Raw genomic sequence first — 114,010 nt, 5'->3', positions numbered from 1 at the left:
CCTCGGCCATGGCCAGACCATCGGCGTCCTTGTTCTTGCCGAAACCGGTGGACAGCATGGGCTTGGAGTAGGAGCGACCGTCGTCGGCGCTGATCAGCAACAGCGGGGTTTCGCTGTCCAGCTTGCGAAACTCCTTGGCCAGGTTGTAACCGGCCAGGCCGGTGCCGACTATCACCACGGGTGCACTCATTGCTCACTCCTGCTCGTGAAACGACTCGACGGCCCATGGGCCGTCGCTTGAATGGGGTTGGATGGCGGGGAGGATCAGGCGATTTCGATCATCTCGAAATCGATCTTGCCGACGCCGCAATCAGGGCAGCACCAGTCCGGCGGGATGTCTTCCCAGCGCGTACCGGGCGCGATGCCCTCTTCGGGCAGCCCTTCGGCCTCGTCGTAGATGAAACCGCAGACAATGCATTGCCACTTGCGCATGACCACCTCCGCCGGCGCGGATACCGTACTGAACCTACTCCAATCGACCGGCGCCCGCCAAGGGCCGCCGGACCAGTCCAGACAGAGGATAGGCTCTTATTCCGGACACAAATAAGCCGGCCCATGGCCGGCTTATTCAGTGCGGGGATCAGTTGATCTCGATCATCTCGAAATCCAGCTTGCCCACGCCGCAGTCCGGGCAGATCCAGTCCTGCGGGACGTCTTCCCAGCGGGTGCCGGCGGCGATACCGTCATCCGGCCAGCCCTGGGACTCGTCGTAGACCAGGCCACACACCACGCATTGCCACTTCTTCATCGTTCTTACCTCATCGATCACGCGTTCTCGAGCCGCAGCCTCTGGCGGGCTTTCCGGACATGTCAGGGCCGCTTTGTACTGGTTCATCCGCCAGCGGGCAAGAGGCAGCCGACAGCTATCGGCCGTGCTAATCTGCGCCGTCTTCCACCGCCCAAGCCCAGCCCGTGCCCCACGCCGCCCTTGCCCATCCGCCCCGCTGGCTGACTGCCGCCCAGCTCCATCCCGCCCCCTGTGCCGCTGTCCGCGACTGGCTGTTCGACCAGGGCTCGCTGACCCGCCGGCTGACCGCCCTGTCGAACGACGCGTTCAGCGTCACCCCGCTGGAAGAAGGCTGGCAGACCCTGCGCGCCGACGAGTGCGCGGCCCTGGGCATCCCCGCCGGCAGCCAGGGCTGGGTACGCGAGGTCTACCTGCGCGGCCACGGCGAGATCTGGGTGTTCGCCCGCAGCGTGGCCGCACGCAGTGCCCTCGAAGGCTCGGGGCTGGACCTGCACCAGCTCGGCAGCCGCTCCCTGGGCGAGCTGCTGTTCAGCGACCGCGCCTTCGACCGGGGCGCCATCGAGGTCACCCGCTACCCGGCGCCGCTGCTGCCGGTTGAGGTGCGCGACGATCGCCTCTGGGGCCGCCGTTCGTGCTTCTCGCGAGGCGAACTGGGGGTTCTGGTGGCGGAAATCTTCCTGCCCAAGCTGTGGCGTCAGGCGGGCATCGAGACCGTATAATCCGGCCCTTCGATGGGAGAGCCGCCGATGTACCTCACGCTGTTGCAATCGCTGAACCGCCTGCATCCCCGCGCCATGGATTTCATCCAGCTGACCCGGCTGGACAAGCCCATCGGCATCTACCTGCTGCTCTGGCCCACGCTCTGGGCGCTGTGGATCGCCGGTGAAGGCAGCCCCAGCCTGGCCAACCTGGTGATCTTCATCCTCGGCGTGAACCTGATGCGTGCCGCCGGCTGCGTGATCAACGACTACGCCGACCGCAATTTCGACGGCCACGTCAGCCGTACCCGCGCGCGCCCCCTGGCCAGCGGCCGGATCACGCCACGGGAAGCGCTGGTGTTCTTCGCCGTACTGGTGGCCATCAGCTTCGTACTGGTGCTGTTCACCAACGCCACGACCATCTGGCTGTCATTCGGCGGCCTGGCACTGGCCGCCTGCTACCCCTTCATGAAGCGCTACACCTTCTACCCGCAGGTGGTGCTGGGCGCGGCCTTCTCCTGGGGCATGCCGATGGCCTTCACCGCCGAAACCGGCGAGCTACCGGCCGCAGCCTGGCTGCTGTACATCGCCAACCTGCTGTGGACCGTGGCCTACGACACCTATTACGCGATGACCGACCGCGAGGACGACCTGAAGATCGGGGTGAAATCCACCGCCATCCTCTTCGGCGACGCCGACCGCCTGATCATCGCCATCCTCCAGGGCCTGGCGCTGCTCTGCCTGCTGCTGGCCGGCAATCGCTTCGAACTGGGAACCTGCTTCCACCTGGGCCTGGTGGCCGCCGCCGCCTGCTTCGCCTGGGAGTTCTACAGCACCCGCAGCAAGGACCCGCAGGCCTGCTTCAAGGCCTTCCTGCACAACCATTGGGCGGGCCTGGCGATCCTCGCCGGCATAGTCGCCGACTACGCGCTTCGCTGAAGCGCAGCGCATAGATCACCCCTCCGTCCTGGCCGGCTGCAAGGCGCTGGCGATGCAGCCGGGACAGTACAGGTAGCTTTCCGGCTAGTAGGCTTCTGGCTTGGCGACGTGCCAGACGCCCATCTTGCCGTCGCCGGTAACGTCACCGGCCTTCTTGTCCATGACGAAGGTGTACAGCGGCTTCTTGTCGTAGGCCCACTGCATCGAGCCATCGTCACGTTTGACCACGCTCCATTCGCCTTCTGCCTTGGCACCGGCTTCGGCCATCAGTGGCGGCCAGTTCTGCGCGCATTGGCCGTTGCACGCGGATTTGCCGTCAGAGTCTTTGTCGTAGGTGTAGAGCGTCATGCCCTTGGCATCCACCAGCATGCCGCCCTTCTCCATTGCCGGCTCGGCCGCCAGCCCCATCAGGGGCCAGCTCAGCAGTGCGCCAGCGAGCAACGGAACGAACCGCGGGGAAATTCTTCTCATTTTCTAGCCTCTCCTCGGAATGAACAGCGACAGCCTGGCGGCAGCTGTGATCACGGCTGGAGGTCGCAGCGGAACAGGACGGAAGGAGCCACGAACACCCATCGGGCCGATGGGGTCCTGTGCCAGGCTCCAGGCCGCCCCTGAATGGCGGCGGCCTCATTGAGCATAGACGAGGCCGCATCGCCCGAGTTCCGTGACGGAATAGGCGATATCACAGGCTGTGCCGGCAGTCAGGAGGCTGAACCCCGGCGTGTCACATCCCTGCAATAATTCCGTTATCTAATGCGGCGCAATCAGTCATACACGCGACCTTTTCTTGAGGCTTGAACATGGTTGGCAAGAACATCCTGATAGTCGACGACGAAGCGCCGATCCGCGAGATGATCGCCGTCGCCCTCGAGATGGCCGGCTACGACTGCCTGGAAGCTGAAAACACCCAGCAGGCGCACGCCATCATCGTCGACCGCAAACCCGATCTGATCCTCCTCGACTGGATGCTGCCCGGCACCTCCGGCATCGAGCTGGCCCGCCGCCTGAAGCGCGACGACCTGACCAGCGACATCCCGATCATCATGCTCACCGCCAAGGGTGAAGAGGACAACAAGATCCAGGGCCTGGAAGTGGGCGCCGATGACTACATCACCAAGCCCTTCTCCCCGCGCGAACTGGTGGCCCGCCTGAAGGCCGTGCTGCGCCGCGCCGGCCCCAGCGACAGCGAAGCGCCGATCGCCATCGGCGGCCTGCTGCTGGACCCGATCAGCCACCGCGTGACCATCGACGGCAAACCCGCCGAGATGGGCCCGACCGAATACCGCCTGCTGCAGTTCTTCATGACCCACCAGGAGCGCGCCTATACTCGCGGCCAGCTTCTGGACCAGGTCTGGGGCGGCAACGTCTACGTCGAGGAGCGCACCGTCGACGTGCACATCCGTCGCCTGCGCAAGGCCCTCGGCGAGGTATACGAAAATCTGGTTCAGACCGTTCGCGGCACCGGCTATCGTTTCTCCACCAAAAGCTGACCCCGGGCCCTGCACAGGGCCGAGCACAAGGACGCGATAGGTGAATCAAGACTGGCGCGGCGTAGTCATCCGCCGCCTGCTACTGCTGATCGGTGCCTGCCTGCTGGCCGGCCTGGTCACCGGCCAATATGCCTGGGCCCTGGTGATCGGCCTCGGCGCCTATCTTGGCTGGACCCTGGCGCAACTCCTGCGCCTGTACAAATGGCTCAAGGAACACCAACCCGACGAAGCGCCGCCTGACGGCTACGGCTTGTGGGGCGAAGTGTTCGACAGCATTTACCACCTCCAGCGCCGCGACCAGCGCGTGCGTGGCCGCCTACAGGCGGTGATCGACCGCGTGCAGGAGTCCACCGCCGCCCTGAAGGACGCCGTGGTGATGCTCGACAGCGACGGCAACCTCGACTGGTGGAACCGCGCCGCGGAAACCCTGCTGGGCCTGAAGACCCCGCAGGACAGCGGCCAGCCGGTGACCAACCTGATCCGCCATCCGCGCTTCAAGGAATACTTCGAGCAAGGCCAGTACCACGAGCCGCTGGACCTGCCCTCGCCGGTCAACGACCGCCTGCGCCTGCAGTTCCACATCACCAAGTACGGCAACAGCGAGCACCTGATGCTGGTGCGCGACGTCACCCGCCTCCACCAGCTGGAACAGATGCGCAAGGACTTCGTCGCCAACGTCTCCCACGAGCTGCGCACGCCGCTGACGGTGATCGCCGGCTACCTGGAGACCCTGCTGGACAACGTCGAGGACGTGAACCCGCGCTGGACCCGCGCGCTGCAGCAGATGAGCCAGCAGGGCAAGCGCATGCAGAACCTGCTCAACGACCTGCTGCTGCTGGCCAAGCTGGAAGCCACCGACTACCCCTCGGACAACCAGCCGGTGGCCGTGGACCTGCTGCTGCTGCAGATCAAGGCCGACGCCATCGCCCTGTCCGGCAATCGCCACCACCGCGTCAGCCTGGAAGCCGACCACAACTTCAAGCTCCGTGGCAGCGAGGCTGAACTGCGCAGCGCCTTCTCCAACCTGGTGTTCAACGCGGTGAAGTACACCCCCGACGAAGGCGAGATCCGCATTCGCTGGTGGGGCGACGAGACCGGGGCGCATCTGTCCGTGCAGGACAGCGGCATCGGCATCGAGGTCAAGCACCTGCCCCGCCTGACCGAGCGCTTCTACCGAGTCGATTCCAGCCGCAACAGCAGCACCGGCGGCACGGGCCTGGGCCTTGCCATCGTCAAGCATGTGCTGATCCGCCATCGCGGCCGCCTCGACATCAGTTCGGTGCTCAACCACGGCAGTACCTTCACCTGCCATTTCCCCGGCACCCAGGTGGTCCGGCGCACCTGAAGCCCACGCCCCCGACTTGCAAAGTCGGGGGTCAGCCTTCAACCTTAGCCGGTCATTTCCAAGCAAAAACCTCCATGGACCCTTCCCCTAGTTCCAGCTTTCTCAGTTACTTCGCCGATTTCGGCCTGATTCTCTTCGCCCTCTTCCTCGTGCTGCTCAACGGCTTCTTCGTGGCCGCCGAGTTCGCCATGGTCAAGCTGCGCTCCACCCGCGTCGAAGCCATCGCCGACCAGCACGGCTGGCGCGGCCGCATCCTGCGCACCGTACACAACCAGCTGGACGCCTACCTGTCGGCCTGCCAGTTGGGCATCACCCTGGCCTCCCTGGGTCTGGGCTGGGTCGGTGAACCGGCCTTCGCCCACCTGCTGCAGCCGCTGCTCGAGTCCGTCGGCATCGAGTCGCCAAAGCTGGTCCACGGCATCGCCTTCTTCACCGCGTTCTTCATCATTTCCTACCTGCACATCGTGGTCGGCGAGCTGGCCCCCAAGTCCTGGGCCATCCGCAAGCCCGAGCTGCTCTCGCTCTGGACCGCCGCGCCGCTGTACGCCTTCTACTGGCTGATGTACCCGGCCATCTGGCTGCTCAACGCCAGCGCCAACACCATCCTGCGCATCGCCGGACAAGGCGAACCCGGCCCGCACCACGAGCATCACTACAGCCGCGACGAACTGAAGCTGATCCTCCACTCCAGCCGCGCCCGCGACCCCAGCGACCAGGACATGCGCGTACTGGCCTCGGCGGTGGAGATGGGCGAACTGGAAGTGGTGGACTGGGCCAACTCCCGCGAAGACCTGATCTACCTGGAGCACGATGCACCGCTGGCGGACATCCTCAGCGTGATCCGTCGCCACAAGTACAGCCGCTACCCGGTGCACGACGATCAGAAAGGCGAGTTCATCGGCGTCCTGCACATCAAGGACCTGCTGCTGGCCCTGTCGGCGCTGGACAGCCTGCCGGAATCCTTCGACCTCGCCGAACTCACCCACCCGCTGGAACGCGTCACCAAGCACATGCCGCTGTCGCGCCTGCTGGAGCAGTTCCGCCAGGGCGGTGCGCACTTCGCCCTGGTCGAAGAAGCCGACGGCAAGGTGGTGGGCTTTCTGACCATGGAAGACATATTGGAAGTGCTGGTGGGCGATATCCAGGACGAACACCGCAAGACCGAGCGCGGCGTGCTCGCCTATCAGCCGGGCAAGCTGCTGGTGCGCGGCGACACCCCGCTGTTCAAGGTGGAACGCCTGCTGGGCATAGACCTCGACCACGTCGAAGCCGACACCCTCGCCGGGCTCGTCTACGAGACCCTCAACCGCGTGCCGGAAGAGGAAGAAGTGCTGGAAACCGACGGCCTGCGCATCATCGTGAAGAAGATGAAAGGCCCGAAGATCGTCCTCGCCAAGGTGCTCAAGCTCGACTGAGCACCCTCATAGGATGGGTCGGGCGGCGTTCCGCAAGCGGAGCGATACCCATGCTGCCGAGCGACGCCTGATGGGTATCGCAGGCTCCACCCATCCTACGGAGCGGAGCACCCGTGGAGCGCGTTCATTCACGAACGCGGATTACCAGGCTACCTCTCGAATCCTTCCCGAGCTCCGCTCCCCTCTTCCTTTTTTGACGGGGCGGGGCAAGTTGAAACACCAGGGAAGGGGGTTAAAAATTAAAGGGAGAGCGAGGTATAGCGTGCCGAAAAAGGGAGGCATTGCGGGGGGGTGCGGAGGAGGTCTCGTACCGCAATACCTCACTCTCCTTCCGCGAGAAGCACTAAAGGCTTCTTTCTCCCTTCCGAGGAAGAGGTTGTGGCCCTTTCTGGCACCCGGACTCCGACGGGCATCTCCCAGCCTACGCTGATTCGGGCGGTTTCTCAGATCTTTCTGATTGGATCTTTTTCCGAACGATCCAGCGCACCAATCAGCCATACAGGACATTTCCGAAGCTGCTCGATTGCTACTGGCGAAGCCACGGGATTCGCCGGGGAAACACCCCTTCTGTCACCTACAACTGTGCATGTAACTGTGCCAACTAACCTGAATCTTTAGGGGGAGGTTGTTGCGGGTAATGCTCGCTTGTAAGCGTCGGCCCACACGATGCCCGTGGTGGCCTCTCCCTTCTAGATTCCCTCCAGCATGGGGACATGGATATTGGCGCTAGTGCTGCCCCTTGCTAGGACAGGAGGGCAGACATGTGTGGTCGGTACGTTTCCCCAGCAGATTGGGCGATTGAAAACTACTGGCGAAATCGAGTGGTGGCTGTCGTTAAGTACGCCTGAAATGAATGTGAAGGCGATGATTGCCAACGCTCGCCACGAGTTCACGGCGTATGCGGTAAGCACGCTCGTGAACAACCCGCGAAATGACGACGCAAGGTTGCTGGAGCCTGTGTAGCTACGTGCAACGACAACGTAAAACGCACAAACCAGAAGCCCCGCAAATCGTTGATTCAAGCGGCCTTTCTGGATATGGCGGGAAAGCCGGGATTTGAATCATCCCGAGGGCCGGCTCAGTACGTCGCAGCCCCACTCAATCCGGGGTTTCCAGCAATTCTCGCGTGTCGATACTCGACAGTTCGTGCCTGTGATTTCGACACTTCGTCGACACCGGCCAGCGAAACCAGGTGCTAAGATGGTTTGGCAAATTTTGCCAAAAGGTGAGTTCCCATGAGCACCATGAACATCTCCTTGCCCGACGCCCTCAAGAGCTTTGTAGATGACCAGGTCAGCCAACGTGGCTACGGCACCAGTAGCGAGTATGTCCGCGAACTGATCCGCAAGGACCAGGACCGTCAGCGCCTGCGTAACCTGCTCCTGGAAGGAGCCGCCTCCTCCCCTGCCGCCCCGGCGGATGACACCTACTTCGAGGCGCTACGCAACCGGGTGCGGAACGCCAAGGCATGAAGGCCAAGCCCGTCATCCCCCGGGCTCTGGCCAATCAGGACATCGACGACGCCATCAGCTACTACCTGAGCGAGGCAACTGAGCAAGCGGCCCTTGGCTTCATCGACGCCCTGGAGCGGGCCTACAAGCACATCAGCCGGCGTCCAGAGTCCGGTTCAGCACGATATGCGCACGAGCTCGATCTGCCGGGGCTGCGCTCCTGGACGCTCAAGCGCTATCCCTATCTGGTCTTCTATATCGAGCGTGATGATCACATTGATGTGTGGCGCGTATTGCATGGGATGAGGGATATCCCAGCCTGGATGCAGGACAACGACGAAAAATAGATTTCCCCTCGCCAAGGTACTCAAGCTCGACTGCCCCGTAGGATGGGTGGAGCGAAGCGATACCCATGCTGAGCACGGCCTGATGTAGGTTGGGCAGAGCGCAGCGAAGCCCAACGACGGTGTATCCGGTGGAGCACGATGTTGGGCTTCGCATAGCTCAGCCACAACCTACGCCAATCCCCCCTACTCCCGGCTGCTGAGCGGCACCTGATGGGGATCGCAGGCTCAACCCATCCTACGGACCTGATGTAGGTTGGGCAGAGCGCAGCGAAGCCCAACGACGGTGTATCCGGTGGAGCGCGATGTTGGGCTTCGCGTAGCTCAGCCGCAACCTACCCCAATCCGTCCCTACTCCCCGCCCACCGCGAAGTTCGGCAGGGTGTCCACCGGCTGGGCGAAGTCGAAGGGAATGGATTCCAGCGCCAGGCCCATGTTGCGCTGGATGACGAAGTGCAGGTGCGGGCCAGTGCTGTTGCCGGTGTTGCCGGATCGGGCGATGCGTTCGCCGATGGACACCTGCTGCCCCTCGCGCACCTGCACCGAACCACGCATCAGGTGCAGGTAGACGCCCATGGTGCCGTCGTCATGCAGGATGCGCACAAAGTTGCCGGACGGGTTGTTGCCCCGGCCGCTCTGGTCGTTCTCGATCTTCACCACCACGCCGGGACGCGCCGCGACAATGGGCGTGCCTTCGGGCATGGCGATGTCCAGGGCGTAGCGGCCCTTGGGGGTGAAGTGGCTGTAGCGGCCGTTGGCGCCCTGGGTCAGGCGGAAAGGACCGCCCATCCAGGGCAGCGGATAGCGGTAGAGCACCGGCTGCAGGCGTGGGTCGCCCATGGCGTAACGCAGCTTGGGCTTGTAGCGCATGGGACGGCTCGGGTCGGCCGGAGCCAGGGTGGCCATGCGCATGCTGCTGCGCGGCGCCAGCACCCAGCGGATCGGCTGGTCGGGGGCGCCCGAGACGTTTTCCGCCTGGTCGATGCGCAGTTCCACCTCCACCGGGGCGAACAGGTCGTTGCGCAGCAGCAGGGTCTCGCCGGCGTCGTGCTTTTTCGTCTCCAGCTTCACCGAGAGGTCCAGGCGCTCCACCATGCGGTCACGGAAGACGAACACCTGGGCGCCCGACACGGCCTTGTCGGTGTAGGTCACCACACCATTGGCGTCGGTGTACTTGTAGATGGTCAGCGCAGCAGCCGGCAGGCTCATACCGAGCAGCAGCGCCAGAGAAAGGAGTCGCCCCAGCATTTCGTCCCGTTGTCTTTGTGTGCTCCGAGTTACCGAAGACTAGCAGTGCAGCCCAGCGGCGGCGAGACGTCGCCCGTCGGGCTGTGACAGGGTTGGCTGGACGATCAGGCGCCGGGGACGAAATGCTTCTGCGCGGTGCCGCGGGCGATCAGACGGGACAGGTAATCGAGCTTCTGCGGGTCGCCATCGACGAAGCGGAAGGTCAGCTGCAGCCACTCGCTATCGGGCTTTGGTTCCAGCGCCGCCACCGAGTGCAGGTAGCCGTTGAGCCGCGCGACTTCGCCACCCTCGCCCTGCTCCAGGTCGAGCACCGCACTCTCCAGCACCTGCGGCAGCGGCTCGCCACGGCGTACCACAAGCTGCGCATCCTTCAGGCTCAGAGCCTTGATGACACAGGCCAGCACCCCCTCCGGCAGTCGTAGCTGCGCCTGGCCACGGCCACCGGGGGCCTGGGACGCCGCTTTCGCCGACGGGGTCGGAGTGGCGGGTTTGGCCACGGGCGCGGCGGGCGTCGGCGCGGCCGCAGGGCGGACCACCTCGGCCTTGCCGCCGGTGAGGGCCGCGAGGGAGTCATTGGCAAAGCCGCCGGCGTTGGGCAGCTTCACCGGCGAACTGGACATCAGGGCTTCGAGCTTGCCGCTGCGGGACAGGGCCTTCTTCACCTTGGTGACCAGCTGATCGTTGGAGAAGGGTTTGCCGATGTAGTCGGAGACGCCGGCCTGGATGGCCTGGATGACGTTCTCCTTGTCACCACGGCTGGTGACCATGATGAAGGGCGTGGTCTTCAGGTTGTCCTGCTCGCGGCACCAGGTGAGCAATTCCAGCCCCGACATCTCGGGCATTTCCCAGTCGCAGAGGATCAGGTCGATACTGGCGCGGGCGAGCAATTGCTGGGCCTTTCGCCCATTGATCGCCTCTTCGATCTGGATGCCGGGAAAGTTGTCGCGCAGCCCCTTCTTCACCAGATCGCGAATAAAGGACGCATCATCCACCACCAGCACGTTGACCTTGCCCATCGACTACTCCTTGGAAATCGGGGCTAAGAATAGCCTTGGCTGATAGCCAATTGCCAAGCCCGATTTGCGACCTGCGCCCCGTCCGCGACCGACGGGTCATCCACAGTCGCGGAAAGCAGAACGCCCGGCACAAGGCCGGGCGTTCAGGGAGCAGGAAGCAGGATCAGCCCTGGTTGGCGTCCTTGTTGGCGCCATTGCCCTTCACTTCCTCGGTCATGCGCGCCAGGCCCATGTGGCGAACGTCGGTGCCGCGCACCAGGTAGATCACCAACTCGGAAATGTTGCGCGCGTGGTCGCCGATGCGCTCCAGGGAACGCAGGGCCCAGATGACGTTGAGCACGCGGCTGATGGCGCGCGGGTCTTCCATCATGTAGGTGACCAGTTCGCGCAGCGCGGTCTTGTACTCGCGGTCGATGTTCTTGTCGTACTGGGCCACCGAGAGGGCGAGGTCAGCGTCGAAGCGGGCGAAGGCATCCAGGGCTTCCTGGACCATCTTGCGCACCTGGTCGCCGATGTGGCGCACCTCGACGTAGCCGCGCGGGGCAACGCCTTCCTCGCAGAGCTGGATGGCGCGGCGGGCGATCTTCGAGGCTTCGTCGCCGATGCGCTCGAGGTCGATCACCGACTTGGAGATGCTGATGATCAGACGCAGGTCGGAGGCCGCCGGCTGGCGACGGGCGAGGATGCGTACGCACTCCTCGTCGATATTGCGCTCCATCTGGTTGATCTGGTCATCGATCTCGCGCACTTGCTGGGCGAGGCCCGAGTCGGCGTCGATCAGCGCGGTGACCGCGTCGTTGACCTGCTTCTCGACCAGGCCGCCCATCGCCAGGAGGTGGCTGCGCACTTCCTCCAGTTCGGCGTTGAACTGCTGGGAGATGTGATGGGTGAGGCTGTCTTTGTCGATCATTTTCTAACCCTTGTTGAGCAGAATTCTTTTCCTGGTAGTAGTGGCCTTCAACCAATCGTGCTGGGCAAGGAGGCGAAGCGAAGACAGTACGAGTAGTACGGCAAGCTTCACCGACGCAGTCCAGTGCGATTGGGGGTGGCCACTAGCCGTAGCGACCGGTGATGTAGTCTTCGGTCTGCTTCTTGGCCGGATTGGTGAACAGGGTATCGGTGTCGCCGAACTCGATCAGCTTGCCCATGTACATGAAGGCGGTGTAGTCGGAAACACGTGCCGCCTGCTGCATGTTGTGGGTCACGATGACGATGGTGTACTTGCTCTTGAGCTCATAGATCAGCTCTTCCACCTTCAGGGTGGAGATCGGGTCCAGGGCCGAGCAGGGTTCGTCGAGCAGCAGGACTTCCGGCTCCACGGCGATGGTACGGGCGATCACCAGACGCTGCTGCTGACCGCCGGAGAGGCCGAGGGCGGATTCGTGCAGGCGGTCTTTCACCTCGTCCCACAGGGCGGCGCCCTTCAGCGCCCACTCCACGGCTTCGTCCAGCACGCGCTTCTTGTTGATGCCCTGGATGCGCAGGCCGTACACCACGTTCTCGTAGATGCTCTTGGGGAAGGGGTTCGGCTTCTGGAACACCATGCCCACACGGCGGCGCAGCTCGGCCACGTCCTCGCCCTTGCGGTAGATGTTGTTGCCGTCGAGGCGGATCTCGCCGTCGACGCGGCAGCCGTCAACCAGGTCGTTCATGCGGTTGAAGCAGCGCAGCAGGGTGGATTTGCCGCAACCGGACGGGCCAATGAAGGCGGTCACGCGCTGCTTCGGGATGTTCATGCTGACGCCGTGCAGCGCTTGCTTCTCGCCGTAGAACAGAGACAGTCCGGGCACTTCGAGGGCGACGGTCTCGTTCGCCAGGCTCAGGTTCTGCTTGTCGCGGCCGAGGGCGGAAATGTTGACGCCGTGGCTGTGGGTTTCATGTTGCATGTGTTCACTCCGTTCGTAGCTTCAAGCTACAAGCTGTAAGCCTCAGGCAATTCGTTGGGCGGCGGACGATCAGCTGTCCAGCGCCTTGTATTTCTCGCGCAGGTGGTTACGGATGGCGACGGCCGAGAAGTTCAGCAGGGCGATCACCATCACCAGCAGCAGCGCGGTCGCGTAAACCAGCGGACGCGCGGCTTCGACGTTCGGGCTCTGGAAGCCGACGTCATAGATGTGGAAGCCCAGGTGCATGATCTTCTGGTCCAGGTGCAGGTACGGGTAGTTGCCGTCAACCGGCAGGCTCGGCGCCAGCTTCACCACACCCACCAGCATCAGCGGGGCCACTTCACCGGCCGCGCGGGCCACGGCGAGGATCAGGCCGGTCATCATGGCCGGGCTGGCCATGGGCAGGACCACCTTCCACAGGGTTTCAGCCTTGGTCGCGCCGAGGGCCAGGGAGCCTTCACGCACGGCACGCGGAATACGCGCCAGGCCTTCCTCGGTGGCCACGATCACCACCGGTACGGCGAGGATCGCCAGGGTCAGGGACGCCCAGAGCAGGCCCGGGGTACCGAAGGTCGGTGCCGGCGCGGACTCGGGGAAGAACAGGCGGTCGAGCGAGCCACCCAGCACATAGACGAAGAAGCCCAGGCCGAACACGCCGTAGACGATGGCCGGAACGCCCGCCAGGTTGTTTACCGCAATACGGATCACGCGGGTCAGCGGGCCCTGCTTGGCGTACTCGCGCAGGTAGATGGCGGCGATCACACCGAAGGGGGTGACGATCACGGCCATGATCAGGGTCATCATCACGGTGCCGAAGATGGCCGGGAAAATACCGCCTTCGGTGTTGGCTTCACGCGGGTCGTCGGCGAGGAATTCCCACAGCTTGGTGAAGTAGAAGCCGAGCTTGGCACCCAGGCCCATGGCGTTCGGCTGGTAGGCATGAACCACCTTGCCAAGACTGATTTCCTGCTCCTGGCCACCGGCTTCACGGACCACGATGCTGTCGCGGTTGAACTCCTGGTGCAGGCCCGTCAGCTGCTCTTCCAGGCCTTTGTAGCGCTTCTCCAGCTCGGCGCGCTGGGCGGCGATGTCGGCCTGGGCTTCGGCGGTCAGGGCGTCACTCAGCTCCAGCTTGCGGGTCTGCAGGCGCAGGCGCTCAAGACCGTGGTTGATGCCGCCGATGTCCTTCTTCTCCAGCTGGTAGAGCTTGCCGTAGAGGTCATTCACGCGCTTCAGGCGTTCGAGCAGCGCGGGCATGGCGGCGTCGCCTTCAGCCACTACCTGGCCGTTTTCCTTCACCGCCACCAGGCGGCCGTAGAAGTTGCCCCACTCGCGGCGCTCCAGCGCCACCAGGTCGGCCGGGTATTTCTGGTCCAGCAGCCAGTCGCCCACCACCCAGGTGAAGTCGCTGCCGTAGACGTCACGGTTACCCACCTTGAGCAGCTCGCGGGTCATGAACTCCGGGCCGGTTTCCGGCACGGGCAGACCGGCGCCTTTCAGGCGTGCACGGGATACTTCCTCGATCTGCACCGCTTCACCGATCACCGGCTTGGCTGGCTCGCCAGGAATGGAGTACTGCGCCTCCACCAGATCGGCCGGCCAGAAGTGGGCCAAGCCGCGCACGGCGATCACCGACAGCAGGCCGATGGTCATGATGACCGCGATGGAAACCGCACCACCGCTAATCCAGACGCCCGGTGCGCCACTCTTGAACCAGTCTCTAAGGGAAACCTTTTTCACGGATTTCTCCAACGCGTGAGTCTTTCAGTTCCTCCCGCCAGGGGCCGGAGGTTTCGTGTATTTACTCCCTCTCCCCTACGGGGAGAGGGCTGGGGAGAGGGGGTTGCACGAGGCACCACCCTCTCCCGCCCTTCGGGCACCCTCTCCCTGAAGGGAGAGGGTCATCAGATGCCCCTCGTTCCGAGGTGCGCTTTTAAAGAGAGGCGTATTTCTTGCGCAGGCGCTGACGGATCAGCTCGGCCAGGGTGTTCATGATGAAGGTGAACGTCAGCAGCACCAGCGCCGAGAGGAACAGGATCCGGTAGTGGCTGCCGCCGACTTCCGACTCCGGCATTTCCACGGCCACGTTGGCGGCCAGGGTGCGCATGCCTTCGAAGATATTCACTTCCATCACCGGGGTGTTGCCGGTAGCCATCAGCACGATCATGGTCTCGCCCACTGCGCGGCCGAGGCCGATCATCAGGGCGGAGAAGATGCCGGGGCTGGCGGTCAGCAGGACCACACGGGTCATGGTCTGCCAAGGCGTAGCGCCTAGGGCCAGGGAGCCGTAGGTCAGGCTGCGCGGCACGCTGAACACGGCGTCTTCGGCGATGGAGAAGATGTTCGGGATCACTGCGAAGCCCATGGCCAGGCCAACGATCAGGGCGTTGCGCTGGTCGTAGGTGATGCCGAGGTCGTTGCTGATCCACAGGCGCATGTCACCGCCGAAGAACCAGCTTTCCAGGATCGGGCTCATGCCCAGGGCGAACCAGGCGGTGAGGCCCACTACCGGGATCAGGATCGCCGCTTCCCAGCCGTCCGGCACGCGCAGGCGGATGGACTCCGGCAGGCGGCTCCAGATGAAGCCGGCCAGCAGGATGCCGATGGGGGTCAGCAGCAGCAGGCTGAAGATGCCCGGCAGGTGGCCTTCCACATAGGGCGCCAGGAACAGGCCGGCGAAGAAGCCCAGGATCACAGTGGGCAGGGCTTCCATCAGCTCGATCACCGGCTTCACCTTGCGGCGCATGGCCGGCGCCATGAAGTAGGCGGTGTAGATGGCGGCGGCGATGGCCAGCGGAGCGGCCAGCAGCATGGCGTAGAAGGCAGCCTTCAGGGTGCCCCAGGTCAGCGGTGCCAGGCTCAGCTTGGGTTCGAAGTCGGTGTTGGCGGCGGTGGACTGCCAGACGTACTTCGGCTCGTCGTAGCTCTCGTACCAGACCTTGCCCCACAGCGCGCTCCAGGAGACTTCCGGGTGCGGGTTGCGCAGGCTGAACGGCATCAGCTGGTTGCCTTCCTCGACCACGATGCGGTTGGCGCGCGGCGACAGGGCCATCAGGCCGGAGCCGTCGGTCACGGACTCGACCAGCAGGGTGCGGTTGGCGGTGCTGTGGAACACGCCGAGGTGACCGGTCGAGTCCAGGGCGATGAAGCCCTTGCGGCGCTCTTCAGCGTTGATCTGGACCACCGGGTTGTTGCCCAGCTGGAAGTCACGAATGTGCTTCAGGCGCGAGGAACCGTCCGGATCGCGGGCCATGAACCACTGGGCGATGCCGCCCTTGGAGTCGCCCACCATCAGGGAGATGCCGCCCAGCAGCATGGTGCTGGCGGAGACTTCGCGCTCGCCGTCTTCCAGCAGCTTGTAGCGGCCGTTCAGGGCCTTCTCGCGCAGGCTGAAGACGTCGGCGTGGGCACGACCGTTGAGCACGTACAGCCACTGGTGGCGCGGATCGATGTAGATGGCCTTGATCGGCTCGGCGATCTGCGGCAGATCAATGGAGTTCTGCTCCTGGGTGGTTTCGCCGGTCAGCATGTTCTCTTCGCTGACGACCTGCTGCACATGCAGCTGGCTGCCGGTGGAGCCGGCCAGCACCATGGTTTCGTCATTGATGCTCAGTGCCACGTGCTCCAGCGCACGGCCCTGGGCGTCGAGGACCATGGGCGCTTCGCCGTAGGGGAAGCTGACCAGGGGCTCGATGGTTTTCTTGTTGTCCGGGTAGGTGACGTTGTAGCTGTGCTTGAAGATCAGCGCCTGGCCGTTGGACAGGCCCAGCACAACCAGCGGGCTGCCCGGCTGGTCCTGGCCGATGGACACCACGTTGGCGTCGGCCGGCAGCGGCAGCTGCTGGCGTTTGACCAGACTACCGTCCTTCGTCGAGAAGAACTGCACTTCGCCCTTGTCGGCGACGCGCATGCCCACCATGTTCTGCTCTTCCACAGCCAGCAGCAGCGGCTTGCCGGCGTCCTGCTGTTGCAGCCAGGCCGGGCTCTGCACCTTCTTCGCCGTCAGCTCGGCACCCTGGAACAGCGGCAGCACCACGTAGGCCAGGTAGAAGAAGATCAGGGTGATAGCGCCAAGAACGGCGAGACCGCCGACCAGCACGTACCAGCGGGTCAGGCGGTCCTTCAGCGCGCGCATCTTGCGCTTGCGCACCAGCGCAGGCGTATTGAAGTCGATGCGGGCGGGCGGGTTCTTCGAAGAAGTCAGGGAATTGGCCAGGTCAGTCATGGATTCGGGCTCTTGCCACTTTCTGCTCGCGCAGGCTTTTACGATGGGCGCAAAGACTACGGACTTCGTGTGACAGAAAAATTACAGCGAGTTGACGTGGCGAAGCCCACCCGGAGGAGACCTCGGGCGGGCTTCTGCGACAGGGGTCTCCCGTCGCCCTTGCGTCCTTGCGGAGCGGCACGCATGAGGCGGCCGCTCCCTTATCCGGTCTGGATTACAGACCCAGATCCTTCAGTGCTTTTTCGGCCACTTTGGCCGGAACCGGGATGTAACCGTCTTTTACAACGATTTCCTGGCCTTGCTTGGACAGCACCATCTTCACGAACTCGGCTTCCAGGGGAGCCAGCGGCTTGTTCGGCGCCTTGTTCACGTAGACGTACAGGAAGCGGGACAGCGGGTAGCTGCCGTTCAGGGCGTTCTGCTCGTTGTCTTCAACGAACTCGCCGCCTTCTTTCTTGGCCAGGGCAACAGTCTTCACGCTGGAAGTCTTGTAGCCGATACCGGAGTAGCCGATGCCGTTAACGGACTGGCTGATGGACTGAACGACGGAAGCAGAACCCGGCTGCTCGTTCACGTTCGGCTTGAAGTCGCCTTTGCACAGGGCTTCTTCCTTGAAGTAGCCGTAGGTGCCGGATACGGAGTTACGACCGAACAGCTGGATCGGCTTGGAAGCCAGATCACCGGTCACGCCAACGTCACCCCAGGTCTTGATGTTGGAGGTGCCGCCGCACAGGCGGTTGGCGGAGAAGATCGCGTCGACCTGCTGCATGGTCAGGCCTTTGATCGGGTTGTCCTTGTGGACGAAGATCGCCAGGGCGTCGACGGCAACCGGAACAGCGGTCGGCTTGTAGCCGTACTTCTGCTCGAAGGCCTGCAGCTCGACGTCCTTCATCTTGCGGCTCATCGGGCCCAGGTTGGCGGTGCCTTCGGTCAGAGCCGGCGGCGCGGTGGAGGAACCAGCGGCCTGGATCTGGATGTTCACGTTCGGGTATTCGCGCTTGTAAGCCTCGGCCCACAGGGTCATCAGGTTGGCCAGGGTGTCGGAACCAACGCTGGACAGGTTGCCGGAAACACCAGTGGTCTTCTGATAGGCCGGAATGGACGGGTCGACAGCAGCGACCGCGCTGGCGGTAGCGACGCCGGCGGCGACGAAGGTCAGGGCCGCCATCAAACGCTTCAGTTTCATGCCTTGCTCCTAAGCAGGACGAGGGGGTTGAATGCAACGGGGGCCAGTATCGAGAGGCCGTATGACCACTCTATGAATTGATTGTGACAATTGGATGAATGGCCACCATTCGCTGTCCAAGGGTGAATCAAGACCCGCGATTCGTACGGAGACAGTCCCCATGAAGCCCCTTCCCCTGCTGCCCTTCGCCCTTCTGGCGCTCTGCACCGCGTGCAGCGAAATGGCCACCTTGACGGTCGAGGACGGCACTGGTCCCGACCCGCTGCTGCCACCACCGAGCCGCGGCCTCATCCCCACCGTCAATGTCGCCCCCGCCGTCGGCTGGGCACAGGGCGCCACCCCCGTGGCGGCCCAGGGCACCCGCGTCCAGGCCTTCGCCGAGAACCTGCAGCATCCGCGCTGGCTCTATGTGCTGCCCAACGGTGATGTGCTGGTGGCCGAAAGCGCCGCGCCGGGCACCGACAAGCCGGCGGGCATCAAGGGCTGGGCGTCGGGCCTCTTCATGAAGCGCGCCGGCGCCCAGGTGCCAAGCGCCAATCGCATTTCCCTGCTGCGGGACATCAACGGGGATGGCGTCGCCGACCTGCGCAGTACCTTCCTAAAGGGGCTCAATTCACCCTTCGGCATGGTGCTGGTGGGCAAGGACCTCTACGTCGCCAACGCCGACGCACTGCTGCGCTTCCCCTACGAGAAGGGCGCCACCGAGATCGACGCACCGGGCACCAAGGTCACCGACCTGCCCGCCGGCCTCAATCACCATTGGACCAAGAACGTCATCGCCAGCCGCAACGGTCGCAAGCTCTATATAACGGTGGGCTCCAACAGCAACATCGGCGAAAACGGCATGGAGATGGAGGAAGGCCGCGCGGCGATCTGGGAACTGGACCGCGCCAGCGGCAACAAGCGCCTCTATGCCACTGGCCTGCGCAACCCGGTGGGCATGGCCTGGGAACCTCAGACCGGCAAGCTGTGGACGGCGGTGAACGAGCGCGACGAACTGGGCAGCGACCTGGTACCCGACTACATCACCTCGGTGAAAGACGGCGGCTTCTACGGCTGGCCTTACAGCTACTTCGGTCAGCACGTGGACGAGCGCATCCAGCCGCCGCGCCCCGACCTGGTGGCCAAGGCCATCGTGCCCGACTACGCCCTCGGCCCGCACACCGCCTCCCTGGGCATCGCGTTTGCCAAGGGCAGCAAACTGCCGAAGCTCCAGAACGGCCTCTTCGTCGGCCAGCACGGCTCCTGGAACCGCGAGCCCCGCAGTGGCTACAAGGTGATCTTCGTGCCCTTCAAGGGCGGCAAGCCCAAGGGCCAGCCCGTGGACGTGCTCACGGGCTTTCTCGACGACCAGGGCAACGCCCAGGGCCGCCCAGTGGACGTGAAGCTCGACAGCAAGGGGGCGCTGCTGGTGACCGACGATGTGGGTAACAAGGTCTGGCGGGTGAGTGCGGCGAAGAAGAAATGAGCCGTAGGAGCGAGCTCTGCTCGCGAATCCCTGCACCGGGACTGTTCGCGAGCAGAGCTCGCTCCTACATGGCAAGTCGCTCGCCGATCAGCGCTTCTTCGCGATCAGGAACAGCCCGATCAACACCGCCACGCCACACAGCGCCGCCACGTAATAGGCGGGGCCGAGGCTGTCCCACTTCAGCAGCAGCGACACCACCATGGGCGTCAGGCCACCGAAGATGGCGTAGGCCAGGTTGTAGGAGAACGACAGGCCGGAGAAACGCACCACCGGCGGAAACGCCTTGACCATCACATAGGGCACGGCGCCGATGGTACCGACGAACAGGCCGGTCACCGCGTAGAGCGGGAACAGCCAGTCCGGATGAGCCTTGAGGCTGGTGTAGAAGGTCCAGGAGCTGATCGCCAGCAACAGGCCGCCCACCAGGAAAGTGCGGCCCGCGCCGATGCGGTCGGCGATGGCGCCGGAGGCCACGCAGCCGATGGACAGCAGCACGATGGCCAGGCTGTTGGCCTTGAGCGCGGTAGCCGCCTCGAAGCCGTAGACGGTCTGCAGCAGGGTGGGGGTCATCAGGATCACGACCACGATGCCCGCCGACAGCACCCAGGTCAGCAACATGGACAGCACCACGGCGCCACGATGCTCGCGCAGCACGGTCTTCAGCGGGACTTCCGCCGCCAGAGCCTTGCGCTGCTGCATCTCGGCGAACACCGGCGTCTCGTGCAGCCAGCGGCGCAGGTACATGGCGAACAGACCGAAGACCCCGCCCACCAGGAATGGCAGACGCCAGGCCCAGTCCAGTACCTCGGCAGGGGTGTAGATGGTGTTGATCAGGGTGGCCATCAGCGAACCCAGGAGGATGCCGGCGGTCAGACCCGAAGTCAGGGTGCCGCAGGCATAGCCCACATAGCGGGACGGCACGTGCTCGGCAACGAAGACCCAGGCACCCGGAACCTCACCGCCGATGGCCGCGCCCTGCACCACACGCATCAACAGCAGCGCCAGCGGGGCCCAGATGCCGATCTGCTCATAGGTGGGCAGCAGGCCCATCACCAGGGTCGGGATCGCCATCAGGAAAATGCTCAGGGTGAACATCCGCTTGCGCCCCAGCAGGTCGCCGAAGTGCGCCATGACGATGCCGCCCAGGGGACGCGCCAGGTAGCCGGCGGCGAAGATGCCGAAGGTCTGCAGCTGGCGCAGCCATTCCGGCATCTCGGCGGGGAAGAACAGCTTGCCCACCACGGCGGCGAAGAACACGAAGATGATGAAGTCGTAGAACTCCAGCGCGCCGCCGAGGGCAGAGAGCGACAGGGTCTTGTAGTCGCTGCGGGTCAGCGGACGCGAGGCGGACGCCTCGGAGGCGAGCACGGAAGACATGTGGGGAGATTCTCGTCTGGGGGTGCGGAGCGTTTGCCGCTACTTGGGCGGCAAATCGCCAGGCAACATATCAAAAACGACCAAATGTACACAGTCCGAGCCACAAAACCGCCTCTGGCGCGTCACAGCGGTCGTCTGGCACCACCTCATGGCTATATACTGCGCGCTGTTCAGCGCAGGTCGGCATGCAGTGGGTCGGCTGGCGCATTGGGAAGGAGAAGGGCCCGCCCCTCTCCGGCATTGGCGCCACACACGAAACAGGCAGTTCCGGCATGATCGATATCGAAGAAGAAGAGAACCTCACCCCGCAAGGCGACCTCGCCCTGCAGATCACCGCGCTCCCGCGTGAAACCAACGGCTTTGGCGACATCTACGGTGGCTGGCTGGTTTCCCAGATGGACCTGGCCGGCACCGCCATGGCCAGCAAGGTGGCCGCAGGCCGCGTGGCCACAGTGGCCATCGACCGCATGGCCTTCCTGGTTCCGGTGGCCGTGGGCGCCCAGCTCTCCTTCTATACCCAGACCCTGGAAATCGGCCGCAGCTCGATCCAGATGCTGGTCGAAGTCTGGAGCGACGACCCGCTCTCCAGCGAATGGCGCAAGGTCACCGAAGCGGTGTTCGTCTTCGTCGCCATCGACGGCAGCGGCCGCACCCGCCCGGTCCCGCCGCGCCGGGGCTGAAGCCATCGCAAAAAGGGCCGCATCAGCGGCCCTTTTTTCATTGGCGGTCACCTTGTGGGAGCGATTTCAATCGCGAATGAATTCGCTTCCACAACCATCGAATCACCGTCCGGCCTTCATTCCAGACGCAGCGCATCGACAGGGCGCAGCCGGGCAGCACGCCGGGCCGGCGCCAGGCCCGCGCCCATCCCCACCAGTACCGACAACAGCAGCGCCAGCAGCACCAGCGGCGGGCTCAGGCTCAGCGGCAGCCCGGGCAACATCAGGTGCAGCAGCCCAAGCATGACGCCCACCATCACCAGCCCCAGCACCCCGCCCAGTAGCGATAGCAGCGTCGCCTCGACGAGGAACAGCGCCAGCACCTGGCGCGGCGCGGCGCCGACGGCGCGGAGCAGGCCGATCTCGGCGGTCCGTTCGCCAACGGTGGTGGTCATGATGGTAAGGATGCCCACCGCCCCCACGAACAGGGAGATCCCGCCGAGCGCCGCAACACCGAGGGTGATGGTGGCGAGGATGCGATTCAGGCTGCCCAGCAGGTCGCCCTGGGAGGTCATGCGGAAGTCCTCACGGCCGTGGCGCTCCACCAGCAACTGGCGCACCGCGTCGGCGAAGGGGTCGGCTGGCACGCTGTCGTCGAACAGCACGTGGATCTTCACCAGGCCCTCGCGGTTGAACAGGCTCTCCGCCCAGTCCACCGGGATGTAGGCAATGTCGTCGAGGTCGAAGCCCAGCAGGTTGCCCTTGCTCGCCATCACACCGATCACCCGGAAGCTCATGCCACCCACCCGCACCCGCTGGCCCACTGGGCTGGCCGCACCGAACAGTTCCGTCGCCAGCTTCGCACCGAGCACGACATAGGGTGGCGTGCGGCCGTCCCGCGAGGGCGGCAGGAACTGCCCCAGGGCCATGTGCACGCGCCAGGCCTCCGCCAGTTGGGAGCCGGTGCCGAGGATGTCCACGCGCCGCTGTCGGCCTTCCGCCTGGATATCGCCATTGCCCTGGATGATCGGCACCACGGCTTCGGCATGGGGCAGGCGACCCAGGGCGTCGGCATCGGCGATGGTCAGCGGTCGCGCGCTGGCGAGAATGCCGCCGATGCCGCCCGTGGGCAGGGTGCCCGGACGCACCGTGACGACCCGCGTGCCGAACTGGGCGAAGCTGTCCAGCACGCGGCTGCGCATGCCCTCGCCCATGGCGGTGAGCAGTGCCACGGCGGCGATGCCGATGGCCACGCCGAGCAGGGTCAACAGGCTGCGCAGGGGCTGGCTGGAGAGCGCCGAGCCGCACAGGCCGAGGCCATCGCGCCAGCGCATCAATGACTCCCTTGCGGCTGCAACGCCTGCACCGGCACCTGGGCCGCAGCGTGCCTGGCCGGCAGCCAGGCGAACAACAATGCCGCCGCCACCGCCAGCGAAGGAGCGCCCAATCGCGCCCACCAGGGCGCATGCAGCGGCAGGTCGGTGGCCAGCCGTCCGACCCAGAGCAGCAACTCACCCAGCGCCAATCCGGTACCGGCACCCAGCAACGCCAGCAGCGCCGCTTCGCCGAGGAACAGCAGCCGCACCTGCGCCGAGCTGGCGCCCACCGCCTTGAGCAGGCCGATCTCGGCGGTGCGTTGCAGCACGGCGATCCAGGTGACATTCATGATCAGGATGCCGGCCACCAGCAGGCTGATGGCCGCGATGCCGGCCAAGGCCAGGGTCAGCCCGTTGAGGATGCCGTCGAAGGCCGCGAGCATGGAGTCCTGGCTGAGCAGGGTGACGTCTTCCTCGCCCTGGTGGCGCTCGGTCAGGGTCGCCAGGACCTGCCGCCGCGCACTTTCAAGGTAACTGGGGCCACGGGCTTCGACGAACACGCGGAACAGTGCCTCACGATTGAACAGCGCCTCGGCACTGGCCACCGGGACGATCAGCGCCTCGGAAAAGTCCATCCCGAGGGATTCGCCGCGCTCGTCCAGCACCCCGATCACCCGGAAGCGCCGGTCGCCGGCCCGCAGCCACTGGCCCAGCACCGGGGCGCTGCCGAACAGCTCCTGGCGCAGCCGGCTGCCGATCACGCAGACCTCGCCCCCCTGCCCCGGCTCCAGCACCGGCAGGGGTTGCCCCTGGGCGAGGCGCAGCTGGCGGAGGGCGAAGAAGTCGCGGGTGGTGCCCAGGGTCAGGGCCTCGCGATTGCGGTTGTCGTGGCTGATTTCCACCTGCCCGGCATGCAGCGGCGCCACGCGGTGCACCGCCGGCAGACGGCCGAGGGCGGCGGCATCCGCCTGGGTCAGGGGCCGGGGCGCCATGCCGGTGATGGGCGGCATGCCACCCGTGGTTTCATTGCGGCCTGGCAGGACAATGAGAATGTCGCGCCCGAGCAGGGAGAACTCCCCCAGCACGTAGGCCCGCGCGCCCTCCCCCAGGCCGCCCAGCAGGGTCACGAAAAACACCCCCACGGCCATCGCCAGCAGGAGCATGACACTGCGTGATCCATGCCCGCGCATCGCGCCTAGCCAGAAGCGACAAGCGTCCAGCGGGTCCATCAGTGCAGCGCCCCCTGGCGCCGGTCGCAGAGGATGCAGCCGTCGCGCATCTGGATCTGGCGATGGGCACGGGCGGCGTGCTGGGCGTCGTGGGTGACGAGGATCAGGGTCAGGCCCTCGGCGTTCAGCTCCTCAAGCAGCTCCACCACCTCGACGCCGGACTGGCTGTCGAGGTTGCCAGTCGGTTCATCGGCCAGCAGCAGGCGCGGCCGCATCACCATGGCGCGGGCGATGGCGACCCGCTGGCGCTGGCCGCCGGACAGCTCGGCCGGATGATGCCGCAGCCGCTCAGCCAGGCCGAGGCGTTCAGCCAGTTGCAAGCTGCGGCGGTGACGCTCGGCGGGCTCGATACCGGCCAGCAGCATAGGAAGCTCGATGTTCTCCAGCGCGGTCAGGCGCGGAATCAGATGGAAGGACTGGAACACGAAGCCGATCAACCGGCTGCGCAGGGCCGCGCGACGCGCTTCGTCGAGGCAGGCGGTGGGCTCCTCGTCCAGCCAGAATTCGCCGCTGTCCGGCGCATCCAGTAGCCCGAGGATATTCAGCAGGGTGGACTTGCCCGAGCCGGACGCGCCGGTAATGGCCAGGTACTCGCCGTCGGCCACGTCCAGGTCGAGATGGTCGACGCCGCGCACCCGCTCCTGCCCCAACTGGAAGCAGCGGCTGACCTGGTGCATGAGAATCATGGCGCTGCCTCTGTGGAACTGGCACTGGGGCTGACCACGCTGCCGTCGGCCAGGCCTTCATGCTGCAGGCTGGGCAGGATGCGATCACCAGCGGCCAGCCCGCCCTTCACCTCGCTCCAGCGCCAATTGGCCAGGCCGATTTCCACCTTCTGCTCCCGCAGGTGGCCGTTGCTCGGGTCGTAGCGCAGCACCTTGCCGCCTTCCAGCAGGCTTTCCGTGGGCACCCGCAGGGTCTGTGCGCGCTGTGCCAGGAGGATTTCGACATCGGCGCTGTAGCCGCTGAGCAGCATCAAGTCCGCCGGAACCTTTTCGAACTTCACTTCCACATCCACCGTGCGCGCCTGCTTTTCCAGCTCACGCACGAAGGGCGCGATACGGGTCACCCGGCCCTCGAAGCTGCGTCCCCGGAAGGCGTCCAGGGTGATGCGCACCGGCATGCCCGGACGCACCAGGGCGGCATCCACTTCGTCGATGGGCGCTTCCACATAGAGGCATTGGTCGTCGATCAGATCCACCGCCGGCGGCGTGGGGATGCCCGGTGGCGAGGGCGTCACCACTTCGCCCAGCTCGCCGTTGATCTCCGCGACTATGCCGGCGAAGGGCGCCCGCAGGGTGGCCTGGTCCAGTTGCGCCAGTTGCAGGTCAAGGCTGGCTTCGGCCTCGCGGATCTTCGCCTCGCCGCCACTGCACAAGAGCTGTGAGAGCCGCGCGCGGGTAACGCTCTGGTCCATCAGGTCCTCGGAGGCCAGCTTGCGCTCGGCCAGGCGTTCGAGGCGCTGCTGGTCGCGGCTGTCCTGGCTGGCCTGGCGGCAGCTCTGCTCGCGCAGGTTGCGCTGGGCATCGAGGCGCGCGCGGGCTTCCTCCACCCGCGCCTGAAGATCGTCCTGGCGCAAGCGCATCAGCACGTCACCCGCTTGCACTCGCTGCCCGGCATGGATCAGCAGTTCGCTGACCTGCCCGCCGGTCTTGAACGACAGGTGCGCGCGCCGGCAGGCCTTCACCGTACCCGCTCGGGTATTGGCCACCAGGGTTTCCACTTCACCTTTGCCCACTTCCACCAGCTGCACGGGCACCGGATCGGGCCGCGCCCAGAGCCCCAGCAACATCGCCAGGGAGGCGAAAATAGGAATAATTATCAGTAGCTTGCGCATGGCACAGACTCCACTTGCGAGCGGGTAAAGCTGAGTCTAGGTGCGCCGATGCGGGCCCTTTCCGGCACCTGCGTGCCGCTATTCCCCGGTTTCGGGGAAGGACCGCCCATAAATGAAGAGCTTAGCGATGGGTCCGGCCAGCCCGCACCAGCCGGGGCCTCTGACCACCCATGTCAAATTGCCGACAAGTGGAGGATCACTTACGAACAACAGATGAGAGCGCGTCAAAATAAGATCATTGGCAACCTCAGCGCCCGGTCCCTGGTCGAATCCCGAGAAAGCCCTCGCCGCCTCTGCCATGCTGTTTCGAATAGCAGATGGCGCCCTGGCGGCCCGACAGCACAGCAAGCGGAGATTGCGATGTACGACGAAACCCTGCCCACCGTGGAACAGCTGGAGGTGGATGAACTGGTCTGCTGGCGGGTGCATACCCGTCACGGGGAATTGCTGATGGCCCAGCAGGGCGCGCAGGTCCTGAGCTACCAGCCCCACGGCGAGGAGCCGGTGATCTGGCTCAGTGGCCAGGCCGCCTACCAGAAGGGCAAGGCGGTGCGCGGTGGCGTACCGGTGTGCTGGCCCTGGTTCGGCGACCTGCGGCGCAATCCCGCCGAAATCCAGGGCATGCACAAGGGCGGCCCGATCTGCCCGGCCCATGGTCTGGTACGCGAGCGCGACTGGACGCTGCTGGGCATCGACAGCGAAGGCCCGGCAGTGCGCCTGGACTTCGCCCTCGACACCGCCGCCGAACCGCTGCCCGGCTGGCCCCATGCCGCCGAACTGAAGCTGTCCATCCTGATGGACGAGCAACTGCGGATGACCCTGTCCACCCGCAATACCGGCGACCGCCCCCTGGCCATCAGCCAGGCACTGCACAGCTACTTCGCCGTCAGCGATATCCAGGACGTGGAAGTGGAAGGCCTGGACGACTGCCGTTACATCGAGACCCTGGAGAACTGGCAGGAGCGCAAGCAGAAGGGTTCTGTCGCCTTCCGCGGCGAAACCGACCGCATCTACCTGGAAACGCCGCGACGCATGGCCATCGTCGACCGCGCCTGGAAGCGCCGCATCCTGCTGGAAGCCGACGGTTCCGCGTCTGCCGTGGTGTGGAACCCCTGGATCGACAAGTCCAGGCGGCTGTCCCAGTTCGCCGAAGATGCCTGGAAGGGCATGCTCTGCATCGAAACCGCCCGTGTGATGGACGACTTCCTGGTGCTGCGGCCCGGCGAAGAACAGCAGATGGTGCTCAACATCAGCAGCACGCCGCTCTGATGCCGGTGGTGGGCTGAAGCGGAACGCCGCCCGGCCCACCCTACGGGCTCTCTATGGTTCGTAGGGTGGATGGCGCTCTTTCATCCACCAGCGCAGTTCGGCCGAGCCCCGATGGTGGACCGATAGAGCGTGGTCCAACCTACAAAAGCAGCTCCGCCAGGAAGAACTACAGATCCCCCTCCTCCACCAGCCGCACGCTGCCGGCATCCATGGCATAGGCGGCGTCGGCCAGGTCGTTGCTGACCTGTTCCACCTTGAGGGTGCCGTCGACCCAGATGGGGGCATAGATGTCGTCGAGCTGGATGCCCTTGGGGTAGCGAACCAGCACGATCTGGTTCGGTGGCGGCGGCGGGACGTGGATGCAGGCGCCCGGATACGGCACCAGGAAGAACAGCGTGCTGCGACCCTTGGCATCGCTTTCCAGCGGCACCGGGTAGCCGCCGATATGGATCGTCTTGCCGTTCAGCGCCGCTACCGTCTTCGCGGAATACATCACCGCCGGCAGGTTCTTGTCCTGCTGCTTCAGGCCACCTAGCTGGCCGAAGGTGCCGTCGGCCTCGGGCGAGTCGTGGCTGATGTCCGGCATTTCCTCGAGGGCCTTGCGGTCCTCCGGCGGCATCAGTTCCAGCCAGTCGGTTTCGGGAAGTTCGGCGCGGGCGAGGGTGCAGAAGAACAGCAGGAGCAGGCAGGCGAGACGGCGCATGGAAGGACTCTTCAACGCATGGGGCGGGAACATCAGGCGCTAAGACTAACCGCGCGGGAAGGCAGTTCCCAGCCCCACGGAATAGCGGTCAGCTAACTCTTCCTCACCAGCCCGTAGATCACCAGCAGCACCACCGCGCCTACCACCGCGCCGATGAATCCCGCGGCCTGCCCGGCCTGGTAGATGCCCACAGCCTGGCCGCCATAGGTGGCCAGCAGCGAACCACCGACACCGAGCAGGATCGTCATGATCCAGCCCATGCTGTCGTCGCCGGGTTTGATGAAACGTGCGATCAGGCCAACGATCAGCCCGATGATGATGGTGCCGATGATGCCCATATCATGCCCTCCCGAATGTAGTTGAGGCATGCCTGAGCCTAGATGCACTTGAGAACGCTTGCCATCGACCGCCCCGCAGGGCGGCCGGATGGACGTCAGGGCTGGACGATCAGCGCTTCGACTGCGGCGATCTGGCGATCGAGAGTGGCGCGGTCTGCGCAGCGCAGGGTGGCGTGACCCACCTTGCGGCCGGCCTTGAAGGCCTTGCCATAGTGGTGCAGGTGGCAGTCGTCGACGGCGATCACTTTATCCACAGCCGGTACTTCGCCGATGAAGTTGAGCATGGCGCTCTCGCCCAGCTTGGCAGTGGAGCCCAGCGGCAGGCCGGCGACGGCGCGCAGGTGGTTCTCGAACTGGCTGCACTCGGCGCCTTCGATGGTCCAGTGGCCGGAGTTGTGCACGCGCGGGGCGATCTCATTGGCCTTCAGGCCGCCGTCCACTTCGAAGAACTCGAAGGCCAGCACGCCGACGTAGTCCAGCTTGGTCAGCACCCGGCCGACGTAATCCTCGGCCAAGGCCTGGAGCGGGTGGTCGGTGCTGGCGATGGACAGGCGCAGGATGCCGTTCTCGTGGGTGTTGTGCACCAGCGGGTAGAAGCGGGTCTCGCCATCGCGGGCACGCACCGCCACCAGCGAGACTTCGCCAGTGAAGGGCACGAAACCTTCGAGGATGCACGGCACGCTGCCCAGTTCGGCGAAGGCGCCAGCCACGTCTTCCGGCTTGCGCAGGACCTTCTGGCCCTTGCCGTCGTAGCCCAGGGTGCGGGTCTTGAGCACGGCTGGCAGGCCGATGCTGGCGGCTGCGGCGTCGAGGTCGGCCTGGGACTGGATGTCGGCGAATTCGGGAGTCGGGATGCCGAGGTCCTTGAACATCGACTTCTCGAACCAGCGGTCTCGGGCGATGCGCAGGGCTTCGGCGCTCGGGTAGACCGGCACGAACTGCGAGAGGAAGGCTACGGTCTCGGCCGGCACGCTCTCGAACTCGAAGGTCACCAGGTCCACTTCATCGGCCAGCTGGCGCAGGTGGTCCTGGTCGCCGTAATCGGCGCGGATGTGCTCGCCAAGGGCCTGGGCGCAGGCGTCCGGCGCCGGGTCGAGGAAGGCGAAGTTCATGCCCAGCGGGGTGCCCGCCAGGGCCATCATGCGACCCAGCTGGCCGCCACCGATTACGCCGATCTTCATGACTCAGGCCTCACGCGGGTCCGGGTTGTCCAGGACCATGTCGGTCTGCTCGCGGCGGAAGTCCTTCAGCGCCACGTGGTATTTCGGGTACTTGCCACCGAGGATGCTCGCAGCCAGCAGGGCCGCGTTGATCGCACCGGCCTTGCCGATGGCCAGGGTGGCGACCGGGATGCCGGCGGGCATCTGCACGATGGACAGCAGGGAGTCGACGCCCGAGAGCATGGACGACTGCACCGGCACGCCAAGCACCGGCAGGTGGGTCTTGGCCGCGCACATGCCCGGCAGGTGGGCGGCACCGCCGGCACCGGCGATGATCACCTCGATGCCACGGCCTTCGGCTTCTTCGGCGTACTGGAACAGCAGGTCCGGAGTGCGGTGGGCGGAAACCACCTTCACTTCATAGGGAATGCCCAGCTTTTCCAGCATGTCGGTGGTGTGGCTGAGGGTGCTCCAATCGGACTTGGAGCCCATGATCACGCCTACCAGTGCGCTCATCGTCGTGCCTCATCAAAGTGCGCCAGTTGGCGCGACCAAAAAACAACAAGCCACGCAATGGCGTGGCTTGTCTGCAATGTGGGGCCGGACAGCGGGACGCGCTGCCGGCCGAAGGCCGCGCAGTATAACGCAAAGCCACGCCTGGCGTGCATTTGCGCTTACCGCTCGTCCAGAGCTGGCGCAGCAGGGCGTGGACGCGGCTAAACCTTGCTCCAGCGCAATGCTCGCAAGAGGTAGCGGCGCAGAATCGGAGGTCTCTTCCAAGGAGGTGCATGCCATGAACCAGACCATGAAAGCTGCGGTTGTCCACGCCTTTGGCGAACCGCTACGGATCGAGGAAGTGAAGGTTCCCCTGCCCGGCCCGGGGCAGATTCTGGTGAAGATAGAAGCCTCGGGCGTGTGCCACACCGACCTGCACGCCGCCGAAGGCGACTGGCCGGTGAAACCCAGCCTGCCCTTCATTCCCGGCCACGAGGGCGTGGGCCACGTCGCGGCGGTGGGTGCCGGCGTTACCCGCGTGAAGGAAGGCGACCGCATTGGCGTGCCCTGGCTCTACACCGCCTGCGGCTGCTGCGAGCACTGCCTGACCGGCTGGGAAACCCTCTGCGAAAGCCAGCAGAACACCGGCTACTCGGTGAACGGCGGCTATGCCGAATATGTGCTGGCTGACCCGAATTTCGTCGGCATCCTGCCGAAAAACGTCGAATTCGCCGAGATCGCGCCAATTCTTTGCGCCGGCGTCACCGTCTACAAGGGCCTGAAGGTGACCGGTGCGCGGCCCGGCCAATGGGTGGCGATTTCCGGTATCGGCGGCCTTGGCCATGTGGCTGTGCAATACGCCCGCGCCATGGGGCTGCACGTCGCCGCCGTGGATGTGGATGACACCAAGCTCGAACTCGCGCGCAAGCTCGGCGCCAGCCTGACCATCAACGCCCTCGACGAGAACCCGGCCGAGGTGATCCAGCGCGATATCGGCGGCGCCCACGGCGTGCTGGTCACGGCCGTCTCCAACAGTGCGTTCGGCCAAGGTATCGGCATGGCCCGACGCGGCGGCACCGTAGCCCTTGTCGGCTTGCCACCGGGCGACTTCCCCACGCCGATCTTCGACGTGGTGCTGAAAGCCATCAGCATCACCGGCTCCATCGTCGGCACCCGCGCCGACCTGCAGGAAGCCCTGGATTTCGCCGGTGAAGGTCTGGTCAAGGCCACCATCCACCGCGACAAGCTGGACAACATCAACGGCATCTTCGAACAGATGCGTGCCGGGAAGATTGAAGGGAGGATCGTCGTCGAGATATAGGGAACCCGCGCCTTGTAGGAGCGAGCTTGCTCGCGAACGGGACAGCGCATTCGCCAGCAAGCTGGCTCCTACAGCGATCAGCTCTCCCCGCCTACCCCACCTTCCAGCTTGCGCCAGAGCAGACGGATCGCCGCCTTGCGCACCAGGGCGCAGCGGTATAGACGGATTTCCAGCGGCACGTGCCATTGGCTGCCGCCACAGATCACCAGGTCACCACGGGCCAGTTCGGCCTGGGCGCTGAAGCGCGGCACCCAGGCCACCCCCAACCCCTGCAATGCCATGCTCTTCAGGCTGTCGGCCATGGCGGTTTCATACACCGTGGTCGAACGCAATGCGCGCTGGCGCAGCAGGATGTTCACCGAGCGGCCGAGGAACGCGCCAGCGCTATAGGCCAGTAGCGGCACGCTCTGGCCGCTGTCCAGCTCGAAGAGCGGTTTGCCGCTGGCGTCCACCGCGCAGACCGGCAGCATTTCGGTTCGTCCCAGGTTCATCGAGGGGAAGATTTCCGGGTCCATCTGCAGCGCCGCGTCCGGGTCGTAGAAGGCCAGGATCAAGTCGCATCCCCCTTCACGCAGCGAATGCACGGCCTCACCGACGTTGGTGGCGATCAGGCGGCTGGCGATGTTCAGCCCGTCGGCCCGCAGCCGGGCGATCCACTGCGGGAAAAAACCCAGCGCCAGCGAGTGCGCGGCGGCGAACTGCAGGACTTCGCCCTGCTGGCCTTCAAGGTGATGCAGGTGGCGCACCACCTCACCCAACTGATCCACCATGCTGCGCGCGGTCACCAGAAACAATTGCCCGGACTCGGTCAGTTCGATGGGGGTGCGCGAGCGGTTGACCAGGGTCAGGCCAAGCGCCGCCTCCAGGCTGCGGATGCGTCGGCTGAACGCCGGCTGAGTCACGAATCGCCGCTCGGCGGCCTGGGAAAAGCTGCGGGTGTTGGCCAGGGCGACGAAGTCTTCCAGCCATTTGGTTTCCAGGTTCATCGTCAGATTCCGGAATGCTCGATTTTGGTGCACACGTTCGCGGCGGAACCCGCGTCACTCGGACATTATGCCGATTGTGCATGACCCAGCGAATAACAGCATTGGCCGACAAACGGCCACAGGCCTAGATTATTGGGCATCGCGGCACTGGCCGTGTTCCCCCAGAGATGAATTGCATCATGTCCTCCGCTGCATCCTTCCGCATCGAAAAAGACCTGCTCGGCACCCTCGAAGTTTCCTCCGAGGCCTACTACGGCATCCAGACCCTGCGCGCGGTTCACAACTTCCGCCTGTCCGGTGTTCCGCTGTCGCACTACCCGAAGCTGGTCGTAGCCCTGGCCATGGTCAAGCAGGCCGCCGCCGATGCGAACAAGGAACTCGGCCACCTCAGCGCCGACAAGCACGCCGCCATCAGCGAAGCCTGTGCCCGCCTGATTCGTGGTGACTTCCACGACCAGTTCGTGGTGGACATGATCCAGGGTGGTGCCGGTACTTCCACCAACATGAACGCCAACGAGGTGATCGCCAACATCGCCCTCGAGGCCATGGGCAAGCAGAAGGGTGAGTACAAGTACCTGCACCCGAACAACGACGTGAACATGGCGCAGTCGACCAACGACGCCTACCCCACCGCCATTCGCCTTGGCCTGCTGCTGGGCCACGATGCCCTGCTGGCCAGCCTCGATAGCCTGATCCAGGCCTTCGCCGCCAAGGGTAAAGAGTTCGCCGGTGTACTGAAGATGGGCCGTACCCAGCTGCAGGACGCTGTGCCGATGACCCTCGGCCAGGAATTCCACGCCTTCGCCACCACCCTGGGCGAAGACCTCGACCGCCTGCGTCGCCTGGCGCCCGAGCTGCTGACCGAAGTGAACCTCGGCGGCACCGCCATCGGCACTGGCATCAACGCTGACCCCGGCTATCAGAAGCTGGCCGTCGAGCGCCTGGCAGCCATCAGCGGCCACCCGGTCGTCCCGGCCGCCGACCTGATCGAAGCCACCTCCGACATGGGCGCCTTCGTGCTGTTCTCCGGCATGCTCAAGCGCACCGCGGTCAAGCTGTCGAAGATCTGCAACGACCTGCGCCTGCTCTCCAGCGGTCCGCGTACCGGCATCAACGAGATCAACCTGCCGCCGCGCCAGCCGGGCAGCTCGATCATGCCGGGCAAGGTCAACCCGGTTATCCCGGAAGCCGTCAACCAGGTGGCCTTCGAAGTAATCGGTAACGACCTGGCCCTGACCCTGGCAGCCGAAGGCGGCCAGCTGCAGCTGAACGTGATGGAGCCGCTGATCGCCTACAAGATCTTCGACTCGATCCGCCTGCTCCAGCGCGCCATGGACATGCTGCGCGAGCACTGCATCGTCGGCATCACCGCTAACGTCGAGCATTGCCGCCGCCTGATGGAAAACTCCATCGGCCTGATCACCGCGCTGAACCCGTACATCGGTTACGAGAACGCCACCCGCATCGCCAAGGAAGCCCTGGAAAGTGGCCGCGGCGTGCTGGAACTGGTGCGTGAAGAGAAGCTGCTGGACGAGTCCATGCTGGCCGACATCCTCCGCCCGGAAAACATGATCGCCCCGCGCCTCGTGCCGCTGAAGGGCTGATCAGGCAAACGAACTCACCAGGAGGGGCCTCGCCCCTTCATCCTTCGAGGATGGCGCCAGCCATCCTTTTTTTTGCCTGTGGAAAAGTGCTCCGGCGGCATCAGGCCTGCCCCCTCGTAGGAGCGAGCTCTGCTCGCGAATGGCGGACAAAACCGTTACCCATGCCTCCCGACAGAAAGCTTCGCGAGCAAGCTCGCTCCTACAGGTGCCAGGCCTTGCGCAGGGTACGGATTGCCTCGGCGATCTGCGCTTCCGGCACGGCGGCAAAGCCCAGCACCAGCCCGGCGCGGTTATCCACAGGCTCCACGCTGTTCTCCAGCCAGTATTCGCTCAGGCCATTCAGCTCCACCCCGGCCGCTCGTGCGCTGCTCACCAGCTCCCGTTCCCGGGCCAGGCTGTCCACCCGCACGCACAGGTGCAGGCCGGCATCCACCGGCGGCATGGGCGCGCAGCCGGGAATGGATTCGGGCCAGTCACGCAGCAGCGCATCGCGCCGAGCGCGGGCGGCCAGGCGCATGCGCCGCACATGGCGCTGGAAATGTCCGGCGGCGATGAACTCGGCCATCACCGCCTGGGTGCCGATCTCCGAGTGACGCATGTCCAGCGCGCGGCGCCGGGCGAAGGATTCGGCCAGGGCTGGCGGCAGCACCAGATAGCCCAGGCGCAGCGCGGGGAAAGTGATCTTGCAGAAGGTGCCGACGTAGATCACCCGCCCCTGCCGATCCAGCGCGGCCAGGGGCGCCAGCGGGGTTCCGCTGTAGCGGTACTCGCCGTCGTAGTCGTCCTCGACTATCCAGCCGTCACGGCGTTCGGCCCACTCCAGCAGTTCCAGGCGCCGCGCCAGGGACAGGGTCACGCCCGTGGGGTACTGATGCGAAGGAGTGACGTAGGCCAGCCGGCAATCCTCCACCCGCGCCAGCGCGGCGCAGTCCAGGCCGTCGTTATCCACAGGCACGCCGCACAGCTCGGCTCCGGCCACGGCGAAGGCATGGCCGGCGGCGCGATAACCCGGATTCTCGATGGCCACACGATCGCCGGGCTGCACCAGCAACTGGGCGCAGAGGCTGATGGCCTGCTGGGCGCCGCAGGTGATCACCACCTGCGCCGGGTCGCAGGACATCCCGCGACTGCTGCGCAGGTAGGCGGCCACCAGCTCGCGCAGACCCCAGTCCCCCGCCGGGTCGCCATAGCCCAGGCGCGCTGGTGATGGCTTACGCCAGAAGCGCGCCTGCAGGCGCGCCCAGGTTTCGAAGGGGAACAGATCGAAGGCCGGCACGCCGATGCGGAACGCCCTTGGCGCGCCCGTGACCGGCGGCGGCAAGTGGTGCTCCTGCAAACGCTGCAACGCCGGGCCCGGCGCAGGTCCCACCGGCGGCTGGGGCACGGGGCGCGCGGTGGATAACTCGGCTATATAAGTGCCGTCGCCCACCCGGCCTTCCACATAGCCTTCGGCGTAGAGCTGGTCGAAGGCGCGGGTCACGGTGTTGCGGGAAATCCCCAGCAGCGCCGCCAGGTCGCGCGTCGCCGGCAGGCGCGTGCGACTGCCCAAACGGCCGTCGAGGATGCGTTCACGCAGGGCCTGGTAGAGCTGGCGCGACAAGCCCTGGCCGGGGTCGAGGCGGATGCCGGAAAGGTCGACGGGAAGCGGTGGCGTGGCAGGCATGCTCGGGCCTCGGATTGGCTCTATCGAACTGACGGGAAATGGCTCTTACAACAGTCCAATATCCTGCCTAGCATGGAGCCATTCCGCCAGGAGAAGCCTACATGTACGTCCCCTCCGCCTTCCGCCAGAACGACCTCGCCCAGCTCCATGCACAGATGCAGGCCACCGGCCTCGCCGTGCTGACCAGCGCCGGCAGCCAAGGCCTGCTGGCCAGCCACCTGCCGCTGGTACTGGAGCCCGGTGAAGGGGAATACGGCACGCTCTATGGCCACTTCGCCCGCGCCAATCCGCACTGGCGCGACCTCGCCGAAGGCGCCGAAGCGCTGGTGGTATTCGCCGGCCCGGACGCCTACGTCACGCCCACCTGGTACCCGGCCAAGGCGGAGCACGGCAAGGTCGTGCCCACCTGGAACTACATCGCCGTGCATGCCTGGGGCCAGGCCGAGGTATTCGACGACCCCGAGCGCCTGCTGCAGGTGGTCAGCCGCCTCAGCAACCGCCACGAAGCCGGCCGGCCGCAACCCTGGGCCGTGGACGAGGCACCCCGCGACTACCTGGACAGCATGCTCCGCGCCATCGTCGGCTTCGCCCTGCCCATCCGCCGTCTGGAAGGCAAATGGAAGCTCGGCCAGAACCGCTCCGCCGCCGACCAGGCCGGTGTTCGCGAAGGCCTGGCCGCATCCGCCAACCCGCGCGACCGCGAACTGGCCGAGCGGATGCCCCTGATCGACTGAACCCAGCAAGGAAGAAACCCATGTCCGCCGCACCGCTTGAAATCCGCCCGGTCAGCGCCGCCGACCTCGCCGCCTGGCTGCCGCTCTGGCAGGGCTACCAGCGCTTCTATAAGACCGAGATCGCCGAGGCGACCACCGCCGTCACCTGGCAGCGCTTCCTCGATCCGGCCGAACCGATGAACGCCGCCCTGGCCTGGCGCAATGGCGAGGCCGTGGGCCTGGTGCACTTCATCTATCACCGCAGCTGCTGGACAGTGGGCGACTACTGCTACCTGCAGGACCTGTACGTCGCCGAAGGCGTACGCGGCGGCGGCATTGGCCGCCAGCTGATCGAACACGTCTACGCCGAGGCCCGCGCCGCCGGCTCCTCGCGGGTGCACTGGCTGACCCACGAAACCAACACCGACGCCATGCAGCTGTATGACCGCATCGCCGACCGTTCCGGCTTCGTCCAGTACCGCAAGATCCTCTGACCGGAGAGCAGCATGAGCAACCAGGACCTCAGCCACTGGCAGCCCCGCCCTGCCCCCGCCCACACACCGCTGCTGGGGCGCTTCGTGCGACTCGAACCGCTGGACGCTGCGCGCCACGGCGATGACCTCTGGTACGCCCTGCAGGGTCCGGACCCGGCGCTGTGGGACTACCTGGCCTACGGCCCCTTCGCCAGCCGCGAGCCCTTCGACGCCTGGCTGGAAGGCAACGCCGCCAGCCGCGATCCGCTTTTCTATACGGTCGTTGACCTCGCCAGCGGCCGCGCCCTGGGGGTGCTCAGCTACCTGCGCATCGCCCCGAAGGACGGCGTCATCGAGATCGGCCATATCGCCTTCGGCAAAGCCATGCAGCGCACGCCAGGCTCCACCGAAGCGGTTTGGCTGCTGGCCCGCCACGCCTTCGACGACCTCGGCTACCGCCGCCTGGAATGGAAGTGCAACGCGCAGAACGCCCGCTCCATGCGCGCCGCCGAGCGCCTGGGCTTCAGCTATGAAGGGCTGTTCCGCCAGCACATGATCGTCAAGGGCCAGAACCGCGACACCGCTTGGTTTTCCATCATCGACGGCGAGTGGCCGAAATGCCGGGAAGCCTTCGAGCGCTGGCTGTCTGTGGATAACTTCGATGGGGAGGGGCAGCAGCGCCAATCGCTAGAAGGGTTCAGGCGTTGAGCCAGGGGACCGCTGCGCGGTCCTTTCGCGACTGAAGTCGCCCCCACAGGGTAGGAGCCGCCTTTTCTGTGGGGGCGAATTTATTCGCGATGCAGGCCGCAGGCCTGCCCAACCCCTCACTCGATCTCGAACAGCCCGTTCTTGAGCGGCGCCACATCCAGGCGCTGGCGCACGTCGTCGTCGATGCGGGGGTCGTCGGGGCGGTAGAGCTTCACCTGGCGGTAGGCGGCGACGCGATTGATCTCCGGGCCAAGGAATTCCCAGACCACGCGGGTGCAGGCCGGGTTGCGCCGGTCGCCGCTGGAGACGCCGGTCTTCAGGCCGTTGAGGCGCGTAATGCGGCTTTTGTAACTGGGGATGAGGATGGTCTGGCTCATCTCGTTCAAGGTGAGCGACTCGTAGTCCACCAGGAACAGGCGATCCTGCAGCTGGAAGGCCGCGCCGAGGTAGCGGCAGCGCACCCAGTCCTCGGCCTGTGCGTCCAGGTTGCTGGAACGCTCCTGACGCTCCTGGCGCTCGAAGAGGAAGTTGCCGTCCTCCTCCCACAGGTGCACCAGCGACAGCAGTACCGTGCCCGGCACGGACATGCAGTTGGAGTATTCGAAGTAGTAGCCGCAGTAGCGCGACAGGTTGCCGGAATGCTCGCGCAAGGGCTTCAGCAGGCTGAACAGCGGGTCGTTGGCGCGGGCGAGGCTTTCCGACTGGCGAACGCCGATCAGCCGGGCGAACTGCTCGGTCGGCAGGACCAGTTCGTAGTCCTCGACGCCGAAAAAGTCGCCGATGCGCTTGAGGTTGTAGGCGGTCGGACGGCTCTGCCCGCTCAGGTACTTGTTGAACTGGGCGCGGTTGATCGCCAGCTTGCGGCAAACCTCCGAGATAGAGCGGTAGTGGCTGCACAACAGCTTGAGGTTTTCGCCCAGATTGTCCGACACCGCCCGTTACCCCCTGTTGCAAGTGGCGCGACTATAGCATCAAGTCGCATCACGTCGAATAAAGCCGCGAAATTGTCTGATATGTCGCATTCCCCAACCATTCGCGCCAACGGCAGAGGCGTGTCCGCCCGAAGCCTTCGTCCATCACGCGAACAATAAGAATCGAGGTCTCACTCATGCTTGAAGTGATCAACGATTTCCTCTCGGGGAAAGTGCTCATCGTGCTCATCGTCGGGCTCGGCACCTATTTCACCCTCCGCTCCCGCTTCGTCCAGTTCCGCCATTTCGGCCACATGTTCAGCGTGTTCAAGGAATCCATCCGTGGCCAGGCCGGTCAGCTGAGCTCCTTCCAGGCCCTGATGCTGAGCCTCGCCGGACGCGTTGGCGCCGGTAACATCGCCGGTGTCGGCCTGGCCGTGACCCTCGGTGGCCCTGGCGCCGTGTTCTGGATGTGGGTCACCGCGCTGGTCGGCATGTCCAGCAGCTTCTTCGAGTGCACCCTGGCCCAGGTCTACAAGCGCGCCGATGGCGATGGCCTGTACCGTGGCGGCCCGTCCTACTACATCCAGCACGGCCTGAAGCTGCGCTGGATGGCGCTGACCTTCGCCGTCCTGCTGCTGGTGACCTACGGCTTCGCCTTCAACGGCCTGCAGGCCTTCACCGTGACCCACTCCCTGGAAAACGCCTTCGACCTGCCGGTGCAGTACACCGGTATCGGCCTGGCCGTGCTCCTGGGCCTGGTGTTCATCGGCGGCATCAAGCGCATCGCCTCGGTGTCCGACCTGCTGGTACCGGTCAAGACCCTCGCCTACATCGCTGTCACCTGCTACGTGATCTTTTCCCAGATCGAGCTGGTGCCGGACATGCTGGTCACCATCGTGAAGAGCGCCTTCGGCCTGGAACCGGCCTTCGCCGGCCTGCTGGGTAGCGCCATCGTGATGGGCGTGAAGCGCGGCGTGTTCGCCAACGAAGCGGGCCTGGGCAGCGCACCCAACGTCGCCGCCGTGGCCGCCGTGAAGCACCCGGCCGCCCAGGGCGTGGTCCAGGCGTTCAGCGTGTTCCTCGACACCTTCGTGATCTGCACCTGCACCGCGCTGCTGATCCTGCTGTCCGGCTTCTATACCCCGGGCTTCGAAGGCGACGGCATCGTGCTGACTCAGAACTCCCTGGCCGCCGTGGTCGGTGAGTGGGGCCGCGTATTCATCAGCGTCGCGCTGAGCCTCTTCGTCTTCACCTGCATCCTGTACAACTACTACCTCGGCGAGAACGCCCTGCAGTTCCTGGTCGGTCGCAGCCGCGCCGCCCTGCTGAGCTACCGTGGCCTGGTGCTGGCACTGATCTGCTGGGGCTCCATGCAGAACCTGGGTACCGTGTTCGCCTTCGCCGACATCACCATGACTTGCCTCGCCTTCGTCAACCTGCTGGCCCTGGCCATGCTGATCAAGGTCGGCCTGCGGGTGATGCGCGACTACGACGAGCAACGCAAGGCGGGCATCAACCAGCCGGTGTTCGACTCCGCCAAGTTCGCTGACCTGGACCTGGACCGCGACGCCTGGCCGGCCAACCCGGCGCCGAGCGAGGACACCATCCCCGTCGCTCACGGCCTGGCGCAAAGCCACCGCTGATCGCGCGTTCCGGTAGTACCTGGTGCCGCTCCTCCGCTGATGCGGGGAGCGGCACCGTCGTTTCTGCACCCTGCTTTTTTCGAGTTTTCCAGACCCATGAATGCTGTGAAGAACCTTTTCGTGCTCTACACCGGCGGCACCATCGGCATGCTGCAGACTCCCGAAGGCCTGGCCCCGGCCAGCGGCTTCGAGGCACGCATGCGCGAGCAGCTGGACGGCCAGGGAGTGGCACTGGATTGGCACTTCCAGGAACTGCTGCCGCTGATCGATAGCGCCAATATGCGCCAGACCAACTGGCTGGCCATGCGCGATGCGATAGTCGACGCGGTGGAACGCGGTCACGACGGCGTGCTGCTGCTGCACGGTACCGACACCCTGGCCTACAGCGCGGCGGCCCTCGGCTTCCTGATGCTGGGCCTGCCGGTACCCGTGGTGCTGACCGGCGCCATGCTGCCAGCCGGAAGCGACGACAGCGATGCCTGGCCGAACCTGCTGGGCGCCATCCGTGCGCTGCAGGCGGGAGTCGCACCCGGCGTGCATCTCTTCTTCAAAGGCGAGCTGCTGCACGGCGCCCGCGCCAGCAAGCTGCGCTCGGAGGCCTTCGACGCCTTCGCGGTACTGCCGCGCCCACGAGACGGCGAACGCGCCGGCCGGATTCCCGCCGGCCTGGATTACCGCAGCCCGCGCCAGCCGGTGAACCTCGCGGTGCTGCCGCTGTTCCCCGGTGTGGCGGCGAGCCATGTGGAGGCACTGCTCGGCAGCGGCGTGCAGGGGCTCTTGCTGGAGTGCTACGGCAGCGGCACCGGCCCGTCCGACGACAAGGCCCTGCTCGACGTCCTGCGCGCCGCCCACCAGCGCGGCGTGGTGCTGGCCGCCATCAGCCAGTGCCCGGCCGGGCATATGCAGGCGGGCGTGTACGCCGCCGGCAGCCAGTTGCTGGCCACCGGCCTGGTGCCGGCCGGCGGCATGACCCGCGAGGCGGCCCTGGGCAAGCTGTTCGCCCTGCTCGGCGTCGGCATGCGCCAGGAAGAAGTGGAGCAGTGGTTTGCTGTGGATCTGTGCGGGGAGATGGCCGGCTGACGTTGCAGGGACCACGATGGGTATCGCTGCGCTCCACCACATCCTACGAAGTTCAGAACGTGCCGCATCGGTAGGATGGGTGTAGCGCAGCGATACCCATCACGCGGAATCAACGGGCCGGGCTCAAAACGGCCACCAGCCTCGTCCGTCCTCCAGCTCTTCGCGGCACTGAGCGAGTTGCCGTCCATAGGCTCTCGACTGCTGGTCCACCTTGCGCGCCACTTGCATCAGCCAGGGCTTCTGGCGGTAGCTGCCGCGCCGGAATCCGCCCCGCCCCTCGTGATAGGCCAGGTACTGGTTGTAGGCATCCCACTTCGAGAGTCCCAGGTGGCGGCTGCTGGCGTCGGTGTACCAGCCGATGAAGTCGGTGGCGTCGTCGAAATCGCTCCGTGAACCGCCGTCTCCTGTCGCCCGCTCGTAGTCGTCCCAGGTGCCATCGAGCGCCTGGGCGTAGCCGTAGGCGGAGGTGACCCGTCCCCAGGGAATGAACCCCAGGACGTAGTTGCGCGGCGGGCGGGCATCATGTCGATAGCTGCTTTCCTGGTCGATGAAGGCCATCGCCACGTGGATGGGCGTGCCCCAGCGCTGCTCCATTTCCCGCGCGTCCTCGTACCAGTCGGGGTACTGGCGGAATATCGCGCACAGGTTGTCCGGTGCGCGCGGCGGCGCCGTGGCACAGCCCGCGAGCAGGAGAACGATCAGCAGAATCGGGGCGATTCGACGCCCCCGCCCAGCTGTCAGACCCGCTCCGGCCGGCCAAGCCGGTAGCCCTGGAACAGCTTGAACGGAAGCCCCTTGGCCACCTCGTACTGCCAGTCGGTCTCGACTCTTTCGGCGACCAGCTCCACGGGATAGCGGTGGATGAACTGGTAGAGCCTTTCCATGAGGCCGGCATAGTGATCCGACATGAAGGCCTCGTCACTGCGCCAGGCGATGCCCAGGTCGAAGAGATCGAGCTTCACCACGTCGCACAGGCCCAGGTCGAGCTCCCAGTGGATGGGGGAATGGATGTCGTAGTCATCGAGGGCAACCTGCACGCCCTCCTGCCGCAGACGGATCAGCCCATTCATGTAGGCCTTGAACGCATCCGGGGCTTCCAGCGGGCGCTCGGTGACCTCGACCACCAGTTGGGCACCCGTGCTGAGCAGGTCGGCAGCGCTTTCGATCAGTTCGTCGACCATCGCCGGCTTGGCCAGGCTGCGCTTCTCGACATTGACGAAGTGCCGCACCATTGCCTGCCCGCCACGCTGGTCGTTCAGCTGGCGGTGGTAATGGGTGTCGAGCAGGCAACGCATGCGCAGCCCCAGCAGCAGCTCCTGGGTAACGCTGTGCAGGAGGTCGTCGGACATTTTGTAGATGCCCAGCTTGCCGGTACCGTCGAAGCGCGCCAGGTTCTCGAAGCCGATGATGCATTCCTGCCGGTCCAGGATTGGCTGCAACCGGGCCTCGGCCAGCCAGGCCGAGAGGAAAATGGGCTTGCCGGTGGGCGGCACGGGCGGAACGTCGCGCATGGGACGAAGGGGCATGGACCTGCTTCCGCAATTGGAGATGCGCGCAGGCTAGGTATCCGGCCCTCGATGATGGAAATCAGAAATCGTCATTGGCACAAGCAGGGGCTAGCAGGATGACGCTGATCCGGTAGGGTGCCCGTGCGCACCGGCGGTTTGACCTGATGCCGCGGCGGTTCGTGGAATCGGTGCGCACAGCGCACCCTACGATCCAGACCGAGCCAAAGACATCTACCTTCTTCTCGGACACAAAAAAAGGGAGCCTTGCGGCTCCCTACGGGGACTATCGCCGGAGCAATCAGGCGATTTCGATCAGGATCTCGCCCGGGTTCACGCGGTCGCCCTTGGCCACATGGATGGCCTTGACGGTACCGGCGATGGGCGCCTGGACTTCGGTTTCCATCTTCATCGCTTCGGTGATCAGTACGGCCTGACCGGCTTTCACCTGGTCGCCTTCCTTCACCAGCACGTCGACGATGTTGCCCGGCATGGTGGTGCTGACATCGCCCGGGGCGCTGGCCTGCTTGCGCTTGCTGCCGGCACCTGCGACGAACTCGTTGAGCGGCTCGAACACAACCTCTTCCGGCATGCCGTCGATGGCGAGGTAGAAGTGGCGCTTGCCGTCGCTCTTCACACCGACGCCGGTGATGTCGATGCGGTAGCTCTCGCCATGCACGTCCACCACGAACTCAGTCGGAGTGCCTTCGCCGCCGACCGCAACCGCACCCTTGCCGTTGGGCATGGGCAGCAGTTCTTCCGGCTTCAGGGTGCCGGCGGCACGCTCTTCGAGGAACTTGCGGCCGATGTCCGGGAACATGGCGAAGGTCAGCACGTCCTCTTCGGACTTGGCGAGGCTGCCGATATCTTCGCGCAGCTTGTTCAGCTCCGGCTTGAGCAGGTCGGCCGGACGCACGTCGATGACTTCCTCGTTGCCGATGGCCTGGCGACGCAGCTGCTCGTTGATCTCACCCGGCGCCTTGCCGTAGCGGCCCTGCAGGTAGAGCTTCACTTCGTTGGTGATGGTCTTGTAGCGCTCACCGGCCAGCACGTTGAAGAAGGCCTGGGTGCCGACGATCTGCGAGGTCGGGGTGACCAGGGGCGGGAAGCCGAGGTCCTCGCGAACGCGCGGGATTTCCGCCAGCACTTCCGGCATGCGGTTCAGGGCGCCCTGTTCCTTGAGCTGGTTGGCCAGGTTGGAAATCATCCCGCCCGGCACCTGGTTCACTTGCACGCGGGTGTCCACGCCAGTGAACTCGCTTTCGAACTGGTGGTACTTCTTGCGCACGGCGTGGAAGTACATGCCGATTTCCTGGATCAGCTCCAGGTCCAGGCCGGTGTCGTAGGGCGTGTCGCGCAGGGCGGCGACCATCGACTCGGTGCCCGGGTGGCTGGTGCCCCAGGCCATGCTGGAGATCGCGGTGTCGATGCGGTCGGCACCGTTTTCCACGGCCTTGAGCTGGCACATGCTGGCCACGCCGGCGGTGTCGTGGGAGTGCACGACCACATCCAGCGGCAGCGCGTCTTTCAGCGCCTTGACCAGTTCACCGGTGGCGTACGGGGTCAGCAGGCCCGCCATGTCCTTGATGGCAATGGAGTCCACGCCCATGTCGGCCATCGCCCTGCCCTGGGCAACGAAGGCGTCGATGGTGTGCACGGGGCTGGTGGTGTAGGCGATGGTGCCCTGGGCGTGCTTGCCGGCGGCCTTTACGGCTTCGATGGAGGTGCGCAGGTTACGCACGTCGTTCATCGCGTCGAAGATGCGGAACACGTCGATGCCGTTGACCGCGGCCTTGGCGACGAAGGCACGAACCACGTCATCGCTGTAGTGGCGGTAGCCCAGCAGGTTCTGGCCGCGCAGGAGCATCTGCAGGCGGGTGTTGGGCAGGGCGGCCTTGAGCTTGCGCAGGCGCTCCCACGGATCTTCCTTGAGGAAGCGCACGCAGGCGTCGAAGGTCGCGCCGCCCCAGACTTCCAGCGACCAGTAGCCGACCTTGTCGAGCTTGTCGCAGATCGGAAGCATGTCTTCGGTGCGCATGCGGGTGGCCAGCAGGGACTGGTGCGCATCGCGCAGGATGGTATCGGTGATCGAAATCTTCTTGCTCATGTTCTGAATCCTTCCCCTACAGGCCGGCGTGGGCGGCGATGGCGGTGGCGATGGCGATGGCCAGGTGCGACGGGTTGCGCTTGATCGAGTACTGGGTCAGCTCCGGATGGCTCTCGACGAAGCTGGTGTTGAACTCGGCGCTGCGGAACTCGGGATTGCGCAGAATTTCCTGGTAGTAGGGCGCGGTGGTCCGCACACCCTGCACGCGCATGTCATCCAGCGCACGCAGGCCACGGTCCAGCGCTTCTTCCCAGGTCAGTGCCCAGACGATCAGCTTCAGGCACATGGAGTCGTAGTACGGCGGAATGGTGTAGCCGGTGTAGATCGCAGTATCGGTGCGAACGCCAGGGCCGCCGGGGGCGTAGTAGCGAGTGATCTTGCCGAAGGACGGCAGGAAGTTGTTCTTCGGGTCCTCGGCATTGATGCGGAACTGCAGGGCGAAGCCGCGGTGGATGATGTCGTCCTGCTTGACCGACAGTTCCAGGCCCGAAGCGATGCGGATCTGCTCGCGGACGATGTCGATGCCGGTGATTTCCTCGGTGATGGTGTGTTCCACCTGCACGCGGGTGTTCATCTCCATGAAGTACACCTCGCCCTCGGCGAGCAGGAACTCCACGGTACCGGCGTTCTCGTAGCCCACGGCCTTGGCCGCGCGCACGGCGAGGTCACCGATGTAGGCGCGCTGCTCGGGGGTGAGCTGCGGGCTCGGGGCAATCTCGATGAGCTTCTGGTTGCGGCGCTGGATCGAGCAGTCGCGCTCGAACAGGTGCACGGTGTTGCCAAAGGAGTCGGCCAGGATCTGCGCTTCGATGTGCTTCGGGTTGACAATGCACTTCTCGAGGAAGACTTCCGCCGAGCCGAAGGCCTTGGTGGCTTCGGAGATCACACGCGGGTAGGCCTGTTCCAGCTCCTCGCGGCTGTTGCAGCGACGGATGCCGCGACCGCCACCACCGGAAGTGGCCTTGAGCATTACCGGGTAGCCGATGCGCTCGGCTTCGCGCAGCGCTTCTGCGAGGTCAGCGACGTTGCCTTCGGTGCCGGGGGTGACCGGTACGCCGGCCTTGATCATGCTGCGGCGCGCTTCGGTCTTGTCGCCCATGCGGCGGATCACTTCGGCGGAGGGGCCGATGAACTTGATCCCGCGCTCGGCGCAGATATCCGCCAATTCAGCATTCTCGGAGAGGAAACCGTAGCCCGGATGCAGGGCATCGCAGCCGGTCTCGACCGCCAGGTTCACCAGTTTGCGCGGGTTCAGGTAGCCCGCCAGAGGATCGTCGCCGATGCTGTGGGCCTCATCGGCGCGCTTGACGTGCAGGGCGTGCCGGTCGGCATCGGAGTAGATGGCCACCGAGCGGATGCCCATCTCGGCGCAAGCACGCACGATGCGGACGGCAATCTCACCACGGTTGGCGATCAGGATTTTCTTGATCACGAGTTGTCCCTCGACCAAGTGAACAGGCGAACGGCTGGGCCGGTCGTTGGGTGACCGCAGGTCGTGTAGCGGTCGCGTCATTACCCTACGCCGCGAGCGGGAATAACCCCAATCAATAATTATTGGGGTATCCATTAGGATGAGCTTATAGTCAGCAACCTTGCCCACCCCACGAGGCCAAAATCGATGCGCAAGACCCTGCTGCGTATGACGCTGCGCCAGCTCCAGGTATTCCGTGCGGTGTTCGAAAGCCGCTCCTACAGCCGGGCGGCCGAGGAGATGGCACTGACCCAGCCGGCCGTCAGCCTGCAGATCCGCCAGCTCGAGGAGCTGGTGGGCCAACCGCTGTTCGAGTACGTCGGCAAGAAGCTCTACGTGACCGACGCCGCCGAGGCACTGATGCGCGCCAGCAGCGATATCTTCCAGCGCCTGGCCAGCCTCGACATGCAGCTCTCCGATCTCCAGGGCTCGCTGCAGGGCCAGCTCAACCTGGCGGTAGAGTCCAGTGCCAAGTACTTCGTTCCGCACCTTTTCGCCGCCTTCCGCGAACAGCACCCGGACGTCAGCCTGCATCTGGTGGTGACCAACCGCGCCCAGGTCATCAAGCGCCTTTCGGACAACCGCGACGACCTGGTGATCATGTCCCTGGTACCCCAGGACATGGCCCTGGAGTTCCTGCCCTTCCTGAACAACCCGATCGTGGCCGTGGCGCCACCCGGCCACCCGCTGTGCAATGCCGCCAAGCTGACCCTGAAGGACCTGGAGCCCTACACGCTGCTGGTCCGTGAGGCCGGCTCGGGCACCCGCAAGGCCTGCGAGGAATACTTCCAGCAGAAGCGCGCGCACTTCGCCCAGACCATGGAAGTGGCCTCGCTGGATGCGCAGAAGGAGTGCGTGGTGGCGGACCTGGGGATCGCCCTGATCCCGCGCCACGCGGTGAGCCTGGAACTGGCAACGGGGTTACTGCGGGAGCTGCCGGTGGAGGAGCTGCCGCTTTACCGGAGCTGGTGCGCGGTACACGCCAAGGGCAAGCGGCTGTCGCCGGTTGCCCAGGCGTTTTTAGCCTTTATCCGCGAAGAACGCGCCCAGATCAGCGCGCTTTCGCACCGTTTTTCCGGTGCGCTGCCTTTGACGACAACAGGTAGTTAACGGCGATCAATTCGGGGTAGGGATAGTCCGAGCACTCCGCCTGCAGGCGGCGTTGCTCGACTCGGTCTTCGATGGCGCGGCGGAACTGCATACGCCGTTGGTCCTCCAGTTTGCGCCGGGTCTTGCTGTCCAGATGTACGGATTCATCGTGAAAGCGTTGCATGGCGTCTCTCCCAGGGTGGGTTCGGAAGCAGGCTGACAGGCGCAGGATCACCCGCCCCTGTGACGCTTTCGCGAAGGCTCGGTGAATCTGTGGTGAAGCGGGAGTTTCAGGTAGCTGGACAGACTGCCGGTGCCAGACTTTGCTCAGCAGTAGACGGGTAACGCCGCTGGAGGACGCCATGAGCAATGCCGTCGAGTTCTTCCAACGCTTTCCGATCCAACGGGTGCGCGCAAGCATCATCGATGACGTACTGGCCAGCGAACGGCAGAAGCTGGTGCTGCTCTACCTCTGGCAGGACGACTGCCCTCTCTGCGACGTCGCCAAGCACGACCTGTTGCGCACCCAGGAGCGCTGCCAGTGGCCACAGGTGCGCTGGCTGCACGACGAAGTGGATGAAGACCCGGCGCTGGCGCTGCGCTACGGCCTGCACGGGGTGCCCACCTTCGTTGCCCTCTACCACGGCCGGCCGCTGGGACGGATCACCAGTTGGCCGGGCAGCGGGCCTTTCATCGAGGCGATAGAGAGGCTGCTCGTGCGTCAGGGACTCGCTTGAGCGGAGCAGGCGAGTTCAATCCCTGAGCAACTCAGTCCTCGGCGCTCTTCACCGACTTGGGCGACAGGCGCAGGCTGCGCAGGCTTCGCTTCACGCTCTTGAGGTGGTTAACCAGGCTCGGGCCACGCGCCATCGCAACGCCCATGGCGAGCACATCGATCACCACCAGGTGGGCGATGCGCGAGGTGAGCGGGGTGTAGATCTCGGTGTCTTCCTGTACGTCGATGGCGAGGTTCACCGTGGCGAGATCCGCCAGGGGGGTCTGGCTCGGGCACAGGGTGATCAGGGTGGCGCCGGCTTCACGCACCAGGTTGGCGGTGATCAGCAGGTCCTTGGAGCGGCCCGACTGGGAAATGCAGATGGCCACATCCGAAGGCTTCAGGGTGACCGCCGACATCGCCTGCATGTGCGGGTCGGAATAGGCCGCCGCGGTGAGCAGCAGGCGGAAGAACTTGTGCTGGGCATCCGCCGCTACCGCGCCGGAAGCACCGAAGCCGTAGAACTCCACGCGCTGGGCCTGGGCGCAGGCACCGATGGCGCGCTGCAGGGCTTCCGGGTCGAGCTTCTCGCGGACTTCCATCAGCGTGTGCAGGGTGGTGTCGAAGATCTTCAGGCTGAAGTCCGCGACCGAGTCATCCTCGTGTATCGCGAACTGGCCGAAGCTGGCACCGGCAGCCAGGCTCTGCGCCAGTTTCAGCTTGAGGTCCTGGAATCCGCCGCAGCCGATGGCGCGGCAGAAGCGCACGATGGTCGGCTCGCTGACCCCGACGCCCTGGGCCAGATCGGCCATGGAGCTGTGCATGACCGCTGCGGGATCGAGCAGGACGTGGTCGGCGACTTTCAGTTCCGACTTGCGTAGCAGATGACGCGACTGGGCGATATGTTGCAGCAGGTTCACAGGGCAGGCTCTGTCTGGAATGGGGTTCTTGCCGGATTCTTCCGTCATGCAACGGCTCTCGACTCGGTTATGATCGGCTGAACCAGGCTGTAGTGATCTTGTAGTTATACTACATGAGTCGCTTCTCCGCCCAGTTGAACCACCTTTTCTCAGCGTGCAAGGAAGGGAGAGCGCATCCTTGACCAGCTCCTGCGACATGCTCGTCTTCGGCGGCACCGGCGATCTCGCCCTGCACAAGTTGCTTCCGGCCCTCTATCACCTGCATCGCGAAGGACGCCTGCATCCCCAGATGCGCATCCTCGCCCTCGCCCGCAACACCCTCGACCGCGATGGCTTCCGCGCCCTGGCCGAGCGCCGCTGCCGGGCCCAGGTGGCCCGCGCCGACTTCACCACCGAGGCCTGGCGCGGCTTCTCCGAACGCCTGGACTACTTCGCCATGGACGTGTCCCAGAGCGCCGACTTCGGCCGCCTGGCCCGCTACCTGGGGCCCGATCCCGGCTGCGGGCGGGTGTACTACCTGGCCACCGCCCCCGACCTGTTCGAGGACATCGCCGCACACCTGTCCATCGCCCGCATGGCCACCCCGCAGTCGCGCATCGTGCTGGAGAAGCCCATCGGCCATTCGCTGGATTCGGCCCGTGCGATCAACGCCGCGATCGGCAAGGTGTTCGACGAATCCCAGGTGTTCCGCATCGACCACTACCTGGGCAAGGAAACCGTGCAGAACCTGATGGCCCTGCGCTTCGCCAACGGCCTGTTCGAGCCGATCTGGCGCGCCGGGCATGTCGACCATGTCCAGATCAGCGTCTGCGAAACACTCGGCGTGGAAAACCGCGGCGCCTACTACGACCGCTCCGGCGCCATGCGCGACATGGTGCAGAACCACTTGCTGCAACTGCTTTGCCTGGTAGCGATGGAAGCGCCGGTGCGCTTCGACGCCGAAGCCGTGCGCAACGAGAAGGTGAAGATCCTCGAGGCGCTGAAACCCGTCTCCGGCCAGGATGTGCGCGACAAGACAGTGCGCGGCCAATACAGCGCCGGCAAGATCGGCGGCCAGGAAGTGCCCGCCTACTACTTCGAGAAGAACGTCGACAACGACAGCGACACCGAGACCTTCGTCGCCGTGCAGGCGGAGATCGACAACTGGCGCTGGGCCGGCGTGCCTTTCTACCTGCGCACCGGCAAGCGTCTGGCGCGCAAGTACTCGGAGATCGTCATCCAGTTCAAACCAGTGCCTCACCGCCTGTTCGCCGACGGCGAGGCCAACCGCCTGCTGATCCGCCTCCAGCCGGAAGAGCGCATCAGCCTGCAACTGATGGCCAAGAGCCCCGGCAAGGGCATGAACCTGGAGCCGGTGGAGCTGGACCTGAACCTGGCCAAGGCCTTCAGCCATCAGCGCCGCTGGGATGCCTACGAGCGCCTGCTGCTGGACGTGATCGAGGGCGATTCGACGCTCTTCATGCGCCGCGATGAAGTGGAAGCCGCCTGGCGCTGGGTCGACCCCATCCTCGAAGGCTGGCACGAGCACTACCAGAGCCCGCGCCCCTACCCCGCCGGCTCTACCGGCCCGGAACAAGCCCACAGCCTGCTGGAACTACACGACCGCGCCTGGCACGACTGACCAGGCGACCGTAGGTTGGTGCAGAGCGCAGCGAAGCCCAACAGACAGGGGTTTGACCGGGCAACGTTGGGCCTCGCTTCGCTCGGACCAACCTACGAACGGCAACCCCCCCAGCAGCCCCATTGCTCCAGAGCAATATTCCTCCCCGCCACCCTCCCTAGAATCGCGCGCCCGTCCTCCAGACTCCGCGAGCCGCGCCATGCACAGCCCCGAACTGCTCTCCCCCGCCGGCACCCTCAAGGCCATGCGCTACGCCTTCGCCTACGGCGCCGATGCCGTCTACGCCGGCCAGCCGCGCTACAGCCTGCGGGTACGCAACAACGAATTCGACCACGCCAACCTGGCCCTCGGCATCGAGGAGGCCCACGCCGCCGGCAAGCGCTTCTACGTGGTGGTGAACATCGCCCCGCACAACGCCAAGCTGCGTACCTTCCTCAAGGACCTGGAGCCGGTGATCGCCATGGGGCCTGATGCGCTGATCATGTCCGATCCCGGCCTGATCATGCTGGCTCGCGAGCATTTCCCGCAGATGCCCATCCACCTCTCGGTACAGGCCAACGCGGTGAACTGGGCCAGCGTGAAGTTCTGGCAGCAGCAGGGGCTCAGCCGGGTAATCCTGTCCCGCGAGCTGTCGCTGGAGGAAATCGGCGAAATTCGCCAGCAGGTGCCGGGCATGGAACTGGAGGTCTTCGTCCACGGCGCCCTGTGCATGGCGTATTCCGGCCGCTGCCTGCTCTCCGGCTACCTCAACCACCGCGACCCCAACCAGGGCACCTGCACCAATGCCTGCCGCTGGCAGTACGGCACCAAGCCGGCCCATGAGGACGAACTGGGACAGGTGGTGCCCACCCTCGGCTGCGGCCAGCCGAGCGACCAGGTGGTCCTCTTGGAGGAAGCCAATCGTCCCGGCGAACTGATGTCCGCCTGGGAGGACGAGCACGGCACCTACATCATGAATTCCAAGGACCTTCGCGCCGTGCACCACGTGGAGCGCTTGCTGCAGATGGGCGTGCATTCGCTGAAGATCGAGGGTCGCACCAAGTCGCACTTCTATGTGGCACGCACCGCCCAGGCCTATCGCAAGGCCATCGACGACGCCTGCGCCGGCCGCCCCTTCGACCGCACCCTGATGGACGATCTCGAATCATTGGCCAACCGTGGCTACACCGAAGGTTTCCTGCGCCGCCATGTACACGACGAGTACCAGAACTATGAGCACGGCTACTCGCTGTCGGAGCGCCAGCAGTTTGTCGGCGAGCTGACCGGGGTGGTTCGCCAAGGGTTGGCGGAGGTGCGGGTGAAGAATCACTTCGCCGTCGGCGACCGCCTGCAATTGATGACCCCGCAAGGCAACCTCGACTTCCGCCTGGAAGCCCTGGAAAACCGCTACGGCGAGCGCAAGGCGGTGGCCCCGGGCGACGGCCACACCCTGTACCTGCCGCTGCCTGCTGGCGTGGACCTGGAGAACGCCCTGCTCCTGCGCTGGTTCAGCAACGGCAATAGCCGCACGGCGGCCAGCGCCTGACGGGTCGCTCCGTACTCTCTTCTGTAGGGTGGGCCGGGCGGCGCTCCGCTTCAGCCCACGCGGAGGCTCGTTGGTGGGCTGAAGCCCACCCTACCAATGCCACCTCCGCTGCGTTGAGCGGAGCGATACCCATCATCCCACCCGACAACTCAATGCCACCGGACGAACCTGTAGGAGCGAGCTTGCTCGCGAACCGCCATGGCACGAAGCTTCGCGAGCAGAGCTCGCTCCTACAATGTGTCAGTGCCTCAGCGCCAGAGCGCCGCAGCCTGCTCCTTGAGCAGCCGCACGAACTGGGGCGCTTCCACTGGTGGGCTGATCAGGTAGCCCTGGATCTCGTCGCAGCGCTGGCTACGCAGGAAGCTGAGCTGCTCATGGTTTTCCACGCCCTCCGCCACCACTTTCAGTTCCAGGCTGTGGGCCATGGCGATGATCGCGCGGGTGATGGCGGCGTCCTCGCTGCCGGCGGAAAGGTCGCGGATGAAGGTCTGGTCGATCTTCACGTAGTCCACCGGGAAACGCTTGAGGTAGCTCAGGGACGAATAACCGGTGCCGAAGTCGTCGATGGCCAGCTTCACGCCGATCTGGCGCAACTGGTGGAAAGTGGCGATGACGTTCTCGACGTTTTCCAGCAGGTGGCTTTCGGTCAGTTCCAGCTCCAGCAGGCGCGCCTGCAGGCCGGTTTCTTCCAGCACCTGGCGCACCAGGCTCACCAGGTTGCCCTGGCGCAGCTGGTGCATCGACAGGTTCACCGAGACGCGGATATCCGCCAGGCCCTGGCGCTGCCATTCGCGGGCCTGCTGGCAGGCCTGGCGCAGCACGAATTCGCCGATGGGGGCGATCAGCCCGGTTTCCTCGGCAAGACCAATGAAGTCCCCCGGCGGCACCAGCCCCTGCTGCGGATGGCGCCAGCGCACCAGCGCCTCCGCCGCATTCAGGCTGTTGTCGGCCAGGCCCAGCTTGGGCTGGTAGAAGACTTCCAGCTGGCCTTCCTCGATGGCCTTGCGCAGCTGGTTCTCCATCTGCAGGCGCTCCAGGGTGCAGGCCTGGAGGTTGTCGGTGAAGAACTGGAAGGTGTTGCCGCCCAGGTGCTTGGCGTGCTGCATGGCCATGTTGGCCTGGCTGATCAGGGCGGAAATATCGCGCGCGTTGTCCGGCAACAGGCTGATGCCCAGGGAGCCGCTGATCACCAGCTCGTGGCCACCCACGGTCATCGGCATGCGCAGCTTGCCGAGCAGGCGGCTGGCCTGCCGCGCGAGGTTGGCGACGCTGCCGTAGGCGTCGAGGATCACCGCGAACTCATCGCCCGCCAGGCGCGCGATGGTATCGGCCTCCGGCACGGCCTGGGTCAGGCGGCGGCTGACCTGGCGCAACAGCTGATCCGCCCCTTCATGACCGAGGCTGTCGTTGAGCACCTTGAAGCGGTCCAGGTCGATGTGCAGCAGGGCCAGGCTGCGGCCGCTCTGGCGCGCGCGCTGGCTGGCTTCGTGGAGCCGGTCCTTGAACAGGGTGCGGTTGGCCAGCCCGGTGAGGTCGTCGTAGTTGGACAGGTAGCGCAGGCGCTCCTCAGCCTCGCGACGGGCAGAAAGGTCGGCGAAGAAACCGACGATATGGCTGACATTGCCCCGCGAGTCGCGCACCACGTTGAGCTGCAGCCATTGCGGGTAGAGCTCGCCGTTCTTGCGGGTGTCCATCAGCTCACCCTGCCAGCTGCCGCTCTGCTCCAGCTCTTCGCGGATCAGGTGGTAGCGGCGGCGGGCTTCGCGGGTGCCGATCAGGGTGGCGACGCTACGCCCGATCACTTCTTCCTGGCGATAGCCGGTGACCTGGCTGAACGCCGCGTTGGTCTGGATTACCCGGTAGTCCGGGTCGAGGATGACGATGCCCTCGCTGGCCGCGTCGAACACCGTCGCCGCCAGGCGCTGTTCTTCGTCCTGGAGCTTGCGCGCGGTGATGTCGCGGCGGGTGCCGAGCATGCGCAGCACCTTACCCTCTTCATCCCGCTCCACCACGCGGCCACGGTCTTCCACCCAGACCCAGTGGCCATCGACGTGGCGTACCCGGTAGTCGATGGCATAGCCATCGGTGCGGCCCTTCAGGTGTTCCACCAGCGCCCGGCGCAGCAGCGGCAGGTCGTCCGGGTGCAGGCGCGGCTTGAGGTCGCTGAGCACGCGGGTGACGTCGTCAGCCTCGATGCCGAAGATGGCTTTCAGTTGCGAGTGATGGACTTCGTCGGTTTCCAGGTTCCAGTCCCACAGGCCGAGCTCGCTCGCCTCCAGGGCCAGGGCCAGGCGCGCTTCGCTCTTCACCAGGGCGTGGCTGGCATCGGCCAGCTCCAGCGTGCGCTGGGCCACGCGCATTTCCAGCTCGCCATGGGCACGACGCAGGTCACGCTCGGCGCGGCGGCGCTGCTCCACTTCACGGGCCAGTTCTTCGTTGAGGCCTTCGGCGCGGCCCTTGGCCTGCTCCAAGTGGCTGATCAGCGCCTGGTTCTGAAAGCGCTGCAAGAGGCTGCGCTGCACCAGCCGGTTGACCTGCCAGGCCACCACCATGAGCGAGGCGGCGAGGATCACCCCGAGCACGCCCCAGCCGCGCAGCAGCGGCGTATCGCCCAGCAGCAGCCAGGTGATGGAGGGCAGCAGGCAGGGCAAGGCGAACGTGAGAAAGGCCGAAAGGCTGACGGCATAGGCAACGCTGGCGGAGAGGATCGCGGCGGCGATCAGCCCGTAGACCAGCGCCTGGGTCAGGAAGGCGTCCGGCGGCACCAGTGCCACGGCGGCGAACGCCAGGGTCAGGCCTGAAGCGCCGGCGCCTAGCAGGAAGGCCCGGCGCCAGCGCGGGCAGGCCTGCTTCGAGGGCAGCGCCTGTTTGAACGCGGCCACCTGGGTCAGGCGCAGGATGGCCAGCAGCACCAGCCACACCAGCCAGCCGCCGAGCAGCAGGCTGTTGCCCGGCCCCCAGAGCAGGTAGGCGCAGGCCAGGCCGTTGAGCAGCATGAACAGGGTAGGGACCTGGGACCCCTGGTAAAGAAGGCGCGTGCGTTCGGCCGCAATGTCGGTCGCGAACTGCTGGCGAATCTCGCGGCTGTCGGCCAGGGACAGCGTCTGGCCGGCAAACATTGAATTAGCGGTCATAGGCGCTTGTTTTTGTCTTGGTCTGCCTAAGCGAGCCCGGAGCTTACCCGAGCGGGGAGAAGCTGCAATAGCTTTATGTGCGAGGTTCCGGACGAGCGTCCCCCAACTTTAGGAGGGTCTCTGGCCCCAGCATCTGCGACCGTCCAGCTGACCATCCGGTCATCGGTTTGCCCTGCCCCGGCCGCCCCCCTAGAATGCCGCGATGCATGACGATCTCTCCCTCCTCCTGAACTCCCTCAACGATGCTCAACGCCAGGCCGTAGCGGCCTCGCTGGGGCGTCAACTGGTGCTTGCCGGCGCCGGTTCCGGCAAGACCCGCGTGCTGGTGCACCGCATCGCCTGGCTGATCCAGGTGGAGCAGGCCTCGCCGCATTCGATCCTGTCGGTCACCTTCACCAACAAGGCCGCCGCCGAGATGCGCCAGCGCATCGAGCAACTGCTGGGGATCAACCCGGCGGGCATGTGGGTCGGCACCTTCCACGGCCTGGCGCACCGCCTGTTGCGTGCCCATTGGCAGGAAGCGGGGCTTGCCGAGAACTTCCAGATCCTCGACAGCGACGACCAGCAGCGCCTGGTCAAGCGGGTGATCCGCGACCTCGGCCTCGACGAGCAGCGCTGGCCGGCACGCCAGGCACAGTGGTTCATCAACGGGCAGAAGGACGAGGGCATCCGTCCGCAGCACATCCAGGCCGGCGGCGACCTGTTCCTCGGCACCATGCTGAAGATCTACGAAGCCTACGAGGCCGCCTGCGCGCGCACCGGAGTGATCGACTTCTCCGAGCTGCTGCTGCGCGCCCTCGACCTCTGGCGCGACCGCCCGAGCCTGCTGGAGCACTACCAGCGGCGCTTCCGCCACGTGCTGGTGGACGAGTTCCAGGACACCAACGCCGTGCAGTACGCCTGGCTGCGCCTGCTGGCCAAGGGCGGCCAGAGCCTGATGGTGGTGGGCGATGACGACCAGTCGATCTACGGCTGGCGCGGTGCGCGGATCGAGAACATCCAGCAGTTCTCCAGCGACTTCGCCGACACCGAGGTGATCCGCCTGGAGCAGAACTACCGCTCCACCGCCGGCATCCTCAAGGCTGCCAACGCCCTGATCGCCAACAACCAGGGACGTCTGGGCAAGGAGCTGTGGACCGAGGGCGAAGACGGCGAACCCATCGGCCTGTATGCCGCGTTCAACGAGCACGACGAAGCCCGCTACGTGGTGGAGAGCATCGAGAGCGCCCTGAAAGACGGCATGGCCCGCAGCGAGATCGCCATCCTCTATCGCTCCAACGCCCAGTCGCGGGTGCTGGAAGAGGCCCTGCTGCGCGAGAAGATTCCCTACCGCATCTATGGCGGCCAGCGCTTCTTCGAACGCGCCGAGATCAAGAACGCCATGGCCTACCTGCGCCTGCTCGACGGCCGTGGCAACGACGCCGCGCTGGAGCGGGTGATCAACGTACCGCCGCGCGGCATCGGCGAGAAAACCGTGGAAAGCATCCGCGAGTCCTCCCGCGTCAACGAAGTCTCGATGTGGGAAGCGATGCGCCTGATGATCGCCAACAAGGCCCTGGCCGGTCGCGCCTCCAGCGCCCTGGCGGTCTTCATGGAGCTGATCGAGAACCTGACCGCGAAGTGCCTGGACATGCCCCTGCACCTGATGACCCAGACGGTCATCGAGCAGAGCGGCCTGGTGGCGTACCACAAGGACGAGAAGGGCGAGAAAGGCCAGGCCCGGGTGGAAAACCTGGAGGAACTGGTCAGCGCCGCCCGCGCCTTCGAGAACGAAGAGCCCGAGGACGACCTCACCCCGCTGCAGGCCTTCCTCAGCCACGCCTCGCTGGAAGCCGGGGAAACCCAGGCCGACGCCTTCGAGGACAGCGTGCAGCTGATGACCCTGCACAGCGCCAAGGGCCTGGAGTTCCCGCTGGTGTTCCTGGTGGGCATGGAAGAAGGCCTGTTCCCGCACAAGATGAGCATGGAAGACCCGACCCGTCTGGAGGAAGAACGCCGCCTGGCCTACGTCGGCGTCACCCGCGCCATGCAGCGCCTGGTGCTGACTTACGCCGAAACCCGCCGGCTCTACGGCAGCGAGACCTACAACAAGGTCTCGCGCTTCGTCCGCGAAGTACCGCCGCAGCTGATCCGCGAAGTGCGCCTGAACAACAGCATCAGCCGTCCCATGGGTGCCGGCGGCCGCCACGGCTCCATCTTCGATGGCGCCGCCGTGCCGGAAACGCCCTTCTCCCTGGGCCAGCGCGTGCAGCACGCCTTGTTCGGCGAAGGCACCATCCTCAACTTCGAAGGCGCCGGCGCCCAGGCGCGGGTACAGGTGAAGTTCGAGAGCGAAGGCAGCAAGTGGCTGATGCTGGCCTACGCCAAGCTGCAGCCGCTCTGATTTATCTGTGGGGGCGAATTCATTCGCTGAGCAGGCCGCAGGCCTGCCCTTGGTGATCAAGGGGCGGCTTCGCTGCCCTTAGCGAATGAATTCGCCCCCACAAGAGCAGCAGCCGCCCCCTTCGGCATCACCCTCCGCCCGTCCGATGCCCCTGTCGCCTCCGCGAGCTTGGCCATACTCAGTGGCGGAGGTAATTCCATGCCCCGCTCCCCCAGCGCCCAGCAGATTCTCGATTGCGCCCTGTCCCTAGCCGACAATTGCGGCTGGGAGCAGCTTCACCTGTTCGAGGTGGCCAACCAGCTCGGCGTCGGCCTCGACGCCATCGCCAAGCACTTCCGGCAGAAAGATGACCTGGTGGAAGCCTGGTTCGACCGCGCCGACCTGGCGCTACTGGAACGTGGCAAGGGCGGCGACCTGACGGCGTTGAATGCCGAAAAGCGTCTGGAAGAACTGCTGATGGCCTGGCTCAGCGCCCTGGCGCCGCATCGTTCCGTGACCGGGCAGATGCTGCTCTACAAGCTGGAGCCCGGCCATTTTCACTTGCAAGTGGCGGGTCTGTTGCGAATCAGCCGCACCGTGCAGTGGTGGCGCGAGGCAGCGCAACGGGAAACCCTGCATCTATGCCGCATCGCCGAGGAAAGCCTGCTCACCGGTGCCTACCTGCGTACCTTCGTCCACTGGCTGCGTCACCCCACTGAGGACGAGGCCGATCTGCGCGCCCTGCTTCGCAGGCAACTGCGTTTCGGTCCATTGATCCTCCTACTGCGCAGATGAACGGTATGGCCGGAAAAGGCCGATTTCAGTGCCAGACAAAATCCCGAAACACTCTGCCCCTAGCTATCGCGCGACTGACTGTGCAGCATGGCGCGCGTAGATTCATAACCAAGAGAAGCCTCTGATGCGCCGATTCCTCAGTATTGCCCTGGCCCTCTGCGTCGGCCTGACGCTGAGCCTGGATGTCAACGCCGCCAAGCGTATGGGCGGCGGCAAGTCCTTTGGCTCCGCGCCGACTCACCAGACCCGCCAGGCAGCACCTGCCCAGCAAACCCCGAATGCCGCCGCGCCTGGCGTAGCCGGCAAACCCGCTGCCGCAAGCGGCGCGTCCCGCTGGCTCGGCCCGCTGGCCGGCATCGCCGCCGGTGGCCTGCTCGCCTCCATGTTCATGGGCGACGGCTTCGACGGCATGCAGATCTTCGACTTCCTCATCATCGGCCTGATCGCCTTCCTGATCTTCCGCTTCCTGGCCGCCCGCAAACGCGCCCAGCAGCAGGGCCGTCCCGCCATGGCTGGCGGCCATGCGCCGTTCCAGCGCGAAATGCCGCAGATGCCGCAGCAGCAATCGCCGATCTTCGGCAGCGCCGCCCCGGTGGCCCAGCCGGCCTTCAACGCCCCGAGCTGGTTCAACGAGCAGCGCTTCGTCGAAGCCGGCCGTGAACACTTCATGGCCCTGCAGCAGCACTGGGACGCGGCCGAGATGGACAAGATCGCCGAGTTCGTCACCCCGCAGATGCTGAACTTCCTCAAGGAAGAACGCGCCAGCATGGGCGACGCCTACCAGTCCACCTACATCGACAACCTCCAGGTGCAACTGGACGGCATCGACGAGCTGGCCGACAAGACCGTCGCCACCCTGACCTTCAGCGGCATCTCCAAATCCTCGCGCTTCGACCAGGGCGAGGCGTTCAGCGAGAGCTGGCGCATGGAGCGCGTGAACGGCGACAACCAGCCCTGGCTGGTGGCGGGCATCCGTCAGAACTGATCGCTGGCGCACTGAAAAAACCCCGGGCTTGTCCCGGGGTTTTTCTTTTCACTGGCGCCGACCTCCACCTCGCCGCCAACGCCGGCGGGCGATGGAGCGACGGAACCAGAATGGCGGCGGTTGCGGCGGCCGAACGCCTTTGATCTTCTGCATGATTTAGCGAGCTAGAGAAGAACAAGGCGAAATTGGCTGAGGACGCGGAGTTTACGAGTTGTAAATGAGCAGTCCGAAGCCAATTTCAACGCAGTTATTCCGACGCGCAGCAAATCATGCCCCGCCTAGTGGCAGAGCTCGCAGACTTCGGCATCTGGCACCAGCTTCAGGTAGTCGTCCATCCGCATATGCACCAGGTTCTCGTGGTCACCTGCCTCCAGGTAGATGTCCTTCTGCCGTGTCAGCTGCGGGTCCACCACCATATTCATGCCGTAGGGCTCGCCTACTGCGGGCACGGCGCCGAGTTCGCAGTCCTTGAACAGTTTGGCCAGGTCGGCCTCATGGGTGAGCTGCCAGAGCCTGGCGTCCTTGCGTACCTTGCCCACGTCCAGATGGCGGCTGGCAGGTACTACCGCCATGAGGAAGTGACCTTGGCGGTCGTCGAGGATCACCGTCTTGGCCAGGCGCTCAGCCGGGATGTTGGCGACCCGAGCCGATTCGAGGCTCGTGGCCGAGTGCGGGTGCGGCACCACATCGAACCGGGTATGGGAACGCGCCAGGCTACGCTGCAGGGTTGCGGCCATTCGCATGATGCACCTCCTGTCGTTAACCAGGGATGGTTGGCTGCCCGGGGGCAGCCGTATCGGTGCACACAGTTTAGCCAGCGAGCCCCCGTAGGGCTGAAGCAGTTGGTACTGAGCCGCGCCCGTTAAAGCAGCTTGAGGCCTAAGCGCGGCGCATGCCGATGTGGGGAATGCCGTCGTCCAGGTAGACCTCGGTCACCGGCGAGAAGCCATAGCGGCCGTAATAACCCTGCAGATGTGCCTGGGCGGAGAGGTAAACCGGCATCCCCGGCCAGCGCCTTTCGGCCTCTTCCAGGGCGCGCTCCATCAACCCGTGTCCCAGGCCACGGCCGCGCGCCTCGGCCGCACTGACCACCCGCCCGATCACCACGTCGCCGCCCTGGGTCGCCGGGTCCAGCAGGCGCAGGTACGCCAGCAGCGCGCCATCTTCCCAGGCCATCACATGGCAGGTATCGGCTTCCAGGTCCTGGCCATCGACATCCAGGTAGGGACAGTTCTGCTCCACCACGAACACCTTGCAGCGCAGGGCCAGGAAGCCATAGAGCTCGCGGGTGTCGAGTTCGCTGTGGTGCTTGCAGGTCCAGGCGATGGCCATGATGGGGTCCTCGGAAAAAGGTCGAGCTTAACGGTTTGGCAGCCCCATGCATCTCCATGTGACGATCAGGCTCTTTTCTTCCCAAGCCCCGGCTACTGTATAAAGCGCATCCCAATGCAAGAGGGCCTGCCGCCATGGAAGAAGTCATCGAACAGCTGCGCGAACTCAACGAGCCGGTGCCGGTTCCCCTGGAGCTTCCTGACGAGGAGTTGCTGGTGGAGATCGAGGAGCAATTGCTGATCAACCTGCCCTTCGAGCTGCGTGAGTTCCTGCTAAAAGTCAGCGACGTGGTCTATGGCCGTCTGGAGCCGGTGACCGCCACCGACCCGCAATCCCACACCTTCCTGCCGGAAGTCGCCGCCGTGGCCTGGGACCTGGGCGTCCCCCGCGACCTGGTGCCGCTCTGCCAGGATGGCCGCGACTACTACGTGGTCGATGGCGAGGGCGAAGTACTGCTGTGGGACGGCGACGAAGGCGAGCTTACCGACGAGAGCTGGGACTCGGTGTGGCACTGGGCAAGAGACGTCTGGCTGGCCAACTGAGCGAACGCGCTACTGCGCGTCGGAATAGCAGCGTTGAAAATAGCGCTCTCCCTTCGGGCCAGCCTGCGGCTGTTACTCTCGTTGGTCGTTTCGCCTTGCTCTTCTCTAGCTCGCGAGCGCGTTAAGAGGTAGACGCTCAATGATGGTGGTCCTGGTTCTGCTCCAAGGTCTCCATCAGCGCGATCTGCATCCGTGAATGCACGCGGATCAGCCAGCGCCAGAGCAATGCGCTGACGCCCGCCGCCAGCAGGGCGATCAGCACCAGCAGTTCCAGCGTCGGCAGGATGCTCGCCGACAGGGCCATCAGCAGCAGCATGATGCCCAGCAGCGACAGCAGCGGAATCACTTCGGCGATCACCTTGCGCACCCGCTCGGTATGGCGCCCGGCCTTGTCCGGCGTCACGCCCATTTCCGCCAGTAGCATGGAAAGCGCCTTGAGCTTGCGGTAGGCGGCAATCAGGAAGGGCAGCGACAGCAACAGCGCGCCACCCCATATCAGCGCCTTCTGCAGGTTGGGCGAGGCCACCCACTCGCTCAGGTACTCGGCCAGGGTGCCGGCGAAATAGGCGCTGCCCAGGAAGATGGCCACCACCAGCGCCAGGTTGACCATCACCTGCAGCAGGATCTTGCGGATCATCCCCGCCAGAACCGCGCTCTGGCCCTGGGGCTGGATGCTGCGCAGCCAGTCGCCGTAGTAGCCGAACACCCGCGCCAATGGGCGTGGCATGGCCTTGGCCAGCTTGATCGACAGAGGGTCGGCAGCGCGGATCAGATAAGGCGTCAGCAGGGTGGTGATAGCCGACACGGCCACGGCCACCGGATACAGGAAGTCGCTGGTGACCTGCAGGGTGATGCCCAGCGCGGCGATGATGAAGCTGAACTCGCCGATCTGCGACAGGCCCATGCCGACCCGCAGCGAGGTGCGTCCGTCGTTGCCGGCGATGAAGGCGCCGAGGCCGCAGGAAACCATCTTGCCCAGCACCACCGCCAGGGTGATGACGACGATGGGCCAGGCGTACTCCACCAGGATCTTGGGGTCGATCAACAAGCCGATGGCGACGAAGAAGATCGCGCTGAACATGTCGCGCACCGGTTCGATCAGCCGTTCGATCTGCACCAGCTGGCGCGACTCGGCCATGATCGCGCCGATCAGGAAGGCGCCCAGCACCATGCTGTATTCCAACTTCACCACCAGCAGGCAGAAACCGAAGCAGAGGCCGAGCACCGTCACCAGCAGCATCTCGTTGCTCTCGAACTTCGCCACGTAGGCGAGCAGGCGCGGCACCAGCAGGATGCCGATGACCAACGCGACGATCATGAACAGGCTGAGCTTGCCCACGGTGGCGAACACTTCCCCGGTTTCCACCGAGCCGCTCACAGCGATGCCCGAGAGCAGCGCGATGATGCCGATGCCGAGGATGTCTTCAACGATCAGCACACCGAAGATCAGCTGCGCGAAGCGCTCGTTCTTCATCTTCAGGTCGCTGAGCGCCTTGACGATGATGGTGGTGGAGGAGATCGCCAGGATCGCGCCGAGGAACAGCGAATCCATGGTCTTCCAGCCGAAGTAGCTGCCGATCTCGTAGCCGATCCAGATCATCAGCACGATTTCCAGGAAGGCCGCGATGAACGCGGTAGCCCCCACCTTGAACAGCTTGGCCAGGCTGAATTCCAGGCCCAGGCAGAACATCAGGAAGATCACCCCCAGCTCGGCGAGGGTCTTGATGGTTTCTTCGTCGTGGATCAGCTCGAAGGGCGGCGTGTGTGGGCCGATGATGAAGCCGGCGACGATGTAGCCCAGCACCACCGGTTGTTTGAAGCGGTGGAAAAGGATGGTCACCATGCCCGCGACCAGCATGATCACGGCAAGATCCTGGATGAAAGCGATGGCATGCATGGCAACGGACTCCTTTTCTGCAATGCGCGGCACAGCGGGCCCGCGCGGGGCTACTCGCTTGGCTCCGGTGGAGCCATGTAGGAATTAGGGAAAGTAAGGCTAGGACGGCCGCAGATTATCATCGCGACCTTTCTCTCCAGGGCGATGCAATATGCAGTAACACTTGCCTGAAGGGTCCTACGGGAGCGAGACCGGCCCGCCCCCGAGGAATGGCGGGTCAGCCGCTGCGGGCCTGGGCGAAGTCCAGTTCCAGCAGGTTGAGGAGGAATTGGCCGAAGTAGGTAAGGTCCTGCTCGATGGCGAAGCGCGCGGCCTTGCCGTCACCGGCCTGCAAAGCCTTCAAGGCGTCTTCGTGGAAGTCGTTGAGACGCAACGACAGATCCGCCTCGGTGAACAGGCGATTGAAGAAGGGACCGACCTGCAGCCAGAGGGTTTCGATGGTGCGCAACAGGACCGGGTTGCCACAGGCGCCATACAGCACCCGGTGAAACTGGCTGTTGTCGGTCAGGTAGCCCTGCACATCGCGCTGCTCGATGGCGGCGTCCATGCGCTCCATGCAGCCCTGCAGAACATTCAGCTCATCGGGGGAAAGCCGGCCCGCGGCCGCCTCCACCGCCATGCCTTCCAGCGCCATGCGCACCTGGAATATCTGCTTGAAGCGTTCGCGGGTCATAGGCGGCACGCGCACCGAGCGCTGTGGCTCGCCCTCCAGGGCACCTTCGGCCACCAGGCGCTGCAAGGCGGCGCGCACGGGCATCGGGCTGGTACCCCAGGCGGCGGCGAGATCGCGGATCTTCAGGCGCTCGCCGGGTTTGAAATGGCCTGCCAGCAGGCCCTCGCGTAGTCGTTGGTAAAGCAGTTCCTGCAGGTTCTCGGCCATGGGCATATCACCGTGCAAGGGCCGGCGGCGCCGGCAGTTGGTTCAGGGTCAGGCTGCAGTTACGCATGCGCTTGGTCGCCTTCTGTTGATGGGTTGATCACTACGACCCCAGGTCGAGTCCGGACCAGCGGAGGCTTTCCATCTGGTCTATCGTTCGATCCCGTGATCACAAATCTGCTTTCAAGTTAATTTTCAGGGCCTTTTTTCGCAAGTCTTGACAGAATTGTGATCACAAAACACGATGTGCAGAAATTCGAACGAGGTGTTCAACATGACTGCCAGTGGAATCAGCCAAGCCGCCGTGGAAACCTTTGCCGCCCGCGAGCGCGCCCGTTTCCTGGAGCGCAATCCGAAATCCGTCGCCCTCGCCGAACGCGCGCACAAGTCGCTCTACGCCGGCGTGCCGATGCACTGGATGGCCGACTGGTCCACGCCCTGCCCGCTGTTCGTCGAGCGCGCCAAGGGCGCCCGCTTCTATGACGTCGACGGCCACGAGTACATCGACTTCTGCCTGGGCGACACCGGCACCATGTTCGGCCACTCACCGGACCCCATCGCCCGCGCCATCGCCGAGCAGGCCAACAATGGCCTGACCACCATGCTGCCGGGTGAAGACGCCGTGGTCTGCGGCGAACTGCTGGCCCAGCGCTTCGGCCTGCCCTACTGGCAAGTGACCGCCACCGCCACCGACTCCAACCGCTACGTGCTGCGCTGGGCCCGCGCCATCACCGAGCGCAAGACCCTGCTGGTGTTCGACGGCTGCTACCACGGCACCGTGGACGACGTGATGGTGCGCTACCGCGACGGCGAAACCGTGCCTCGCTCCGGTCTGGTGGGCCAGGCGTACGACCTGACCCAGTACAGCCGCTCCATTCCCTTCAACGATGTCGAGGCGCTGGAAGCCGCCCTGGCCAAAGGCGACGTCTGCGCCCTGCTCTGCGAGCCGGCGATGACCAACATCGGCATGGTCCTGCCCGATCCTGGCTTCATGCAGAAGTGCCGCGAGCTGACGCGCAAGTACGGCAGCCTGCTGATCATCGACGAAACCCACACCATCTCGACCGACATCGGTGGCTGCACCCACCTGTGGAACCTCGACCCGGACTTCTTCGTGGTCGGCAAGCCGATCGCCGGCGGCGTGCCCTGCGGCATCTTCGGCTGCAGCGCGGAGATGGCGGAACGGATGCTCGCCTCGCGCAAGAAGGCCCAGGAAGACAGCCACGGTCACGGCCACAGCGGCATGGGCACCACCCTTTCGGCCAATGCCCTGGCCATGCACTGCATGCGCGCCAACCTCGAACAGGTGATGACCCAGGCCGCCTACGACCACATGCTGCCGCTGGCCAAGCGCCTGGCCGACGGCTTCCGCAGCCTGATCGCCAAGTACGACCTGAAGTGGTCGGTGACTGAGCTCGGCGCCCGCAGCGAATTCCAGTTCTGCCCGGTGTCGCCGCGTACCGGCGCCGAGGCCGAAGCCGCTTTCCACGATGAGCTGCAGATGGCCCTTCACCTTTACCTGATCAACCGCGGCATCCTCATCACGCCGTTCCACAACATGACCCTCTGCTGCCCGAGCACCAGCGCAGCCGACGTGGACAAACTGATCGCCACCCTGGATGACGCCATCGGCGAGCTGCTGGCCATCCCCGGCGCCCGGCTCTGATCCCGGCACCGAACTGATTCGTAGGATGGGTTGAGCGAAGCGATACCCATCAAGCCCGACGATGGGGCATTGCCCCATCAAAGACAGGCCAACCACCGAGCCCTGACCATGCAATTCGCCAATCCCCAGGAAGCCCGCGACTTCCTCGAACAACACCCCGAGGTGCGCAGCATCGAGCTGATGCTGATCGACGCCAACGGCATTCCGCGCGGCAAGCTGCTGCACCGTGACGAGCTGTTGCCGATCTTCGAGAACGGCCGCCCGCTGCCCAGCTCCATCCTCTCGCTGACCATCCAGGGCGAGGACGTCGAGGCCAGCGGCCTGGTCTGGGAAGTCGCCGACGCCGACTGCTGGACCTACCCGGTTTCCGGCTCGCTGTCGCTGCAGCCCTGGCGCAACACGCCCACCGGCCAGGTGCAGGTCAGCATGCACCCGACCCAGGGCCTGCCCGCCACCCCCGGCGATCCGCGCCATGTGCTGGCGCGCACCATCGACCGCCTCAAGGCCGACGGCTACCACCCGGTAATGGCGGTGGAGCTGGAGTTCTACCTGCTGGACAAGCATCGCGACGCCAATGGCCGTCCGCAGCCGGCCCTGCAGGCCAACGGCGTACGCCCGCAGGCGCCGCAGGTCTATGGCGTCTACGAGCTGGAACAGCTGCAGCCCTTCCTCGATGACCTCTACGCCGCATGCGAGGTCCAGGGCCTGCCGGTGCGCACCGCCATTTCCGAGTACGCGCCCGGCCAACTGGAACTGACACTGGAGCATCGCTTCGACGCGCTCCAAGCGGTGGACGAAGGCATTCGCTACAAGCGCCTGGTCAAGGGCGTCGCCAACAAGCACGGACTCATCGCCTGCTTCATGGCCAAGCCCTTTGGCGACCTCGCCGGCAGCGGCCTGCACATGCACGTGAGCCTGGCCGACGAGCAGGGCAACAACCTGATGGCCAGCGAAGACCCGCACGGCACGCCGCTGCTGCGCCACGCCATCGGCGGCATGATGGCGACCCTCAACGACACGCTGGCGATCTTCTGCCCCAACGCCAACTCCTACCGCCGCTTCCAGGCCAACAGCTACGCACCGCTGGCCAAGAGCTGGGGTGTGAACAACCGCACCGTGTCCTTCCGCGTGCCGGGTGGCCCGGCCAAGAGCCGCCATGTGGAACACCGCATCTGCGGCGCGGACGCCAACCCCTACCTGGCGGCTGCGGCGATTCTCGCCGGTATCCACAAAGGCATCCGCGAGCAGATCGATCCGGGCGAGCCCATTGTCGGCAACGGCTACGAGCAGGCCCGCGAAACCCTGCCCACCGACTGGCTCACCGCCCTGCGCAACCTGGAGCAGTCGACCTGGGCCAGGGACGCCCTGGGCGAGGACTTCCTGAAGATCTTCCTCGCCATCAAGTGGGAAGAATTCCGCCAGTTCGTCAGCGAAGTGGGTGAGCAGGATTGGCGCTGGTACCTGACCCACGCCTGATGGCGGACGCAAGGTCCGTCATGGTGCCCGGCCGGTCTGGCCGGGCACTGAAGTTTCCCCGAGCCGCTGCTAGGCTGAACGTCATTCCCTACCCTTCCAGGCCCGCCCGATGAAGGCTGCGATGTTCGCGCTGCTGTTCCTGGCCCTCGGCGTCTGCCAAGCGGAGCCACTGCGCATCGGCCTGGAAAGCCACGACTACCTCCCCTATTACCGCGCCCTCCCCGGCAAGCCCGCCGAAGGTTATGCGATCGCGGTGCTGCAGCTCTTTGCCACCAGCCAGGGCCGCGCCCTCGAACTGGAAGCCCTGCCGATCAACCGCCTGCACCGCAACCTGCAGACCACCGACCGGCTGATGCTGGTGTTCCCCGACAACCCGGCCTGGTCGCGCCAGCTCAAGGGCGATGCGCGAATGCATTACAGCCGCCCGGTGATCCGCGTGGTGGACGGCAGCCTGGTGTTGCGCGAACACCTGGGACGGGGCATCGCCTCGGTGCGGCGCCTCGGCACCGTGCGCGGCTTCACCCCGGAAGCCTGGCAGGAACGCCTGCGTGACGGCCAGGTGCAACTGGTGGAGGCCAGCGACATCGCCAGTCTCGTGCGCATGCTGCTGCGCCTGCGCATCGATGCCATCTATGCCAACCCGGAAGTGCTGCACCACTACCTGGCGACCAGCACCAACCTGGGTGGCGACCGCCTGCTGCTGGACCCGGAATTGCCCCTGGCGCAGACCGCCTTCCACGCCAGCAGCCTGAAGCACCCGGAGATACTCGAAGCCTTCGACCGCTTCCTGGTCGAGCAAAGCGACAAGCTGGCGCAACTGCGCCGCGAACACGGCCTGGCCTGCGGTCCCAGCGACCTCGTAGAAGAACGACCGGCCTGTCAGCAAGCCAACCAGACACCCTGACCGCACGTTATCCACAGCGGTCCCGAAATTGCGCGACACTGCAACTGTGGCGTCCAGGCGCCGACCCGCGTCTATCCCGGACAGACCCCACAGCGACGAGGCCAGCAATGGAACCCGGAACCGCACAACTGTCGATGACCGTCCTGATGACCCCGGACATGGCCAACTTCTCCGGCAACGTCCACGGCGGCACCCTGCTCAAGTACCTCGATGAAGTGGCCTACGCCTGCGCCAGCCGCTACGCCGGCCGCTACGTCGTGACCCTCTCGGTGGACCAGGTGATCTTCCGCGAGCCCATTCACGTGGGCGAACTGGTCACCTTCCTTGCCTCGGTGAACTACACCGGCAACACCTCGATGGAGGTGGGCATCAAGGTGGTCACCGAAAACATCCGCGAGCGTTCGGTGCGACATACCAACAGTTGCTTCTTCACCATGGTGGCTCTGGATGACGAGCGTCGCCCCGCTGCAGTTCCGCCACTGCAGCCGGCAACCCCCGACGAAAAGCGCCGTTATGCCCAGGCCAAGCAGCGCCGCCAGATCCGCCAGGAACTGGAACAGCGCTACCAGGAAATGCGCGAAGGCAGTTGAGCCCTCGCTTTTCCACCCTGTTCCCCAAAATCAGTGGAAGGGCCTGTGGATAAGGTGTAGACCAAGCTCCAGGCCCCGCACCACGCAGGCCTTCTCGCGATCTGGCGATTTTCTGAGCATTTTCAACAACTTGGCTTGTGCACTGCTCACAGATACTGTGCAGCAGGCTGTTGATAACCTGTTCGGATACTGCTCTGTGCCCCGCCATTCGTGGCTTTCCGGCGATTGATCAACTTCTGATCAATTTTTGGTGGCCGCGGAATGCCTGGCACGGCCCCAGGCCTCCTCCCAGCTGAAATCCCCATTACAGAGCCGTTTCCCCCATTTTCCGTGGATGCAACTGTGGATAAATTGTCGATGGATGCCTGGGAAGCAGGCACGACGCAGCTTTCCACTGCCTGGGTATTTTTCGAGCAAAATCATAGGGATAACTGCTTCGTTGCACACAATATCTGTGCAGCCATCTGTGAATAACTTGTGCGGACAATGCTGCAGGCCTCAAATCCCGTGGCTCGCAGAACATTGGTCAGTTTTTACCCAAGTCTTCTTGGACGCTCTTCTGCTGTGAATAACAGATCGACGCCATCACCGGATGGGGCCGCTCCATCGGCAACGGATGGCGCATCCGTGTGCATCAAGCGCCGTTTTGGCGTGAATTCGCGCGCTCCTCAGCGATCTGTTCACAGGCCGGCAGAGTTTTTACCCAATTCCCGTGGATGCTGTTGTGGATAAGCTGTAGTTCGAGTGCCAGGGGCCAGAGCTGCCGCGGCTTTTCGCGCTTTGTTCATTTTTCGTTCTGATTCAAGCACTTGGCCCACATATTCTGTGTAGCCATCTGTGGATAAGCTGTTTGGCCATGGCTGCAGCCCTGTAAGAATGCGGCCTGCGGCGTTGTGATCACTATTTGATCAGCCTCATCGGCCAAACTGGGCCGCGCTCCGCCAAGCCAGGCCCGGTCAATCCCCGCGCCATTAATCCACAAGCGGCAGCATCAAGATTTCCACGCTTGTGCCCAAATTACGTGGACTGGTCTGTGCATAAGTTGTCCATGGATGGCTGCAGGCCAGGCAGCAAGAGGCCTGTAGAAGAATGTACATTTTTCGAGCAATATCAACGAGTTACCCAGCCGGCTGCACACAGAATCTGTGCAACCGGCTGTGGATATACTGTTAGGACCAAGCTGCAGCCCACGAATGACGGGGCTTTCGAGAACCTGATCAATAAACGATCAGGCGCCTCAGGATCGACTTATCCCCCGCAACACCCGCAGACCGACATGGAACCGGGCTCGGTGGTCTTCCAGTTGCCGTTCCAGCCGCCCTTGTTGCTGCACACTTGTGGACAGGTCTGCGCGGCCTGGCCGTTGTTCCAGATGGGACCGGCCTGCACGTCCTGCGGCGTGGTGCACTGGCCCTGCACCACGTCATCGAAGATGTGGCTCAGCTTCGCCCAGGGAATGGTGTTGCTGTTCCCGCTGCCATTGAAGTTGTGGCAACCGAAGCAGTTGGAGATGAATGACTGGGTCGGGTCCACGTTCTGGTAGGTGGTTTCCATCACCGTGTTGGCCAGGCGCATCGAGCCACGCTGGTTGGAGAAGTTGGAGGACGGCTGGGTGACGTCGTTCTGCCAGATGGCGCCGACATTCATGTAGTTCTGCCAGACGGCCATCGGATTGTCGCTGGACAGCACCGAGAGGAAGCCCTGGATCTGGGTGTTGAGGCTGTCGATGTCGGCGATGTTGTCGGAGGCCTCGTGGTCCGAGACATTGGTGCCGTCGTGGTAGACCCTGCAGATTTCCGAAGGCGTGCCGGTGAGGCTGGAGCTCGGCTGCGCCTGGTTCATGTTGCAGCCCGCAGGTGGGTTATCCACAGCACAGGTGGCACTGGTGAATGACCAGCCACCCGCCGGGGCGGTGGCGGGATTGCTGCATTCCGGCACGTTGCTGCGGTGCTCGAAGGTGGCCCAGATGAACTCCGGATGCAGCGCGGTGGCGATGGCCATGTGGAATCCGACCATGCCCAGCAGTTCATTGCCCGGTACGCCGTCCACGTTGGCTTCGATCCAGAAGTAGTTGGGCTTGTCGGCGTCGGTGATGATCCGCCACGCGCTCTTCAGCTCGGTGGTTCCGCTCGGGTAGTTCAGCGCGCTCTGGATCTGCGGGATATTGCACAGGCTCTGGCTGAAGCGGATCTCGTAGAAGACCACGTTGCCGTTCTGGTCGAAGATGGTGTCGCCGCCACCAGCCTGGCCGGTGCGGTCGGGAATCTGGAAGGGCGTGTTTGCAGCGGCGGGCTCCACCCGGCGCACGAACATCACCTCGGCCTGCTTGGACGGGTCGCAGGAGTTGGTGCCGGTGGCCTGGAGGATCGGGTAGTTGGTATTGACCTGGAAGTTGCGCAGGCTGGGATCGCTGGTCGACGGGCTGACCAGCTGGAAGAACCATTGCCAGGCGAACTGGTAGAAGTCGCAGAAGTCGGCGTTGCTGCCTTCGGGGATTTCGCCGGGTGGGTTGGGGTTGGTGATCCAGTCCTGGCTGGCGCTGCACGCGGGGCTCGCTGCTTGCGCCGAGCCAGCCACCAGCAAGGGGCCGGCGCAGGCAAGCACCAGGACCAGCAACCAGGCGACACGGAATGTCCTTGTAGCGTTCATCTTCCCTCTCCTTTTCTGCTCATCAAGGCACGGGCCGGCGGAGCGCTGCGAAACACGCAGCGCCCTGGCCCAAGCGGTGCATCGTCAGGGAACAGTGAGGGCAGATGATTCAAGCGGGGCCGCGCAATGCGCGGGGCTGGCGTCCTGCCGGCGGGTGCTCCATGCGATGGAATCAGGCTAGAAGAGGCACCACGCCTCGGCAAACAATGCCGCCGAGCGGCATTGTGGATAACTGGGCAGGGAAGGCGCGGAGCCGGTCGGCCCCGCGCGCGGACGTCAGTGCTGGTGCTCGGCGGTTGCCGCAGGAGCCTGCGTCTGCACGTGGACTTCCACGTCCAGGTCGCCGGCCTTCTGGAAGTGCAGGGTCATGGGGAACTTGTCGCCATCGTTCAGCGGCTGCTTCAGGCCGAACATCATCAGGTGGTAGCCGCCCTGCTCGAAGCGCGCTTCGCCGCCAGCGGGAATCTCCACACCGCCTTCGACCTTCTGCATCTTCATCAGGCCGTCCTTGTGCAGATGCTCGTGGATCTCGGTCTTGCCGGCACGGGCGGTATCGGCGCCCAGCAGCTTGTCCGCCTCCGTACCCTTGTTGTGGATAACCAGGTAGGCGGCGCCGTTGGGCGATACCGCGGGCACGGCCATGGCCCAGGGGTGCTCGATGTGCAGCGACCCGAAGGTGTAGTCGTGGGCGGCCAGGGTGCCGGAAAAGCTCAACAGGGCCCCCAGGGCCAGCAACGTCTTGCGCATGTCGGAACTCCATTCATTCGATTGACTGGCACCTACCCCCGGCAGGTGCCGATTGCTCTCCGTTGCGGACGCGGCCCGTGGGCCACGCCTGCCGAACCGGTCTAGCCGGCCACAACCTTGCCGCCGCCGATGCGCGACAGCACCGCCCAGTCCAGCGCCCAGATCGCCAGCAGCGACAGCCCCACCAGCGGGAAGGCGATGCCGAGGCCGATCATGATCACCACCGCGGTTTTCCACAACGGCAGGTCATGCCGCAGCGGCGGTACGCCCAGGCTGCCCTGCGGGCGGCGCTTCCACCACATCACCAGGCCGCTCAGGGAGCTCAGCAGGATCAGCAGACAGACGCCGAACATCAGCAACTGATTGGCCAGACCGAAGAACTTGCCTTCGTGCAGCACCACGCCCATTTCCACACTCTTGGCCACCACGCCGTAGTCCTGCCAGCGAATGTCGGCCAGCACCTTGCCGCTGTACTGGTCCAGGTGCAGGGTCGCGTCGTTGCGCGGGTCATCGGCGAACACGGCAATGCTGTAGACCCCGGTCTCGTCGGCGGGCAGGGTGATGCTGTAGCCGGGCACCACGCCGCGCTCAGCAGCGGTGTTCACCACTTGCTGCAGGCTCACCTGCCCGCTTGGCGCGGCCATGCCGGTGGCGCCATGTCCCTTGTGCGCGGCGTGGGGATCGGAGGCCGGCAGCGGGGTGTTTTCCACCGCCCAGGCCACGGTCTGGTCGGCAGCGGTGTTCAGACTACGGGCCTGCTGGTCGGACTTGGGCACCTCGTTCCACATGGCGGCGGGGAAGCGGTTCCACACATCGGAGAATTGCTCGCCCCAGAAGCCGGTCCAGGTCATCCCGGTGAGCAGCATGAACAGCAGCAGCAGCGAGCCCCAGAATCCGGTCACTGCGTGCAGGTCCCGCCAGAACAGCCGCCCGCGATTGGCCAGGCGCGGCCAGAACACGCCGCGCATACCCTGACCCCGTGGCCACCAGAGGTAGACGCCGGACACCACCAGGACGATGGCCCAGCCGGCGGCCAGTTCGATCAGCCGGTCGCCGACCGTGCCGATCAGCAGCGTGCCATGAAGCGAACGGGAAATGGCCTGGAGGTTGTTTTGCGCGTCCTGGGTGCCCAGCACCTGGCCGCTGTAGGGGTCGAGGAACAGATTGGTCTTGCGCCCGTCCAGGCTGACCACGAACTGCGCGCTGTGCTCGGCATCCACCGGCGGCAGGTACTGGCTGACGGCGGCCTGCGGGTACGCCTGGCGCACTTTGTCCAGCTGCTGGTCGGCGCTGAGCGCCTGCCCGGCCGGGCGGACCAACATCAGGTCGCTGTAGAGCAGGTTGTCCAGCTGGGGTTTGAACAGATAGATGCTGCCGGTGACCGCCAGCATGATCATGAAGGGGATGACGAACAGCCCGGCATAGAAGTGCCAGCGCCACGCCAGGTTGTAAAAGGAGACAGTGTTCTTCGACATTGTCGTGCTCCCTGATGAACCAGTGGTCCGCACGCACGCGCGCCTGAACAGGGCGTGCGCACGGCAAAGAAAGGTTGCGTGGATCAGGAAAGCGCGACGGGGGGTGCGCGGGTCAGCGCGCCGGGGAAGACGGTCCGACCACCGTGGCCAGCCAGGGGCGCCAGCGCGGCATGCGGACTGGTAAGACCGGCCAGGTCCAACCCGTGCAGGGTCGCGGAGTTCAGGGCCGGGGAGTTGAACAGTAGGGTGCAGTAGCCGCACTTGGCCCAGGACATCTCGTGGTCGGGCATCGCCGGCTGGTGGCTCGGACCGCCATGCTCGGCAGAACAGGCCAGTTCGCCCATCCACTCGGGCACGCCGCCCTGCCCCATGTCCCGCGCCTGGGACACCAACGGACCGACGAACACCAGCAGCATGGCCAGAAGGCCAAGCCAGGCGCCGCGTTGTCGTGTTCTGCCGTAGGTCACAGGGAGGGTTCCATACCGGTCGATCCGGGGGCGCCTATGCTAGCCATGCGCCTGCCTGGGTTGAAGCCTAGTCGCTGGGACAGAAGGACGCAGGTCGGGTGCCGGCGATTTCCAACCGTTCAGTCACAAGACAGCCCCACCCGGTGGTGCCAGAATCCAGCCGTCGGCTACCAGGCCCGGGAGGGCCTCGATGGAAACCCTGTACTTCTCCCCCATGCTGCTCGGGCTCAACCTGATGCTCGCCAGCGCCGTCGCCTGCACCGGTCTCTGGTACTTCTCGCGGCCCTATCGCGGCCCCGGATTCTGGATGGCCGGCGCCTGGACCCTGATCCTCGGCATCCTGCTGTTCATGGGCTTCATGGCCAGCGGCAACCCGGTCCTCAACGTTCTGGGCAACGCCACCCAACTGGCCGGCGAGGCGATCCTGCTACTCGGCGTATTCCGCTTCCTCGGCCGGCGCCCGCCCTACTGGACGGTACCGGCCAGCGCCGGCGCCATGGCGCTGGTCAACAGCTGGCACTGGTTCAGCGCCATCAACAGCGAACTGCTGATCGCCATCTACGCCGCCATCGGCGGTGCCCTGCCCTTGCAGGCCTGCTACGTGTTGCTGGCCGAGCGCCGCGAACCGGCGCTGCGCAGTGCGCGGCTGTTCGTCGGCCTCACTCTCCTGGGCTACGCGCTGGTGACGCTGCTGCGCGCCGGCATCGGCGTGCACGACTGGCTGCAGCAGGTGGAGCACCCGGACGTCACCCGCTCGCTGAGCTACCTGCTGCCGTACAACTTCGGCATTCCGCTCTGGGTCATCGCACTGGTCGGCCTGGCCCTGATGACCATGCGCCGCATCCTCGAGGACAGTCAGCGACACGCCCGCGAGGCAGAGGCCAGTGCACACCGCTTCGAACGGCTCATGGGCGTGGCCAACGCCGGCATGCTGGTGGTGGACGATGGACGCATCCTCGATGCCAACCCGATGCTCGAACAGCTCTTCGCACTGCGCCGTGAACAACTGCTCGGCCAACCTCTGGCCCGGTTGGTGACCGAGGCCGAAGCGCCGCGACTGGCCGAGCTGCTCCTGCAGGCCGACGGCCGCCCCCACGATATCGATGCCTGCCGGGGAGATGGCAATGGCTTCCCGGCAGAACTGGCCATCGCCTCCCTGGACAACTCCCACCAGCGCCTGGTGGAGATCCGCGACGTCAGCCATCGCAAGGCGCTGGAGCAACAGCTGCTGCACCTGGCCACCACCGATCCGTTGACCGGGGCGCTCAATCGCCGCGCCTTCGAAGAACGCGCCGAACAGGAGCTGCAGCGAGCGCGGCGGCAGCACTCGCCGCTGTGCCTGGCGCTGCTCGACCTGGACCACTTCAAGCAGATCAACGACCGCCACGGTCATCAGGTGGGCGACGAGGTGCTGCGTCAGTTCAGCCAGCTCTGCCAGCGACAGGCGCGCCGCACCGATCTCTTCGCCCGCTACGGCGGCGAGGAATTCATCTTCCTGCTGCCTGATACCAACGCAGATGCCGCCCACCACCTGCTGGAGCGACTGCGCCTGGCATTGCAGGGGCTGGAGATCGTCACCGCGGATGGCAATCTGCGGGTCAGCGTGAGCATCGGCCTGGCCAGCGTCAGCGCCAATGACGATCTGCACCGGCTGCAGGGTGTGGCCGATGCGGCCCTGTACCGTGCCAAGCAGCTGGGAAGAAACCGTATTGAGCTGGCCCTCTGAAACCACCGTGGATGGTTTAAGCTTGGGACTAAGTTTCCGGAGTCATCATGCTGAGCCTGGCTGACGTTTTCCTGCTGATGTTGTTCGCCGCCGGCGCGGCTTGGCTGTGGCGCGGGCACGGCGTGCGCGAGCGCGCCCTGGTGCTGGCCAAGCAGCACTGCGCACGGCTGGATGTGGAACTGCTGGACGGCAACGTCGCCTTCCGCCGTCTGGCGATGGTCCGCGACGGCAAGGGCAACCGGCGTCTGGCGCGCATCTATGACTTCGAATTCACCGTGACCGGTGAGCAGCGCCTGACGGGGAGCATCCAGATGTTCGGCAACCACCTGGGCCGCATCGATGTGGAAGCCCATCCCTTCCAGGCCGAAACCCAGCACGACGGCAAGGTTATCCACATGAACGAGTGGCGCCGCAGCCATCCCAAACCGGATGAGCAGCGACGGGTGGATTGAGCGGGCCGGACCACGCGTCACCGGTCCGCCATTCGTGTTCCGAACAGGTTCCGATGGTGGATGTAAAAAGCGACATCCACCCTACCGCCAGCTTCAGCCGCAGAATTCATCCACGCAGCAGGAACTCGGTCACGCGCTCGGCGCTGGCCTGTGGATATTCCTGCATGAAGCAGTGACCGCCCTCGACCACCTGAGCACTGACATGGCCATTGAGTGCGGTCAGTCGTGCCACTGACTTGGCCACGAAGGGATAGCTGTGCTGCCCGTGGAGGATCAAGGTCGGCGTGACGATGCGACCGAGGGATGGCCACAGGCGCTTGGGGAAGGAACTGAAGATTTCCGCTTCGCGGCTCGGCCGGCACTTCAGCTCAACACCGTTATCCACAGCCTTGATAGCGTGATCCACGTAGCCCCGCAGCGCCTCTTCGGTCCAGCCCTTGAAGATGCCCCGCCCGTGCAGGCCGTTCCACGCGGCCTCGCGGTCGGCCCAGTGGTTGCGCCTGGCACGCGCGCGGCTGGCCATGGTGGTGCGGCGGTGCAGGCCGAGCACTTCGGAGAAGGCCATGGCCCCGACCATGGTCGGCGTGAAGATCACCGGATCGAGCAACACAGCGCGGCTGAACAGCTCGGGATGGCGGGCGAGGATCAGGCTGCTCAGCACCCCACCGAAGCTGTGCCCCACCGCCATCCGCGGGACCTCGCCGAACGGCCTGCGCCCGGCCTCGAAGGCTTCCACCGCCAGCTCGGCATTGCGGTTCCAACCGAGGAAGCGGCCACCATGGTCGCTGTCGCCGTGGCCCTGGATGTCGCAGAGCCAGAGATCGAAGTCCTCGGCCAGCGCCTCCAGCATCGGCGAATAGGTGCGGCCACAGAAACCGTTGCCATGGAGAAAGTGCAGGAGCGGCTTGCCGGAGGCCGGCGTTTGCCAGCCGCGCAGGGTGAATCCGGCGGAAGAGGAGTGGGACCAGGGGATCAATTGCATCGAACGTGCCTCGAAATAACTGCGCGAAGTGTATCCGCAGACTTCCGTCCAGAGCAGTGGGTGAGGTCGGCCGTGGTATCGTCGCCGCCTCTGACCCGCGGACGCCGCCCTTGATTTCCCGCCAACTGCGCATCGCCCTGTTGATCCTGCTGCTGCTCGCCGGCCTGTTCCTGGCGATGCACCTGGCCGGCCACAAGGCAGAGCGTCAGGCCCTGCGCGACGAAGGCGAACAGGCCCGCGAGCAACTGACGCTGTATGCCGGCAGCCTGCGCACCTTGATTGACCGTTTCCGCGCCCTGCCCGCCGTGCTGGCGCTGGACCCGGAGCTACGCACGACATTGAGCGGGCCTGTGGATAACGACGCGCAGCACATGCTCAACCTCAAGCTGGAGCAGATGAATCGCGCCGCCGGTTCCACCACCCTGGAACTGCTGGATCGCGAGGGCCTGGCCGTGGCCGCCAGCAACTGGAGCCTGCCCACCAGCTTCGTCGGCCACAACTACGGCTTTCGCCCCTACTTCGCCGAAGCCCGGCGCCTGGGCAGCGGCCGCTTCTATGCGGTGGGTGTGACCAGCGGGATTCCCGGCTACTTCCTCGCCAGCGCCGTGCGTGGCGCGGAGGACGCCTTCATCGGCGCCATCGTGGTGAAGCTGGAATTCCCCGAACTGGAGCAGGAATGGGGACAGCGTTCGGACATCATCCTGGTCAGCGACGCCCGTGGCGTGGTGTTCATCGCCAACCAACCGGGATGGCGCTACCGCGAGCTGCAGCCCATCTCCGCAGAAGGCCGCGCCGAGATGGCGGCAACCCGGCAATACGACAAACAGCCCCTGGCACCACTTATCCACAACACCCGGATCGATTTCGGCGATGACAGCCGTTTGGTCCGGGTCGAAGGACCTGACGGCCCCCGCGACTACCTCTGGGAAAGCCTGCCGCTGCCGAGCGAAGGCTGGACCCTGCACCTGCTGCGCACCCCGCAGGAGGCCGCCAGCAGCGCTCGCGCCGCCAGCCTGGCTGCCGGGGGTGCTTGGTTGGCGGTGTTCTTCCTGGTGCTGTTCCTGCACCAGCGCTGGCGCCTGGCACGCATCCGCCAGCGCAGCCGGGAGGAGCTGGAGCAACTGGTGGAACAACGCACCGCTGCCCTGCGCACCGCCCAGGACGGATTGATCCAGGCCGCCAAGCTGGCCGCCCTCGGGCAGATGTCCACAGCCCTGGCCCACGAAATCAACCAGCCGCTCACTGCCCTGCAGATGCACCTGGCGAGCCTGCGCCTGATGCTCGACAACGGCCAGCTGGAACAGGCGCGCAAGGCCCTGGGGCGCCATGACGAACTGCTGCAGCGCATGGCCGCCCTTACCGGCCACCTCAAGACCTACGCGCGCAAGACGCCCGGCGGCCTGCGCGAGTGTCTGGAGCTGGGCAGCGTTGTGGATAAATCCCTGCAGCTGCTGGCGCCCAACCTGCGCGACGCGAAAGTGCAGATCAGCCAGGAGCTGACGGTGCCGGCCTGGGTTTCGGGCGACGCCATTCGCCTGGAGCAGGTGCTGGTCAATCTGCTGCGCAATGCCCTGGACGCGGTGGCCGGCGAGGCCGATCCACAATTGTGGATAACCCTGCGGCGGGACAGCGACCACTGGCTGCTGGAAGTGGCCGACAACGGCGGCGGCATCGCGGAAGACGATCTGCCACGGGTCTTCGACCCCTTCTTCACCACCAAGCCGGCCGGTGCCGGCCTGGGAATCGGGCTGGCGGTGTCCTACGCCATCGTCCATGAACTGGGCGGCACCCTGAGCGCCGCCAGCCAGGGCGAGGGTGCGCTGTTCAGCCTGCGCCTGCCTGTGGATAAGACCAGAGAGGAACAGCCATGACAGCCCAGGTGATCTTCGTCGACGACGAAGCGGCTATCCGTGACGCGGTGCGCGAGTGGCTGGAGCTCTCCGGCTTCGAGGTGAGGGTGGAATCCAGCGCCGAAGATTGCCTGAAGCGCCTCGACGCGGACTTCCCCGGCGTGGTCATCAGCGACCTGCGCATGCCCGGCATGGATGGCATGGCCCTGCTCCAGGCGGTGCAGGCGCTGGACCGCGAGCTGCCGTTCCTGATGGTCACCGGCCACGGCGACGTGCCCCAGGCAGTGGAAGCCATGCGCCTGGGCGCCTACGACTTCATAGAGAAACCCTTCACCGCCGAGCGCCTGCTGGAAAGCCTGCGCCGCGCCCTGGAAAAACGCCGGCTGGTTCAGGAGAACCGTCGCCTGCGGGTTCAGGCGGACCTCAAGGACCAGCTCGACGGCCGCCTGCTGGGCGTATCCAAACCCATGGTGCAACTGCGCCGGAAGGTGCTGGACCTGGCCGCCACCCCTGTGAATATCTTGCTGCGGGGCGATACCGGTGCCGGCAAGGAAATGGTCGCGCGCTGCCTGCACGACTTCGGCCCCCGCGCCAGCAAGCCCTTCGTGGCGCTGAACTGCGCGGCCATCCCGGAGAACCTCTTCGAGAGCGAGCTGTTCGGCCACGAGAGCGGCGCCTTCACCGGCGCCCAGGGCAAGCGCGTCGGCAAGATCGAGCATGCCCATGGCGGCACCCTGTTCCTCGACGAGATCGAAAGCATGCCGCTGGCGCAGCAGGTGAAGCTGCTGCGGGTGCTGCAGGAGCAGCGCCTGGAACGCCTGGGCTCGAATCAGAGCATCGCTGTGGATATCCGCGTGGTGGCGGCCACCAAGCCGGACCTGCGCGACGAAGTCCGCGCCGGACGCTTCCGCGAAGACCTGCTCTACCGCCTGAACGTGGCCGAACTGCAATTGCCCGCGCTGCGCGAGCGGCGCGAGGACATTCCCCTGCTGTTCGAGCATTTCGCCCGCCAGGCCAGCGAACGCCTGGGCCGACCGCAACCGACGCTGACTCCTGCCGAGCTGGCCCAACTGCTGGCCCACGACTGGCCGGGCAACGTGCGCGAGCTGGCCAACGCCGCCGAACGCCATGTGCTGGGCTTATCCACAGGCCAGGCGGATCGAGCCGAGGGTGAACCTTCCCTGGCCGAACTGATGGAAGCCTATGAGGCGCAATGCCTGCGCCAGGCCTTGGCGCGCTGCCAGGGCGACATCAAGGCAGTGATGGACCTGCTGCGCCTGCCGCGCCGCACCCTCAACGAGAAGATGGCCCGCCACGGCCTGGCCCGCAGCGAGTTCCTGCGCGGCGAAGACGACTGACTCGCGGCTTCCTGTAGGGGCGAATTCATTCGCCAAAGGCGGCGCAGCTGTCCCCTGACAAACCAGAGGGCGAACCTGCGGTCCGCTTGGCGATTGAAATCGCCCCCACAAGTACCCCCTCCCAAATCGGCGGAATCTTGCTCATGGCCATTCCGGCATCGGCAGGATTCCGCGCATGATCGTCGTTTCACCACACTGAAACCCCGCTATTCCGGGCCTTTCCTCCCCTGGCACAGCTCCTGCTATGTGCCCTGTGCCCAAGCGCGCCGCCACAGAGCAGCGCCTCCACAACAACAACACGCGTCGAGGAAAGATGATGGATAACTCCAGCACCCTGGCTGCCTCTGCAGAACCCCGCACGACATCGCAACGCATCAAATCGATTTTCAGTGGCTCGGTCGGCAACCTGGTCGAGTGGTACGACTGGTACGTCTATGCGGCCTTCTCGCTGTACTTCGCCAAGGCGTTCTTCCCCCAGGGCGACATGACCGCCCAACTGCTCAACACTGCCGCGATCTTCGCCGTGGGCTTCCTGATGCGCCCCATCGGCGGCTGGCTGATGGGCATCTACGCCGACCGCAAGGGCCGCAAGGCCGCCCTGCTGGCCTCGGTGCTGCTGATGTGCTTCGGCTCGCTGATCATCGCCCTGACCCCCAGCTACGAGACCATTGGCGTCGCCGCACCTATCCTACTGGTGGTCGCGCGCCTGTTGCAGGGCCTCTCGGTAGGCGGTGAATACGGCACGTCGGCCACTTACCTGTCGGAAATGGCGACCAAGGAGCAACGCGGCTTCTTCTCCAGCTTCCAGTACGTGACCCTGATCTCCGGCCAGCTCATCGCCCTGGCGGTGCTGATCATCCTCCAGCAGACCCTGACCACCGAACAGCTGGAAAGCTGGGGCTGGCGCGTGCCCTTCTTCATCGGCGCGCTGTGCGCGGTAGTCGCCATGTTCCTGCGTCGCGGCATGGAAGAGACCGACTCCTTCACCCAGAAGAAGGACAAGCCGAAGGAAAGCCTGCTGCGCACACTGATGCGCCATCCGAAGGAAGTGCTGACAGTGGTCGGCCTGACCATGGGCGGCACCCTGGCCTTCTACACGTACACCACCTACATGCAGAAGTACCTGGTGAACACCGTGGGCATGAGCAAGGACGACTCGACCATGATCTCGGCCGCCACGCTGTTCCTGTTCATGCTGCTGCAACCCATCGTCGGCGGGCTTTCCGACAAGATCGGCCGTCGCCCGATCCTGATCGCCTTCGGCGTGCTGGGCACCCTGTTCACCTACCCGATCCTCAGCACCCTGCACAGCATCGAGACCTGGTGGGGCGCGTTCTTCCTGATCATGGCGGCGCTGATCATCGTCAGCGGCTACACCTCGATCAACGCGGTGGTTAAGGCCGAGCTGTTCCCCACCGAGATCCGCGCCCTGGGCGTGGGCCTGCCCTATGCACTGACCGTGTCCATCTTCGGTGGTACCGCCGAGTACATTGCCCTGTGGTTCAAGAGCATCGGCATGGAGAGCGGCTTCTACTGGTACGTCACCGCCTGCATCGCCTGCTCGCTGCTGGTGTACGTGTTCATGAAAGACACCCGCACCCATTCGCGGATGGACTGATCCTCCTCCGGATCGACACAAGACGGGCCCTTCGGGGCCCGTTTTCGTTTCTGGGGTCAGGGGCAGCTACGCCTCCCTTGGCGAATGAATTCGCTGTGTCCGCATCAAGTGTTGCAAGTCGCTGCATTGCCCGTAGGAGCTGGCTTGCCAGCGAATGACGCCTTTTCGCTAGCAAGCTAGCTCCTACAAGGCTCCTGGACCGATGGGCGATCTCTGGCAACAGCTAACGCAGACATAGCCAATGAATTCGCCCCCACAGGAAGAGCGATCCCCGGAGCAATCGTAGGTTGGGCTGAGCCCACGAAGCCCAACACTGGCGTTCGGGACTGATCCGCTGTTGGGCCTCGCTGCGCTCGGCACCAACCTACGGAAGCCGGCAAGCCTCTATTCCCGCCTTCAGCGCCGCCTCGTCCTGGGGCCCGGCGAAGATCAGTTCCAGACGCGAATCCTTGCGCCATTCGCTGGCCTGCCAGTGGATAGGCGCGCCATCCAGGGCGTTGCCGGAGAGCCAGCCGGCGTTGGTCTGCAGCACCAGCTTGGCGCGGCGCCAGGGCAGGCTGGCCAGCCACTGTTGCAGGCGCATCAGCTCGAATCGCTGGCTCGGGTGCCAGCGCCAACCAATGCTCCAACCGTCGTCGTTTGCCTGGATCTGGCAGATGGGTTCGGCCGGATTCCTCCACAGGATGGGAGGTTTATCCACACCTGTTGGTAACTCATTGATACCAACAGCTTTTCCAGAATGTGAATGAATGCCTGGAAGCTTCTGGATATCGAGCCTTCCTTGCGTCGTCCACAGCAGGGGGACATTGGGTAGTTTCGCGGCAAGTTGTTCACAGGTAGCCGAATCCAGGCTTTCGGCCTTATTTAGTAGCACTAGGCCAGCACCCGAAAGTGCCTCCCGCTGGCTGTCTGGCAGTAGCTGGCCCGTAGCCAACGCCGCCGCGTCTAGCACCATGACGCTCGGCTGTAGCGCCAGAACGCCCTCCCAAGGGGGTTCGCGTAGCTGTCGCAGTAGCTCGACCGGGTGTCCGAGTCCGGAGGGTTCGATCAGTAGCCGGTCTGGCCGTGCCTTGCGCAGTAGCCGGCCAAGTCCGACCTGGAAGGGCGCGCCGTTGACGCAGCAGACGCAGCCGCCCGCCACCTCGGCGATGGCAATGCCGTCGTCGCTGCTGGTGAGCAGTGCCGCGTCCAGACCGATCTGGCCGAATTCGTTGATCAGCACCGCCCAGCGTTCATGGGCAGGCCGCTGCGCCAGCAGCTGGCGGATCAGGCTGGTCTTGCCGGCGCCCAGGGGCCCGGCGATGAGATGGGTAGGGATATGAGTAAGCATGGCCCTATGGTGCTGCTTCACAGCCCACCGAGAAAGCCTCGTGCTAGAGTCGCGTCCTTCATGACCCGGAAGACCTCCCATGCGTATCTGGTTGCTGCCTGTGCTGCTGTTGCTGTCCGTCGACGTCCGTGCCGAAGCCTGTGTTGTCCACAGCCAGGGCAACGGCCTCGACGTGAAGCTCTGCCAGGAAAACCGTAGCATCCCTTCGCAACTCTTTCGCGACGGCTTCTGCAAGCCGGAGATGAAGGGACAGAAAGTGGAAGTGAGCTTTGTGGATAACTGCCCGACCGGCGCATTCGGTGTGTGCCGCAATGCCAAGGTCAGCAACCAGCTCTACCGCCAGGATATCCACTACTACGGCGTGGCCAGCGATGCGCGCTACCTGAAACCCTTCTGCGAGACCCAGAGCCAGGGCAAGTGGGAGTAAAGCAAGTCGTCCCAATCCCTGTAGGGGCGAATTCATTCGCCAGGCAGACCGCAGGTCTGCCCTGCAGCCCCGTCTGGTAAAGCGCCTGTCCCAGCCAATCCAGCGTCAACAACAGGCGGCTCTCACCCGGCGCCGGCCGTGGCGGCCTATGGATAATTCCCCGGCCTTCATGGGCTGCTTATCCACAGTGGCCGCCGCCGGCGCCAGATAAGCCGTCCCCCGGCACCTGCCGCGGCAGCATCAGGCCGCCTCCTCGTCGTGCCAGGGGCCGAAGGGATCAGGCAGCAGCGCCCAGGCTTCCAGACCTCCGGCCATCTCGTCGTCGTCCAGCAGGCAGGCATCCAGCTCCGTGCACAGGCGCTCGAAGTCGATGCCCTGGCCAATGAACACCAGCTCCTGGCGGCAATCGCCAACGCTCGCCATCCAGTGCTGGAGAACGGCACTCAAGCCATCCCGGTCATCCGGCCAGCGCTCGCGCGGCACGAAGCGCCACCAGACGCCCGCCAGGCCGTGGCGCATCAGGCCGCCGGCCTGGGACCAGCTGCCCGCCTCGCGGTAGCGGCTGGCGAGCCAGAAGTAGCCTTTGGAGCGCAGCAGGCGGCCATTGCTCCACTCGCGATTGACGAAGCTGAAGAAGCGCTGGGGGTGGAACGGCCGCCGGGCGCGATACGCCGTGGAGGCGATGCCGTACTCCTCGGTTTCCGGCCTGTGCTCGCCGCGTAGCTCCTTCAACCAGCCAGGCGCCTGGGCGGCACGGTCGAAGTCGAAGCGGCCGGTGTCGAGGATGCGCCCGAGGTCGACCTGGCCCATCACCATCGGCAGCACCTCCGCCTCGGGATTGAGACGCCGCAGGATGGCAATCAGCTCCTCACGCTCGGCGCTGGAAATCAGGTCGGTCTTGCTGATGAGCAGCACGTCGGCAAACTCCACCTGCTCGATCAGCAAGTCGCTGATCGTGCGTTCGTCGTCCATCCCCAGGGACTCGCCGCGGCTGTCGAGGCTTTCCGCGGCGTGGTAGTCACGCAGGAAGTTCACCCCATCGACCACGGTGACCAGGGTATCCAGGCGCGCCAGGTCGGACAGGCTCCGGCCCTGTTCGTCGCGGAAGGTGAAGGTCTCGGCCACCGGCAGTGGCTCGGAAATTCCGGTGGACTCGATCAGCAGGTAGTCGAAGCGCCCTTCGCGAGCCAGGCGGCTGACTTCTTCCAGCAAGTCTTCGCGCAGGGTGCAACAGATGCAGCCATTGCTCATTTCCACCAGCCGTTCCTCGGCGCGATTCAGGCTGACGTCGCGCTGGACCTCGTTGGCATCGATGTTGATTTCGCTCATGTCGTTGACGATCACGGCCACGCGAAGTTGGTCGCGGTTCCTGAGCACGTGATTGAGCAGAGTGCTCTTGCCAGCGCCGAGGAAGCCGGAGAGCAGGGTGACGGGTAGATGTTGATCCATGGGGGTTCCTTTCAGATTTGGCGCTGGTGGCGTTCCTGTTGTTCCTGACGCTGCTTGGCTTCCAGGCAAAGGGTCGCGGTGGGCCGCAGAAGCAGGCGGCGCAGACCGATGGGCTCGCCGCTTTCTTCGCACCAGCCGTACTCGCCACTGGCGAGGCGATTCAGGGATTCGTCGATCTTGTCCAGCAGGCGCTTCTCCCGCTCCAGCAGCCGGAGCTGCCACAGGCGCTGTTCCTCCCGGCTGGCGAGATCACTCTCATCGCTGACCGGCTCCACTTCGCGCAGGGCACCGAACTCGGTGTCGATGCGCTGGCGTAGCTCTTCACGCTGGCGCTCCAGGAGGTCGCGGAAAAACGCCCTTTGTGCTTCGTTCATGTAGTCCTCGGCAGGCAGAGCTAGGAGTTCTTCGCGGTTGAGCAGAGTGTCTGGCATGGTGGTGATCTTCTCAGGCTTAATTTGTTATAACATAACACTTACTGCCGATTTCAAGAGCCCGACCAATGAACGCCATCTCCCTTCCGGATATCGCCGCGCAGACCTCGACCCTCGCCCTGCCCCTGGACTGGGTCGGCATGTGCGGCATTGCCCAACCCGTGGTTCTGGCGGGACAGCGTATCGCCACGCAGGTCGACGCTGGCGTCAGCCTGGATGACGCCAGTGCCCGTGGCATCCATATGTCGCGTCTCTACCTGGCATTGGAGGAACTGGAACGGGAGGAGCTTTCCGGCACCCTGCTGCGCCGGGTGCTGAAGCGCTTCCTCGATAGCCACCAGGGACTGTCCGCCAGCGCCAGCCTGAACGTACGCGGCGAGGCCTTGCTGCAGCGGCCAGCCCTGGTGAGCCCGCTGGCCGGATGGAAGGCTTATCCATTCGAGGTCCGTGCACGCCAGGATCGATGGGGGTTCCACGTGGAACTTCAATTGCAATTGGCCTATTCCTCCACCTGCCCTTGCTCGGCAGCGCTTGCCCGCCAGCTGATCCAGCAGCGCTTCGCCGAGGACTTCCCTGACCAGCATTTGCCACGGGAACAGGTGCTCACCTGGCTGGGCAGCAGCCAGGGCATAGTCGCCACGCCCCATAGCCAACGCAGCACCGCCACCTTCTGGGTGCGCCTGGCTACGAAAGAGAGCCTCCCCCTGCTCCGCCTGGTCGAACTGGCCGAGCAGAGGCTGGGTACAGCGGTGCAGACGGCGGTGAAACGGGCGGACGAGCAGGCCTTCGCCCTGGCCAACGGCCAGAACCTGATGTTCTGCGAGGACGCCGCCAGGCGCCTGGGCAATGCCTTACAGAAGCAGGACTGGCTGGAGGGGTTCAGGCTACGGGTCGTGCACGCAGAAAGCCTCCACGCACACGACGCCGTTGCCGAATATGCCTGGCGTTATCGGACGTAGAGGTCTGCCCGACTCCACGGCAACTCATGGGAGCCATCCGCGCGGGGCTTGGTGGCGAGAATCTGGTGCAGATTGATCCAGCCCTTCTGGAAGGCATGGGAACAACCTGCCAGGTACAGCCGCCAGATTCGCAGGGCCTGCTCCGGAACCAGCTTGGCAGCCTTGCCCAGATTGGCTTCCAGATTGGCGCTCCAGAACTCCAAGGTGCGCGCGTAGTGCAGGCGCAGGCTTTCCACATCCACCACTTCCATGCCGGCCTTGCTCAGCTCGGTGACCATGGTGGCCAGGTGAGGCAGCTCGCCGTGGGGGAAGACATAGCGGTCGATGAATTCGCCAGCGCCACGCCCCACCGGACGACCATCCGGGTGCCGTGAGGTGATGCCGTGGTTCATCACCAGCCCGCCGTCACGCACCGCGCCGAACAGACGCTGGCAATAGACCGGCAAATTGGCGTGGCCGACGTGTTCGAGCATGCCGACACTCACCACTTTGTCGAAGCGGCCGTCCTGGGGCAGGTCACGGTAATCCAGCAGCTCCAGCTCCACCTGCCCTTCCAGCCCGTCGGCCTTGACCCGTTCCCGGCCAAGGGCCAGCTGTTCGCCGCTCAAGGTGATGCCAAAAACCCGGACGCCGTACTCGCGAGCCGCGAACCGCGCCAGGCCGCCCCAGCCACAGCCCACGTCCAGCAGGTATTCGCCCGGCTTCAGGCGCAGCTTGCGACAAAGATGATGCAGCTTGGCCTGCTGAGCGCTGTCCAGATCCTCGGTGCCGGTGGGGAAATAGGCACAGGAGTAGACCATCTCGCGGTCCAGCCAGAGGGCGTAGAAGTCGTTGGAAAGGTCGTAGTGGTAGGAAATCGCCGCCGCGTCAGTGGCCTTGTCGTGGGACTGGCGCAGCGGTGCCGAATCGTCGTCGTCATCGACCAGCGCCTCGCTGAGGGCATCGCCAACCCGGATCACCTCCAGGATCGGCCCGGTCAGTTCCACACGCCCTTCCACATAGGCGGTTCCCAGTGTTCCGAGGCTAGGGCGGTTCAATAGGGAGACCGCGCTAGGGTCCTTCACCGTCATGGTCACGGTCGGGTTGGGGCCGAGATCGATTTCCTTGCCATCCCAAAGCTGCAGGCGTAGGGGCAGCTTCAGATCGCGCAGGACCGGTGGAAGTTGCGCAAGCATGGGAACTCCTCCTTTTCCAAGAACACTGGAAAGGTAGACCACCCTGTACAGTTGTCAGGCTATCGATTTGATAGTCCCCCTCAATTGAGCGGTCCGCAAGCGGCTTCAATACGCACTTTCCGGGCATTCATGGCATTCGACCCCCCGTCCATGGCAATCGCTCAACCTGTTTCCCGGCGCGCACTGGAACATCACGGTTATTCACACGTTCATTGATTACAGAATTGTAATCAGCGACTCATCTCCAAGTTATCTCCCGCTTGCAACGATAAGCGCCGGCTAGTTCCGGGAGATGCGCAATTGCCTCTCGAAACACGGCCCCATAACAACAATTCCTGGCAACTAGAAAACCAATAACTGCCGATATGAGAGGAGCAATCAATGCGCAATAAAAGAACCCGCTTGTCCATCGCGATACTTTGCTCGCTGGCTTCCGGCGCCACACTGAATGCGGCCGAGGAGTCCGCGGAAGGGTTCATCGAAGGCAGCAGCCTGTCGATCCTCAACCGCAACTTCTACATGAACCGCGACTTCCGTCATGGCCAGTCCAGCCCGAGCGACAACGGCTACAGCGATGCCTGGGCACACGGCATCATCGGCCGCTTCGAATCCGGCTTCACCCAGGGCACAGTGGGCTTCGGTATCGATGCCTTCGCCATGCTCGGCCTCAAGCTGGATACGGGCGACGGCCGCCACGGCCCGGGCGGGAGCGTGAACCTGCTGCCGGTCAACAGCCAAGGCGAAGCCGAGGACGAGTACTCCAAGCTGGGTGGCGCGCTCAAGGTGCGTCTGTTCGACACCGTGATCAAAGCCGGCGACGTATTCCCCACCACCCCGGTGGTGCACTACGGCGACTCCCGCCTGCTGCCGGAAACCTTCCGTGGGGTGACCCTGGAGAATTCCAGCCTCGACGGCCTGAAACTCCAGGGCGGACGCCTGCACGCCATGAGCCAGCCGCAGCAGAGCGGCATGCGCGGCGACTTCGCCACCTTCTATGCCGGCACGGTGGACTCGCCCTGGGTGGCGTATTTCGGCGGCGACTACCGGGTCAGCGACAACCTCTCCGTCAGTCTCTACAGCAGCCGCCTGGAAGACGCCTGGAACCAGCATTACGCCGGTCTCTACGGCGAGTACCCGCTGGCCGGCGAGCTGACCCTGTTCGGCGGCCTGAATTACTACAAGGCCGTGGACCAGGGTCAGAAACTGCTGGGCGAGTTCGACAACGATATCTACAGCGGCAAAGTCGGCGTCCGCCATGGCGCCCACAGCCTGGCCCTGTCGTACCAGCGCAACGCCGGCGACGACGACTTCGACTACCTGCGCCAGTCCGACTCGATCTTCCTCGACAACTCCATCCAGTACAGCGACTTCAACTCGCCCAAGGAACGTTCCTGGATGCTCCGCTACGACCTGGACATGGCCAGCTTCGGCATTCCCGGTCTGTCCTTCATGACCCGCTATGCCCGAGGCAGCGATGCCGACTACTCCAACGCCAATGCCACCTACATGCGCCGTGACGCCAATGGTGACCCGCTGGTGGATCAGAAGCGTTGGGAGCGCAACATCGAGGCGAAGTACGTGGTGCAGACCGGCTCGTTGAAGGACATGTCCTTCCGCGTGCGCCAGATGACCACCCGCGCCACGGACTTCGAGTCCGATCTCGATGAAGTTCGCCTGATCGTCGAATACCCGCTGGACGTTCTCTGACGTCATTCAAGGGCGAGCGAAGTCCACCAACTTCGCTCGCCCTTTCTGTCACAAATGTAATGTTCGCCTCACCTTGTCGTTAGTTCCGCCTTTTTAAGATTCAGGGGTAGTTGCAGGACTCCGAATGAATCGAAACGAGGCGAACTTCATGAACGTACGCAAACTTTTCCTGATTACCCTCTTCAGTCTGGGCTCCACCGCCGCGCTGGCCGAAGACGGCTACGACCGCTCCCAGCAGATGGTGAAGGAATTCCGCGCCAGCCAGGCCGAACTCAAGGGCAAGCAGTTCTTCGCCCGCGACAGTGACAAGGCCTCCGAGAACAAGGCCGATGCCCAACAGCTCAGCGCGCAGAACGACTCCAAGGAAGACTGATTTCCCCCGGCAAGACCGTTCACCTTCAAAAGCTCCACGCTCCTATTGGTCGAGGTGAACCCTGGGCGCCCCATGTGGGCGCCTTTTTTATTGGCTAATGAATCCGGCGCTTGCTCAATCGTAGGGTGCGCCTTGTGCTCGAATCGTGGTCGATCCCCATCCTCGAACGCTGCCGCCAGCGTAAATGCGTTACCCATGTCCCCCGACTGAACACTGTGCGCACCGATTGCGGGATCGGTACCGCACAACGCTCGACCACCGGCACGCATGACGCACCTCTGCTTCGCGAGCAGAGCTCGCTCCTACGGGGTTCGGGTTATGGAATGAAGAGAAGCCCCTCACATTGCGCGAGGGGCCTTGAGGGTCAGGCTGCGGCGTCTTCCTGCTCATCCTTCTGGTGAGCGCGGAAGTAGAGGGCAGGCAGCACCAGCAGCGTCAGTGCCGTGGAAGAGAGGATGCCGCCGATCACCACGGTGGCCAACGGGCGCTGGACCTCGGCGCCGGTCCCCGTGGCCAGCGCCATGGGCACGAAGCCGAGCGATGCCACCAGGGCGGTCATCAGTACCGGACGCAGGCGGGTCAGCGCGCCTTCGGTCACAGCCACGGCCAGCGGCTTGCCCTGCTCACGCAGGTTGCGGATGAACGCGATCATCACCAGGCCATTGAGCACCGCCACCCCGGACAGGGCAATGAACCCCACGCCGGCGGAGATGGACAACGGAATGTCCCGCAGCCACAGCGCCAACACCCCGCCGGTGAGGGCGAAGGGAATGCCGGTGAACACCAGCAGGCCATCCTTGAGGTTGTTGAACATCATGAAGAGCAGCGCGAATACCAGCATCAGCGCCACCGGCACCACCACCTGCAGGCGCTTGGCGGCGGACTGCAGCTGCTCGAACTGGCCGCCCCAGCTGGTCCAGTAACCGGCCGGCACCTCCACCTGGGCCTGGATGCGCTCTTCCGCCTCACCGACGAAAGAGCCGATGTCGCGCCCCCGCACGTTGGCGCTCACCACCACCAGGCGCTTGCCGTTCTCGCGACTGACCTGGTTCGGGCCCAGCACCAGATCCAGGCTGGCAACGTCGGACAGCGGAATGAAGGCGATGCGCTCAGAACCACCACTGGCCGGCACCGGTACCAGCAGGCGCGACAGCCCTTCGATATCGGTACGCAACTCATCGGAGAGGCGCACCACCATGTCGAAGCGGCGGTCACCCTCGAACAGGGTTCCGGCCTGGCGACCACCTACCGCCACCGCGACCGTGTCCTGCACGTCGCCGACGTTGAGCCCGTAGCGCGCGGCCTTGTCACGGTCGATGTTGATGGTAAGCACCGGCAGGCCGGTGGTCTGCTCCACCTTCACCTCGGAGGCGCCCTCCACCTCCTGCAGGGTGGCGGCGATCTTCGCGGCGGTGGCGTTGAGTACGGCCATGTCGTCGCCGAAGACCTTCACCGCCACATCGCTGCGCACGCCGGAGATCAGCTCGTTGAAGCGCAGCTGGATCGGCTGCGACAGCTCGTAGTTGCTGCCCGGTACCGTCGCGCTGGCACGCTGGATGTCTTCGATCAGCGCCTCCCTCGACTTGCCCGGATCAGGCCATTGCTCCTTCGGCTTGAGCATCACGTAACTGTCGGAGATGTTCGGCGGCATGGGGTCGGAGGCAATCTCCGCAGTGCCGGTGCGGGCGAATACCCTCTGCACTTCCGGCACCTGTTCGACGATGGCGCGCTCCAGGCGCTGCTGCATGTCCAGGGACTGCGACAGGCTGGTGCCGGGTACGCGCAGCGCCTGCAGGGCAAAGTCGCCTTCGCTCAGGCTCGGCACGAATTCGCTGCCCATGCGGCTGGCCAGCACACTGGAGACCAACACCGCGCCGGTGGCCAGGGCGAAGGCCAGGTTGCGCCGACGCATCACCCAGTCCAGCACTGGTGCGTAGCCACGCCACGCCGCGCGCATCACCGCGTTCTCCTCTTCGCGCACCTTGCCGGTGATGAACAGGGCGATGGCCGCGGGCACGAAAGTCACCGAGAGGATCATGGCGCCCAGCAGGGCGATGACCACGGTGAAGGCCATGGGGTGGAACATTTTCCCTTCGACGCCAGTGAGGGCGAAGATCGGCAGGTACACCACCATGATGATCAGTTGCCCGAACACCAGGGCGCGGCGCGCTTCCTTCGAGGCCGCGAACACTTCGTGCAGCCGCTCGCTGCGGGTCAACAGACGGCCGTGGTGGCGCTGGGCGTGAGCCAGGCGGCGGATGGCGTTCTCGACGATGACCACCGCGCCGTCGACGATGATGCCGAAGTCCAGCGCGCCCAGGCTCATCAGGTTGGCGCTGACCTTGTTGGCGAACATGCCGCTGAAGGTGAAGAGCATCGATAGCGGGATGACCATGGCGGTGATCAGCGCCGCCCGGATGTTGCCGAGGAACAGGAAGAGCACCGCGATCACCAGGATGGCGCCTTCCACCAGGTTCTTCTTCACCGTGGCAATGGCCTTGTCCACCAGGTGGGTGCGGTCGTAGACCGGCACCGCCACCACGCCCTTGGGCAGGCCGCGGTTGATCTCTTCCAGGCGCCTGGCCACCGCCTGCGAGACGCTGCGGCTGTTCTCGCCGATGAGCATGAACACCGTGCCCAGCACCACTTCGCGGCCATTCTCGGTAGCGGCACCGCTGCGCAGCTCACGGCCGATATCCACGCTAGCGATGTCGCGCACGCGGATCGGCGCACCGCTGCGGTTGGCGACCACGATATTGGCGATGTCGGCAGTGCCCTCCAACTGGCCGGGTGCACGGATCAGCAGCTGCTCGCCGTTGCGCTCGATGTAACCGGCGCCAACGTTGGCGTTGTTGCGCTGCAGGGCGGTGACGAGGTCGGTCAGGGTCAGGCTGTAGGCCGCCAGGCGCTTGGGCTCCGGGGCGATCTGGAACTCCCTGGCGAAGCCGCCGATGGTGTTGATCTCGGCTACCCCGGGCACTGTGCGCAGCTGCGGCTTGATGATCCAGTCCTGGATCACCCGCAGGTCGGTGGGGCTGTAGGGGCTGCCATCTTCCTTGCGCGCGCCCTCCTCGGCTTCCACCGTCCACAGGAAGATCTCGCCGAGCCCGGTGGAGATTGGCCCCATCATCGCCTCGGCGCCTTCCGGCAATTGCCCGCGCGCCTGCTGCAGACGCTCGTTGACCAGTTGGCGGGCGAAATAGAGGTCGGTGCCGTCTTCGAAGGTGACGGTGACCTGGGATAGCCCGGAGCGCGACAGCGAGCGGGTCTGCTTGAGGTGCGGCAGACCGGCCATCGCGGTTTCGATGGGGAAGGTGATGCGTTGCTCGGTCTCAAGCGGCGAGAAGCCAGCCGCCGAGGTGTTGATCTGGACCTGGACGTTGGTGATGTCGGGCACCGCGTCGATGGGCAGCTTCTGGTAGCTGGCGATTCCCAGCCCGGCCATGGCCAGGACGGCCAGCAGCACGATGAGGCGCTGCTCGATGGCGAATTGGATGATGCGTTCGAACATGGTGGCTACTCGTCAGTGGGCGTGCTCGGCGCTGGCCTTGCCCAGCTCGGACTTGAGGATGAAGCTGCCGGCGACTGCCAATTCGGTGCCGGCGGCCAGGCCCCCGGTGATTTCCACGTGGCCTTCGTCTCGCTCACCCAGGCCCACTTCCTGCACCAGGAAGCCGCCAGGTACACGGACGAACACCACGGGCTTGTCCTCGAGGGTCTGAATCGCCTGCTGGGGAACCGTGACCTTCACGTCGCGGGATTCGGTGGCCAGCAGCACGGAGACGAACAGGCCGGGGCGCCAGGCGCCTTCGGGGTTCTCCAGGGTGGCGCGGGCGGTGGCGCTACGGGTCTGCTCCCCCAGCAGGTTGCCGACGTAAGCCACTGAGCCGCTGACTTCTGCGCCCAGCTCCGGCGCGCTGATCCGCACGGACCGGCCGACCTGCACCAGGCGCAGGTCCTTGGGCGAAACGTTGAAGGTGGCCCAGACCCGCGAGAGGTCGGAGAGGATGAAGGCGTTGGTCGCGTCACCGACCACCTCACCCGGCACCAGATGCTTCTCCACCACTACGGCATCGAAGGGTGCGCGCAGCTCATAGCGGTTGCCGCCGGCCAGGGTGACGCTACCGCTCAGGGCACTCATCTTCTGGCGCGCGTTGCCCAGGGCGATCTCCGCTTCTTCAAGGGCCTGGCGTGCCTGCAGGTAGTCCTGCTCGGCGGAGACGCCGTCGCGCCAGAGTTGTTGCTCGCGTTCCAGGGTGGTCCGCGCCAGCTTGGCACGGCGTTCGGCGGCAGCCAGTTCGCTGCGCTGGTCGGACACCTGCTGGCTGGCAATCACCGCCAACAGCTCACCCTTCTTCACGGCCTGGCCCAGGCTCACCTGCACCGACTCCACGACGCCGCCGGCGCGGGGAAAGATGTGGGCCGTGCGGTCGTCGTCCAGACGGATCTCACCGGCCAGGGAAATGCGCTTGCTCAGGGTGCGGGGTGCCGCACGGGCCAGCTCGATACCCGCGGCCTCGATCTGTGCCGTGCTGAGCTCCAGACGGCCCTCCTCGGCGTGGCCACCCCCCTCCTCGGCGTGCTCGCCGTCGTCGGTGTGACCGTTCTCGCTCGCCACCGGCTGGCCGGCGCGGTCAGTAAGGAGCAGGGTGCCGATCCCCAAGCCGAAGGCCAGCAGCAGGGCCAGGGCGATGCCTCGTTTCTTGTCCATGGATGTTCCTCGGTTGATACGTCTCCCGGCCCGCAGGGCACGCCGTCAGGGCTGCCGTTCAGGCCAGGAGAGGGAAATGCGCAGAACGCGATACAGGTCGTGGCGGCACCAGTGGCCGGACTGCGCCGGGATGACGCCGGCGAGCAAGCCGGCGCCCGTGAGCAAGGCCAGCAGGTAGGCCGAGTAGCGCAACGCGCGGCCGTTGGCGGCCACGGAATTCAGGCCCCGACCGGGTTGGAGAGATCGCCATAGAGGCGCACCAGGGCAGCCCAGGCATCGGTAGCTTCGGCGACGGCCTGGAGGTAGCGGCCGCGGGATTCGATCAGGGTGCGCTGGGCGTCGAGCACGTCGAGGAAGGCGAACTTGCCCATTTGGAAGCCGCGCGTGGCGGAGTCCACTGCTCGCTGTGCCGCCGGCAGAATGGATTGCTCGAACGCGCGGATATCCGCCGTCGCGCTGCTCCACTGCTCCAGCGCCTGGCGGGTTTCGCTGCGCAGGCGGAGTTCCGTGGCATTGCGCAGGTCCCGCGCCTGATCGGCACGCCGAGCCGCCGCGAGGACGTTGCCCTGGTTGCGGTCGAACAGCGGAATGGGCATGGACAGCCCCACCAGGTTGACGCGCTCGCGGTCTTCCGCGCTGTACTGGCTACCGACGCTGATACTGAGGTCGGGGATGCGGTTGGCCTTCTCGAGCGCCAGCGATGCCTCCTGCTGCCCAATCTGGCGGGCGGCCAGGCGCAGTTCGGCGGTCTCGTCCAGTCGCCCGAAGAGGATGGCGGCAGCAGGTAGCGTCGGCAACGCATCGAGTTCGCCCTGTACACGGCTGAAGCTGGGCTGCGCCTCACCCATCACCATCGCCAGCTGTTGGTACGCCGCTTCGCGCTCAGCATGGGCTCGGCCCAGTTCAAGGCGCATCTCGGAGCGCTGCACATCGGCACGCAAGGCTTCCACCGGTGCAGCCTTTCCCGCGCGAATCCGCGCCTCGGCCACCGACAGACCGCGCTCGGCCAGGCGCAGGGATTCTTCCGCCAACTCCACTCGCATCTGGGTGCGCAATGCACCGTGGAACGCAACGATGGTGTCGGCACGCAGGCTATTGCGCTTCTGCTCCAGCTCCAGGGCAGCGATGTCCTGACCGCGCTCCGCCACCTCGATCCGCGCCCCACGCTTGCCACCAAGCTCGATGGGCTGGCTGATCTGAACGGTGGTGGTGCGGGTATCGCTGCGGGTGTCTTCGGCATCCCAGGACAGCTCCGGGTTGGGGATAACCCCGGCCTGGCGGCGTTCCCCTTCGGCGATGCCAATGTTCCAGCCGATAGCGGCCAGATCCGGGTTGTTGCGGTAAGCAGCGTCCAGCGCACGCGAGAAGTCGAGGTTGGCGGGGCTGGACGCCAGCAGTGGGCCGCTGAACAGCGCCAGGGCGCCGAACAGGGCAGCTCGCCAGCGTTCGCGAAAGAGTGATCCGTGCAATGGGAAGGTCCTCTGCAACTCGAAAGGGCGCCCCGCCATGCAACCCGGAAGCTGCACGACACACTGAGATGTCTGGGGCTATTCGATATTCGAGAGGACTTTAGTTATTCGCGCTTATCCGCAAGGTGACTACAAAATTACAAATATGTAATTGGCGAATATTGGTGTTTCGCCTGTATTAGCATTACTTCCGCTTCGGATGTCTGGCGATAACTTCCGTAGCAAAATGAAACAACTTATCCACACCTCACAACTGCCAACCGAAGTACCCACGATGCAGTTTGCACGCCTGCAAGCCCCGTGGATCAACGCCCAGGCATTGACCCTTGAGCTGCTACAGGGTTTAGCCTCCCGACCAGCTCGCCACCCTGTCAGTTGTGGCGAAGTTTTAACTTCAAATCGGAACATGGCCCACATGAACAATTACCACAGGGACATGGCAACAACTTGCAGGACGAATTGATATGCGAATCCTTATTGTCGAGGACGAACCCAAGACTGCCGAATATCTGCATCAGGGCCTGAGTGAGAGTGGCTATGTCGTGGACAGCGCCAACAATGGCATCGACGGCATCCACCTGGCCCTCCAGCACGCCTATGACCTGGTTATCCTCGACGTGAACCTCCCGGAGGTCGACGGCTTCGGGGTACTCGCCAACATCCGCCAGTGCGGCAACACGCGGGTGATGATGCTCACCGCCCGTGGACGACTCACGGACAAGGTTCGCGGCCTCGACCTGGGCGCCGATGACTACCTGGTGAAGCCCTTCGAGTTTCCCGAACTGCTGGCGCGGGTACGCAGCCTGTTGCGGCGCAGCGAGCAGATCCAGTTGCCGGAGGTGCTGCGCGTGGCAGACCTGGAACTCGACCCGGGCCGCCACCGGGCCTTTCGCGGCACTCGGCGCATCGACCTGACCACCAAGGAATTCGCCCTGCTGCACCTGCTGATGCGGCGCAGCGGGGAAGTACTGTCACGGACCCAGATCATCTCGATGGTCTGGGACATGAACTTCGACTGCGACACCAATGTGGTGGAGGTATCGATCCGCCGCTTGCGGGGGAAGATCGACGATCCCTTCGACAGAAAACTTATCCACACCCTGCGCGGCGTCGGCTACGTACTGGAGGACCGTGGATGAAACCGGCCAGCCTGTCCGCTCGCCTGGGGCTGTGGGTAAGTCTGATGGGCGCGGCGCTGGTGGTACTGCTGGCGGCCCTGGCCTACCTGGTTCTCACCCACGAACTGGACAACCTCGCCCGGCGCGAACTGGAGGCCAAGCTGGCGCAGATCGAACACAGCCTGGCGCTGGACCTGAGCACCCGCGCCGAAAACCTGCGCCCGCATATCCTCGGCGACCAGGTGAAGGGCCATGACGACCTTCAGCTGACCATCTTCGCCAACGAGGTGGGCGGGCCGGCACTGCTCAGTCTTGGCCGCCATGTCCTGGAACGGCGCCTGGCTGACATTCCCGCCGATGCCGATACCCGCTTCCAGGCCACGGAAGACGGGGATGGCGATCGTACCCTCAGCGCCTACCGCGAGATGACCCTGCCGGATGGCGACAGGGTGCGCGTGTTCCTCTCGCTCGACCGACGCAGCGACCTTTCCCTGCTCGCCGCCTACGTCAAATCCACCCTGGTGGCCCTGCCCTTCGTGCTGCTGCTGATCGGTCTCGGTGCGCACTTCGTGGTGCAGCGCGGGCTGGCGCCCCTGGCGCAATTCCGCCGGGTGGCGGCCAAGGTTTCCGCCCAGGACCTCACCCACCGCATCCCCGTGGACCAGCTGCCGCGGGAACTGCATGACCTGGCCCAGGGCATCAACGTCATGCTGCATCGCCTGGACGGCGGCGTGCAGCAGCTCGCGCAGTTCTCCGACGATCTTGCCCACGAACTGCGCTCCCCCATCAGCAACCTGATGGGCAAGGCGCAGGTGACGCTGTCACGGGAACGCCAGCCGGACGAGTACAAGGCCGTGCTGGAGTCCTGCACCGAGGAACTGGAGCGGGTCTCGCGCATCGTGACCGACATGCTGTTCCTGGCCCAGGTCAGCCACCCCGCGGCACTGGTCAGGTTCGAGCGCATCAGCCTGCAGGCTGAAGCGCGGCGGGTGGTGGACCTGTTCGCCCTGGCGGCGGAGGAGAAACTCATCGCCCTGGAAATCAGCGGAGACGGCGCGCCACTTGGTGACCGCCTGATGATCCAGCGGGCGATCTCCAACCTGCTGTCCAATGCCATCCGCCACAGTCCGCCCCGCAGCCTGGTGCGGCTGCGCATCGAAGCGCTTGTGGATAACTTCGCACTGGCGGTGGAGAACCCCGGAGCGGGCATTCCATCCCGACACCTGCCCCACCTGTTCGAACGCTTCTACCGGGTGGACGCCAGCCGCGCACGGGCCGATGGCGGAACCGGCCTCGGGTTGGCCATCGTGCGTTCGATCATGAGCCTGCATGGCGGCAAGGTGGAGGCCGGCAGCGAGCCGGAGGGGCTCACCACCTTCCGCCTGCTGTTCCCGAAGACACGAACGGCGCCCTGAGGCGCCGTTGATCTTAGAGAATAAAGTCCGTCGCACCTTTGCCGTCGCCAGCCCTAGTGCCCCGTGAGCCCGCCTATACGATAGTGTGCATCTAAAGTCTGTCGCGCCCCCTCGAAATCGTAGAAACCAGGGAACAGCTAAAGAATAAAGTCTGTCGCGCATTCAGACGCTCGCCTATCTGGATCGCCATGGGTCTGCGAATTGGAGAGGCACCTACAACTGTGACCAACATCGAGATCAGGAGTTGCCGCCGTCTTTGAACAGATCATCGCGAGCAACGCGCCCAAAATCGCTGAGGTCTTGGTCCTCATCACTGAACATGAAGTTCACCATGCGCTCACGTCTGAGGCCTGAAAGCGTCCCGAAAAAACAGGGCTCGCACAGATGGACTTCATAGCGCTCGCCGTCATGGGTCGAGCCATACCCCCAACTGGCGCGAAGAGTGCCAAATTGCAATCCATACCCTTCAACACGCGTGCTAGCACCACAAACGTCGCACAGGACATCACTGACCGATTCGGCCTGTTCCATAGCTGTGATCTTCATCGAGAACCTCCCACCAGGGTACATGTGCACCTTCGCTTGTCTGGCACACGATACTCCTTCAGGAGCTTTGCTCGGCTCGGTTAGCCGCCGCCACACTATGGCCGAAGACAGCGCAGTGTCGCTATCGACTTGAACTGCGCGATCCCTAGCGAGAAACGTTCGTTTCTAGCCTTGGACCCAGGCCGATTGAGTCGCTCCACAACAGAGGCCCGGGGAGACTCATAGATGGCAAGTGCTTCAAACTCAAAGTCCAGCAGTACGAGCATCACGGAGTCGAATTCTTTGGTTATGTATATGGCGCCGAGTCGCCCCTTGGCCTCCCGAAGCGATGAGACACAGCGACCTTTGATCTGAACCCTCCACGTTGCGCCTTCACGAACTTCGGTGGCGTCATAGCCCGCATGGCGTGCCTCTGTAAGGTCCAGGCCCAACAGGCGGGCAACTTCAAACTCGGCCACTTCGCCGGTTATGCCCAGGGGCTTCTTAGTTAGCGCTCGGTAGCGCTGCGCCAGGATCTTTGCCTGGCCAAGCAGCTCCATGATTTCGGGACGGCTCACTGATTCGCCTCCCATGCCAGCGGCGGGCCGATGTAGGAGCCGCACAGCAACATGCGGTCAAAGGAATAGACGTGGGCATGCGGGCTATTGCCACAACGCCCCACCAGCGGGTAGCGGTGATCTGGCGTGCCGGGCCGGAGCTCAACAGCCCCTCCACACAGCGAACACTCGGCCTGGAAGCGAACCAGCCGTGTCCATTGCCCATCTTCTTGCCGATGCATTTCTAACTCGCACGGATCTTCCATCAAGCCAATGACCCAGGCGGGTGCCTTCACCACACGGTCGTCGATCAATTGGAAAAAGGGACGATACACCTGCCGCCATACCCCCCAGGAAACGACGAACAGCAAGGCCAGGCTGACGATCTGCTTCAACTCGATCGTGGCGGTGCCATACACCAGTGCCAGCAAGAGCAGTATCGGTACCACCCCCGTGACCAGTGCCCCGAGTAGGACGAAGCCCAGCAAGAACACCAAGCCGCGCCAACTGCGGTTCTTGAGCTCCTTATTGAGGAAGGGACGGACGAGAAAAAACGGTTTGATGCCGTTGATTGACGAACGGACGTAACGGATCGACACGAAAGCAGCCGCTTCTGCGTTTGCTGGCGCGACATCTTCCTCACCTGCGGACGTCACCAACTGAAGACGATAGGTACCCGTGTTGCCGCGTCCGCCACGATTCATGAGGAGCAATTCGACCCGTTCGGAATGGGCCGCCAACACCCGCTGCAGCTGAGTGATGTGCGGCACCCAGGTTTTGGGATTAGCCTCAGAGGCTTTGCTGGTGGGCAGGCACCCGTAAACAATCTGCCGGCGTTCGAAATCAGCACACTCCAGGCCACGCCGAAGCGCATCCAGCGTCTCGCTGACCAGATGGGCGACGACGTCCGCCGCCTTGCCAGAGGATGGCGCCGCCTCCAGTCCCTTTTTGACGGCTTCCAGTTCAGTCAGTAAATCCAAGGCTCGAACCTCCCTTTCTAGCACCATTGAAGGCCACAGAATAACGGCTGATAACCGTATTGCCCCCCTTTATGACTCCTTTCCGTGCAACGGTCGCAGCAGATTGAAGGCCCTGACCTTCGACCGGAGTCAATCATGAACGACCAAAATCGGCTGGACGAACCACCGCAAAAACCGCGCTTTGATGCCTTTATGGAGTTGCAGCCCGCAGAGCTTTGGCACCAACAGTTGCGCATCCTTAGCGAGGTTATCGACGTGCGACAGCAACCGAGCGGATCAGTATTCGTTCACTACGCCGGTAGCCACATGATCATTCAGACATTGATGACGGCCCTCTGCGGGATTTATCGAGGCCATGCAGAGCGTGAAGCGGGGCGCTGGTATTTCCATGCGCAACTTCAGCCCAATCTGCGCATTGCCTTGCTGGCGCTCCAGGACGAAGCGCCTAGCCAAATTTTGAAAGACATACGGCGGTCTATTGGCGCTTGACCTCAAAGGCACGGCGACTACGAAATCGATGTCTGGTAACGCGCTACAGCTCAACTTCCCTAGGGTGAAGAATGGCATCGATTCCCACTATGGCAGCCAGGAGCTTCTCCCTGAGCAGGAGTACACGATACTCCTTCAGGTGCCTTGCTCGGTGGCGTTACGCCTTCCCGCGAATACGACCCTGCTGTGCTCCCGGCCGTCCTCATGCATGCGTTTGACACGGCGTACCTGCCGGTTCTCAAGGGGATCGGCTAGGATGCCGTGATCACTTCGGGTGTAGCGCGGTTGGACTATGTGTCGAAACGTTAAAGGGAAAAAAGCTGCGGAAAGTCGCGGAGGATTTCTTGCGAGAGCCACGCTGCCTCTACCATTAAGCAGCAATGCGACGCTGACACCCCACTGCGTCGATAGGCTCGACGCCTCGCATGGAGGCTCCGCACAGTGACCGAACCTTGGAAACGTTTGAAGCAGTGGTTCCGCAATCAAGCAAAGTCGGGTGAAGATTCCCTGACACACCCGCTGGGGGAAATCGGATCAGAGTCCCCAATCCGCACGAAAGCCGAAGACCGGCTTCGAAGAGCAGGTTATGCAGACCGCATAGCCGGCGTACTCTCCGAACTCAGCCCTCGCGAAGGCCGTGTGTTTGCAATTCGAGGAGGCTGGGGCTTTGGCAAATCTTCACTCAAATATCTGGTGATCGAGCAGCTCAATGCCAAGAGCGACGACGTCCATTGGGTCGATTTCAACCCTTGGCAGTGGGGCGACGGCAATGCCATCACCCGCGCCCTATTTGGCCAGATAGCTGATCGATTGGGCGGCGACCATTCCCAGGAAGCAATCGAACGAGCTGAAGCCTTGCGGCGCTACGGCGCGATCCTTTCGGGGGCCAGCGCACCGCTCAAAACAGCCGGCGGAGCAAGCCAGAAGATCTCAGCGATACTGACGAACGCGTCGGTAATTTCCGTTGCCTCAGCCATAGGCTTCAACCTCCCTAAAGCTGCAACTCTAGCTGCCGTTCTCGCCGGCTTGTCCCTTGCGACATCCCTGCTCGGGCGCTTGCTAAAGCATCTTGGACGCGACCGTAGCGGCGAATCGATCGACCAAATACGGAAAGCGCTGGAGGACCGCCTGCGTAACCTGAAACGACCTCTAATCGTTTTCGTGGACGACATTGATAGACTCGAACCTGAACAAATTCGGGTTCTCCTGCGACAGGTAAAGGCTAACGCCAACCTGCCCAATATTGTCTTCGTACTGCTGTTCCAGCCCAGCATCGTGGAGCGAGCGCTTGATCCGGTTGCGGATGGCAACGGGCGCGCCTTCCTTGAAAAGATTGTCCAGGCTAATTTCGACCTCCCCGCTGTTCCAACATATATGGTGCATCAGATCTTCGGGGAACAACTGTCCCAATTGGCAAGGCACTTCGCCTCCGAGCAGAACGATTTCTCAGATGTTCGTTGGGGGAATGGATTGATAGGCTGCATCCAACCTCGATTGCGAAACATGCGAGATGCCCACCGATTGCTTTCGTCGATCGCGCTGCACCTGCCTCTGCATGCCTCCGGTGATCTGTTCGAAGTGAATTTAGTGGATTTCCTAATTCTGGAAACGCTACGCGTGTTCGAGCCAGATCTGCACGAAGCTCTGTTCAGAGAGAAGTCGTTGATCCTGCAAGAACTTCGCTATCGGAGCGAAGGCCGTAGGGCGGAGGTACAGGCGGCCGCCAAGAGACTCCTAGAGATCGTTCCCGATGACCGCCGCGAGCTCGCCCAGGACACGATCAAAATGCTGTTTCCTCCCCTTGAATGGGCGCTGGGAGGCCCAGAGTACGACGACGGTTATCGTCTCCAATGGTTAGCAGCCAAGCAGGTATGCACGCCCCGCTTCTTCCCGCGTTATTTCGAATTGCAGACCGCACTCGGTGAAGTCTCAGAACGTCGCTTCGTCGAGTTCCTCGACGCAGCATCGACAGACGAAAACCTTGCAGCCTCGATCGCCGAATTCGAGGCAGACGGTTTGCTACCCTCACTCGTTGCGAGGTTGGACGAGTCGGCTGACCGCCTCCCGGTTGAGAAGGCAGCGGTACTGCTGCCGGGGATGTTCATCGTGGCGCAGAAATTCGTGCGATTCGGTGGCGACCCTTTCAGTTCCCCTTGGGTTTCTGGATGGCGAGCGACTTTGAGGTACTTGAAGGCAATCCCCGAGGATAAGCGAGGCAGCCTGGCAATAGAGGCGCTGCGCGCGACAAAAGCGCTTTCCGTTGCTGCGATGCTGATTCATCTGAACGATCCAGCAGATCATAAAGACAGAGAGGCAGTTAACTTCAACCCCGCACTCGATCTCGCTACGGTCGAGGCGATGAAGGCCATCTGGCTGCATTTGATTAGGAGTCGCGCTGCGGACAAACTCGCTCTAATTGCCGAACCTGACCTCATTCACCTGCTTTATCGATGGAAGCACTTTGCAGGATCTCTAGAGGAGCCTCGAAGATGGATGCGGGGCGCCATCAGTACTGATGAAGGGTTTGCCGATATAGCTAAAAGCACGATGAGTGTTGGCACAAGCCATACGGCAGGTGATCGAGTCACTAAAGTGCATAACATGTTCAGTAGAGAGGCATTCGAGGATTTCATCGGTCTGGACGTGGCAAAGGCGAGATGCGAGGCAATTAATCCAGCAGATTTCCCGGATCACGAGCTACCTCTCACTACTCTTCGTAACCAGGTTACTGCTTGGCTCGAAAACAAAGGTAATCCTATCTATGTGTGACCCTTCCCGAGTAGACGGCCGGACCAGCATCGCCGCCAAAGGGAGCAGAAGGAGGGATTTGCAGCATCCAGGCGTTCGTCTATTTGGGGCGTCGGGGACCGGGCGGCTTGGGCTCAAGCAATTTATTGAAGGCATCGACCAAGTCAGACTTTGTTGCCTTGGGCACAGGTTTCCGCCTTGTGGGAGCAAGCGAACCCTCGTTCGACGCTGGCGGATCAGCACTTATCTGCGCCAAGGTAGAACGTTCCATCTCACTCAGTGAAGAGAGGAACACCTTATTAGCGACACGATTGTCCCGATCGGCCTTAGCGAAGCTGACGACATTGGATTTCTGCTGGACTGGTAATTCAAAGGGGCATCTCAGATCCAATCGACCACTACTGGCTCTGCTTTCAATTGCCTGTCGCTGCAATTCCTCGACATCCCTCCGATTCACCGAATATGCCGCTGAACGATAAGCTCGATAGATGTCGTCTACATCGATGCTTTGGCGGCCGACCATACGAGACTCAAGGAAGGCGATCTTTAGCAATTGAACCGCTAATCGCTTAATCCCAAAGGTGGATCGGTAAACCTCCTCTACCAAGGTATCTTCTGAGGAAGATAAATAACCATTGCTGACCCTCATGCATTCACGGATGTAGCCGCGCCAATCTTCACTATCAGGCGAATCGGGCAACATGATCCTGGGCTCAACCAAGAGGCGCTGCTTATCCTCGCTGTTCCGACGCAACAGCCGATGTACAAGGCTGTAGTTTGAGACATACACCATAGGCGGTCCGATCGCAGCCATGGTCAGGAGTATATCTGTCACTCTAGATACACCATTACCGGTGTTGATGTGTTGCGTTTCCTCCAGCATTAGAAGTGCTACACCATCCCTATTTGCCCGCCTTCGGCACTCAACGAGAAGCTTCCCCACCGTATGTCTACCTTTGGATGATTCTTCACCAATGAAGTCAGCCAAAAGTTGCTTCCCACCGGCTTTTCCTCGCGCACTGACGTACCAATGCGAAAGCAACCTATGCACACCTTCGAAATGGTCCAAGGCAAGATCCACAGGACCAGGCAGGATCTTTCTCAGAGCGTTGATGGTTTGACTCTTGCCAACCCCTGCCAGACCAGTAAGGCAGATTGGGGCAACCTCACCGTCTGGCGGATTGTACACACGAGATAGGTAGCTCTTTTCAGAATCGTATATTTCTCGACAATACAAGTTAGCTCGACCAACCATCTCTTTTATGAGGTCGATCGAAAACTTATTTGGTAGATAGATTTCCTTTAAAGAATTTCCAAACTTCTCAGCACCAACAGAAGACTCCAATACTTCTAGGTCGGTTACCGGATTTGGCCTAACGGTGACAATCTTACGAATTCTGTTCTCATCAGATAAGCCATCAAATCGAGTCGTAATCACATCAATCATGATTTCTTACCAACATATCGGAGGTAATCTGCCTCATCACGTTGTGAAGCAGCATTCTTAACCGCCGGTCCAACTTTCTCCCGGCCGCTGTTCCAATCCTTTCCAGTATTCTCTCGGAATCGATCCGTATAATATTGATCGACCGCTCGTCTTTCCTCTCTGTGCAAGGCAAGCGCTTCCAGCCTTTTCTCATTAATCTTTATCAGGTCTTGAAGGCAGATGTCTGAACTCCCGGGACGCGCACTTGCTTTACCGACTACGTTCAGCTGATACAGCCTACCTTCAAGCTCGACCCAAATGTGTCGCACGCACATAGTTATTGCATAGGCAGTAACCTCAATATGGCCATCTCGTGCGACCCGATCGAATACTCCCGTACCCATGATCTCAATAGAGCGATATTTTCTCCCATAAAAATAAACTGCATCTTTTTTTATTGACGCAGGGTGCGGAGTTAGGAAGCGTCTTACTGCCTCATCAAAGTTCATATCAATCGCGCTTGTTCTTCCTTTCTCATCATAATATTTCCATATATTGAGCGGCGTAGGTGTGAAGCCGAGGAAGTACAAATCTTCGTCCATCCGATCGCTAGCATCGGATGACATGTTGTCTTTCAACACCTGAAATATTTCGCGTTTAGCCATTTCCACAAAATTTAGTCCGCTATGGAAATGCGTTGGCTGATCCAGATTTTTCTTCTTCTTCGGGTGTGACGATTCCACTGTTGCCTTAGATTGACCAGAATATGTAGGTGGCAACTCAAAAGTACCGAGCCAAGTAATCTCGGGCTTACATGGAAATCCTGCCGCAGGACCCCGATCAACAACAATGTTGTCTGATAGCCCCACGCACGGCCATTCGCTTTGTTCGATCTTTATACCAAACAACTCCCCAAACAGCTTTTTGTTAATAGCCATTGAAAAGAGGCACATTTTATAGGCCTCCATAGTTTCTTTACCATGGGAAAACCCTATACCAACCACCGCACCCGATAAACCGCACACGGCACGCACCACACAGAATCCATCAACTATGCTTCCCTCTGTGATACCGCTCAGTTTTTCAACCAAGTTATAGCCGTCAAATTCAACTCGCTGTACAAGATTGAATAGATGCTCTGCGAAGCTGCCTTCTGCCCCAGCTTTTGCTTTATATTTATATTGACCTTTACGCGCACGTTCGCGTTCAGCTCTCTTATCTTCAGTAAGCTTTTCTATCCAATAGACATATTGGGGGAATGAGGGATATGGTTTCCCGTCAGGATGAATAAAAGAGTGACAACCTTTATCCATAATGGAAATACAACCGAATTCATTGGTTATAACTTCGTTGTAGATCTCATTTTCGGTTTTGCTGGGAGAGCGATATTTTATGTACCCATCTAGAATCACTGGCTTCATCGCAGAAGTCACAGAGAATCCGTGATTCTTGCCCCACTTAGAAGGTCTGCCAAATTTCGTGATGTCGGCCTTTTCTTCTCTATCCCATTTACCAATGTTATGGAACGCTGGGCGCAAAACCCATTTATCAAATCCAAATACGATGTATGCGTAGAACCAGAACCTAACTCGTTGCGCATTTTGTCCCGGTTTTTGCGTCTTAGCATGGGCATTGATGATGGCGTCTGGGTTCTCAGCGGATAATATTTCTTTGCGCCGAATCACAAGTTCAGCAATTGCCAGGTACCTGCTATCAACCATCTCAAGGTAGGTCTTTTTCTTACTAACTCTTCGGCGCTCTAACTCGGATATTGAAATCCCCTGAAGAGGCTCTAGCCATGGCGGATAGTTTTCACTTCCCTTTTCCTCGATTAATTTACCGGCTTCAAGAGCTTCCTCGAACTCGACCCTTGAGACAGTTAGCAAATACGCTTGAACGCCTGATTTACTGTTGCCGAACTGGATAAACCTTACCCTATTATTAATCGAGTCGCTTAAAAGAAAGTAATAGACCATTCCTTTCTTCAGCCCACGAAATCCTTCTGGCGCAATGATCCGAGAACCGATGATCATGTGGGACTCTCTTCAAAAAGATGACCATATACGTCCAGAACGTCGCGACTTTGAATTTCGAGTGGATGGTCGATGAGTATCGGAGTGAAAAGGTCGACCAGTAATTTTCTTTCCCATATATCCTTATAAATTTGCGAGAGAAACTGGTTCCTATTCCCCCAGCGTTTCCCATATCTAATAGCAACGAGAGCTACAGGATCTCCGGCTCGGACAGCCTCCGCTATTTCGTAACTGAAATCTTTCAAGATTGCTGGGTCTATATCCAACGTAAAGTTGTGCTTGCCATACAGAAAATCAAGATTCGCTCTAACATTGGAATCCAAAGCATCTAAGGAGACACGTACTGTTCTTATGCCTGCATCTTGATAATAGATTTCCTCTAAAAGTTGCCGTAGGTGTTCATGCTCTTGATCTAGTCTTTGCTGGCCTGGCGTTTTTAGTTCGTTCCTACGGCGCTCGGAGAAGTCCTCCGCAGATTTTTTTACAGTCCAATTGACCGCGTATGGCTTTCCTGTGGTATCAGCCATATAAAGGAGCAGGTCACCGACATAGATACACGGAACCCTATGACGTTCTCCGTCATCCTCCTCAATAATAATTTCGTGGTGCTTAAATCCAATTCGCTCTGCGACATCTAGCGTTCCTCCAAGAGGCGCAAGATCCATTCCAATAGCCAATGGATGCCCGTACAGAGGGTGCACTTTCGGAACGGGAGAGAGCATTTTTTGTTCATGAAGATCGAACAAATTTTTATTATATAAAGCTAGCTCCGCATAAATTCTTTCTGGAGTTGATAGAAGATGTACTGTGCGCTGTAGCTTCCGACTATTTAACCGAGTAGCTCTCGACTTCTTCGGAGCTTCTCGCGTTGTCGCCAAAATGCACGGAATGTACTCATCACCCCATTCAAACGTGCCTTGCCTGCTCTGAATTCGCTTGAACATCTCTTGAGATGCCATTTTTGCTTTCCATTCTCAACAGCCTTTCTCGCGCCCAGCGCACATCTCTGAACGGGCTATGTCAGAACGTTCAGCAATGGAACTTGCGGGCGTAAGGAAGCCTCGCTCTTCGCGATAATTAGTTTATGAGGGATGAGCGGAGCCCGTGCGGGGCTTGACGCCCCCCACAATGGAATAGAGAATGGAATTGTCAGGAGTCCAAAAATCTGACAATTCCTCAGAGGCTCAAGGGTGCAACCTTGGGCCTCTGTTCTATCCGGCTCCTAGCATTAGCTGGCCGTCATATCGTCTCCTCAGTATCGACACACAAGGCTTTCGGCATTCGCCGCACCTTTTCTTGGGCCGCTAGGCCGCCCGCATGGTTTTCCGACCGCATTAGAGCGCGTTCAGAGGTGCACCGATCCCGATTCGGTCCGGCGCCTTCTCGCGGGGCAGTAACCAGCCCCCTCGGGTCCACGAGGAACCATTTCCCGGTATGCCGGGGCGACCTAGTCCACAGCAAAGCGAATAATCGTACCGTCATGAAATCCACTTTGACAACAGTAAAAAAGTTCGAAAAGTGCGCCTTCGGAGGCGCGCCCAGCGCTTTTTCCTGTGGATAACAGAGATTTACGCCTGTGCATATCCATTGCGCCAGAATTAACAACTTAATCAACCAATTGCTCGTTCTGACCATGTGGCCATTAGACATAGCTATTAGCTAACCCATCCGATATAGCCATTCGACTCTACGGTTAGTTTGGCTACGACTAAAATCTATTTGCTTAGTACAACTCTGCTCTTGTCTATGCACACGCCAAGTTTTTTAGATGGCTCTTTCTCGTTGCACTGGTTAAGCGACGAAACATTTTTCAGCCTTTGCAGTCGGTACCACTTGTTTGCCGGAAACCTTCTAGCGTCTACTACATGTGAGACCTTGTTCAACGCCACTGATCATGGGACGAAGCACGATTTCCCATGCAATCTCAATGCGTTTGAAAGGAACACCTCTTCTCGGTGGGGTAGCGCTGACTCAATAATCTGTAATCACACTATTCTTCCATTCTTTGCTCCTTTTCAGTCTACCGAGACTATGCGGCGAGCAGTCTCTCTTATGAAAGGCTCGCAGCTTGGATCAATGAAGTACCAATTGGGGTTAGTTGCAGGAAGGTTTGGGGCCGAGCATCCCCTGAAAGCATGCTCCGAGTGCATGACTGATGACATGGCTAACTATGGCACTGCCTATTGGCACCTTAAACACCAGTACCCGGGCGTAATTCTTTGCCCGACACATCATCAGTTTCTGCGAGAGTGCAATCAGAAGCGTCGCTGGGCAGGTCGCTTCTCCTGGACCTTGCCCTGTGAGGAAGTTCTATATCCGCCCTACACAAGCGAAATTGATTCGACCCTTCGCTCTGAGCTCTTGCAGTTGGCAGATGGTGCTATTCAGCTAGCCGAAATCGGATTCAGCAGGACGTTTCAGCGGAATCTTGTGCGCCAGGTATACAGCCTCGAACTGAGCAAGCCTGATCATGCCCACCAAGCCCACTGGGAATCGGGGAATCCCGCTGCCTTTCTCCTGGAATATTCAGAGCGGTTGCGCCCGTTCCGCCCGCTGAACAACCTCCCAAGCAGTCCACCAGGCGCAAGGTCTTTTATTCAGCAGCTCGTTCGTAGTCCGCGCGGCTACTGCCATCCCCTACGACACGTGGTGATGATTACCTGGCTCTTTGGTGACTTTAGTTACTTCCTCAAAGTGTATGACGAAGCAGAAAGCCAGGAACGGCAGAAAGAAATTCATAGCCACCGTACCGCCCCAGCCGTTACGTCGTTATCCACCTCACATGCCGAACCAATTGCAAAAGGGCGGCTACGGCCTAAGGTCCTGAAGGCAGATGTCCGGTCCGACATATTGGAGCGCCTTGCCGCTGGGGCTTCCAAGGCAGAGCTTTGTACCAGCTTCGCGATCACCCGCTCGACGATCAACAAGCTGCTTCGCGCCGAACCCGCCATCAAGGCTGCATGGGTTAAGTCGCAGGGTAGGCAAGCGCAGCTTCAACGTCGCAAGGCCTGGCTCGACTTGATAGACCAATCACCTCACGACTGTGCGAAGGCCATCCGCGCTCGTGCCCCGGATATCTATGCATGGTTGTACCGGAACGACAGGGCCTGGCTTTTCGCTCAAACTGCCTCTCTGCCAACGGGTCGGCATGGCAATCACTCCAGCGTCGACTGGTCCGTCCGAGATCGCGACTTGGAGAACCTGATTCGCGCTTCGCTGTTCGCAGCGTACGGCACAGACCAGGGGGTCAGCCTCACCCGATCACAACTCTACTCACTGATACCGTGCCTTCCTGCCTGCTTGGAAAAGAGAAGCCGCTATCCCAATACCCGCTTATTACTCCATGAGATTGAGGCCAAGGCGTCGAGTAGCAAATAAGCCACGCTGTACACTGCCTCAGCATCATCCCGGGCAGTCACCAACGAACCGCAAGGAGAAGCGAATGGTGAAAGCAGTACGCACGCCATCCAAGCTGTACAAGTACCGAACCTTCAGTACCCAAACCCTCGATCTGTTGGTCACCGACCAGGTCTATTTTGCAGATCCGACAAAGTTCAATGACCCGCTTGATACGCGTCCGTACGTCCGCCCCGATGCATCGGCTGAGGTGCTACAAGAAGCTCTTCAACAGCTCATCGAGCGGCGCATGGAATCTGAGCTGAAGACTGCTGCTGAGGCCATCCATTATCGCGGTCCCAAAACCCAATCGCGTATTTCCGAACTCAGTCGTGTACAAGCCCAAAACTCGATTCGTGATATCGCGTATCTGGCGTCCGATCCAGAGTACGCCGGACACGAGGAAGAAGTGGAGCTCGACATGCTTGCGTATCGGCTTCAAGAGGAGCTGCTACGTCGATACGACAAAGGCATTCTTTCACTGGCAGGGCGATTCGACTGCCCCCTTATGTGGAGTCACTACGGTGATCAGCACAACGGTATCTGCATTGGGTATTCCGTTCCGGACGAGCAGGCGGTTCAGCTGCATCAGGTGATCTACGGCGGTAGCCGCGTGATTGAAGCCAGCCGAGTCGCAGCAATGCTCAGTGGTGAACCACAAGCGCAGAATGATGTGGATTCGGCAGTGCTGCTACGAAAGGCCAAGGATTGGAAGTACGAAAAGGAGTGGCGCGTCATTGGCCCGAAGGGATTGGCTGAGAACCCCTTCGTGCTTGCAGACATTACGTTTGGGTTGCGATGCAGCGGCGCTGTGAAATATGCGGTTATGTCCGCTTTCCAGGACCGAGTAGACCCCGTTAAGTTTTATGAGATTCGGGAAGAATCATCATCGTTCAATCTCAAACGCCGTCAGCTAACGGGGCGCGAATTCGAGAATTATTACCCCAAGTCTGCGCAGCGAAACCGAGCAATCTTCCACATGCTAGAGCCTTTAGTGGGTGAGGACGAAATCCTCGAAACCTGACTGCGCTGTGAGTGCTAGGCATCAAGAAATGTCCAGTGCCTTGCTATAGTCGCCACCTCTTATCCTCGAAAGCGAGCCCCTGACCAAATGACTAGACTTGCCGAATACAGACGCCTTGAAGCGGAACTTGCCGCGCAGCTGCAACAGCTCGACGCTATGAAGAATGACGGTCACCTAAAGCGCGAAATCCAGTTCGAACAAGAGCTGCGGTCGCTGATGGCTGAGTACAGCATGAATTTGCGCCACATCATCCAGATTTTGGACCCTACACCCACAAGCGTCGCCCCGGAGACGGGCCGTAAGCATCGCCCGCGCCAGGTCAAAATCTACAAGAATCCACATACTGGCGAAGTGGTTGAGACCAAGGGTGGCAATCACCGCGTGCTGGGGGCCTGGAAAGAGCAGTACGGCTCAAAGGAAGTAGATTCCTGGCTTCAGTAATATTCCCAGCCGGCAATAAGTGAGCCCGTGACGGGCTCACTGATGAAAGGAAGCAGCGATGTCGAAGGTGATCCGCTACACCCTGAACGGGCAAGAACAAGTTTCGGTCATGAACGGGAGCGTTCCTAGTGATCCAGTTGCCCTGAAGGTTCTGGTTGCGAACTACCTAGCCGCTCCAGATGCTGATCGCGAGAAATTGGGTCCAGACGCGACTGTGGAAGAGTTGGTTGATTCCCGACTCAAGGCGGCCGGTGTTACTGAGTTCGAAATACTCGATCGCTAACGACTGAGATGGCCTGACTTCTGGAGAGGCCCATCCCCGAGGGCCAGCTAGCGAAACACCGGCACCCAGTCTCGCTTTGCGAGATCGTAGCAAGCCGCAGGCGCCCCGCCGAAGCAGCGCTGCGATACCAGGGCGAGACTCGCCTCGTTGCTGTAGATAACCGCCAATTCCGTCTTCCTTGTGGCGGCCGTACTCACCATTACCCTACTGCCGGCGTCCAAGGTGCATTGATCGAGCCGGCTCGAAACAGGCTGTCCATTGCGAACGACGGCACTCATTCCTTCGGCCCACGCAATGCAATCAGCACCCCGATCCACAGTAAGGGGGGCATAAACAACGCCGAGCACAGGAACGGTATTTCGCAGCAGCCCCACCGAGACAGCTGAACCTACCCGCCCTGCCAAAAAGTCCGCAGTGCCATCGTTGGGATCAACGACCCAACAGAACTCCTGCCCGCTCAACCGGTGGGACCTTGCTATTGGGGTAAGGTCATGTGTTTCCTCAGCTCCCGGTGGCGGAGCAAATGCCTTGAATCGCCCCTAGTTTCGTAGACACCTCCAAGCCTCATAATGAGGCCCGTTAGGAGGTGCCATGAGCAACCAGCGTTACCCCGAAGAATTCAAAATCGAAGCGGTCAAGCAAGTGACCGAGCGCGGCCTCCCCGTAGCCGAGGTGGCAGCGCGGTTAGGCATGTCGGTGCACAGCCTGTATGCCTGGATCAAGCGCTACGGCAAGCCCCAGGCGCAGCGGCAGCAAGAAGATGATCAGCAGGCCGAACTGCGTCGTCTACGCGCCGAACTCAAGCGAGTGACCGAAGAGCGAGACATCCTAAAAAAGGCCGCCGCGTACTTTGCCAAGGAGTCCGGCTGAAGTACGCCTTCATCAGCAAGCTGTCGGTGGAGTACCCGGTACGGCGTCTCTGCCAGACCCTGAAAGTGCATCCCAGCGGTTACTACGCCTGGCTGGCCGAGCCGAAATCCGTACGCGCCAAGGAAGATCAGCGCCTGCTCGGGTTGATCAAACATGCCTGGCTGGAAAGCGGTGGGGTCTACGGCTATCGCAAGATTCACGACGACCTGCGTGAGCTGGGAGAGTCCTGTGGCCGGCACCGCGTGGCTCGCCTGATGCGGGGAGAAGGGCTGCGCTCGCAGACCGGCTATCGTCGGCGCCCCGGCTATTACGGCGGCCGGCCAACGGTAGCTTCGCCCAATCGCCTGGAGCGGCAGTTCAACGTCAGTGAACCGAACAAGGTCTGGGTCACCGACATCACCTACATCCGCACCTATGAGGGTTGGTTGTATTTGGCGGTGGTGCTGGATCTGTTTTCACGCCAGGTGATCGGCTGGTCGATGAAGCCACGGATGTGCAGCGACCTGGCCATCGATGCCCTGTTGATGGCGGTCTGGCGGCGCAAGCCCAAGCAGGAAGTGATGATCCACTCCGACCAGGGCAGCCAGTTCAGCAGCTCGGATTGGCAGAGTTTCCTCAAGGCCAACAACCTGATCAGCAGCATGAGCCGACGCGGCAACTGCCACGACAACGCGGTAGCGGAAAGCTTTTTTCAGTTGCTGAAACGGGAACGCATCCGACGGAAGACCTACGGCACCCGCGAAGAAGCTCGGAGTGATGTGTTCGATTACATCGAGATGTTTTATAACCCCAAACGCCGGCACAGCAGCGCTATGCAGCTATCGCCAGTGGAGTTTGAAAAGCGCTATTTCCAGAGCTTGGAGAGTGTCTAGGAAAGCCGGGGCGATTCA

At 63.4% G+C, this 114,010-nt stretch carries 101 protein-coding genes and 1 pseudogene (1 of these 102 cut by a window edge); 47 read left to right on the top strand and 55 right to left on the bottom strand.

Annotated features, from left to right (window positions below):
* The 3 genes from E8F06_RS18555 to E8F06_RS18545 form a co-directional block, all read right to left on the bottom strand.
* Positions 1-190, bottom strand: the 5' end (the start) of a protein-coding gene (locus tag E8F06_RS18555) for an FAD-dependent oxidoreductase (protein ID WP_280369904.1). Its footprint begins 959 nt before the window's first position; 190 of the gene's 1,149 nt are visible here — the first part of the coding sequence; the start codon lies at positions 188-190; the stop codon falls past the left edge of the window.
* A gap of 74 nt (positions 191-264) precedes the next feature.
* Positions 265-432, bottom strand: a complete 168-nt coding sequence (locus E8F06_RS18550) for a rubredoxin (RefSeq protein ID WP_151138440.1) — start codon at positions 430-432, stop codon at positions 265-267.
* A 148-nt stretch (positions 433-580) separates the two neighbouring features.
* On the bottom strand, positions 581-748 hold the full coding sequence (locus E8F06_RS18545; RefSeq protein WP_077524852.1) for a rubredoxin: 168 nt from the start codon (positions 746-748) through the stop codon (positions 581-583).
* A 164-nt stretch (positions 749-912) separates the two neighbouring features.
* On the opposite strand from E8F06_RS18545, the gene E8F06_RS18540 reads away from it, so the two are divergent.
* Positions 913-1,467: a chorismate lyase gene (locus E8F06_RS18540; protein ID WP_280369902.1), complete on the top strand. Its 555-nt coding sequence runs from the start codon at positions 913-915 to the stop codon at positions 1,465-1,467.
* 27 nt (positions 1,468-1,494) lie between these two features.
* Positions 1,495-2,385 (top strand): 4-hydroxybenzoate octaprenyltransferase, encoded by an 891-nt coding sequence (gene ubiA / locus E8F06_RS18535; RefSeq protein ID WP_280369900.1) that lies wholly within the window; start codon positions 1,495-1,497, stop codon positions 2,383-2,385.
* 84 nt (positions 2,386-2,469) lie between these two features.
* Here the strand turns inward: ubiA and E8F06_RS18530 are convergent, their stop codons facing one another.
* Entirely contained in the window at positions 2,470-2,856 is a 387-nt protein-coding gene (locus E8F06_RS18530; protein ID WP_280369899.1) for a hypothetical protein, read from the bottom strand.
* 329 nt (positions 2,857-3,185) lie between these two features.
* Between E8F06_RS18530 and phoB the strand changes: the two genes are divergently transcribed.
* From phoB to E8F06_RS18505, 5 genes are all read left to right on the top strand, one after another.
* Entirely contained in the window at positions 3,186-3,875 is a 690-nt protein-coding gene (gene phoB / locus E8F06_RS18525; RefSeq protein ID WP_028626921.1) for a phosphate regulon transcriptional regulator PhoB, read from the top strand.
* Between the two features lie 40 nt (positions 3,876-3,915).
* Positions 3,916-5,220, top strand: coding sequence for a phosphate regulon sensor histidine kinase PhoR (gene phoR / locus E8F06_RS18520; protein ID WP_280369897.1), 1,305 nt, complete (start codon positions 3,916-3,918; stop codon positions 5,218-5,220).
* A 74-nt stretch (positions 5,221-5,294) separates the two neighbouring features.
* Positions 5,295-6,635, top strand: coding sequence for a hemolysin family protein (locus tag E8F06_RS18515; protein ID WP_280369895.1), 1,341 nt, complete (start codon positions 5,295-5,297; stop codon positions 6,633-6,635).
* A gap of 1,235 nt (positions 6,636-7,870) precedes the next feature.
* Entirely contained in the window at positions 7,871-8,107 is a 237-nt protein-coding gene (locus E8F06_RS18510) for a type II toxin-antitoxin system ParD family antitoxin (protein ID WP_120654979.1), read from the top strand.
* Positions 8,104-8,433 (top strand): type II toxin-antitoxin system RelE/ParE family toxin, encoded by a 330-nt coding sequence (locus E8F06_RS18505; protein ID WP_280369894.1) that lies wholly within the window; start codon positions 8,104-8,106, stop codon positions 8,431-8,433. Before E8F06_RS18510 ends, E8F06_RS18505 begins: the two co-directional genes overlap by 4 nt.
* 348 nt (positions 8,434-8,781) lie before the next feature.
* Here E8F06_RS18505 and E8F06_RS18500 read toward each other — a convergent pair whose 3' ends face one another.
* The 7 genes from E8F06_RS18500 to E8F06_RS18470 form a co-directional block, all read right to left on the bottom strand.
* Complete coding sequence (locus tag E8F06_RS18500; protein WP_280369892.1) at positions 8,782-9,678, bottom strand: peptidoglycan DD-metalloendopeptidase family protein; 897 nt, start codon at positions 9,676-9,678, stop codon at positions 8,782-8,784.
* Positions 9,679-9,782: 104 nt separating this feature from the next.
* A complete protein-coding gene (locus E8F06_RS18495; protein WP_280369890.1) occupies positions 9,783-10,694 on the bottom strand; it encodes a response regulator in 912 nt (303 codons plus the stop codon).
* A gap of 163 nt (positions 10,695-10,857) precedes the next feature.
* On the bottom strand, positions 10,858-11,604 hold the full coding sequence (gene phoU / locus E8F06_RS18490; protein ID WP_280369887.1) for a phosphate signaling complex protein PhoU: 747 nt from the start codon (positions 11,602-11,604) through the stop codon (positions 10,858-10,860).
* A 142-nt stretch (positions 11,605-11,746) separates the two neighbouring features.
* A complete protein-coding gene (gene pstB, locus E8F06_RS18485) occupies positions 11,747-12,580 on the bottom strand; it encodes a phosphate ABC transporter ATP-binding protein PstB (RefSeq protein ID WP_280369885.1) in 834 nt (277 codons plus the stop codon).
* Between the two features lie 69 nt (positions 12,581-12,649).
* A complete protein-coding gene (gene pstA / locus E8F06_RS18480; protein WP_280369883.1) occupies positions 12,650-14,320 on the bottom strand; it encodes a phosphate ABC transporter permease PstA in 1,671 nt (556 codons plus the stop codon).
* Between the two features lie 193 nt (positions 14,321-14,513).
* On the bottom strand, positions 14,514-16,499 hold the full coding sequence (locus E8F06_RS18475) for an ABC transporter permease subunit (RefSeq protein ID WP_280370616.1): 1,986 nt from the start codon (positions 16,497-16,499) through the stop codon (positions 14,514-14,516).
* Between the two features lie 520 nt (positions 16,500-17,019).
* Positions 17,020-17,991 carry a phosphate ABC transporter substrate-binding protein PstS gene (locus E8F06_RS18470; protein WP_280369881.1) on the bottom strand — a complete coding sequence of 324 codons (972 nt, stop codon included), beginning with the start codon at positions 17,989-17,991 and terminating at the stop codon, positions 17,020-17,022.
* 160 nt (positions 17,992-18,151) lie between these two features.
* Here E8F06_RS18470 and E8F06_RS18465 point away from each other — a divergent pair, with 160 nt between their 5' ends.
* Positions 18,152-19,459: a sorbosone dehydrogenase family protein gene (locus tag E8F06_RS18465; protein WP_280369879.1), complete on the top strand. Its 1,308-nt coding sequence runs from the start codon at positions 18,152-18,154 to the stop codon at positions 19,457-19,459.
* 87 nt (positions 19,460-19,546) lie between these two features.
* Here the strand turns inward: E8F06_RS18465 and E8F06_RS18460 are convergent, their stop codons facing one another.
* Positions 19,547-20,836: an MFS transporter gene (locus tag E8F06_RS18460; protein WP_280369877.1), complete on the bottom strand. Its 1,290-nt coding sequence runs from the start codon at positions 20,834-20,836 to the stop codon at positions 19,547-19,549.
* Positions 20,837-21,108: 272 nt separating this feature from the next.
* Between E8F06_RS18460 and E8F06_RS18455 the strand changes: the two genes are divergently transcribed.
* On the top strand, positions 21,109-21,516 hold the full coding sequence (locus E8F06_RS18455; protein WP_120653904.1) for an acyl-CoA thioesterase: 408 nt from the start codon (positions 21,109-21,111) through the stop codon (positions 21,514-21,516).
* Positions 21,517-21,632: 116 nt separating this feature from the next.
* Here the strand turns inward: E8F06_RS18455 and E8F06_RS18450 are convergent, their stop codons facing one another.
* From E8F06_RS18450 to E8F06_RS18435, 4 genes are read right to left on the bottom strand one after another with little or no spacing between them, the layout of a single operon-like run.
* Complete coding sequence (locus E8F06_RS18450; RefSeq protein ID WP_280369876.1) at positions 21,633-22,829, bottom strand: ABC transporter permease; 1,197 nt, start codon at positions 22,827-22,829, stop codon at positions 21,633-21,635.
* On the bottom strand, positions 22,829-24,040 hold the full coding sequence (locus tag E8F06_RS18445; protein ID WP_348532262.1) for an ABC transporter permease: 1,212 nt from the start codon (positions 24,038-24,040) through the stop codon (positions 22,829-22,831). The genes E8F06_RS18450 and E8F06_RS18445 overlap by 1 nt, the downstream gene beginning before the upstream one ends.
* Positions 24,040-24,726: an ABC transporter ATP-binding protein gene (locus tag E8F06_RS18440; RefSeq protein ID WP_280369872.1), complete on the bottom strand. Its 687-nt coding sequence runs from the start codon at positions 24,724-24,726 to the stop codon at positions 24,040-24,042. The genes E8F06_RS18445 and E8F06_RS18440 overlap by 1 nt, the downstream gene beginning before the upstream one ends.
* Positions 24,723-25,877 carry an efflux RND transporter periplasmic adaptor subunit gene (locus tag E8F06_RS18435; RefSeq protein ID WP_280369870.1) on the bottom strand — a complete coding sequence of 385 codons (1,155 nt, stop codon included), beginning with the start codon at positions 25,875-25,877 and terminating at the stop codon, positions 24,723-24,725. The genes E8F06_RS18440 and E8F06_RS18435 overlap by 4 nt, the downstream gene beginning before the upstream one ends.
* 360 nt (positions 25,878-26,237) lie before the next feature.
* On the opposite strand from E8F06_RS18435, the gene E8F06_RS18430 reads away from it, so the two are divergent.
* The gene (locus E8F06_RS18430) at positions 26,238-27,146 is read left to right on the top strand and encodes a D-hexose-6-phosphate mutarotase (RefSeq protein ID WP_280369868.1); all 909 of its coding nucleotides are present in this window, start codon (positions 26,238-26,240) and stop codon (positions 27,144-27,146) included.
* A gap of 166 nt (positions 27,147-27,312) precedes the next feature.
* Here E8F06_RS18430 and E8F06_RS18425 read toward each other — a convergent pair whose 3' ends face one another.
* The 4 genes from E8F06_RS18425 to purE all read right to left on the bottom strand — a co-directional run bounded on the left by E8F06_RS18425 (position 27,313) and on the right by purE (position 29,863).
* Positions 27,313-27,849, bottom strand: coding sequence for a DUF3299 domain-containing protein (locus E8F06_RS18425; protein WP_280369866.1), 537 nt, complete (start codon positions 27,847-27,849; stop codon positions 27,313-27,315).
* A 92-nt stretch (positions 27,850-27,941) separates the two neighbouring features.
* On the bottom strand, positions 27,942-28,187 hold the full coding sequence (locus E8F06_RS18420; RefSeq protein WP_280369864.1) for a GlsB/YeaQ/YmgE family stress response membrane protein: 246 nt from the start codon (positions 28,185-28,187) through the stop codon (positions 27,942-27,944).
* Between the two features lie 95 nt (positions 28,188-28,282).
* A complete protein-coding gene (locus E8F06_RS18415) occupies positions 28,283-29,368 on the bottom strand; it encodes a 5-(carboxyamino)imidazole ribonucleotide synthase (RefSeq protein ID WP_280369862.1) in 1,086 nt (361 codons plus the stop codon).
* A gap of 3 nt (positions 29,369-29,371) precedes the next feature.
* Positions 29,372-29,863 carry a 5-(carboxyamino)imidazole ribonucleotide mutase gene (purE, locus tag E8F06_RS18410; protein WP_077524410.1) on the bottom strand — a complete coding sequence of 164 codons (492 nt, stop codon included), beginning with the start codon at positions 29,861-29,863 and terminating at the stop codon, positions 29,372-29,374.
* Positions 29,864-30,140: 277 nt separating this feature from the next.
* On the opposite strand from purE, the gene adhP reads away from it, so the two are divergent.
* On the top strand, positions 30,141-31,163 hold the full coding sequence (adhP, locus tag E8F06_RS18405; RefSeq protein ID WP_280369860.1) for an alcohol dehydrogenase AdhP: 1,023 nt from the start codon (positions 30,141-30,143) through the stop codon (positions 31,161-31,163).
* Between the two features lie 77 nt (positions 31,164-31,240).
* Here the strand turns inward: adhP and E8F06_RS18400 are convergent, their stop codons facing one another.
* Positions 31,241-32,149: a LysR substrate-binding domain-containing protein gene (locus E8F06_RS18400; protein ID WP_280369859.1), complete on the bottom strand. Its 909-nt coding sequence runs from the start codon at positions 32,147-32,149 to the stop codon at positions 31,241-31,243.
* Between the two features lie 179 nt (positions 32,150-32,328).
* On the opposite strand from E8F06_RS18400, the gene aspA reads away from it, so the two are divergent.
* A complete protein-coding gene (aspA, locus tag E8F06_RS18395) occupies positions 32,329-33,753 on the top strand; it encodes an aspartate ammonia-lyase (RefSeq protein ID WP_280369857.1) in 1,425 nt (474 codons plus the stop codon).
* Positions 33,754-33,952: 199 nt separating this feature from the next.
* On the opposite strand, the gene E8F06_RS18390 is transcribed toward aspA, so the two are convergent.
* Positions 33,953-35,416 (bottom strand): PLP-dependent aminotransferase family protein, encoded by a 1,464-nt coding sequence (locus E8F06_RS18390; protein ID WP_280369855.1) that lies wholly within the window; start codon positions 35,414-35,416, stop codon positions 33,953-33,955.
* A gap of 101 nt (positions 35,417-35,517) precedes the next feature.
* On the opposite strand from E8F06_RS18390, the gene E8F06_RS18385 reads away from it, so the two are divergent.
* Genes E8F06_RS18385 through E8F06_RS18375 form a run of 3 tightly spaced genes read left to right on the top strand, consistent with a single transcriptional unit; the run spans position 35,518 to position 37,310 of the window.
* Positions 35,518-36,150: an FMN-binding negative transcriptional regulator gene (locus E8F06_RS18385; protein WP_280369853.1), complete on the top strand. Its 633-nt coding sequence runs from the start codon at positions 35,518-35,520 to the stop codon at positions 36,148-36,150.
* 20 nt (positions 36,151-36,170) lie between these two features.
* Positions 36,171-36,623 (top strand): GNAT family N-acetyltransferase, encoded by a 453-nt coding sequence (locus E8F06_RS18380; protein WP_280369852.1) that lies wholly within the window; start codon positions 36,171-36,173, stop codon positions 36,621-36,623.
* Between the two features lie 12 nt (positions 36,624-36,635).
* Complete coding sequence (locus tag E8F06_RS18375) at positions 36,636-37,310, top strand: GNAT family protein (protein ID WP_280369850.1); 675 nt, start codon at positions 36,636-36,638, stop codon at positions 37,308-37,310.
* A gap of 116 nt (positions 37,311-37,426) precedes the next feature.
* On the opposite strand, the gene E8F06_RS18370 is transcribed toward E8F06_RS18375, so the two are convergent.
* Entirely contained in the window at positions 37,427-38,242 is an 816-nt protein-coding gene (locus E8F06_RS18370) for a helix-turn-helix transcriptional regulator (RefSeq protein ID WP_280369848.1), read from the bottom strand.
* Between the two features lie 176 nt (positions 38,243-38,418).
* Here E8F06_RS18370 and E8F06_RS18365 point away from each other — a divergent pair, with 176 nt between their 5' ends.
* Both E8F06_RS18365 and E8F06_RS18360 read left to right on the top strand, forming a co-directional pair.
* A complete protein-coding gene (locus tag E8F06_RS18365) occupies positions 38,419-39,867 on the top strand; it encodes an alanine/glycine:cation symporter family protein (RefSeq protein ID WP_280369846.1) in 1,449 nt (482 codons plus the stop codon).
* A 96-nt stretch (positions 39,868-39,963) separates the two neighbouring features.
* Positions 39,964-40,947: an asparaginase gene (locus E8F06_RS18360; RefSeq protein ID WP_280369844.1), complete on the top strand. Its 984-nt coding sequence runs from the start codon at positions 39,964-39,966 to the stop codon at positions 40,945-40,947.
* A 123-nt stretch (positions 40,948-41,070) separates the two neighbouring features.
* On the opposite strand, the gene E8F06_RS18355 is transcribed toward E8F06_RS18360, so the two are convergent.
* The 4 genes from E8F06_RS18355 to E8F06_RS18340 all read right to left on the bottom strand — a co-directional run bounded on the left by E8F06_RS18355 (position 41,071) and on the right by E8F06_RS18340 (position 45,991).
* A complete protein-coding gene (locus E8F06_RS18355) occupies positions 41,071-41,688 on the bottom strand; it encodes a hypothetical protein (protein WP_280370614.1) in 618 nt (205 codons plus the stop codon).
* On the bottom strand, positions 41,685-42,473 hold the full coding sequence (locus E8F06_RS18350; RefSeq protein WP_280369842.1) for an EAL domain-containing protein: 789 nt from the start codon (positions 42,471-42,473) through the stop codon (positions 41,685-41,687). Before E8F06_RS18350 ends, E8F06_RS18355 begins: the two co-directional genes overlap by 4 nt.
* A gap of 280 nt (positions 42,474-42,753) precedes the next feature.
* Complete coding sequence (gene oadA / locus E8F06_RS18345) at positions 42,754-44,559, bottom strand: sodium-extruding oxaloacetate decarboxylase subunit alpha (RefSeq protein ID WP_280369840.1); 1,806 nt, start codon at positions 44,557-44,559, stop codon at positions 42,754-42,756.
* A 16-nt stretch (positions 44,560-44,575) separates the two neighbouring features.
* Positions 44,576-45,991, bottom strand: a complete 1,416-nt coding sequence (locus E8F06_RS18340) for an acetyl-CoA carboxylase biotin carboxylase subunit (RefSeq protein WP_280369838.1) — start codon at positions 45,989-45,991, stop codon at positions 44,576-44,578.
* Between the two features lie 201 nt (positions 45,992-46,192).
* Here E8F06_RS18340 and E8F06_RS18335 point away from each other — a divergent pair, with 201 nt between their 5' ends.
* Positions 46,193-47,140: a LysR family transcriptional regulator gene (locus E8F06_RS18335; RefSeq protein WP_280370612.1), complete on the top strand. Its 948-nt coding sequence runs from the start codon at positions 46,193-46,195 to the stop codon at positions 47,138-47,140.
* On the opposite strand, the gene E8F06_RS18330 is transcribed toward E8F06_RS18335, so the two are convergent.
* Positions 47,082-47,303 (bottom strand): transcriptional regulator, encoded by a 222-nt coding sequence (locus E8F06_RS18330; protein WP_280369836.1) that lies wholly within the window; start codon positions 47,301-47,303, stop codon positions 47,082-47,084. The two genes, E8F06_RS18335 and E8F06_RS18330, sit on opposite strands and share 59 nt — an antisense overlap.
* Positions 47,304-47,481: 178 nt before the next feature.
* Between E8F06_RS18330 and E8F06_RS18325 the strand changes: the two genes are divergently transcribed.
* Positions 47,482-47,856, top strand: a complete 375-nt coding sequence (locus E8F06_RS18325) for a thioredoxin family protein (RefSeq protein WP_280369834.1) — start codon at positions 47,482-47,484, stop codon at positions 47,854-47,856.
* A 31-nt stretch (positions 47,857-47,887) separates the two neighbouring features.
* Here the strand turns inward: E8F06_RS18325 and hexR are convergent, their stop codons facing one another.
* Positions 47,888-48,754 (bottom strand): transcriptional regulator HexR, encoded by an 867-nt coding sequence (gene hexR / locus E8F06_RS18320; RefSeq protein WP_151138991.1) that lies wholly within the window; start codon positions 48,752-48,754, stop codon positions 47,888-47,890.
* A 196-nt stretch (positions 48,755-48,950) separates the two neighbouring features.
* Between hexR and zwf the strand changes: the two genes are divergently transcribed.
* On the top strand, positions 48,951-50,375 hold the full coding sequence (gene zwf / locus E8F06_RS18315) for a glucose-6-phosphate dehydrogenase (protein ID WP_280370610.1): 1,425 nt from the start codon (positions 48,951-48,953) through the stop codon (positions 50,373-50,375).
* Between the two features lie 199 nt (positions 50,376-50,574).
* On the top strand, positions 50,575-51,900 hold the full coding sequence (gene yegQ, locus E8F06_RS18310; RefSeq protein ID WP_280369832.1) for a tRNA 5-hydroxyuridine modification protein YegQ: 1,326 nt from the start codon (positions 50,575-50,577) through the stop codon (positions 51,898-51,900).
* 248 nt (positions 51,901-52,148) lie between these two features.
* Here the strand turns inward: yegQ and E8F06_RS18305 are convergent, their stop codons facing one another.
* Positions 52,149-55,034, bottom strand: a complete 2,886-nt coding sequence (locus tag E8F06_RS18305) for an EAL domain-containing protein (protein ID WP_280369830.1) — start codon at positions 55,032-55,034, stop codon at positions 52,149-52,151.
* A gap of 202 nt (positions 55,035-55,236) precedes the next feature.
* Between E8F06_RS18305 and uvrD the strand changes: the two genes are divergently transcribed.
* The 3 genes from uvrD (at position 55,237) to E8F06_RS18290 (ending at position 59,176) form a co-directional block, all read left to right on the top strand.
* Positions 55,237-57,417: a DNA helicase II gene (uvrD, locus tag E8F06_RS18300; RefSeq protein ID WP_280369828.1), complete on the top strand. Its 2,181-nt coding sequence runs from the start codon at positions 55,237-55,239 to the stop codon at positions 57,415-57,417.
* Between the two features lie 198 nt (positions 57,418-57,615).
* Positions 57,616-58,191: a TetR/AcrR family transcriptional regulator gene (locus tag E8F06_RS18295; RefSeq protein WP_280369826.1), complete on the top strand. Its 576-nt coding sequence runs from the start codon at positions 57,616-57,618 to the stop codon at positions 58,189-58,191.
* 124 nt (positions 58,192-58,315) lie between these two features.
* Complete coding sequence (locus E8F06_RS18290) at positions 58,316-59,176, top strand: Tim44 domain-containing protein (RefSeq protein WP_280369824.1); 861 nt, start codon at positions 58,316-58,318, stop codon at positions 59,174-59,176.
* Positions 59,177-59,454: 278 nt separating this feature from the next.
* Here the strand turns inward: E8F06_RS18290 and E8F06_RS18285 are convergent, their stop codons facing one another.
* Both E8F06_RS18285 and E8F06_RS18280 read right to left on the bottom strand, forming a co-directional pair.
* Complete coding sequence (locus E8F06_RS18285; RefSeq protein ID WP_280369822.1) at positions 59,455-59,919, bottom strand: YbaK/EbsC family protein; 465 nt, start codon at positions 59,917-59,919, stop codon at positions 59,455-59,457.
* Positions 59,920-60,055: 136 nt separating this feature from the next.
* The gene (locus E8F06_RS18280) at positions 60,056-60,508 is read right to left on the bottom strand and encodes a GNAT family N-acetyltransferase (protein WP_280369820.1); all 453 of its coding nucleotides are present in this window, start codon (positions 60,506-60,508) and stop codon (positions 60,056-60,058) included.
* Between the two features lie 134 nt (positions 60,509-60,642).
* Here E8F06_RS18280 and E8F06_RS18275 point away from each other — a divergent pair, with 134 nt between their 5' ends.
* Positions 60,643-61,050 (top strand): SMI1/KNR4 family protein, encoded by a 408-nt coding sequence (locus E8F06_RS18275; RefSeq protein ID WP_280369818.1) that lies wholly within the window; start codon positions 60,643-60,645, stop codon positions 61,048-61,050.
* Positions 61,051-61,186: 136 nt separating this feature from the next.
* Here the strand turns inward: E8F06_RS18275 and E8F06_RS18270 are convergent, their stop codons facing one another.
* Positions 61,187-62,947, bottom strand: coding sequence for a cation:proton antiporter (locus E8F06_RS18270; protein WP_280369816.1), 1,761 nt, complete (start codon positions 62,945-62,947; stop codon positions 61,187-61,189).
* Positions 62,948-63,164: 217 nt separating this feature from the next.
* The gene (locus E8F06_RS18265; protein WP_280369815.1) at positions 63,165-63,827 is read right to left on the bottom strand and encodes a GntR family transcriptional regulator; all 663 of its coding nucleotides are present in this window, start codon (positions 63,825-63,827) and stop codon (positions 63,165-63,167) included.
* Positions 63,828-64,098: 271 nt separating this feature from the next.
* On the opposite strand from E8F06_RS18265, the gene E8F06_RS18260 reads away from it, so the two are divergent.
* The 4 genes from E8F06_RS18260 (at position 64,099) to E8F06_RS18245 (ending at position 68,460) form a co-directional block, all read left to right on the top strand.
* Positions 64,099-65,490, top strand: coding sequence for an aspartate aminotransferase family protein (locus E8F06_RS18260; protein ID WP_280369813.1), 1,392 nt, complete (start codon positions 64,099-64,101; stop codon positions 65,488-65,490).
* Positions 65,491-65,598: 108 nt separating this feature from the next.
* Entirely contained in the window at positions 65,599-66,966 is a 1,368-nt protein-coding gene (locus E8F06_RS18255; protein WP_280369811.1) for a glutamine synthetase family protein, read from the top strand.
* 121 nt (positions 66,967-67,087) lie between these two features.
* Entirely contained in the window at positions 67,088-67,870 is a 783-nt protein-coding gene (locus tag E8F06_RS18250) for a transporter substrate-binding domain-containing protein (protein ID WP_280369809.1), read from the top strand.
* A 107-nt stretch (positions 67,871-67,977) separates the two neighbouring features.
* Positions 67,978-68,460: an acyl-CoA thioesterase gene (locus E8F06_RS18245; RefSeq protein ID WP_280369807.1), complete on the top strand. Its 483-nt coding sequence runs from the start codon at positions 67,978-67,980 to the stop codon at positions 68,458-68,460.
* A 1,248-nt stretch (positions 68,461-69,708) separates the two neighbouring features.
* On the opposite strand, the gene E8F06_RS18240 is transcribed toward E8F06_RS18245, so the two are convergent.
* The 4 genes from E8F06_RS18240 to E8F06_RS18225 form a co-directional block, all read right to left on the bottom strand.
* Positions 69,709-71,109: a mannan-binding lectin gene (locus tag E8F06_RS18240; RefSeq protein WP_280369805.1), complete on the bottom strand. Its 1,401-nt coding sequence runs from the start codon at positions 71,107-71,109 to the stop codon at positions 69,709-69,711.
* Positions 71,110-71,385: 276 nt separating this feature from the next.
* The gene (locus tag E8F06_RS18235) at positions 71,386-71,856 is read right to left on the bottom strand and encodes a copper chaperone PCu(A)C (protein ID WP_280369804.1); all 471 of its coding nucleotides are present in this window, start codon (positions 71,854-71,856) and stop codon (positions 71,386-71,388) included.
* A 101-nt stretch (positions 71,857-71,957) separates the two neighbouring features.
* Positions 71,958-73,331 carry a PepSY domain-containing protein gene (locus E8F06_RS18230; RefSeq protein WP_280369802.1) on the bottom strand — a complete coding sequence of 458 codons (1,374 nt, stop codon included), beginning with the start codon at positions 73,329-73,331 and terminating at the stop codon, positions 71,958-71,960.
* An 83-nt stretch (positions 73,332-73,414) separates the two neighbouring features.
* A complete protein-coding gene (locus E8F06_RS18225) occupies positions 73,415-73,798 on the bottom strand; it encodes a DUF2946 domain-containing protein (RefSeq protein WP_280369800.1) in 384 nt (127 codons plus the stop codon).
* A 190-nt stretch (positions 73,799-73,988) separates the two neighbouring features.
* Between E8F06_RS18225 and E8F06_RS18220 the strand changes: the two genes are divergently transcribed.
* Together E8F06_RS18220 and E8F06_RS18215 are read left to right on the top strand one after the other, a co-directional pair.
* A complete protein-coding gene (locus E8F06_RS18220) occupies positions 73,989-75,524 on the top strand; it encodes a sensor domain-containing diguanylate cyclase (RefSeq protein ID WP_280369798.1) in 1,536 nt (511 codons plus the stop codon).
* A 47-nt stretch (positions 75,525-75,571) separates the two neighbouring features.
* Positions 75,572-75,976: a DUF3301 domain-containing protein gene (locus tag E8F06_RS18215; protein ID WP_280369797.1), complete on the top strand. Its 405-nt coding sequence runs from the start codon at positions 75,572-75,574 to the stop codon at positions 75,974-75,976.
* Between the two features lie 106 nt (positions 75,977-76,082).
* Here E8F06_RS18215 and E8F06_RS18210 read toward each other — a convergent pair whose 3' ends face one another.
* On the bottom strand, positions 76,083-76,958 hold the full coding sequence (locus E8F06_RS18210; RefSeq protein WP_280369795.1) for an alpha/beta hydrolase: 876 nt from the start codon (positions 76,956-76,958) through the stop codon (positions 76,083-76,085).
* A gap of 110 nt (positions 76,959-77,068) precedes the next feature.
* Between E8F06_RS18210 and E8F06_RS18205 the strand changes: the two genes are divergently transcribed.
* The 3 genes from E8F06_RS18205 (at position 77,069) to E8F06_RS18195 (ending at position 81,784) form a co-directional block, all read left to right on the top strand.
* Positions 77,069-78,829 (top strand): ATP-binding protein, encoded by a 1,761-nt coding sequence (locus E8F06_RS18205; RefSeq protein ID WP_280369793.1) that lies wholly within the window; start codon positions 77,069-77,071, stop codon positions 78,827-78,829.
* On the top strand, positions 78,826-80,166 hold the full coding sequence (locus E8F06_RS18200; RefSeq protein ID WP_280369791.1) for a sigma-54 dependent transcriptional regulator: 1,341 nt from the start codon (positions 78,826-78,828) through the stop codon (positions 80,164-80,166). Before E8F06_RS18205 ends, E8F06_RS18200 begins: the two co-directional genes overlap by 4 nt.
* 316 nt (positions 80,167-80,482) lie before the next feature.
* A complete protein-coding gene (locus tag E8F06_RS18195; protein WP_280369789.1) occupies positions 80,483-81,784 on the top strand; it encodes an MFS transporter in 1,302 nt (433 codons plus the stop codon).
* 364 nt (positions 81,785-82,148) lie between these two features.
* On the opposite strand, the gene E8F06_RS18190 is transcribed toward E8F06_RS18195, so the two are convergent.
* The gene (locus E8F06_RS18190) at positions 82,149-83,114 is read right to left on the bottom strand and encodes a CobW family GTP-binding protein (RefSeq protein ID WP_280369787.1); all 966 of its coding nucleotides are present in this window, start codon (positions 83,112-83,114) and stop codon (positions 82,149-82,151) included.
* Between the two features lie 79 nt (positions 83,115-83,193).
* Here E8F06_RS18190 and E8F06_RS18185 point away from each other — a divergent pair, with 79 nt between their 5' ends.
* Positions 83,194-83,541 carry an NADH:ubiquinone oxidoreductase gene (locus E8F06_RS18185; protein WP_280369785.1) on the top strand — a complete coding sequence of 116 codons (348 nt, stop codon included), beginning with the start codon at positions 83,194-83,196 and terminating at the stop codon, positions 83,539-83,541.
* An 88-nt stretch (positions 83,542-83,629) separates the two neighbouring features.
* Here E8F06_RS18185 and E8F06_RS18180 read toward each other — a convergent pair.
* From E8F06_RS18180 to dksA, 3 genes and pseudogenes are all read right to left on the bottom strand, one after another.
* Positions 83,630-83,713, bottom strand: a pseudogene (locus E8F06_RS18180) (DUF1826 domain-containing protein); the annotation flags it as partial.
* A gap of 68 nt (positions 83,714-83,781) precedes the next feature.
* Positions 83,782-84,990, bottom strand: coding sequence for a zinc metallochaperone GTPase ZigA (zigA, locus tag E8F06_RS18175; RefSeq protein WP_280369784.1), 1,209 nt, complete (start codon positions 84,988-84,990; stop codon positions 83,782-83,784).
* Between the two features lie 11 nt (positions 84,991-85,001).
* Entirely contained in the window at positions 85,002-85,421 is a 420-nt protein-coding gene (dksA, locus tag E8F06_RS18170) for an RNA polymerase-binding protein DksA (RefSeq protein WP_280369782.1), read from the bottom strand.
* 68 nt (positions 85,422-85,489) lie between these two features.
* On the opposite strand from dksA, the gene folE2 reads away from it, so the two are divergent.
* Positions 85,490-86,380 carry a GTP cyclohydrolase FolE2 gene (folE2, locus tag E8F06_RS18165; RefSeq protein WP_280369780.1) on the top strand — a complete coding sequence of 297 codons (891 nt, stop codon included), beginning with the start codon at positions 85,490-85,492 and terminating at the stop codon, positions 86,378-86,380.
* Here the strand turns inward: folE2 and cfaB are convergent.
* On the bottom strand, positions 86,368-87,555 hold the full coding sequence (gene cfaB / locus E8F06_RS18160; protein WP_280369778.1) for a C17 cyclopropane fatty acid synthase CfaB: 1,188 nt from the start codon (positions 87,553-87,555) through the stop codon (positions 86,368-86,370). The genes folE2 and cfaB overlap by 13 nt on opposite strands.
* Before the next feature lie 381 nt (positions 87,556-87,936).
* On the opposite strand from cfaB, the gene E8F06_RS18155 reads away from it, so the two are divergent.
* Together E8F06_RS18155 and E8F06_RS18150 are read left to right on the top strand one after the other, a co-directional pair.
* Positions 87,937-89,262 (top strand): OprD family porin, encoded by a 1,326-nt coding sequence (locus E8F06_RS18155; protein ID WP_280369776.1) that lies wholly within the window; start codon positions 87,937-87,939, stop codon positions 89,260-89,262.
* A 148-nt stretch (positions 89,263-89,410) separates the two neighbouring features.
* A complete protein-coding gene (locus E8F06_RS18150) occupies positions 89,411-89,635 on the top strand; it encodes a hypothetical protein (protein ID WP_280369775.1) in 225 nt (74 codons plus the stop codon).
* Positions 89,636-89,999: 364 nt separating this feature from the next.
* Here E8F06_RS18150 and E8F06_RS18145 read toward each other — a convergent pair whose 3' ends face one another.
* The 4 genes from E8F06_RS18145 to E8F06_RS18130 are packed head-to-tail and all read right to left on the bottom strand — an operon-like array spanning position 90,000 to position 95,764.
* Positions 90,000-93,146 carry a CusA/CzcA family heavy metal efflux RND transporter gene (locus E8F06_RS18145; protein ID WP_280369773.1) on the bottom strand — a complete coding sequence of 1,049 codons (3,147 nt, stop codon included), beginning with the start codon at positions 93,144-93,146 and terminating at the stop codon, positions 90,000-90,002.
* A 12-nt stretch (positions 93,147-93,158) separates the two neighbouring features.
* Positions 93,159-94,346: an efflux RND transporter periplasmic adaptor subunit gene (locus E8F06_RS18140; RefSeq protein ID WP_280369771.1), complete on the bottom strand. Its 1,188-nt coding sequence runs from the start codon at positions 94,344-94,346 to the stop codon at positions 93,159-93,161.
* 45 nt (positions 94,347-94,391) lie between these two features.
* Positions 94,392-94,559 (bottom strand): hypothetical protein, encoded by a 168-nt coding sequence (locus tag E8F06_RS18135; RefSeq protein ID WP_280369770.1) that lies wholly within the window; start codon positions 94,557-94,559, stop codon positions 94,392-94,394.
* Between the two features lie 5 nt (positions 94,560-94,564).
* Complete coding sequence (locus E8F06_RS18130) at positions 94,565-95,764, bottom strand: TolC family protein (protein ID WP_280370608.1); 1,200 nt, start codon at positions 95,762-95,764, stop codon at positions 94,565-94,567.
* Positions 95,765-96,279: 515 nt separating this feature from the next.
* Here E8F06_RS18130 and E8F06_RS18125 point away from each other — a divergent pair.
* Positions 96,280-96,954 carry a heavy metal response regulator transcription factor gene (locus E8F06_RS18125; protein WP_280369768.1) on the top strand — a complete coding sequence of 225 codons (675 nt, stop codon included), beginning with the start codon at positions 96,280-96,282 and terminating at the stop codon, positions 96,952-96,954.
* The gene (locus E8F06_RS18120) at positions 96,951-98,348 is read left to right on the top strand and encodes a heavy metal sensor histidine kinase (protein ID WP_280369766.1); all 1,398 of its coding nucleotides are present in this window, start codon (positions 96,951-96,953) and stop codon (positions 98,346-98,348) included. Before E8F06_RS18125 ends, E8F06_RS18120 begins: the two co-directional genes overlap by 4 nt.
* 237 nt (positions 98,349-98,585) lie before the next feature.
* Here the strand turns inward: E8F06_RS18120 and E8F06_RS18115 are convergent, their stop codons facing one another.
* The 3 genes from E8F06_RS18115 to E8F06_RS18105 all read right to left on the bottom strand — a co-directional run bounded on the left by E8F06_RS18115 (position 98,586) and on the right by E8F06_RS18105 (position 100,410).
* Entirely contained in the window at positions 98,586-98,894 is a 309-nt protein-coding gene (locus E8F06_RS18115; protein ID WP_280369764.1) for a hypothetical protein, read from the bottom strand.
* A 95-nt stretch (positions 98,895-98,989) separates the two neighbouring features.
* The gene (locus tag E8F06_RS18110; protein ID WP_280369762.1) at positions 98,990-99,451 is read right to left on the bottom strand and encodes a hypothetical protein; all 462 of its coding nucleotides are present in this window, start codon (positions 99,449-99,451) and stop codon (positions 98,990-98,992) included.
* Positions 99,448-100,410 (bottom strand): hypothetical protein, encoded by a 963-nt coding sequence (locus E8F06_RS18105; protein ID WP_280369760.1) that lies wholly within the window; start codon positions 100,408-100,410, stop codon positions 99,448-99,450. Before E8F06_RS18105 ends, E8F06_RS18110 begins: the two co-directional genes overlap by 4 nt.
* Before the next feature lie 135 nt (positions 100,411-100,545).
* Between E8F06_RS18105 and E8F06_RS18100 the strand changes: the two genes are divergently transcribed.
* Both E8F06_RS18100 and E8F06_RS18095 read left to right on the top strand, forming a co-directional pair.
* Positions 100,546-100,899, top strand: a complete 354-nt coding sequence (locus E8F06_RS18100) for a hypothetical protein (RefSeq protein WP_280369758.1) — start codon at positions 100,546-100,548, stop codon at positions 100,897-100,899.
* A 441-nt stretch (positions 100,900-101,340) separates the two neighbouring features.
* Positions 101,341-103,668 (top strand): P-loop NTPase fold protein, encoded by a 2,328-nt coding sequence (locus E8F06_RS18095; protein ID WP_280369756.1) that lies wholly within the window; start codon positions 101,341-101,343, stop codon positions 103,666-103,668.
* Positions 103,669-103,747: 79 nt separating this feature from the next.
* Here the strand turns inward: E8F06_RS18095 and E8F06_RS18090 are convergent, their stop codons facing one another.
* Genes E8F06_RS18090 through E8F06_RS18080 form a run of 3 tightly spaced genes read right to left on the bottom strand, consistent with a single transcriptional unit; the run spans position 103,748 to position 108,065 of the window.
* The gene (locus E8F06_RS18090; protein WP_280369754.1) at positions 103,748-105,094 is read right to left on the bottom strand and encodes a transposase; all 1,347 of its coding nucleotides are present in this window, start codon (positions 105,092-105,094) and stop codon (positions 103,748-103,750) included.
* The gene (locus E8F06_RS18085; protein WP_280369752.1) at positions 105,091-107,106 is read right to left on the bottom strand and encodes a transposase; all 2,016 of its coding nucleotides are present in this window, start codon (positions 107,104-107,106) and stop codon (positions 105,091-105,093) included. Before E8F06_RS18085 ends, E8F06_RS18090 begins: the two co-directional genes overlap by 4 nt.
* On the bottom strand, positions 107,103-108,065 hold the full coding sequence (locus E8F06_RS18080) for a hypothetical protein (RefSeq protein WP_280369751.1): 963 nt from the start codon (positions 108,063-108,065) through the stop codon (positions 107,103-107,105). The genes E8F06_RS18085 and E8F06_RS18080 overlap by 4 nt, the downstream gene beginning before the upstream one ends.
* 787 nt (positions 108,066-108,852) lie before the next feature.
* Here E8F06_RS18080 and E8F06_RS18075 point away from each other — a divergent pair.
* From E8F06_RS18075 to E8F06_RS18060, 4 genes are all read left to right on the top strand, one after another.
* On the top strand, positions 108,853-110,484 hold the full coding sequence (locus E8F06_RS18075; protein WP_280369749.1) for a TnsD family Tn7-like transposition protein: 1,632 nt from the start codon (positions 108,853-108,855) through the stop codon (positions 110,482-110,484).
* Between the two features lie 64 nt (positions 110,485-110,548).
* The gene (locus tag E8F06_RS18070; RefSeq protein ID WP_280369747.1) at positions 110,549-111,526 is read left to right on the top strand and encodes a DUF2971 domain-containing protein; all 978 of its coding nucleotides are present in this window, start codon (positions 110,549-110,551) and stop codon (positions 111,524-111,526) included.
* 87 nt (positions 111,527-111,613) lie between these two features.
* On the top strand, positions 111,614-111,967 hold the full coding sequence (locus E8F06_RS18065; RefSeq protein ID WP_280369745.1) for a histone-like nucleoid-structuring protein, MvaT/MvaU family: 354 nt from the start codon (positions 111,614-111,616) through the stop codon (positions 111,965-111,967).
* A gap of 58 nt (positions 111,968-112,025) precedes the next feature.
* Entirely contained in the window at positions 112,026-112,250 is a 225-nt protein-coding gene (locus E8F06_RS18060; protein ID WP_280369743.1) for a hypothetical protein, read from the top strand.
* A 47-nt stretch (positions 112,251-112,297) separates the two neighbouring features.
* Here the strand turns inward: E8F06_RS18060 and E8F06_RS18055 are convergent, their stop codons facing one another.
* Positions 112,298-112,711 (bottom strand): inositol monophosphatase family protein, encoded by a 414-nt coding sequence (locus E8F06_RS18055; RefSeq protein WP_280369741.1) that lies wholly within the window; start codon positions 112,709-112,711, stop codon positions 112,298-112,300.
* 130 nt (positions 112,712-112,841) lie between these two features.
* Here E8F06_RS18055 and E8F06_RS18050 point away from each other — a divergent pair.
* Positions 112,842-113,992, top strand: a protein-coding gene (locus E8F06_RS18050) for an IS3 family transposase (protein WP_280363247.1) whose coding sequence is annotated in 2 segments (ribosomal slippage) — positions 112,842-113,085 and positions 113,085-113,992 — 1,152 coding nt in all. Because the reading frame shifts where the segments join, the coding sequence is not laid out codon by codon here.
* Positions 113,993-114,010 lie beyond the last annotated feature (18 nt).

The sequence above is a fragment of the Pseudomonas sp. BN411 genome (assembly GCF_029871235.1).
In the GTDB taxonomy this organism is placed as follows: domain Bacteria; phylum Pseudomonadota; class Gammaproteobacteria; order Pseudomonadales; family Pseudomonadaceae; genus Metapseudomonas.
Note: the sequence above shows the minus strand (reverse complement) of the source record. Positions and strands in the feature narration are given on the sequence as shown.

Excerpts from the sequence above, each read along its gene's own strand:
- E8F06_RS18330 (WP_280369836.1), bottom strand. The coding sequence starts at position 47,303 with ATGCAACGCTTTCACGATGAATCCGTACATCTGGACAGCAAGACCCGG.
- E8F06_RS18455 (WP_120653904.1), top strand. The coding sequence starts at position 21,109 with ATGATCGATATCGAAGAAGAAGAGAACCTCACCCCGCAAGGCGACCTC.
- E8F06_RS18260 (WP_280369813.1), top strand. The coding sequence starts at position 64,099 with ATGACTGCCAGTGGAATCAGCCAAGCCGCCGTGGAAACCTTTGCCGCC.
- zwf (WP_280370610.1), top strand. The coding sequence starts at position 48,951 with ATGCTCGTCTTCGGCGGCACCGGCGATCTCGCCCTGCACAAGTTGCTT.
- folE2 (WP_280369780.1), top strand. The coding sequence starts at position 85,490 with ATGAACGCCATCTCCCTTCCGGATATCGCCGCGCAGACCTCGACCCTC.
- E8F06_RS18270 (WP_280369816.1), bottom strand. The coding sequence starts at position 62,947 with ATGCATGCCATCGCTTTCATCCAGGATCTTGCCGTGATCATGCTGGTC.
- E8F06_RS18265 (WP_280369815.1), bottom strand. The coding sequence starts at position 63,827 with ATGGCCGAGAACCTGCAGGAACTGCTTTACCAACGACTACGCGAGGGC.
- purE (WP_077524410.1), bottom strand. The coding sequence starts at position 29,863 with ATGAGCGCACTGGTAGGCGTGATCATGGGCTCCAAGTCCGATTGGAGC.
- E8F06_RS18505 (WP_280369894.1), top strand. The coding sequence starts at position 8,104 with ATGAAGGCCAAGCCCGTCATCCCCCGGGCTCTGGCCAATCAGGACATC.
- E8F06_RS18400 (WP_280369859.1), bottom strand. The coding sequence starts at position 32,149 with ATGAACCTGGAAACCAAATGGCTGGAAGACTTCGTCGCCCTGGCCAAC.
- dksA (WP_280369782.1), bottom strand. The coding sequence starts at position 85,421 with ATGCCAGACACTCTGCTCAACCGCGAAGAACTCCTAGCTCTGCCTGCC.
- E8F06_RS18510 (WP_120654979.1), top strand. The coding sequence starts at position 7,871 with ATGAGCACCATGAACATCTCCTTGCCCGACGCCCTCAAGAGCTTTGTA.
- E8F06_RS18190 (WP_280369787.1), bottom strand. The coding sequence starts at position 83,114 with ATGCTTACTCATATCCCTACCCATCTCATCGCCGGGCCCCTGGGCGCC.
- E8F06_RS18435 (WP_280369870.1), bottom strand. The coding sequence starts at position 25,877 with ATGCGCAAGCTACTGATAATTATTCCTATTTTCGCCTCCCTGGCGATG.
- E8F06_RS18445 (WP_348532262.1), bottom strand. The coding sequence starts at position 24,040 with ATGGACCCGCTGGACGCTTGTCGCTTCTGGCTAGGCGCGATGCGCGGG.
- E8F06_RS18375 (WP_280369850.1), top strand. The coding sequence starts at position 36,636 with ATGAGCAACCAGGACCTCAGCCACTGGCAGCCCCGCCCTGCCCCCGCC.
- E8F06_RS18080 (WP_280369751.1), bottom strand. The coding sequence starts at position 108,065 with ATGGCATCTCAAGAGATGTTCAAGCGAATTCAGAGCAGGCAAGGCACG.
- E8F06_RS18515 (WP_280369895.1), top strand. The coding sequence starts at position 5,295 with ATGGACCCTTCCCCTAGTTCCAGCTTTCTCAGTTACTTCGCCGATTTC.
- E8F06_RS18450 (WP_280369876.1), bottom strand. The coding sequence starts at position 22,829 with ATGCGCTGGCGCGATGGCCTCGGCCTGTGCGGCTCGGCGCTCTCCAGC.
- E8F06_RS18185 (WP_280369785.1), top strand. The coding sequence starts at position 83,194 with ATGCGTATCTGGTTGCTGCCTGTGCTGCTGTTGCTGTCCGTCGACGTC.
- E8F06_RS18365 (WP_280369846.1), top strand. The coding sequence starts at position 38,419 with ATGCTTGAAGTGATCAACGATTTCCTCTCGGGGAAAGTGCTCATCGTG.
- E8F06_RS18195 (WP_280369789.1), top strand. The coding sequence starts at position 80,483 with ATGGATAACTCCAGCACCCTGGCTGCCTCTGCAGAACCCCGCACGACA.
- E8F06_RS18475 (WP_280370616.1), bottom strand. The coding sequence starts at position 16,499 with ATGGTGGGCATGCGCGTCGCCGACAAGGGCGAAGTGCAGTTCTTCTCG.
- E8F06_RS18255 (WP_280369811.1), top strand. The coding sequence starts at position 65,599 with ATGCAATTCGCCAATCCCCAGGAAGCCCGCGACTTCCTCGAACAACAC.
- E8F06_RS18145 (WP_280369773.1), bottom strand. The coding sequence starts at position 93,146 with ATGTTCGAACGCATCATCCAATTCGCCATCGAGCAGCGCCTCATCGTG.
- E8F06_RS18415 (WP_280369862.1), bottom strand. The coding sequence starts at position 29,368 with ATGAAGATCGGCGTAATCGGTGGCGGCCAGCTGGGTCGCATGATGGCC.
- E8F06_RS18070 (WP_280369747.1), top strand. The coding sequence starts at position 110,549 with ATGGTGAAAGCAGTACGCACGCCATCCAAGCTGTACAAGTACCGAACC.
- E8F06_RS18430 (WP_280369868.1), top strand. The coding sequence starts at position 26,238 with ATGTACGACGAAACCCTGCCCACCGTGGAACAGCTGGAGGTGGATGAA.
- E8F06_RS18125 (WP_280369768.1), top strand. The coding sequence starts at position 96,280 with ATGCGAATCCTTATTGTCGAGGACGAACCCAAGACTGCCGAATATCTG.
- E8F06_RS18530 (WP_280369899.1), bottom strand. The coding sequence starts at position 2,856 with ATGAGAAGAATTTCCCCGCGGTTCGTTCCGTTGCTCGCTGGCGCACTG.
- E8F06_RS18465 (WP_280369879.1), top strand. The coding sequence starts at position 18,152 with ATGAAGCCCCTTCCCCTGCTGCCCTTCGCCCTTCTGGCGCTCTGCACC.
- E8F06_RS18425 (WP_280369866.1), bottom strand. The coding sequence starts at position 27,849 with ATGCGCCGTCTCGCCTGCCTGCTCCTGCTGTTCTTCTGCACCCTCGCC.
- E8F06_RS18290 (WP_280369824.1), top strand. The coding sequence starts at position 58,316 with ATGCGCCGATTCCTCAGTATTGCCCTGGCCCTCTGCGTCGGCCTGACG.
- E8F06_RS18245 (WP_280369807.1), top strand. The coding sequence starts at position 67,978 with ATGGAACCCGGAACCGCACAACTGTCGATGACCGTCCTGATGACCCCG.
- aspA (WP_280369857.1), top strand. The coding sequence starts at position 32,329 with ATGTCCTCCGCTGCATCCTTCCGCATCGAAAAAGACCTGCTCGGCACC.
- E8F06_RS18325 (WP_280369834.1), top strand. The coding sequence starts at position 47,482 with ATGAGCAATGCCGTCGAGTTCTTCCAACGCTTTCCGATCCAACGGGTG.
- E8F06_RS18460 (WP_280369877.1), bottom strand. The coding sequence starts at position 20,836 with ATGTCTTCCGTGCTCGCCTCCGAGGCGTCCGCCTCGCGTCCGCTGACC.
- E8F06_RS18200 (WP_280369791.1), top strand. The coding sequence starts at position 78,826 with ATGACAGCCCAGGTGATCTTCGTCGACGACGAAGCGGCTATCCGTGAC.
- cfaB (WP_280369778.1), bottom strand. The coding sequence starts at position 87,555 with ATGCTTGCGCAACTTCCACCGGTCCTGCGCGATCTGAAGCTGCCCCTA.
- E8F06_RS18545 (WP_077524852.1), bottom strand. The coding sequence starts at position 748 with ATGAAGAAGTGGCAATGCGTGGTGTGTGGCCTGGTCTACGACGAGTCC.
- E8F06_RS18495 (WP_280369890.1), bottom strand. The coding sequence starts at position 10,694 with ATGGGCAAGGTCAACGTGCTGGTGGTGGATGATGCGTCCTTTATTCGC.
- E8F06_RS18085 (WP_280369752.1), bottom strand. The coding sequence starts at position 107,106 with ATGATCATCGGTTCTCGGATCATTGCGCCAGAAGGATTTCGTGGGCTG.
- E8F06_RS18115 (WP_280369764.1), bottom strand. The coding sequence starts at position 98,894 with ATGAAGATCACAGCTATGGAACAGGCCGAATCGGTCAGTGATGTCCTG.
- E8F06_RS18500 (WP_280369892.1), bottom strand. The coding sequence starts at position 9,678 with ATGCTGGGGCGACTCCTTTCTCTGGCGCTGCTGCTCGGTATGAGCCTG.
- oadA (WP_280369840.1), bottom strand. The coding sequence starts at position 44,559 with ATGAGCAAGAAGATTTCGATCACCGATACCATCCTGCGCGATGCGCAC.
- ubiA (WP_280369900.1), top strand. The coding sequence starts at position 1,495 with ATGTACCTCACGCTGTTGCAATCGCTGAACCGCCTGCATCCCCGCGCC.
- E8F06_RS18390 (WP_280369855.1), bottom strand. The coding sequence starts at position 35,416 with ATGCCTGCCACGCCACCGCTTCCCGTCGACCTTTCCGGCATCCGCCTC.
- E8F06_RS18120 (WP_280369766.1), top strand. The coding sequence starts at position 96,951 with ATGAAACCGGCCAGCCTGTCCGCTCGCCTGGGGCTGTGGGTAAGTCTG.
- phoU (WP_280369887.1), bottom strand. The coding sequence starts at position 11,604 with ATGATCGACAAAGACAGCCTCACCCATCACATCTCCCAGCAGTTCAAC.
- E8F06_RS18230 (WP_280369802.1), bottom strand. The coding sequence starts at position 73,331 with ATGTCGAAGAACACTGTCTCCTTTTACAACCTGGCGTGGCGCTGGCAC.
- E8F06_RS18305 (WP_280369830.1), bottom strand. The coding sequence starts at position 55,034 with ATGACCGCTAATTCAATGTTTGCCGGCCAGACGCTGTCCCTGGCCGAC.
- E8F06_RS18220 (WP_280369798.1), top strand. The coding sequence starts at position 73,989 with ATGGAAACCCTGTACTTCTCCCCCATGCTGCTCGGGCTCAACCTGATG.
- E8F06_RS18240 (WP_280369805.1), bottom strand. The coding sequence starts at position 71,109 with ATGAACGCTACAAGGACATTCCGTGTCGCCTGGTTGCTGGTCCTGGTG.
- E8F06_RS18090 (WP_280369754.1), bottom strand. The coding sequence starts at position 105,094 with ATGATTGATGTGATTACGACTCGATTTGATGGCTTATCTGATGAGAAC.
- E8F06_RS18285 (WP_280369822.1), bottom strand. The coding sequence starts at position 59,919 with ATGCGAATGGCCGCAACCCTGCAGCGTAGCCTGGCGCGTTCCCATACC.
- E8F06_RS18100 (WP_280369758.1), top strand. The coding sequence starts at position 100,546 with ATGAACGACCAAAATCGGCTGGACGAACCACCGCAAAAACCGCGCTTT.
- E8F06_RS18280 (WP_280369820.1), bottom strand. The coding sequence starts at position 60,508 with ATGGCCATCGCCTGGACCTGCAAGCACCACAGCGAACTCGACACCCGC.
- zigA (WP_280369784.1), bottom strand. The coding sequence starts at position 84,990 with ATGGATCAACATCTACCCGTCACCCTGCTCTCCGGCTTCCTCGGCGCT.
- E8F06_RS18440 (WP_280369872.1), bottom strand. The coding sequence starts at position 24,726 with ATGATTCTCATGCACCAGGTCAGCCGCTGCTTCCAGTTGGGGCAGGAG.
- E8F06_RS18060 (WP_280369743.1), top strand. The coding sequence starts at position 112,026 with ATGTCGAAGGTGATCCGCTACACCCTGAACGGGCAAGAACAAGTTTCG.
- E8F06_RS18295 (WP_280369826.1), top strand. The coding sequence starts at position 57,616 with ATGCCCCGCTCCCCCAGCGCCCAGCAGATTCTCGATTGCGCCCTGTCC.
- E8F06_RS18150 (WP_280369775.1), top strand. The coding sequence starts at position 89,411 with ATGAACGTACGCAAACTTTTCCTGATTACCCTCTTCAGTCTGGGCTCC.
- E8F06_RS18380 (WP_280369852.1), top strand. The coding sequence starts at position 36,171 with ATGTCCGCCGCACCGCTTGAAATCCGCCCGGTCAGCGCCGCCGACCTC.
- E8F06_RS18065 (WP_280369745.1), top strand. The coding sequence starts at position 111,614 with ATGACTAGACTTGCCGAATACAGACGCCTTGAAGCGGAACTTGCCGCG.
- uvrD (WP_280369828.1), top strand. The coding sequence starts at position 55,237 with ATGCATGACGATCTCTCCCTCCTCCTGAACTCCCTCAACGATGCTCAA.
- E8F06_RS18275 (WP_280369818.1), top strand. The coding sequence starts at position 60,643 with ATGGAAGAAGTCATCGAACAGCTGCGCGAACTCAACGAGCCGGTGCCG.
- pstB (WP_280369885.1), bottom strand. The coding sequence starts at position 12,580 with ATGCAACATGAAACCCACAGCCACGGCGTCAACATTTCCGCCCTCGGC.
- E8F06_RS18155 (WP_280369776.1), top strand. The coding sequence starts at position 87,937 with ATGCGCAATAAAAGAACCCGCTTGTCCATCGCGATACTTTGCTCGCTG.
- E8F06_RS18210 (WP_280369795.1), bottom strand. The coding sequence starts at position 76,958 with ATGCAATTGATCCCCTGGTCCCACTCCTCTTCCGCCGGATTCACCCTG.
- adhP (WP_280369860.1), top strand. The coding sequence starts at position 30,141 with ATGAACCAGACCATGAAAGCTGCGGTTGTCCACGCCTTTGGCGAACCG.
- E8F06_RS18075 (WP_280369749.1), top strand. The coding sequence starts at position 108,853 with ATGCACACGCCAAGTTTTTTAGATGGCTCTTTCTCGTTGCACTGGTTA.
- E8F06_RS18550 (WP_151138440.1), bottom strand. The coding sequence starts at position 432 with ATGCGCAAGTGGCAATGCATTGTCTGCGGTTTCATCTACGACGAGGCC.
- yegQ (WP_280369832.1), top strand. The coding sequence starts at position 50,575 with ATGCACAGCCCCGAACTGCTCTCCCCCGCCGGCACCCTCAAGGCCATG.
- E8F06_RS18420 (WP_280369864.1), bottom strand. The coding sequence starts at position 28,187 with ATGGGCATCATCGGCACCATCATCATCGGGCTGATCGTTGGCCTGATC.
- E8F06_RS18250 (WP_280369809.1), top strand. The coding sequence starts at position 67,088 with ATGTTCGCGCTGCTGTTCCTGGCCCTCGGCGTCTGCCAAGCGGAGCCA.
- E8F06_RS18360 (WP_280369844.1), top strand. The coding sequence starts at position 39,964 with ATGAATGCTGTGAAGAACCTTTTCGTGCTCTACACCGGCGGCACCATC.
- E8F06_RS18235 (WP_280369804.1), bottom strand. The coding sequence starts at position 71,856 with ATGCGCAAGACGTTGCTGGCCCTGGGGGCCCTGTTGAGCTTTTCCGGC.
- phoB (WP_028626921.1), top strand. The coding sequence starts at position 3,186 with ATGGTTGGCAAGAACATCCTGATAGTCGACGACGAAGCGCCGATCCGC.
- E8F06_RS18470 (WP_280369881.1), bottom strand. The coding sequence starts at position 17,991 with ATGAAACTGAAGCGTTTGATGGCGGCCCTGACCTTCGTCGCCGCCGGC.
- E8F06_RS18140 (WP_280369771.1), bottom strand. The coding sequence starts at position 94,346 with ATGGACAAGAAACGAGGCATCGCCCTGGCCCTGCTGCTGGCCTTCGGC.
- E8F06_RS18350 (WP_280369842.1), bottom strand. The coding sequence starts at position 42,473 with ATGCCCCTTCGTCCCATGCGCGACGTTCCGCCCGTGCCGCCCACCGGC.
- E8F06_RS18385 (WP_280369853.1), top strand. The coding sequence starts at position 35,518 with ATGTACGTCCCCTCCGCCTTCCGCCAGAACGACCTCGCCCAGCTCCAT.
- E8F06_RS18215 (WP_280369797.1), top strand. The coding sequence starts at position 75,572 with ATGCTGAGCCTGGCTGACGTTTTCCTGCTGATGTTGTTCGCCGCCGGC.